The organism is Streptomyces sp. NPDC057249 (assembly GCF_042669245.1).
Taxonomy (GTDB): Bacteria; Actinomycetota; Actinomycetes; order Streptomycetales; family Streptomycetaceae; genus Streptomyces.
In genome coordinates this window covers 114,829-227,891 of sequence record NZ_JBHUXS010000007.1, presented here as the reverse complement: position 1 = coordinate 227,891, position 113,063 = coordinate 114,829, and the positions used below count along the sequence as shown (strand labels likewise).

100 protein-coding genes, 2 tRNA genes and 1 pseudogene (2 of these 103 only partly in view) are annotated in these 113,063 nt (G+C 71.8%); 42 read left to right on the top strand and 61 right to left on the bottom strand.

What is annotated here, in order from left to right; all coding sequences use genetic code 11:
- From ACFUJY_RS15610 to ACFUJY_RS15590, 5 genes are all read left to right on the top strand, one after another.
- Positions 1-335: the 3' portion of a carbohydrate ABC transporter permease gene (locus tag ACFUJY_RS15610; protein WP_383299038.1), read on the top strand. Its footprint begins 586 nt before the window's first position; 335 of the gene's 921 nt are visible here — the last part of the coding sequence; its start codon lies off the left edge, out of view; the stop codon is at positions 333-335.
- A 123-nt stretch (positions 336-458) separates the two neighbouring features.
- Positions 459-1,925: a GH1 family beta-glucosidase gene (locus tag ACFUJY_RS15605; protein WP_383299036.1), complete on the top strand. Its 1,467-nt coding sequence runs from the start codon at positions 459-461 to the stop codon at positions 1,923-1,925.
- A gap of 241 nt (positions 1,926-2,166) precedes the next feature.
- Entirely contained in the window at positions 2,167-3,198 is a 1,032-nt protein-coding gene (locus ACFUJY_RS15600; protein WP_383299033.1) for a LacI family DNA-binding transcriptional regulator, read from the top strand.
- Between the two features lie 56 nt (positions 3,199-3,254).
- A complete protein-coding gene (locus ACFUJY_RS15595) occupies positions 3,255-3,833 on the top strand; it encodes a hypothetical protein (protein WP_383299030.1) in 579 nt (192 codons plus the stop codon).
- Between the two features lie 32 nt (positions 3,834-3,865).
- Positions 3,866-4,072 carry a DUF397 domain-containing protein gene (locus tag ACFUJY_RS15590; protein ID WP_383299027.1) on the top strand — a complete coding sequence of 69 codons (207 nt, stop codon included), beginning with the start codon at positions 3,866-3,868 and terminating at the stop codon, positions 4,070-4,072.
- On the opposite strand, the gene ACFUJY_RS15585 is transcribed toward ACFUJY_RS15590, so the two are convergent.
- Positions 4,033-4,464, bottom strand: a complete 432-nt coding sequence (locus ACFUJY_RS15585; protein WP_383299024.1) for a MarR family winged helix-turn-helix transcriptional regulator — start codon at positions 4,462-4,464, stop codon at positions 4,033-4,035. The two genes, ACFUJY_RS15590 and ACFUJY_RS15585, sit on opposite strands and share 40 nt — an antisense overlap.
- Before the next feature lie 107 nt (positions 4,465-4,571).
- On the opposite strand from ACFUJY_RS15585, the gene ACFUJY_RS15580 reads away from it, so the two are divergent.
- Positions 4,572-5,396, top strand: coding sequence for an MBL fold metallo-hydrolase (locus ACFUJY_RS15580; RefSeq protein ID WP_383299021.1), 825 nt, complete (start codon positions 4,572-4,574; stop codon positions 5,394-5,396).
- A gap of 56 nt (positions 5,397-5,452) precedes the next feature.
- Here the strand turns inward: ACFUJY_RS15580 and ACFUJY_RS15575 are convergent.
- From ACFUJY_RS15575 to ACFUJY_RS15565, 3 genes are all read right to left on the bottom strand, one after another.
- Positions 5,453-5,525 (bottom strand) — tRNA-His (locus ACFUJY_RS15575).
- A gap of 115 nt (positions 5,526-5,640) precedes the next feature.
- Complete coding sequence (orn, locus tag ACFUJY_RS15570; protein WP_383299018.1) at positions 5,641-6,243, bottom strand: oligoribonuclease; 603 nt, start codon at positions 6,241-6,243, stop codon at positions 5,641-5,643.
- A 10-nt stretch (positions 6,244-6,253) separates the two neighbouring features.
- Positions 6,254-7,456 carry a helix-turn-helix domain-containing protein gene (locus tag ACFUJY_RS15565; protein WP_383299016.1) on the bottom strand — a complete coding sequence of 401 codons (1,203 nt, stop codon included), beginning with the start codon at positions 7,454-7,456 and terminating at the stop codon, positions 6,254-6,256.
- A gap of 913 nt (positions 7,457-8,369) precedes the next feature.
- Between ACFUJY_RS15565 and ACFUJY_RS15560 the strand changes: the two genes are divergently transcribed.
- Positions 8,370-8,891: a universal stress protein gene (locus ACFUJY_RS15560; protein ID WP_383299014.1), complete on the top strand. Its 522-nt coding sequence runs from the start codon at positions 8,370-8,372 to the stop codon at positions 8,889-8,891.
- 137 nt (positions 8,892-9,028) lie between these two features.
- Here ACFUJY_RS15560 and glmS read toward each other — a convergent pair whose 3' ends face one another.
- Positions 9,029-10,858: a glutamine--fructose-6-phosphate transaminase (isomerizing) gene (gene glmS, locus ACFUJY_RS15555; protein ID WP_164400822.1), complete on the bottom strand. Its 1,830-nt coding sequence runs from the start codon at positions 10,856-10,858 to the stop codon at positions 9,029-9,031.
- 59 nt (positions 10,859-10,917) lie between these two features.
- On the bottom strand, positions 10,918-11,193 hold the full coding sequence (locus ACFUJY_RS15550; protein ID WP_018105728.1) for a hypothetical protein: 276 nt from the start codon (positions 11,191-11,193) through the stop codon (positions 10,918-10,920).
- A 322-nt stretch (positions 11,194-11,515) separates the two neighbouring features.
- Between ACFUJY_RS15550 and ACFUJY_RS15545 the strand changes: the two genes are divergently transcribed.
- Positions 11,516-13,177 carry a beta-N-acetylhexosaminidase gene (locus ACFUJY_RS15545; RefSeq protein ID WP_383299009.1) on the top strand — a complete coding sequence of 554 codons (1,662 nt, stop codon included), beginning with the start codon at positions 11,516-11,518 and terminating at the stop codon, positions 13,175-13,177.
- A gap of 55 nt (positions 13,178-13,232) precedes the next feature.
- Here the strand turns inward: ACFUJY_RS15545 and ACFUJY_RS15540 are convergent, their stop codons facing one another.
- The 5 genes from ACFUJY_RS15540 to ACFUJY_RS15520 all read right to left on the bottom strand — a co-directional run bounded on the left by ACFUJY_RS15540 (position 13,233) and on the right by ACFUJY_RS15520 (position 20,223).
- Positions 13,233-14,264, bottom strand: a complete 1,032-nt coding sequence (locus ACFUJY_RS15540; protein ID WP_383299006.1) for an ABC transporter substrate-binding protein — start codon at positions 14,262-14,264, stop codon at positions 13,233-13,235.
- A gap of 120 nt (positions 14,265-14,384) precedes the next feature.
- Entirely contained in the window at positions 14,385-15,551 is a 1,167-nt protein-coding gene (locus ACFUJY_RS15535; protein WP_383299004.1) for an acyl-CoA dehydrogenase family protein, read from the bottom strand.
- Positions 15,552-15,558: 7 nt separating this feature from the next.
- Positions 15,559-16,518: a hydroxymethylglutaryl-CoA lyase gene (locus tag ACFUJY_RS15530; RefSeq protein ID WP_383299001.1), complete on the bottom strand. Its 960-nt coding sequence runs from the start codon at positions 16,516-16,518 to the stop codon at positions 15,559-15,561.
- Entirely contained in the window at positions 16,515-18,602 is a 2,088-nt protein-coding gene (locus tag ACFUJY_RS15525; protein ID WP_383299406.1) for an acetyl/propionyl/methylcrotonyl-CoA carboxylase subunit alpha, read from the bottom strand. The genes ACFUJY_RS15530 and ACFUJY_RS15525 overlap by 4 nt, the downstream gene beginning before the upstream one ends.
- Before the next feature lie 13 nt (positions 18,603-18,615).
- Complete coding sequence (locus ACFUJY_RS15520; protein WP_383298998.1) at positions 18,616-20,223, bottom strand: carboxyl transferase domain-containing protein; 1,608 nt, start codon at positions 20,221-20,223, stop codon at positions 18,616-18,618.
- Positions 20,224-20,342: 119 nt separating this feature from the next.
- Between ACFUJY_RS15520 and ACFUJY_RS15515 the strand changes: the two genes are divergently transcribed.
- Complete coding sequence (locus tag ACFUJY_RS15515) at positions 20,343-20,969, top strand: TetR/AcrR family transcriptional regulator (protein WP_383298995.1); 627 nt, start codon at positions 20,343-20,345, stop codon at positions 20,967-20,969.
- Positions 20,970-21,021: 52 nt separating this feature from the next.
- Entirely contained in the window at positions 21,022-21,801 is a 780-nt protein-coding gene (locus tag ACFUJY_RS15510; RefSeq protein WP_383298991.1) for a phosphatase, read from the top strand.
- A 4-nt stretch (positions 21,802-21,805) separates the two neighbouring features.
- Here ACFUJY_RS15510 and ACFUJY_RS15505 read toward each other — a convergent pair whose 3' ends face one another.
- Genes ACFUJY_RS15505 through ACFUJY_RS15495 form a run of 3 tightly spaced genes read right to left on the bottom strand, consistent with a single transcriptional unit; the run spans position 21,806 to position 24,880 of the window.
- Positions 21,806-22,780, bottom strand: coding sequence for a cation diffusion facilitator family transporter (locus tag ACFUJY_RS15505; protein WP_383298988.1), 975 nt, complete (start codon positions 22,778-22,780; stop codon positions 21,806-21,808).
- Between the two features lie 50 nt (positions 22,781-22,830).
- Complete coding sequence (gene tesB, locus ACFUJY_RS15500; protein ID WP_383298985.1) at positions 22,831-23,703, bottom strand: acyl-CoA thioesterase II; 873 nt, start codon at positions 23,701-23,703, stop codon at positions 22,831-22,833.
- Positions 23,704-23,722: 19 nt separating this feature from the next.
- Positions 23,723-24,880, bottom strand: coding sequence for an acyl-CoA dehydrogenase family protein (locus ACFUJY_RS15495; protein WP_383298982.1), 1,158 nt, complete (start codon positions 24,878-24,880; stop codon positions 23,723-23,725).
- A 227-nt stretch (positions 24,881-25,107) separates the two neighbouring features.
- Between ACFUJY_RS15495 and ACFUJY_RS15490 the strand changes: the two genes are divergently transcribed.
- Complete coding sequence (locus ACFUJY_RS15490) at positions 25,108-26,064, top strand: Imm49 family immunity protein (RefSeq protein WP_383298979.1); 957 nt, start codon at positions 25,108-25,110, stop codon at positions 26,062-26,064.
- A 20-nt stretch (positions 26,065-26,084) separates the two neighbouring features.
- On the opposite strand, the gene ACFUJY_RS15485 is transcribed toward ACFUJY_RS15490, so the two are convergent.
- From ACFUJY_RS15485 to ACFUJY_RS15415, 15 genes and pseudogenes are all read right to left on the bottom strand, one after another.
- Entirely contained in the window at positions 26,085-26,882 is a 798-nt protein-coding gene (locus tag ACFUJY_RS15485; RefSeq protein WP_383299402.1) for an immunity 49 family protein, read from the bottom strand.
- Positions 26,883-26,922: 40 nt separating this feature from the next.
- The gene (locus ACFUJY_RS15480; protein WP_383298976.1) at positions 26,923-27,372 is read right to left on the bottom strand and encodes a hypothetical protein; all 450 of its coding nucleotides are present in this window, start codon (positions 27,370-27,372) and stop codon (positions 26,923-26,925) included.
- 864 nt (positions 27,373-28,236) lie between these two features.
- Positions 28,237-28,563, bottom strand: a complete 327-nt coding sequence (locus tag ACFUJY_RS15475) for an immunity 49 family protein (RefSeq protein ID WP_383298973.1) — start codon at positions 28,561-28,563, stop codon at positions 28,237-28,239.
- A 95-nt stretch (positions 28,564-28,658) separates the two neighbouring features.
- Positions 28,659-28,952: pseudogene (locus ACFUJY_RS15470) on the bottom strand (immunity 49 family protein); the annotation flags it as partial.
- A 269-nt stretch (positions 28,953-29,221) separates the two neighbouring features.
- Positions 29,222-30,199, bottom strand: coding sequence for an immunity 49 family protein (locus ACFUJY_RS15465; protein WP_383298970.1), 978 nt, complete (start codon positions 30,197-30,199; stop codon positions 29,222-29,224).
- Between the two features lie 149 nt (positions 30,200-30,348).
- Positions 30,349-30,555, bottom strand: coding sequence for a hypothetical protein (locus ACFUJY_RS15460; protein WP_383298967.1), 207 nt, complete (start codon positions 30,553-30,555; stop codon positions 30,349-30,351).
- Between the two features lie 26 nt (positions 30,556-30,581).
- A complete protein-coding gene (locus ACFUJY_RS15455; protein ID WP_383298965.1) occupies positions 30,582-31,556 on the bottom strand; it encodes a hypothetical protein in 975 nt (324 codons plus the stop codon).
- Positions 31,553-34,015, bottom strand: a complete 2,463-nt coding sequence (locus ACFUJY_RS15450; protein ID WP_383298962.1) for a hypothetical protein — start codon at positions 34,013-34,015, stop codon at positions 31,553-31,555. Before ACFUJY_RS15450 ends, ACFUJY_RS15455 begins: the two co-directional genes overlap by 4 nt.
- Complete coding sequence (locus ACFUJY_RS15445) at positions 34,012-34,437, bottom strand: DUF6507 family protein (protein ID WP_383298959.1); 426 nt, start codon at positions 34,435-34,437, stop codon at positions 34,012-34,014. Before ACFUJY_RS15445 ends, ACFUJY_RS15450 begins: the two co-directional genes overlap by 4 nt.
- A gap of 26 nt (positions 34,438-34,463) precedes the next feature.
- Complete coding sequence (locus ACFUJY_RS15440; RefSeq protein WP_361024524.1) at positions 34,464-34,784, bottom strand: pore-forming ESAT-6 family protein; 321 nt, start codon at positions 34,782-34,784, stop codon at positions 34,464-34,466.
- A 60-nt stretch (positions 34,785-34,844) separates the two neighbouring features.
- The gene (locus tag ACFUJY_RS15435) at positions 34,845-35,177 is read right to left on the bottom strand and encodes a hypothetical protein (RefSeq protein ID WP_365681586.1); all 333 of its coding nucleotides are present in this window, start codon (positions 35,175-35,177) and stop codon (positions 34,845-34,847) included.
- Positions 35,178-35,338: 161 nt separating this feature from the next.
- Positions 35,339-39,349, bottom strand: a complete 4,011-nt coding sequence (gene eccCa, locus ACFUJY_RS15430) for a type VII secretion protein EccCa (protein WP_383298954.1) — start codon at positions 39,347-39,349, stop codon at positions 35,339-35,341.
- 97 nt (positions 39,350-39,446) lie between these two features.
- Positions 39,447-40,574 (bottom strand): MinD/ParA family protein, encoded by a 1,128-nt coding sequence (locus ACFUJY_RS15425; protein ID WP_383298951.1) that lies wholly within the window; start codon positions 40,572-40,574, stop codon positions 39,447-39,449.
- Between the two features lie 62 nt (positions 40,575-40,636).
- Positions 40,637-41,959 carry a type VII secretion integral membrane protein EccD gene (eccD, locus tag ACFUJY_RS15420; RefSeq protein WP_383298948.1) on the bottom strand — a complete coding sequence of 441 codons (1,323 nt, stop codon included), beginning with the start codon at positions 41,957-41,959 and terminating at the stop codon, positions 40,637-40,639.
- 79 nt (positions 41,960-42,038) lie between these two features.
- Complete coding sequence (locus ACFUJY_RS15415; protein WP_383298946.1) at positions 42,039-42,296, bottom strand: hypothetical protein; 258 nt, start codon at positions 42,294-42,296, stop codon at positions 42,039-42,041.
- 214 nt (positions 42,297-42,510) lie between these two features.
- Between ACFUJY_RS15415 and speB the strand changes: the two genes are divergently transcribed.
- From speB to ACFUJY_RS15390, 5 genes are all read left to right on the top strand, one after another.
- Positions 42,511-43,479 (top strand): agmatinase, encoded by a 969-nt coding sequence (speB, locus tag ACFUJY_RS15410; protein ID WP_383298943.1) that lies wholly within the window; start codon positions 42,511-42,513, stop codon positions 43,477-43,479.
- Positions 43,476-45,161 (top strand): thiamine pyrophosphate-binding protein, encoded by a 1,686-nt coding sequence (locus ACFUJY_RS15405; RefSeq protein WP_383298940.1) that lies wholly within the window; start codon positions 43,476-43,478, stop codon positions 45,159-45,161. Before speB ends, ACFUJY_RS15405 begins: the two co-directional genes overlap by 4 nt.
- A gap of 141 nt (positions 45,162-45,302) precedes the next feature.
- Complete coding sequence (locus ACFUJY_RS15400) at positions 45,303-46,283, top strand: serine hydrolase (RefSeq protein WP_383298937.1); 981 nt, start codon at positions 45,303-45,305, stop codon at positions 46,281-46,283.
- 179 nt (positions 46,284-46,462) lie between these two features.
- Positions 46,463-47,884, top strand: a complete 1,422-nt coding sequence (locus ACFUJY_RS15395; protein ID WP_383298934.1) for a protein kinase — start codon at positions 46,463-46,465, stop codon at positions 47,882-47,884.
- A 121-nt stretch (positions 47,885-48,005) separates the two neighbouring features.
- A complete protein-coding gene (locus ACFUJY_RS15390; RefSeq protein WP_383298931.1) occupies positions 48,006-51,773 on the top strand; it encodes an ABC transporter ATP-binding protein in 3,768 nt (1,255 codons plus the stop codon).
- An 8-nt stretch (positions 51,774-51,781) separates the two neighbouring features.
- Here the strand turns inward: ACFUJY_RS15390 and ACFUJY_RS15385 are convergent, their stop codons facing one another.
- The gene (locus ACFUJY_RS15385; RefSeq protein ID WP_383298928.1) at positions 51,782-52,282 is read right to left on the bottom strand and encodes a hypothetical protein; all 501 of its coding nucleotides are present in this window, start codon (positions 52,280-52,282) and stop codon (positions 51,782-51,784) included.
- Between the two features lie 185 nt (positions 52,283-52,467).
- Between ACFUJY_RS15385 and ACFUJY_RS15380 the strand changes: the two genes are divergently transcribed.
- Positions 52,468-52,884, top strand: a complete 417-nt coding sequence (locus ACFUJY_RS15380) for a hypothetical protein (protein ID WP_383298925.1) — start codon at positions 52,468-52,470, stop codon at positions 52,882-52,884.
- A gap of 131 nt (positions 52,885-53,015) precedes the next feature.
- On the top strand, positions 53,016-54,491 hold the full coding sequence (locus ACFUJY_RS15375) for a S28 family serine protease (protein WP_383298922.1): 1,476 nt from the start codon (positions 53,016-53,018) through the stop codon (positions 54,489-54,491).
- Positions 54,492-54,529: 38 nt separating this feature from the next.
- Here the strand turns inward: ACFUJY_RS15375 and ACFUJY_RS15370 are convergent, their stop codons facing one another.
- The 3 genes from ACFUJY_RS15370 to ACFUJY_RS15360 all read right to left on the bottom strand — a co-directional run bounded on the left by ACFUJY_RS15370 (position 54,530) and on the right by ACFUJY_RS15360 (position 57,832).
- Positions 54,530-54,850: a hypothetical protein gene (locus ACFUJY_RS15370; RefSeq protein ID WP_383298920.1), complete on the bottom strand. Its 321-nt coding sequence runs from the start codon at positions 54,848-54,850 to the stop codon at positions 54,530-54,532.
- 85 nt (positions 54,851-54,935) lie between these two features.
- On the bottom strand, positions 54,936-56,792 hold the full coding sequence (locus ACFUJY_RS15365; protein WP_383298917.1) for a glycoside hydrolase family 3 protein: 1,857 nt from the start codon (positions 56,790-56,792) through the stop codon (positions 54,936-54,938).
- Positions 56,793-56,923: 131 nt separating this feature from the next.
- A complete protein-coding gene (locus ACFUJY_RS15360) occupies positions 56,924-57,832 on the bottom strand; it encodes a LysR family transcriptional regulator (protein ID WP_383298914.1) in 909 nt (302 codons plus the stop codon).
- 102 nt (positions 57,833-57,934) lie between these two features.
- On the opposite strand from ACFUJY_RS15360, the gene ACFUJY_RS15355 reads away from it, so the two are divergent.
- Positions 57,935-58,822, top strand: a complete 888-nt coding sequence (locus ACFUJY_RS15355; RefSeq protein ID WP_383298911.1) for an EamA family transporter — start codon at positions 57,935-57,937, stop codon at positions 58,820-58,822.
- Between the two features lie 6 nt (positions 58,823-58,828).
- Here ACFUJY_RS15355 and ACFUJY_RS15350 read toward each other — a convergent pair whose 3' ends face one another.
- Positions 58,829-59,617, bottom strand: coding sequence for a sugar phosphate isomerase/epimerase family protein (locus tag ACFUJY_RS15350; protein ID WP_383298909.1), 789 nt, complete (start codon positions 59,615-59,617; stop codon positions 58,829-58,831).
- Positions 59,614-60,744, bottom strand: a complete 1,131-nt coding sequence (locus ACFUJY_RS15345) for a LacI family DNA-binding transcriptional regulator (RefSeq protein WP_383298906.1) — start codon at positions 60,742-60,744, stop codon at positions 59,614-59,616. Before ACFUJY_RS15345 ends, ACFUJY_RS15350 begins: the two co-directional genes overlap by 4 nt.
- Before the next feature lie 118 nt (positions 60,745-60,862).
- On the opposite strand from ACFUJY_RS15345, the gene ACFUJY_RS15340 reads away from it, so the two are divergent.
- The 3 genes from ACFUJY_RS15340 to ACFUJY_RS15330 are packed head-to-tail and all read left to right on the top strand — an operon-like array spanning position 60,863 to position 64,021.
- The gene (locus ACFUJY_RS15340; RefSeq protein WP_383298903.1) at positions 60,863-62,014 is read left to right on the top strand and encodes a Gfo/Idh/MocA family protein; all 1,152 of its coding nucleotides are present in this window, start codon (positions 60,863-60,865) and stop codon (positions 62,012-62,014) included.
- Between the two features lie 37 nt (positions 62,015-62,051).
- Entirely contained in the window at positions 62,052-63,197 is a 1,146-nt protein-coding gene (locus ACFUJY_RS15335; protein WP_383298900.1) for a dihydrodipicolinate synthase family protein, read from the top strand.
- Positions 63,194-64,021 carry a sugar phosphate isomerase/epimerase family protein gene (locus ACFUJY_RS15330; protein ID WP_383298897.1) on the top strand — a complete coding sequence of 276 codons (828 nt, stop codon included), beginning with the start codon at positions 63,194-63,196 and terminating at the stop codon, positions 64,019-64,021. The genes ACFUJY_RS15335 and ACFUJY_RS15330 overlap by 4 nt, the downstream gene beginning before the upstream one ends.
- 53 nt (positions 64,022-64,074) lie before the next feature.
- Here ACFUJY_RS15330 and ACFUJY_RS15325 read toward each other — a convergent pair whose 3' ends face one another.
- The gene (locus tag ACFUJY_RS15325) at positions 64,075-64,299 is read right to left on the bottom strand and encodes a DUF397 domain-containing protein (RefSeq protein WP_383298894.1); all 225 of its coding nucleotides are present in this window, start codon (positions 64,297-64,299) and stop codon (positions 64,075-64,077) included.
- A complete protein-coding gene (locus ACFUJY_RS15320) occupies positions 64,286-65,110 on the bottom strand; it encodes a Scr1 family TA system antitoxin-like transcriptional regulator (RefSeq protein ID WP_383298891.1) in 825 nt (274 codons plus the stop codon). Before ACFUJY_RS15320 ends, ACFUJY_RS15325 begins: the two co-directional genes overlap by 14 nt.
- 127 nt (positions 65,111-65,237) lie before the next feature.
- Here ACFUJY_RS15320 and ACFUJY_RS15315 point away from each other — a divergent pair, with 127 nt between their 5' ends.
- On the top strand, positions 65,238-65,552 hold the full coding sequence (locus ACFUJY_RS15315; protein ID WP_383298889.1) for a hypothetical protein: 315 nt from the start codon (positions 65,238-65,240) through the stop codon (positions 65,550-65,552).
- Between the two features lie 63 nt (positions 65,553-65,615).
- Here the strand turns inward: ACFUJY_RS15315 and ACFUJY_RS15310 are convergent, their stop codons facing one another.
- The gene (locus ACFUJY_RS15310) at positions 65,616-65,981 is read right to left on the bottom strand and encodes a hypothetical protein (RefSeq protein ID WP_383298886.1); all 366 of its coding nucleotides are present in this window, start codon (positions 65,979-65,981) and stop codon (positions 65,616-65,618) included.
- 66 nt (positions 65,982-66,047) lie between these two features.
- On the opposite strand from ACFUJY_RS15310, the gene ACFUJY_RS15305 reads away from it, so the two are divergent.
- Both ACFUJY_RS15305 and ACFUJY_RS15300 read left to right on the top strand, forming a co-directional pair.
- A complete protein-coding gene (locus ACFUJY_RS15305; RefSeq protein ID WP_383298883.1) occupies positions 66,048-68,369 on the top strand; it encodes an ATP-dependent RecD-like DNA helicase in 2,322 nt (773 codons plus the stop codon).
- Positions 68,370-68,498: 129 nt separating this feature from the next.
- Positions 68,499-69,797, top strand: a complete 1,299-nt coding sequence (locus tag ACFUJY_RS15300; protein WP_018552758.1) for a citrate synthase — start codon at positions 68,499-68,501, stop codon at positions 69,795-69,797.
- Between the two features lie 504 nt (positions 69,798-70,301).
- On the opposite strand, the gene ACFUJY_RS15295 is transcribed toward ACFUJY_RS15300, so the two are convergent.
- The 3 genes from ACFUJY_RS15295 to ACFUJY_RS15285 form a co-directional block, all read right to left on the bottom strand.
- Positions 70,302-72,755, bottom strand: coding sequence for a heavy metal translocating P-type ATPase (locus ACFUJY_RS15295; protein WP_383298879.1), 2,454 nt, complete (start codon positions 72,753-72,755; stop codon positions 70,302-70,304).
- A 103-nt stretch (positions 72,756-72,858) separates the two neighbouring features.
- Entirely contained in the window at positions 72,859-73,167 is a 309-nt protein-coding gene (locus ACFUJY_RS15290; protein ID WP_383298877.1) for a heavy-metal-associated domain-containing protein, read from the bottom strand.
- Positions 73,168-73,245: 78 nt separating this feature from the next.
- Complete coding sequence (locus ACFUJY_RS15285) at positions 73,246-73,965, bottom strand: TetR family transcriptional regulator (protein ID WP_383298874.1); 720 nt, start codon at positions 73,963-73,965, stop codon at positions 73,246-73,248.
- Between the two features lie 184 nt (positions 73,966-74,149).
- Between ACFUJY_RS15285 and ACFUJY_RS15280 the strand changes: the two genes are divergently transcribed.
- Positions 74,150-76,372 (top strand): MMPL family transporter, encoded by a 2,223-nt coding sequence (locus ACFUJY_RS15280; RefSeq protein WP_383298871.1) that lies wholly within the window; start codon positions 74,150-74,152, stop codon positions 76,370-76,372.
- Between the two features lie 100 nt (positions 76,373-76,472).
- Here the strand turns inward: ACFUJY_RS15280 and ACFUJY_RS15275 are convergent, their stop codons facing one another.
- Both ACFUJY_RS15275 and ACFUJY_RS15270 read right to left on the bottom strand, forming a co-directional pair.
- A complete protein-coding gene (locus ACFUJY_RS15275) occupies positions 76,473-76,922 on the bottom strand; it encodes a peptidoglycan-binding protein (RefSeq protein WP_383298869.1) in 450 nt (149 codons plus the stop codon).
- A gap of 104 nt (positions 76,923-77,026) precedes the next feature.
- Positions 77,027-77,944 (bottom strand): sugar phosphate isomerase/epimerase family protein, encoded by a 918-nt coding sequence (locus ACFUJY_RS15270; RefSeq protein WP_383298866.1) that lies wholly within the window; start codon positions 77,942-77,944, stop codon positions 77,027-77,029.
- A gap of 122 nt (positions 77,945-78,066) precedes the next feature.
- Here ACFUJY_RS15270 and iolC point away from each other — a divergent pair, with 122 nt between their 5' ends.
- The 4 genes from iolC to ACFUJY_RS15250 are packed head-to-tail and all read left to right on the top strand — an operon-like array spanning position 78,067 to position 83,335.
- Positions 78,067-79,053 carry a 5-dehydro-2-deoxygluconokinase gene (iolC, locus tag ACFUJY_RS15265; protein ID WP_383298863.1) on the top strand — a complete coding sequence of 329 codons (987 nt, stop codon included), beginning with the start codon at positions 78,067-78,069 and terminating at the stop codon, positions 79,051-79,053.
- 2 nt (positions 79,054-79,055) lie between these two features.
- Entirely contained in the window at positions 79,056-79,931 is an 876-nt protein-coding gene (gene iolB / locus ACFUJY_RS15260; protein WP_383298860.1) for a 5-deoxy-glucuronate isomerase, read from the top strand.
- Positions 79,928-81,823 carry a 3D-(3,5/4)-trihydroxycyclohexane-1,2-dione acylhydrolase (decyclizing) gene (gene iolD, locus ACFUJY_RS15255; RefSeq protein WP_383298856.1) on the top strand — a complete coding sequence of 632 codons (1,896 nt, stop codon included), beginning with the start codon at positions 79,928-79,930 and terminating at the stop codon, positions 81,821-81,823. Before iolB ends, iolD begins: the two co-directional genes overlap by 4 nt.
- Before the next feature lie 12 nt (positions 81,824-81,835).
- Complete coding sequence (locus ACFUJY_RS15250; protein WP_383298853.1) at positions 81,836-83,335, top strand: CoA-acylating methylmalonate-semialdehyde dehydrogenase; 1,500 nt, start codon at positions 81,836-81,838, stop codon at positions 83,333-83,335.
- A gap of 38 nt (positions 83,336-83,373) precedes the next feature.
- Here the strand turns inward: ACFUJY_RS15250 and ACFUJY_RS15245 are convergent, their stop codons facing one another.
- Both ACFUJY_RS15245 and ACFUJY_RS15240 read right to left on the bottom strand, forming a co-directional pair.
- Positions 83,374-83,844, bottom strand: a complete 471-nt coding sequence (locus ACFUJY_RS15245) for a GNAT family N-acetyltransferase (protein WP_383298850.1) — start codon at positions 83,842-83,844, stop codon at positions 83,374-83,376.
- 97 nt (positions 83,845-83,941) lie between these two features.
- A complete protein-coding gene (locus ACFUJY_RS15240; protein ID WP_383298847.1) occupies positions 83,942-84,658 on the bottom strand; it encodes a VC0807 family protein in 717 nt (238 codons plus the stop codon).
- Positions 84,659-84,919: 261 nt separating this feature from the next.
- Here ACFUJY_RS15240 and ACFUJY_RS15235 point away from each other — a divergent pair, with 261 nt between their 5' ends.
- The gene (locus ACFUJY_RS15235; RefSeq protein ID WP_383299399.1) at positions 84,920-85,711 is read left to right on the top strand and encodes a hypothetical protein; all 792 of its coding nucleotides are present in this window, start codon (positions 84,920-84,922) and stop codon (positions 85,709-85,711) included.
- Between the two features lie 54 nt (positions 85,712-85,765).
- Positions 85,766-86,389, top strand: a complete 624-nt coding sequence (locus ACFUJY_RS15230) for a DUF4291 domain-containing protein (RefSeq protein WP_383298844.1) — start codon at positions 85,766-85,768, stop codon at positions 86,387-86,389.
- Here the strand turns inward: ACFUJY_RS15230 and ACFUJY_RS15225 are convergent.
- Positions 86,386-86,916, bottom strand: a complete 531-nt coding sequence (locus tag ACFUJY_RS15225; protein WP_383298841.1) for a hypothetical protein — start codon at positions 86,914-86,916, stop codon at positions 86,386-86,388. The two genes, ACFUJY_RS15230 and ACFUJY_RS15225, sit on opposite strands and share 4 nt — an antisense overlap.
- 162 nt (positions 86,917-87,078) lie before the next feature.
- Here ACFUJY_RS15225 and ACFUJY_RS15220 point away from each other — a divergent pair, with 162 nt between their 5' ends.
- The 3 genes from ACFUJY_RS15220 (at position 87,079) to ACFUJY_RS15210 (ending at position 92,330) form a co-directional block, all read left to right on the top strand.
- A complete protein-coding gene (locus tag ACFUJY_RS15220) occupies positions 87,079-89,742 on the top strand; it encodes an alpha/beta fold hydrolase (RefSeq protein ID WP_383298838.1) in 2,664 nt (887 codons plus the stop codon).
- Positions 89,739-90,617: an ABC transporter permease gene (locus tag ACFUJY_RS15215; protein ID WP_383298835.1), complete on the top strand. Its 879-nt coding sequence runs from the start codon at positions 89,739-89,741 to the stop codon at positions 90,615-90,617. Before ACFUJY_RS15220 ends, ACFUJY_RS15215 begins: the two co-directional genes overlap by 4 nt.
- A gap of 132 nt (positions 90,618-90,749) precedes the next feature.
- Positions 90,750-92,330 carry a von Willebrand factor type A domain-containing protein gene (locus ACFUJY_RS15210; protein ID WP_383298832.1) on the top strand — a complete coding sequence of 527 codons (1,581 nt, stop codon included), beginning with the start codon at positions 90,750-90,752 and terminating at the stop codon, positions 92,328-92,330.
- Positions 92,331-92,476: 146 nt separating this feature from the next.
- Here the strand turns inward: ACFUJY_RS15210 and ACFUJY_RS15205 are convergent.
- A tRNA-Arg gene (locus tag ACFUJY_RS15205) sits at positions 92,477-92,549 on the bottom strand.
- A gap of 318 nt (positions 92,550-92,867) precedes the next feature.
- On the opposite strand from ACFUJY_RS15205, the gene ACFUJY_RS15200 reads away from it, so the two are divergent.
- The 4 genes from ACFUJY_RS15200 to ACFUJY_RS15185 all read left to right on the top strand — a co-directional run bounded on the left by ACFUJY_RS15200 (position 92,868) and on the right by ACFUJY_RS15185 (position 98,802).
- Positions 92,868-94,520, top strand: coding sequence for a dynamin family protein (locus ACFUJY_RS15200; protein WP_383299396.1), 1,653 nt, complete (start codon positions 92,868-92,870; stop codon positions 94,518-94,520).
- Positions 94,517-96,430 (top strand): GTPase, encoded by a 1,914-nt coding sequence (locus tag ACFUJY_RS15195; protein ID WP_383298829.1) that lies wholly within the window; start codon positions 94,517-94,519, stop codon positions 96,428-96,430. The genes ACFUJY_RS15200 and ACFUJY_RS15195 overlap by 4 nt, the downstream gene beginning before the upstream one ends.
- 100 nt (positions 96,431-96,530) lie before the next feature.
- Positions 96,531-97,133 (top strand): single-stranded DNA-binding protein, encoded by a 603-nt coding sequence (locus ACFUJY_RS15190; protein ID WP_383298826.1) that lies wholly within the window; start codon positions 96,531-96,533, stop codon positions 97,131-97,133.
- 211 nt (positions 97,134-97,344) lie between these two features.
- The gene (locus ACFUJY_RS15185; protein WP_383298823.1) at positions 97,345-98,802 is read left to right on the top strand and encodes an LAETG motif-containing sortase-dependent surface protein; all 1,458 of its coding nucleotides are present in this window, start codon (positions 97,345-97,347) and stop codon (positions 98,800-98,802) included.
- Between the two features lie 275 nt (positions 98,803-99,077).
- Here the strand turns inward: ACFUJY_RS15185 and ACFUJY_RS15180 are convergent, their stop codons facing one another.
- The 14 genes from ACFUJY_RS15180 to ACFUJY_RS15115 form a co-directional block, all read right to left on the bottom strand.
- The gene (locus tag ACFUJY_RS15180; protein ID WP_383298820.1) at positions 99,078-100,331 is read right to left on the bottom strand and encodes a tyrosine-type recombinase/integrase; all 1,254 of its coding nucleotides are present in this window, start codon (positions 100,329-100,331) and stop codon (positions 99,078-99,080) included.
- A gap of 67 nt (positions 100,332-100,398) precedes the next feature.
- On the bottom strand, positions 100,399-100,638 hold the full coding sequence (locus ACFUJY_RS15175) for a helix-turn-helix transcriptional regulator (protein ID WP_383298817.1): 240 nt from the start codon (positions 100,636-100,638) through the stop codon (positions 100,399-100,401).
- A 434-nt stretch (positions 100,639-101,072) separates the two neighbouring features.
- Positions 101,073-102,551, bottom strand: coding sequence for an ATP-binding protein (locus tag ACFUJY_RS15170; RefSeq protein ID WP_383298815.1), 1,479 nt, complete (start codon positions 102,549-102,551; stop codon positions 101,073-101,075).
- A 3-nt stretch (positions 102,552-102,554) separates the two neighbouring features.
- Complete coding sequence (locus tag ACFUJY_RS15165) at positions 102,555-103,382, bottom strand: bifunctional DNA primase/polymerase (RefSeq protein WP_383298812.1); 828 nt, start codon at positions 103,380-103,382, stop codon at positions 102,555-102,557.
- Complete coding sequence (locus tag ACFUJY_RS15160) at positions 103,379-104,110, bottom strand: DNA methylase (protein WP_383298809.1); 732 nt, start codon at positions 104,108-104,110, stop codon at positions 103,379-103,381. The genes ACFUJY_RS15165 and ACFUJY_RS15160 overlap by 4 nt, the downstream gene beginning before the upstream one ends.
- 300 nt (positions 104,111-104,410) lie before the next feature.
- Positions 104,411-106,516, bottom strand: coding sequence for an ATP-binding protein (locus ACFUJY_RS15155; protein WP_383298806.1), 2,106 nt, complete (start codon positions 106,514-106,516; stop codon positions 104,411-104,413).
- A gap of 41 nt (positions 106,517-106,557) precedes the next feature.
- Positions 106,558-106,878, bottom strand: coding sequence for a hypothetical protein (locus ACFUJY_RS15150; protein ID WP_383298804.1), 321 nt, complete (start codon positions 106,876-106,878; stop codon positions 106,558-106,560).
- Between the two features lie 79 nt (positions 106,879-106,957).
- Entirely contained in the window at positions 106,958-107,341 is a 384-nt protein-coding gene (locus ACFUJY_RS15145; RefSeq protein WP_383298802.1) for a DUF6251 family protein, read from the bottom strand.
- A 33-nt stretch (positions 107,342-107,374) separates the two neighbouring features.
- Entirely contained in the window at positions 107,375-107,542 is a 168-nt protein-coding gene (locus ACFUJY_RS15140; protein ID WP_164638060.1) for a hypothetical protein, read from the bottom strand.
- A gap of 98 nt (positions 107,543-107,640) precedes the next feature.
- Positions 107,641-108,039: a DUF3307 domain-containing protein gene (locus ACFUJY_RS15135; protein WP_383298799.1), complete on the bottom strand. Its 399-nt coding sequence runs from the start codon at positions 108,037-108,039 to the stop codon at positions 107,641-107,643.
- Positions 108,040-108,056: 17 nt separating this feature from the next.
- Positions 108,057-108,392 (bottom strand): RRQRL motif-containing zinc-binding protein, encoded by a 336-nt coding sequence (locus tag ACFUJY_RS15130; RefSeq protein WP_383298798.1) that lies wholly within the window; start codon positions 108,390-108,392, stop codon positions 108,057-108,059.
- Positions 108,392-109,246, bottom strand: a complete 855-nt coding sequence (locus ACFUJY_RS15125) for a protein spdB (protein ID WP_383298796.1) — start codon at positions 109,244-109,246, stop codon at positions 108,392-108,394. The genes ACFUJY_RS15130 and ACFUJY_RS15125 overlap by 1 nt, the downstream gene beginning before the upstream one ends.
- Complete coding sequence (locus ACFUJY_RS15120; protein ID WP_383298794.1) at positions 109,243-109,431, bottom strand: hypothetical protein; 189 nt, start codon at positions 109,429-109,431, stop codon at positions 109,243-109,245. The genes ACFUJY_RS15125 and ACFUJY_RS15120 overlap by 4 nt, the downstream gene beginning before the upstream one ends.
- Positions 109,428-109,694, bottom strand: a complete 267-nt coding sequence (locus tag ACFUJY_RS15115; RefSeq protein ID WP_383298792.1) for a DUF6284 family protein — start codon at positions 109,692-109,694, stop codon at positions 109,428-109,430. Before ACFUJY_RS15115 ends, ACFUJY_RS15120 begins: the two co-directional genes overlap by 4 nt.
- A 435-nt stretch (positions 109,695-110,129) precedes the next feature.
- Here ACFUJY_RS15115 and ACFUJY_RS15110 point away from each other — a divergent pair, with 435 nt between their 5' ends.
- The 3 genes from ACFUJY_RS15110 to ACFUJY_RS15100 all read left to right on the top strand — a co-directional run.
- Complete coding sequence (locus ACFUJY_RS15110; protein ID WP_383298790.1) at positions 110,130-110,888, top strand: GntR family transcriptional regulator; 759 nt, start codon at positions 110,130-110,132, stop codon at positions 110,886-110,888.
- A 41-nt stretch (positions 110,889-110,929) separates the two neighbouring features.
- Positions 110,930-111,571, top strand: coding sequence for an AAA family ATPase (locus ACFUJY_RS15105; RefSeq protein ID WP_383298789.1), 642 nt, complete (start codon positions 110,930-110,932; stop codon positions 111,569-111,571).
- A 320-nt stretch (positions 111,572-111,891) separates the two neighbouring features.
- On the top strand, positions 111,892-113,063 hold the 5' portion of the coding sequence (locus ACFUJY_RS15100) for a protein kinase family protein (RefSeq protein WP_383298787.1). 7 nt of this gene lie beyond the right edge of the window; only the first 1,172 of its 1,179 coding nucleotides appear in the window; its start codon is at positions 111,892-111,894; the stop codon falls past the right edge of the window.

Sequence of the window (113,063 nt, the reverse complement as noted above, 5' to 3'; positions counted from 1 at the left end):
CCTACGAGCTGATCGAGGCCGCCAAGATCGACGGCGCGAACAACTTCCGCATCGTGCTGAGCGTGGTGCTGCCGGTGGCCCGCCCCGCGATGATGGTGCTCGGCATGCTCACCTTCGTCCAGGCGTGGAACGACTTCTTCTGGCCCTACCTCGCCCTGAGCCAGGAGAACCCCACCCTCCAGGTGGCGCTCGGCCAGCTCAGCGCCTCGTACACCCCCGACACGAGCATCGTGATGGCCGGCGCGCTGATCAGCACCCTGCCGCTGCTCGTGGTGTTCGTGATCTTCGGCAAGCAGATCGTCGGCGGCATCATGTCCGGCGCCGTCAAGGGCTGACCACCCGCTCGCCGCTTCTTCGTCACGGAGCCGTACGGTCCCCGCCCGCCCCGCGGACCGTACGGCCCCGTAGCCCCACCCCGTCAACGCCCCTGTCCTTCACACCCCTGGGAGCGCTCCCGCATGACTGCCGTACGACCTGACATCGCCCCGAAGCCGGTGCCCGAGGCCACCACCACGTTCCCGACGGGCTTCGTCTGGGGAGCGGCCACCGCCGCCTACCAGGTCGAGGGTGCCGCCGCCGAGGACGGGCGCACGCCCTCCATCTGGGACACCTTCAGCCGCACCCCCGGCAAGGTGCGCAACGGCGACACCGGCGACATCGCCGCCGACCACTACCACCGCTACCGCGACGACGTGGCGCTGATGAAGCAGCTGGGGCTGAAGGCGTACCGCTTCTCCATCTCCTGGTCCCGGGTCCAGCCCACCGGCCGCGGCCCCGCCGTCGAGCGCGGGCTCGACTTCTACCGCAAGCTGGTCGACGAGCTGCTGGAGGCCGGCATCAAGCCCGTCGCCACCCTCTACCACTGGGACCTGCCCCAGGAGCTGGAGGACGCGGGCGGCTGGCCGGAGCGCGCGACCGCCGAGCGGTTCGCGGACTACACCGCGATCATGGCCGGTGCCCTCGGCGACCGCGTCGGCACCTGGACCACCTTCAACGAGCCGTGGTGCTCGGCCTTCCTCGGCTACGGCTCCGGGGTGCACGCCCCCGGCCGCACCGAGGCCGCATCCGCCCTGCGGGCGGCCCACCACCTCAACCTCGCCCATGGCCGGGCGATCGAGGTTCTGCGCGGTCAACTCCCCGCTACCGCGCAGACCTCGGTCACCCTCAATCTCCACCAGGTCCGCCCGCTGACCCCGAGCCCCGAGGACGTGGACGCCGCCCGCCGCATCGACGCGGTCGGCAACCGGGTCTTCACCGGCCCGATGCTGCACGGCGCCTATCCGGAGGACCTGCTCGCGGACACCGCGCACGTGGTGGACTGGTCGAAGCTGGTGCAGGACGGCGACCTGGAGGCCATCGCGCGGCCGGTCGACGTCCTCGGCATCAACTACTACACGCCGACCCTGGTCTCCACGCCCGCCGAGGGCTCCGGCGACACCCGCAATGACGGCCACGGCGCGAGCGACTACTCCCCGTGGCCCGGCTCGGAGCACGTCGCCTTCCACCTCGCCGACGGCAAGCCGACCACCGCCATGAACTGGTCGATCGACCCCAACGGGCTGTACAACCTGCTCATGGACGTCACCCGCGACCACCCCGGCATCCCGCTGATGGTCACCGAGAACGGCGCCGCCTTCGACGACTACGTCTCGCCCGAGGGCCGGGTCCAGGACCCCGAGCGCATCGCCTACCTGCACGGCCACCTCGACGCCGTGCAGCGCGCGGTCGCCGACGGCGCGGACGTGCGCGGCTACTTCCTCTGGTCCCTGATGGACAACTTCGAGTGGGCGTACGGCTATTCGAAGCGGTTCGGCGCGGTGTACGTGGACTACGCCACCCAGCGCCGCATCCCGAAGGCCAGTGCCCACTGGTACGCCGACGTGATCCGCCGCCACGCCCTCCCGCCGCTGGAGGACCTCGCCTGATCCCGTCCGGTACGCCCCGGCGCACCGCTGCTTTCCCCGAGACCCGGCACCCGTGCCGGGTCTCGGCCCATTCGCCCACCCGGCCTGTGCGTTCCGCTTGACCACGCGCGTAGAGTGGGAGCGCTCCCATAAAAGGAGCGGGGGAGCGGCCGACCGGTCCCGCAGAGTGTCAAGGGAACCAACACCAGGACTTGGTTTGGTTATCCGACTGTGAGAAATTGACCGCGAACGGGAGGCAGCCATGACGGCAGCGCGAGTACGGAGCGGGGGCCGGCCCACGCTCGAAGAGGTCGCGGCGCGGGCGGGGGTCGGACGGGGCACGGCCTCGCGCGTGATCAACGGATCGCCCCGGGTCAGCGCCCACACCAGGGAGGCGGTCGAGGCCGCCGTCGCCGAGCTGGGTTACGTACCCAACCGCGCGGCCCGCGCACTGGCCGGCAACCGCACGGACGCCATCGCGCTCGTGGTGCCCGAGTCGGAGAGCCGCTTCTTCGCGGAGCCGTACTTCTCCGACATCGTGCGCGGGGTCGGTGCCGCCCTCGCCGACACCGACATGCAGCTGCTGCTCACCCTCGTCGGCAGCGACCGCGAGCGCCGCCGGCTCGCGCAGTACCTCACCGCCCACCGCGTGGACGGTGTGCTGCTGGTCTCCGTGCACGCCGACGACCCGCTGCCCGACCTGCTGGAACAGCTCGGCATGCCCGCCGTGATGAACGGCCGCAGATCCGCCGCCGAGTCCCTGTCCTCCGTCGACTCGGACAACTTCGAGGGGGCCCGTGGCGCCGTGGAACACCTCGCCTCGCGCGGCCGCCGCTCCATCGCCACGATCACCGGCCGGCTCGACGTCTACGCCTCCCAGAGCCGCCTCGACGGATACCGCCAGGCCGTCCGCGACGCGGGCCTGGAGCCCGACGAGCGGCTGATCGCCCCCGCCGACTTCACCGAGGAGGGCGGCGCCCGGGCCATGCGCGACCTGCTCGCCCGCCGCCCCGACGTGGACGCGGTCTTCGCCGCCTCCGACGTGATGGCCGCCGGTGCCCGCCAGGTCCTGCGGGAGGCCGGCCGCCGCATCCCGGACGACGTCGCCCTCATCGGCTTCGACGACTCGGCCGTGGCCCGCCACATGGACCCGGCCCTCACCAGCGTGCGCCAGCCGATCGAGGAGATGGGCCGCGCGATGACGAGGGTTCTGCTCGACATGATCACCGGGGAGAGCGCGGACCGGGCGCAGATCGTGCTGCCGACCGAGCTGGTGGTCCGCGACTCGTCGTGACGCCGGAGTGCCGCAATCGCCTTTCCCCTGGGCCCACTTCGAGTAACTTCTGAGGTGTGGACCCTTCTCTGACCGCTCTGATCGTCGCCGTGGTGGGGGTGGCCGGCACCCTCGTGTCCGGCGTCATGGCGCACCGCGGCGCGCTGCGGGCCAAGACGGTGGAGCTCGACCGCGCGGAGCGGCTGCGGCGGGAGGAGCTGCTGGCGGACGAACGCCGCGAGGCCCTGGGTGCGCGGCGGGCCGTCTACGCGGTGTTCAACCAGCGCCTGCGGCAGTTCCACTCCGTGCTGTCGAAGGACTACCTCGCTCTTGCCTCGGGGCAGGCGCGTCCGCAGCAGGGCCAGGAGCGGGAGGAGCCCCGCCGCGTCCTGCGCGACGTGTACGCCGAGGCGCAGATGGTGATCAGTGACGACGTGCTGTCCGTCGCGGGCGGCGTCGTGCACCAGTTGCACCGCATCCACGCCCTGCTCGGCCGGCACGAGCAGGGGACCGCGGGCGACGAACCCCTGGACGATGTCGGGGAGCGGCTGGAACGCGCCTCGGAGGGCCTGTACGAGGTCCGGCAGGTGATGCGGCGGGACCTCGGGGTCTCGGTGCTCCCGGTCTCCCGGCCCGATGGCTACGGTGCCGTGTGAGCGACGCCGCGCGACGAGCGGAGGAACGAACCATGCCCCTGCACTGGACCAGGTCCAGCTACTGCGACTCGGCGGGTCCCGACTGCGTCGAAGTGGCGCTGCCCCCCGGCCCCGCTGCGGCGGTCCGTCTGCGCGACTCCAAGACCCCGTCCCTTCCCGCGCTCGCCTTCGCGCCGGGCGCGTGGTCGGATTTCGTCGGTCAGCTCGGCCGGCCGACCGTCTTCTCCAGCAGCTCCTGAAGGGCCCGCTGCCCTCCAGGACCGAGCCCGGCCAGCGGTGAGTCCTCGGTGAGTAGTTCCAGGAGCCGTGCGCGTACCCTGGTGCCCTCGGGCGTCAGCACGAGGTGCCGGGCGCGCCGGTCGGTGGGGTGGGGGCGGCGTTCGACCAGGCCACGCTTCTCCAGCTTGTCGATGACGAAGGTGGCGTTGGACGGCTCGCAGCTCATGCGCTCGGCCAGTTCGCGCATGGTCATCGACCCGGTCATCTCCCGCAGCGCCGTCGCCTGGGCCGCCGTGAGACCGAGGGGGACGGCGCACTTGCGCACGTGATCGGCGATCCGGGCGGCCAGCCCGTTCACCAGCCCGCACAGCTCCCGCTCGGCGGCGGCCTGTGCCTCGGGGGGTGTCGTCATGGACCCACTCTAGCAAGTCCATCAAGCAAGAATAATGACAACTTGAATGTTTCTAGCTCGATGCTTACGGTGGTCCCGCCACACAGCGACGAACGAGGAGCGACGTCATGACGGACCCGAGCACCCTGCGTCTGGGCGACACCACGGTGTCCTTCGTGCCGGACGGGGTGATCCAGGGCCGCCCGACCGCCTGGCTGCCGGACAGCACCGACGCCTTCTGGGGGGCACACCGGGAGCACCTCGACGCCTCCGGATACCTGGTCGCGAGCGTCGGCGGTCTCCTGGTGGAGCACGGCGACCGCGCCCTCCTGATCGACGCGGGCTTCGGCCCGCACACCCTCCCGGCGGACCCGGCCACCCCCAACGGCGCCATGCGCGGCGGCGACCTCCCGGCCGCCCTGGCCGCGCTCGGCCGGGCCCCGGACCGCATCGAGGCCGTCGCCTTCAGCCACCTCCACCCGGACCACACGGGCTGGGCCACCCACGAACGGCTCTTCTCCCGCGCCGCATACCTGGTGGCGGACGCGGAATGGGCCGCCCGCGAGCCCGGCGACGAGCTGGACGCCCTCGCGCCCCACGTCCGTACGGTGGCCGACGGCCAGGAGGTATTCCCCGGCGTCCGGGCCCGGGTCACCGCCGGACACACCGCGGGCCACACGGAGTTCGTCATCACCGGCGGCGGGAAGCGGCTGATCGCCTTCGGTGACTCGCTGCACTCACCGGTCCAGGTGGACCGGCCCGACTGGTCCTGCGTCTACGACCACGACCCGGCCGGGTCCGCCGAGCACCGCCGCCGCCTCGTCGGCGAACTCGCGGAGCCCGGCACGCTGGGCTTCGGCATCCACTTCGCGGACAGGGTCTTCGGCCGGGTCGTACCGGACGGCGACGGACCGGCCTGGCGGCCCCTGGGCGCCGCCGACGGACTCGCGTAGCGCCGGGAACGCATCAGCCCCCGACCTGTCTCACAGGTCGGGGGCTGATCCTTCAGGGTGAGTAACGGGACTCGAACCCGCGACATCCTGGACCACAACCAGGTGCTCTACCATCTGAGCTATACCCACCACGTCCGGGCGTTTCCGACCGGCCGAGAAAAAGTGTACAGGGTCCGGGAGGGTGCTCGCGCACTCATTCCCCGGCGGGGGGTCGCGGCCCCCGGGAGGGCCGTGACCAGCGCCTTCAGGGGCGGGGCCGGGAGACCCGCGCGGCGGCCGCCTTCGCCTGCTCGGAGTCCGGGCCGGGCTGCGGGACGAAGACCGCCTCGCGGTAGTACCGCAGCTCCGTGATCGAGTCGCGGATGTCGGCGAGCGCCCGGTGGTTGCCGTTCTTCTCCGGGCTGTTGAAGTACGCCCTCGGGTACCAGCGGCGGGACAGCTCCTTGATGGAGGAGACGTCCACGATCCGGTAGTGGAGGTAGCCCTCCAGGAGGGGCATGTCCCGGGACAGGAAGCCGCGGTCGGTGCCGACCGAGTTCCCGCACAGGGGCGCCCTGCCGGGCTCCTTCACGTGCTCGCGCACGTAGGCGAGGACCTGCTCCTCGGCGTCGGCCAGCGTCGTGCCGCCGGCCAGCTCGTCGAGGAGCCCCGAGGCGGTGTGCATCTGCCGCACCACCTCGGGCATGGTCTCCAGCGCCGCGTCCGGCGGGCGGATCACGATGTCCACCCCTTCACCGAGCACGTTCAGCTCCGAGTCGGTGACCAGCGCGGCCACCTCGATGAGTGCGTCTTCCGCCAACGAGAGCCCGGTCATCTCGCAGTCGATCCACACCATGCGGTCGTTCATGGGCTCCACCCTAAGGGGCGCTCCGCTGCCCGGGCAGGGCCGGGCGCCCCGCGGCGAACAGGTCGGCGCCCGCCTTCGCGTCCAGCGCCGCGGGTGCGGCGCCGGACGGGCCGGGGACGGCGGTACGGCGGCTCTGGGCGGTGCCCTGGGCGGGCACCGCCACCTCCGTCACCACGACCGGCTCCGAGACCCCGCCCTGCGGACGGCGGGCCCGGTAGGCGGCGCGGTACGCGGCGGGGGAGGAGCCGAGCTGGCGGCGGAAGTGCCCGCGCAGCGCGACCGGCGAGCGGAAGCCGCAGCGGCCCGCGACCTCGTCCACCGAGTAGTCCGACGTCTCGAGGAGGCGCTGCGCCTGCAGCACCCGCTGGGTGATCAGCCACTGGAGCGGCGCGCTGCCCGTCAGCGAGCGGAACCTCCGGTCGAAGGTCCGCCGGCTCATGTAGGCGCGCGCGGCCAGCGTCTCCACGTCGAACTGCTCGTGCAGATGCTCCAGCGCCCAGGCGACGACCTCGGCGAGCGGGTCGGAGCCGATCTCCTCAGGTAAAGACCTGTCGAGGTAGCGCTCCTGACCGCCGCTGCGCCGGGGCGGCACGACGAGCCGGCGGGCCAGTGCCCCGGCGGCCTCCGTGCCGTGGTCCGAGCGGACTATGTGCAGACACAGGTCGATGCCGGCCGCCGTCCCGGCGGAGGTCAGCACGTCCCCGTCGTCCACGAACAGTTCGCGCGGGTCGACGTGCACCGACGGATAGCGCTTGGCCAGCGTCGGTGCGTACATCCAGTGGGTGGTGGCCGGCCGGCCGTCCAGCAGCCCGGCGGCGGCGAGCACGAAGGCCCCCGTGCACAGGCCGACGATGCGGGCGCCCTCCTCATGGGCGCGGCGCAGCGCGTCCAGCGCCTCCACGGGCGGCGGGGAGGTGATCGAGCGCCAGGCGGGCACCACCACGGTGCCGGCCCTGCTGATCGCCTCCAGCCCGTAGGGCGCGGTCAGTTCGAGTCCGCCGGTGGTGCGCAGCGGTCCCTCTTCGCCGCTGCACACAAGCAACCGGTAGCGAGGAACTCCCGCGTCCTGGCGGTCGATTCCGAACACCGACAGCGGGATGGAGCTCTCGAAGATGGGGCCACCGCTGAAGAGCAGGACGGCGACGACTTCCCGGCGTCGTCTTCCGCCCAGCTTCCGTACAGCCTCCGTTGCGGTGGCGGAGTCCTGGCTCATGACGCTAAGCCCCCCTCGGTGTTCGCGTCTTCCTGGTCCTTACGGGCCTGTCGCACCTGCACATGTCCCCTCGGTCGTGCACGAGTCCCCGGCCTTCGACGCCCAAGATCGAATCTACTGCGTCCCGTGGTGCCGTCGTGACAAGTTCACCAACCGGCTCATTGTCGACAAGGCAACCTGGCGGGAAGCGTTCGATCACGAAGCGTTTCACTCGCGGCCCGCGCAGGGAAGTGCGTCCGGCGTTCATGGCCCGTCCCCATTGGGCGGAAGCGTACCGCCCGGTCTCTTCCTGCCTGGTGGCAAGGGGGTTGATCGGCCATTTCGACAAGGAATCGACCGACCCCTGAAGTTGGCTGAAAATGTACGGTCGCGTGTGCGGAAATCAGTCGTTCTACCGGCGCACAACCCGGGGCGCTCGTCCGCCTCCGCGCGCCCCCTCGCAAGGATCGGCGGCCCCGGCGGCGGGGCCGGCGCGCCCGGCCGGGAGCCGGTCCGGACGGGCAGCCGAATACCGCTCTCCCGGCCGTCCCGGGAGCAGACCGCGCGGTGGGTTCCGGACGGACCCCGCGAGTCGGCCGACTCCCCCGGAAGGGTGGGTTCCGCTCCTCGCGGGCGACGCCCCCGGACCGTCCGCGCGAGCCCTTCCGGGCCGGTTCCGCCGGGCGCCGCACGGGGCCGGAGCGGTGGCCGGCACGTCGGTGTAGAGGGCAACCGGCATTGCCATCCGGGCCCGGTCTCGGGCATGCTCCGGAAAACGCCGCATGCGCCGTGCGCGGGGCGGGCAATGGAGGAGTGGCGCCGTACCCTTGGGGGTAAGGGGTTGGGAAGATGATTCCCGGACACCACGACACCGCTCGCTGACGCACCTTCCCACGCCGCTCTCCTCACGAGGACTCTCTTCGCCGAGACATCGATGGCCGGTCACGAAATCCCCGAACCCGCGGACCGCAAGCAGGTAGCCGACCCCCTGTCGGACCCGCTGGCGGCCGAACAAGAGCGCCGTCCGTGCGATCCCGCCTTCCGGCATGGGGTCGTCGTCGGCTTCGACGGCTCGACGTCCAGCGAGCGGGCCCTCGCCTATGCGATCGGCATGTCCCGCAGGACGGGCTCCGGTCTGATCATCGTCCACGTCGCCAACCGGCTGCCGACCACGGTCTGGGCGGGCTGCGAGCCCCCGGTCTTCGTCGACGTGCCGGACCACCGCACCGAGGTCCTGGGCCTGGAGCTCGCCTGCGCGGACTACCTCGCCGAGGTGCCCTGGGTGCTCGTGGAGCGCGGCGGGGACATCTGCCACGAACTGGAGGAGGTCGGCCGGGAGTACTCGGCGGACGCCATCGTGGTGGGCTCCACGCACGGCCTGGTGGGCAAGATCTTCGGCTCGGTGGCCGGCCGCCTGGCCCGCCGCGCCCAGCGGCCGGTCGTGGTCATCCCGTAGCCCCGGGGCCCCCGTGGCGCCAACTCGCCTGTGGAAAAGGCCCCATGGGCCCTTCCCGGCCGTTCCCGGGCCGATTCCGGCCGGTACACCGACGGCCCCGCGGTCACCGACCGCGAGGCCCCGCTCGCGCGGCGTGACTACTCGACGGTGACCGACTTGGCCAGGTTGCGGGGCTTGTCGATGTCCCGGCCCATGGCCAGTGCCGTGTGGTACGCGAAGAGCTGGAGCGGGATGCCCATCAGGATCGGGTCCAGCTCGTTCTCGTTCTTCGGCACGACGATGGTGTGGTCGGCCTTCTCCTGCACCTGGTGGGCCACGGCGAGGATGCGGCCGCTGCGGGCCTTGATCTCCTCCATCGCGGCGCGGTTCTTCTCCAGCAGGTCGTCGTCCGGCACGATCGCCACGGTCGGCATCGCGGGCTCGATCAGGGCGAGCGGGCCGTGCTTCAGCTCGGAGGCGGGGTACGCCTCGGCGTGGATGTACGAGACCTCCTTGAGCTTCAGCGACGCCTCACGGGCCACGGGGTAGCCGCGCACCCGGCCGATGAACATCATCGACTTCGCGTCCGCGTACTCGGCGGCCAGCCGCTTGATCTCGTCCTCGCCCGCCAGGATCTCGCTGATCTGGGCGGGCAGCCGGCGCAGGCCCTCGATGATCCGCTTGCCGTCGGCGACCGACAGGTCCCGGATGCGGCCCAGGTGCAGGGCGAGGAGCGCGAAGGCGACCACGGTGTTGGTGAAGCACTTGGTGGAGACCACGCAGACCTCGGGGCCCGCGTGCACGTACGTGCCGCCGTCCGCCTCGCGGGCGATCGCCGAGCCGACCACGTTGACCACACCGAGGACCCGGGCGCCCTTGCGCTTCAGCTCCTGGACGGCGGCCAGCACGTCGTACGTCTCACCGGACTGCGAGACCGCGACGTACAGCGTGTCGGGGTCCACGACCGGGTTGCGGTAGCGGAACTCGGAGGCGGGCTCGGCGTCCGCGGGAATGCGGGCCAGCTCCTCGATCAGCTGCGCGCCGATCTGGCCCGCGTGGTACGAGGTGCCGCAGCCCAGGATCTTGATCCGGCGGACCCCGCGCGCCTCGCGGGCGTCCAGGTTGAGGCCGCCCAGGTGCACGGTGGAGAAACGGTCGTCGATCCGGCCGCGCAGCACCCGGTCGACGGCGTCCGCCTGCTCCGAGATCTCCTTGTGCATGTACGTGTCGTGGCCGCCCATGTCGTACGACTCGGCCTCCCACTCCACGGTGGTCGGCGTGGCCGTCGTGGTCGAGCCCTCCGTGGTGTACGTACGGAAGTCGTCGGCCTTCAGGGTGGCCATCTCGCCGTCGTCCAGGGTGACGACCTGGCGGGTGTGGGCGACCAGGGCGGCGACGTCGGAGGCGACGAACATCTCCTTCTCGCCGATGCCGAGGACGACCGGGGAGCCGTTGCGGGCGACCACGATGCGGTCGTTGAAGTCGGCGTGCAGGACGGCGATGCCGTAGGTGCCCTCGACGGAGCGCAGGGCCTCGCGGACCTTCTCCTCCAGGGTCCCGGCGTCCGAGCGGGCGATCAGGTGGACCAGCACCTCGGTGTCGGTCTCGGAGAGGAAGACGACGCCCTCGGCGGTCAGCCGGGTGCGCAGCTCGGCGGCGTTGTCGATGATCCCGTTGTGGACGACGGCGACCTTGCCCTCGGCGTCCAGGTGCGGGTGGGCGTTCTCGTCGCTGGGGGCGCCGTGGGTCGCCCAGCGGGTGTGGGCGATGCCGGTGGTGCCGGCGAAGCGCTTGGGGACCCGGGACTCCAGCTCGCGGACCCGGCCCTTGGCCTTGACCGACTTCAGCGCGGCGGGCTTCCCGGCCGCGGGCTTCCCGGTGATCACGATCCCGGCGGAGTCGTAACCCCGGTACTCCAGCCGCTGCAGGCCCTCCAGCAGCAGCGGGGCCACGTCACGCTTTCCGATGTAACCGACGATTCCGCACATAGGGCTTTCTGTCCTCCGACGACGAACAAGTAAAAGGGGTACCCGGCCGCGAGGCGGTCTCAGCCGTAGACGATCCGGCGCAGCTGACGGAGCGAGAGCTCCGGCGGCGCGACCGCGCGGTGCGGCAGCTCGGCCGCGATCCGCTCGAAGATCTCCGTGTTCACCAGGCCGCCGGCCTGCAGTTCGCGGTGGCGGCGGCGGACGAAGACCTCGGTCGTCTCGTCGAAGTACGCCAGCACGTCGAGGATCACCCGGGCGGCTTCGCCGCGGGGCAGCGTGGTGCTGCGCACCACGTGGTCAATGAGGTCGTCGTACGACGAGAGGCGTTCGAGCACCCGTCGATACTGCGGCGGAAGGGCTTCGAGCGCAACAATCCTGCCCGATATCGGGCAGGGAAGCGCGATACTGGCCCCGTTTTTCTGGCTTGGGTGGATTTCGTGCGGACGTCCCGGAGGGGTGGGGGAGGGGGTGCGCCGGCAGTGGTCGGAGCCGAAAGGGTGAATCCGCACATAAGACGCAAAAGCTCATCAGGGCGCCTGGGTGACCAACGCCGGTAAGTGGTCTACACCTTGACCACCCGTGAGACGCGCGGTACGCATGGCGACGGAGAAAGGTCAGGAGACCCAGCAGAGTGACCCCCAGAAAGGGACCCGGCTTGTGAGACTGCACACGGTACGCCGCAGTGCTCTTCCCCGTACTCTTCCCCGGCTCCTCGGCTCGCTGCTTCTCGTCGCGGCGGCCGGTGTCTCCAGTGCGTGCGCCACCCCGCAGGCGTCCGCCGCGGGCGCGACGAGAGTGGCGTGGGCGCCCAGGCCGCTCGGCCAGGTGGTGCCCGCCCCCGCCTCGGTCAGACCCGGCGGCGAGCCCTACCTGCTCAACGGCTCCACCAGGATTCGGACCGTCGGCGCCTCCGGCGAGGCCCGGAAGATCGGCGACTACCTGGCGGGCCTGCTGCGCCCCTCCACCGGCTTCGCCCTGCCGGTCACCACCAAGGACGGCGCCGACGGCATCCGGCTCAGGCTCGACCCGCGCGCCGGCAAGCTGGGCGCGGAGGGCTACACCCTCACCTCCGGGCGCGGCAGCGTCACCATCACCGCCAGGCAGCCCGCAGGGCTCTTCCACGGCGTCCAGACGCTGCGCCAGCTGCTGCCGGCCCAAGTGGAGCGCGACACCCGGCAGAAGGGCCCCTGGCGGGTCCCCGGCGGCTCCATCACCGACACCCCGCGCTACGCGTACCGGGGCGCGATGCTGGACGTCGCGCGCCACTTCTTCTCGGTGGACGAGGTCAAGCGCTACATCGACCAGGTCGCCCAGTACAAGTACAACACCTTCCACATCCACCTCTCCGACGACCAGGGCTGGCGCATCGCCGTCGACTCCTGGCCGAGGCTGGCCACGTACGGCGGCTCCACCGAGGTCGGCGGCGGGCCCGGCGGGTACTACACCAAGGAGCAGTACCAGGAGATCGTGCGGTACGCGGCCTCCCGCTACCTGGAGGTGGTCCCGGAGATCGACATGCCGAGCCACACCAACGCCGCGCTCGCCTCGTACGCCGAACTGAACTGCGACGGCGTCGCACCGCCGCTCTACACGGGCATCAAGGTCGGTTTCAGCACGCTGTGCGCCGGCAAGGACGTCACGTACGACTTCATCGACGACGTCGTCGGCGAGGTGGCCGCGCTCACGCCCGGCCGCTACTTCCACATCGGCGGCGACGAGGCGCACTCCACCACCCGCGAGGACTACGTGGAGATCATGGACCGGGCCCAGGCGATCGTCGGGAAGTACGGCAAGACCGTGATGGGCTGGCACCAGCTGACCGGCGCGCACCCGGTGAAGGGGGCCGTCGCCCAGTACTGGGGCTACGACAAGACCAGCGCCGCCGACCGGCAGCAGGTGGTCGACGCGGCGAAGAGCGGCACGAAGCTGGTGCTGTCGCCGGCGGACCGCGTGTACCTCGACATGAAGTACAACGACCAGACCGTACTGGGCCTGAAGTGGGCCGGCACGGTCGAGGTCCGGCGCAGTTACGACTGGGACCCGGGGACGTACCTCACCGGCGCCCCGGAGAGCTCCGTACTCGGCGTGGAGGCGCCGATCTGGTCCGAGACCCTGACCGACAGCGACGACATCGACGCGATGGCCTTCCCGCGGCTGCCCGGCGCCGCCGAGCTGGCCTGGTCACCGGCGTCGACGCACGACTGGGACACGTACAAGCTGCGGCTGGCGGCGCTCGGGGAGCGGTTCACCGCCCAGGGCATCGACTACTACCGCTCGCCCCAGGTCCCGTGGCCCGCGTCGGAGACCGGCGGGAAGTGAGACGGCACCGCCCCGGCGGCCGGGCTGCCGGCCGCCGGGGCGGTGCGCGGTCGCGTCAGGCGACCTTCTTGGCGTTCTCGATGGCCTTCGCCAGGTCCTCCAGGATCGGCGCGCACTTGTCGTAGCTGTAGATCGGCTCCGTGGTCCGCGGGACGACCTGGCCCGCCTCGACCGCCGGCAGCTGCGCCCAGGTCGGCTTGGAGGTCAGCGCCTCGGGCTGGAGGGCCGAGGAGCGGTTGTCCATCATGATGATGTCGGCGCCGTACTTGTCGACGTTCTCCCAGCTCAGCTCCTCGAAGAAGCCCGCCGCGTTCACCTTCGGCTCCACGAACTTCACACCCAGCTCCTGGAAGTACAGGGTGTCGGCGGACATCTTGGCCAGCGAGACGTAGAACAGGTCCTGGCTGGCCGAGCCGACCATGACCTTGATCTCCGGCTTCGACTTGGCGGCGGCGCGCAGCCGGGCCGCCGCCTTCTCGAACCGCGTCTTCGCGGCGGTGACCTTCGCGGACTTCACATCGGCGCCGAGCGAGGCCGCCAGGTCCTCGTGGCGCTGGATCGCCTTCGGGATGGTGGTCTCGGCGGCCCACAGGGCGACGCTCGGGGCCAGCTTCAGGATCTTGTCCTTGGACTGGTCCGGCACGTACCAGAGGGCGTCCTTCTCCCACATCGCCGTGACCAGCAGCTCCGGACCGAGCTCGGCGTACTTCTCGACGTTGAACTCGCCCCAGACGTTGCCCAGGATCTCGACCTTGGCGATGTCCAGGTCGCCGGCCTGCACGTCCGGCTTGCCGTCCTTGGTCCTGGTCGGGCCGAAGACCGCCTTGACCTCGATGCCGTAGTCGTGGAGGGCGGCGGCGACACCGGTGAAGGCGACGATGTTCTTCGGGACGGACTTCGCCTCGGCGACCCGGCCCCGGTCGTCCTTGAACTTCCACGGCCCGGCTTCGGTGCTCTTGGCGCCCGCGCCGGCGGAGTCCTTTGCGTCGCTGCCGCCGCAGGCCGCCAGTACGGCGCCGAGGCCGACGGCGCCGCCCATGGCCAGCAGGCCGCGACGGGTGGGACGGGACACTCGGGTTGTGCTCATGACGGAGTCCGCTTTCGTACGAGCCGGGGACCGGCCGGTGACACGTTCGAGGGAAGGTTAGCCTAACCTCAGATGGTGTCCACCGGGGGCCCCGGCCCGTACGGGCCCGGCGTCACGAGGTCAGGCCTGCAGCCCCAGCTCGCGGGCGATCAGCATGCGCTGGACCTCGCTGGTGCCCTCGCCGATCTCCAGGATCTTGGAGTCGCGCCACATCCGGGCCACCGGGTACTCGTTCATGAAGCCGTAGCCGCCGTGGATCTGGGTCGCCTCGCGGGCGTTGTCCACGGCCACCGTCGAGGAGTACAGCTTGGCGATGGCCGCCTCCTTCTTGAACGGCTCCTCCGCCAGCAGCCGGGACGCCGCGTCCCGCCAGCCGATGCGGGCCATGTGCGCCCGCATCTCCATGTCGGCGATCTTGAACTGGATGGCCTGGTTGGCGCCGATCGGCTTCCCGAAGGCGTGCCGCTCGGCGGCGTACTTCACCGACTCGTCCACACAGCCCTGCGCCAGGCCCGTCGAGAGCGCCGCGATGGCGATGCGGCCCTCGTCCAGGATGCGCAGGAACTGCGCGTAGCCCCGGCCCTCCTCGCCGAGCACGTTCTCCAGCGGGACGCGCACGTCGGCGAAGGACAGCTCGCGGGTGTCCGAGGCGTTCCAGCCGACCTTGGAGTAGGGGGCGGCCACCGTGAAGCCGGGGGTGCCGGAGGGGACGATGATCGAGGAGATCAGCGGGGCGCCGTTCTCCTTGCGGCCGGTCACCGCCGTGACCGTCACCAACTCCGTGATGTCCGTACCGGAGTTGGTGATGAAGCACTTGGAGCCGTTGATCACCCACTCGCCCGCCGCCTCGTCGCGCACGGCGGTCGTCCGGGTGCCGCCCGCGTCCGAGCCGCCGTCCGGCTCGGTCAGGCCGAACGCGCCCAGCGCCTCGCCCGAGCAGAGCTTCGGCAGCCACCGCCGCTTCTGCTCCTCGGTGCCGAAGCGGTAGACCGGCATCGCGCCCAGCGAGACGCCCGCCTCCAGGGTGATCGCGACCGAGGAGTCGACCCGGGCCAGCTCCTCCAGGGCGATGCCCAGCGCGAGGTAGTCGCCGCCCATCCCGCCGTACTCCTCCGGGAACGGCAGCCCGAACAGGCCCATCCGCCCCATCTCGCGCACGATCTCGTACGGGAACTCGTGCCGCTCGTAGAAGTCGCCGATCTTCGGGGCGACGACGTCGTGGGCGAACTCCTCGACGGTGCGTCGGAGTTCCTCGTGCTCGGCGGTCAGCCGGTGGTCCAGGGACATCGGGGAATCACTGCTCCTTGTGGGACAGGGCGCGGACGGTACGGGAAGGGCTGGGTCGGCCCAGGTGTCCGGCGAGCCACACGCTGGTGGCGGTGAGCTCGCCGAGGTCGACCCCGGTTTCGATACCGAGGCCGTCGAGCATCCACACGAGATCCTCGGTGGCGAGGTTTCCGGTCGCGCTCTTCGCGTACGGGCAGCCGCCGAGGCCGCCCGCCGACGCGTCCACCGTGGACACGCCGTGCCGCAGCGCGGCCAGGGTGTTGGACAGGGCCTGCCCGTACGTGTCGTGGAAGTGCACCCCGATCACGTCGGTGGCCACCCCGGCCTCGTTCAGCCCGGTCAGCAGTGCGGTCACGTGGCCGGGGGTGGCCACGCCGATGGTGTCGCCGAGGGACAGCTCGTCGCAGCCGAGGTCCATCAGCGCCCTGGCGACCCGGACGACCTGCGGGACGGGCACGGCGCCCTCCCAGGGGTCGCCGAAGCACATCGACAAGTAGCCGCGCACGTGCACCGACTCGGCCTTGGCCCGGGCCACCACCGGCGCGAACATCGCCAGCGACTCGTCCACCGTGCGGTTCAGGTTGCGCGCGGCGAACGTCTCCGTCGCCGAGCCGAACACCGCGATCCCGCGGGCCCCGAGCGCCAGCGCCCGGTCGAGCCCCCGTTCGTTCGGCACGAGGACCGGCAGCGCCACGTCGCCGACGTCCGCGATGTCACCGAGCATCGGGAACAGCTGCTCGGCGTCGGCGAGTTGGGGCACCCACTTGGGGTGCACGAAGCTGGTCGCCTCGATGGTGGTCAGCCCGGCGACCGCGAGCCGGCGGATGAACTCCGCCTTCACCTCGGTCGGGACGACCTCCTTCTCGTTCTGCAGGCCGTCGCGGGCGCCGACCTCGTGGATGCGGACCCGGGCGGGCAGCCCTTCGGCGGGCACGGTCATCGGCAGGGTGCGGGCGGCGGTGGTCATGCGTCCTCCCCGGCGGCGGCCGGCACGACCACGGCGAGCACCTGGTCCATGGCGACCGTGGTCCCGGCGGTCACATCGAGTTCGGTCACGGTGCCGGCGTGCGGCGCGGAGATGACGTGCTCCATCTTCATCGCCTCCACCACCAGCAGGCTCTGCCCGGCGACGACCTCGTCCCCGACGGCCACCTTCACCACGGTCACCGTCCCGGGCATGGGCGCGGCGAGCGTGTCCGCGCCGGAGCGGGCGGCGCCGGTCAGCGACGCCTCGACCGGGTCGTGGTCCCGGACGTGCCAGCCGTCGCCGTCCCGGCCGAGCCAGTGCCCCTCCGGGGAGACCGCGTAGGCGAACACATGGGTGACCCCGGCGAGTTCGAACGCGATGCGCCCGTCACCGGCCGCCAGCGTCCGGGCCTTCTCCGCCGTACCGGGCAGCGGCCCCAGCGGCCCGCAGGAGCCCGACTCCGGGGCCGGCGGGGTCGCGCCCTCGCCGACGTGGCCGAACGTCAGCTCCGTGTCCCCGCCGCCGCACGGCCGCAGCCCCACCTGGACCGGGTCGTGGCCCGGGATGTGGAAGTCGAGCACCGTCCGGGCCGGGGCGCCGCCGAGCCGCCAGCCGTTCCCGGCGGAGAACGGGTCGGCCCAGGCGCCGGGCGCGGGGCGGGCGGCGGCGGACGCGGTGTGCCGCCGCAGCAGCGCGGCCGCCGCGTACACCTCCTCCGGCACGCCCTCCGGGACCAGCCCGGCCACCTCGCGCTCCACCAGGCCGGTGTCCAGCTCGCCCGCCACCACGGCCGGGTGGGCCAGCAGCCGGCGCAGGAAGCCCGCGTTGGTCGGCACGCCCAGGACGACGGTGTCCGCGAGGGCCACCCGCAGCCGGCGCAGGGCGGTCGCCCGGTCGGGGCCGTACGCGATGACCTTGGACAGCATCGGGTCGTACAGGCTGCCGACCTCGCCGCCCTCGCCGAGCCCCGAGTCGGTGCGCACCCCGCCGCCCTGCGGCTCGTGCAGGGCCAGCACGGTGCCGCCGGAGGGCAGGAAGCCGCGGGCCGGGTCCTCGGCGCAGACCCGGGCCTCCACCGCGTGCCCGGTGAGCGTGATGTCGTCCTGCCCGTACGGCAGCGGCTCACCGGCTGCGACGCGCAGCTGCCACTCCACCAGGTCCAGTCCGGTGATCAGCTCGGTGACCGGGTGCTCGACCTGGAGGCGGGTGTTCATCTCCATGAAGTAGTACGAGGACGGGTCGCCGCCCGGCACGATGAACTCCACCGTGCCCGCGCCGACGTACCCGCAGGAGCGGGCCGCCTGCACGGCCGCTTCGCCCATCGAGGCCCGGGTCGTCTCGTCCAGCAGGACGGACGGGGCCTCCTCGATGATCTTCTGGTGGCGGCGCTGGAGCGAGCACTCGCGCTCACCCAGGTGCACCACGTTGCCGTGGGCGTCGGCCAGGACCTGGATCTCGATGTGGCGCGGCCGGTCGATCCACCGCTCCACCAGCAGCGTGTCGTCGCCGAAGGAGGCGCGGGCCTCGCGCCGGGCCGCCGCGATCTCGTCCGCGAGCAGCGCCGCGTCCCGGACCAGCCGCATGCCCTTGCCGCCGCCGCCCGCCGAGGGCTTCAGCAGCACGGGCATGCCGATCCCGGCCGCCGCCTCCGCCAGCTCGGCGTCGCTCAGCCCGCTCCCGGAGGAACCGGGGACGACGGGGACGCCCGCCGCGGCGACCGTCTCCTTGGCCCGGATCTTGTCGCCCATCAGCGAGATCGCGGCGGCGGGCGGCCCGATGAAGACGAGCCCCGCCTCCGTGCAGGCCCGGGCGAACGCCGCGTTCTCCGCGAGGAAGCCGTAACCGGGGTGGACGGCCTGCGCGCCGGTGCGGCGGGCGGCCTCCAGGAGGCGGTCGGCGCTCAGATAGCTCTCGGCGGCGGGCGCCGGGCCGATCCGGACCGCCGTGTCGGCCTCCCGTACGTGCCGCGCGTCCGCGTCCGCGTCGCTGAAGACGGCGACCGAGCGCACGCCCAGCTCGCGCAGGGTCCGGATCACCCGGACCGCGATCTCGCCGCGGTTGGCGACGAGGACCGTGTCGAACATCGTCATCTCTTCCTCACATCCGGAAGACGCCGAAGCCGGCGTTGCCCAAGGGCGCGTTGGCGCACGCGGTCAGGGCGAGCCCCAGCACCTGCCGGGTCTCCAGCGGGTCGATCACCCCGTCGTCCCAGAGCCGGGCGGTGGCGTAGTACGCGTTGCCCTGGGTCTCGTACTGCTCGCGGATCGGGGCCTTGAAGGCTTCCTCGTCCTCGGCGCTCCAGTCGTCGCCCAGCTGGTCCCGCTTGACCGTGGCGAGGACGGACGCGGCCTGCTCGCCGCCCATGACGGAGATCTTCGCGTTGGGCCACATCCACAGGAACCGGGGGCTGTAGGCCCGGCCGCACATGGAGTAGTTGCCCGCGCCGTAGGAGCCGCCGACGACCACGGTCAGCTTCGGCACCCGGGTGCAGGCCACGGCGGTGACCATCTTCGCGCCGTGCTTGGCGATGCCGCCGGCCTCGTAGTCCCGTCCGACCATGAAGCCCGAGATGTTCTGCAGGAAGACCAGTGGGATGCCGCGCTGGTCGCACAGCTCGATGAAGTGGGCGCCCTTCTGGGCGGACTCGGAGAACAGGATGCCGTTGTTGGCGACGATCCCGACCGGGTGGCCGTGGATGTGCGCGAAGCCGGTGATCAGCGTCGTGCCGTACTCCGCCTTGAACTCGGCGAACCGCGAGCCGTCGACCACCCGGGCGATCACCTCGCGCACGTCGTACGGCGTCCGCGAGTCGACCGGGACCGCGCCGTACAGCCCGGCCGGGTCCACCTTCGGCTCCTCGACCGGCCGCACCGACCAGGGCAGCGCGCCCCGGTCCGGCAGCGTCGCCACGATGTTCCGGACGAGCCGCAGCGCGTGCGCGTCGTCCTCCGCGAGGTGGTCGGTGACGCCCGACGTACGGGAGTGCACCTCGCCGCCGCCCAGCTCCTCGGCCGTGACCACCTCGCCGGTGGCGGCCTTCACCAGCGGCGGGCCGCCCAGGAAGATCGTGCCCTGGTTGCGGACGATGACGGCCTCGTCGCTCATCGCCGGGACGTACGCCCCGCCCGCCGTGCAGGAGCCGAGGACCGCAGCGATCTGCGGGATGCCGGCGCCCGACATCCGGGCCTGGTTGTAGAAGATCCGGCCGAAGTGCTCGCGGTCCGGGAAGACCTCGTCCTGCATCGGCAGGAAGGCGCCGCCCGAGTCCACCAGGTACAGGCAGGGGAGACGGTTCTCCAGCGCCACCTCCTGGGCCCGCAGGTGCTTCTTCACGGTCATCGGGTAGTACGTGCCGCCCTTGACCGTCGCGTCGTTGGCGACGACCACGCACTCCCGGCCGCTGACCCGGCCGATCCCGGCGATCACCCCGGCGGCCGGTGCGGCACCCCCGTAGAGCCCCTCGGCCGCCAGCGGGGCCAGCTCCAGGAGCGGTGAGCCCGGGTCGAGCAGGGTGTCCACCCGCTCCCTGGGCAGCAGTTTGCCGCGCGCCACATGCCGCGCGCGGGCCCTCTCACCTCCGCCGAGCCTGGCCGTGGCGAGCCGCTTGCGCAGCTCGTCGGCGAGCGCGTGATGCGCCGCCTCGTTGGCCTGCCAGGCCGCCGAGGCGGGATCCGCCGCGCTCGTCAGCACCGGTGCCTGCTGCATCGTGTCGAGCCCCCTTGCCCGTACCGCGCCGTTCCGATTCGCCAACGCCACCGTGTTAATGAGCGTTAACGTGATCACAGGTTAACGAGCGCTAACCCGCCTGTCTAGAATGGCTGCTCATGAGCACCCATGCCGCCGCCCGCGTCGCGGCCCCCACCCGCCGCGAGCAGATCCTCCGGGAGGCCGCCCGGCTCTTCGCCGAGCGCGGCTTCCACGGCGTCGGCGTAGACGAGATAGGGGCCGCCGTCGGCATCAGCGGCCCCGGCCTCTACCGGCACTTCCCCGGCAAGGACGCGATGCTCGCCGAGCTCCTGGTCGGCATCAGCGAACGGCTGCTGGCCGGCGGCGAGCTCCGGGTCTCCGAGGACGCCGCCTCCGGCGACGGATCGCCCGAGGCCCTGCTGGACGCGCTCATCGAGGGCCACATCGACTTCGCCCTCGACGACCGCCCCCTGATCACCCTGCACGACCGGGAGCTGGACCGCCTGCGGGACACCGACCGCAAGCGGGTGCGCCGGCTCCAGCGGCAGTACGTCGAGGTCTGGGTCACCGTCGTCCGCGACCTCTACCCGGACCTGCCCGAACACGAGGCCCGCGCCGCCGTCCACGCGGTCTTCGGCCTGCTCAACTCCACCCCGCACCTGGGCCGGCCGGGCGCGCTGCCCGGCCGCACCGAGACGGCGGCGCTGCTGCACCGGCTGGCCCGTGGCGCGTTCACGGCGGCGGGGGAGCGGCAGACCGACTGACCGGCCCCCGGACGGCCGGGACGCCGGGCACGCGCCACGGCACAATGGCCCCATGCCGATACCCAGCCGCGCCGCCCTCGTCGAACACCTCGTCCGTACGCGCATCGCGGGGGACGTCGCCACCCCGCGCGACAACAACCTGGCCCACTACCGCAGCCTGGCCAACGGGGACCGGCACTACTGGCTGGGCCTGGAGCTGGGCGACCGGTGGCGCGACGAGCAGGACGTGCTGGCCGTGATGGCCGAGCGGTGCGGGGTCAGCGACGATCCGGAGCACCGGTTCGGGCAGGACACCATCGACCCCGAGCTGACCGTGGACGCCCTGGAGCGGGCCGCCGCCCGGCTCCGCACGGCCGTCGAGGGCCGCGAACGGGTCCTCTTCGCCACCGGCCACCCCGGCGGCCTCCTGGACGTCCACCGCCAGACCGCGCAGGCGCTGCGGGCGGCCGGCTGCGAGATCGTCCGCATCCCGGGCGGCCTCATGGCCGACGAGGGCATGGTCTTCCAGTTCGCGGACGTCGCCGTCCAGGAGCGCGGCGCGACCCTCTGGCACACCCACTCCCCGGCCCCGATGGCGGCCATCCTCGACGGCCTGGAACGCGAGGGCCGCCCGCTGCCCGACCTGGTCGTCGCCGACCACGGCTGGGCCGGCTGCGCCGCCCAGCGCGGCCTGGACGCCATCGGGTACGCGGACTGCAACGACCCCGCGCTCTTCCTCGGCGAGTCCGAGGGCACCCTCCAGGTGGCCGTCCCGCTCGACGACCACGTCCTGGACCCGCGCTTCTACGACCCGATGACCGACTACCTGCTGGACGCGGCGGGGCTGCTCTGAGGCTTCAGGGCCCCTCCTCCTCCGCCGCCCGGGCCCGGCGGCGCGCCTCGCGCCCCGACGTGGGGTCCAGGTACACCCGTTTGATGGACGCGTACCGCTGCCGCAGCCTGCGCTCGGCCTCCTCGCACGCCGTCTCGACCTCTTCGGCGCTGACCGTGTCCCGGAAGTCGACCTTCGCGGCGACCAGGATCTCGTCCGGCCCCTGGATGAGCGTGGTCAGCTCCAGTACGGAGATGAGGTGGTCGACGCCGAGCAGCTCCTCCCGGATGCCGTCCCGCATCGGCCGCGACACCGGCCGCCCGATCAGCAGCTGGATGTTGGACCGGCCGAGCACCCACGCCACGTACACCAGCAGCGCCCCGATCAGCAGCGAGGCGATGCCGTCCCACACCCCGGACCCGGTCAGCTGGCCGCCGAGCAGCCCGCCCGCCGCGAGCAGCAGGCCGAGCAGGGCCGCCGAGTCCTCCATCACGACGGCCTTGACGGCGGTGTCCGGGGTGCGCCGGAAGTAGTGCCGGGCGGGCGCCCCCAGCTGTTCGGCCTCCTCGCGGACCTGCTTGAGCCCGGTCCGCAGCGAGAAGCCCTCCAGCAGGAAGGCGACGGCGAGCACGAGGTACGAGAGCAGCGGGTCGCCCAGGTCCTCACCCGCGAGCAGGGTGTGCACCCCGTCGTACACGGAGAAGACCGCGCCGCCGACGAACGTGGCGACGGAGGCGAGGAGCGCCCAGATGTACCGCTCGGGGCCGTACCCCAGCGGGTGGTCGTCGTCGGCCGGCTTCTCGCTGCGCTTCAGCGCGGTGAGCAGCAGGACCTCCGTGACGGTGTCGGCGACGGAGTGGGCCGCCTCGGAGAGCATCGCGCTCGACCCGCTGATCAGCCCGGCGACCGCCTTCGCCACGGCGATGCCGAGATTGGCCAGCGCCGCGACGACGACGGTGAAGGTGGAGGACCCCCCACCACTGCTTTTGGCGTCAGTCATGCCGGTGAGTATGTCCGCGCGCGGCCCGCTCATGTCCGACGCGCGGCCGGTCACCGGGGGACCCGGACCACACCCTCCTGGATGACGGTGATCGCGAGGCGGCCGTCCTGGGTGTAGATGCGGGCCTGGCCGAGGCCGCGCCCGCCCGAAGCGGACGGCGACTCCTGGTCGTACAGCAGCCACTCGTCGGCCCGGAACGGCCGGTGGAACCACATCGCGTGGTCCAGGCTGGCCCCGACGACGTCCCCGACCGCCCAGCCGCCGCGCCCGTGGGCGAGGAGCACGGAGTCGAGCAGCGTCATGTCGGAGACGTACGTCGCCATGCAGACGTGCAGCAGCGGGTCGTCGGCCAGCTTGCCGTTGGTACGGAACCACACCTGCGACCGGGGCTCGCGGGGTTCGCCGACCGTGCCGAACGGCGGCGCGTCCACGTACCGCAGATCGACCGCGGCCCGCGCCTCGACCAGCCGGTCCACCATGCCCGGGTCGCTGAACCGGTCGGCGTAGCGGGGCAGCATCTCGGCGGCGGTGGGCAGCGTCTCCGGATCGGGCGCGGGCGGCATGTCCGCCTGGTGCTCCAGGCCGTCCTCGTACGTCTGGAAGGACGCGGAGAGGTGGAAGATCGGCTGCCCGTGCTGGACGGCGACGACCCGGCGGGTGGCGAAGGACCGGCCGTCGCGGATGCGGTCCACGGTGTAGACGATCGGCGCGCCCGGGTCGCCCATGCGCAGGAAGTACGCGTGCAGCGAGTGGGCGGACCTGTCGGCGGGGACGGTGCGGCCCGCGGCGACGAGCGCCTGGGCCGCGACCTGTCCGCCGAAGACCCGGGGCACGACCGCCGAGCGGCTGGTGCCCCGGAAGATGTCCTGCTCGATCCGCTCCAGGTCGAGCAGATCGAGCAGGGAATCGAGTGCGGTGCTCATGGCTGTGTGGACGTGGTCCCTACAGGCCCATGGACTTGGCGATGATCGACTTCATGACCTCGCTGGTGCCGCCGTAGATGCGATTGACGCGGTTGTCCGCGTACAGGCGGGCGATCGGGTACTCGTTCATGAAGCCGTAGCCGCCGTGCAGCTGGAGGCAGCGGTCGATCACGCGGTGCGCGACCTCGGTGCAGAACAGCTTCGCGGAGGCGGCCTCGGCGGCGGTCAGCTCACCGGCGTCCAGCGCCTCCAGGGCGCGGTCGGCGACGGCCTGGGCCGCGTCCACCTCGGCCTGGCAGGCGGCCAGCTCGAACTTGGTGTTCTGGAACGAGGCGACGGTCTTGCCGAAGACGGTGCGCTCCTGGACGTACTCCTTGGCGAACCGCACGGCGGCGGCAGCCTGGGCGTACGCGCCGAAGGCGATGCCCCAGCGCTCGGAGGCCAGGTTGGTGCCGAGGTAGCCGAAGCCCTTGTTCTCCTCGCCGAGCAGGTCCTCGGCGGGCACCTTGACGTCCACGAACGCCAGCTCGGCGGTGTCGGAGACCTTCAGGCCCAGCTTGTCGAGCTTGCGGCCGATGGAGTAGCCCTCGGACTTGGTGTCCACGGCGAACAGCGAGATCCCGAAGCGGCGGTCGTCCTCGCGCGGGGCGGAGGTGCGGGCGCAGACGATGACGCGGTCGGCGTGGACGCCACCGGTGATGAACGTCTTGGCACCGTTGAGCACGTAGTGCGTGCCGTCCTCGGAGAGCTTCGCGGTGGTCTTCATGCCCGCCACGTCCGACCCGGTGCCCGGCTCGGTCATCGCGAGGGCCCACATCTCCTCGCCGCTGACGAACTTCGGCAGCCAGCGCTTCTTCTGCTCGTCGGTGGCGAGCATCTTGATGTACGGCAGGCCGAGCAGCGTGTGCACGCCGGAGCCGCCGAAGGAGACGCCGGCCCGGGCGGTCTCCTCGTAGATGACGGCCTCGTACTTGTGCGAGTCGATGCCCGCGCCGTCGTACTCCTCGTCCACGTTGATCCCGAAGACGCCCAGTTCACCAAGCTGCTTGTAGAACTCTCGCGGCGCCTGCCCGGCGGCGAACCACTCCTCGTACACGGGCACGACCTCGGCCGCGATGAAGGCCCGGATGGTCTCCCGGAACGCCTCGTGGTCCTCGTTGAATACCGTACGGCGCACGGGGTGCCTCCCTGGTGGCTGCGACTTCTACGTCTTCTGGGGCTACGTCTTCCGGAGCATGGCTAAGCGCTTGCTCAGCCATGGTTAAAAGTTACCCGGCGGTCACGGGGCTGTCCAGGGTGATGCGGAGCACGTGGGAGCGGGACGGCGGCGACCGCCGGTCAGTAGGGTGATGCGCGATCCACATCCGGCCGGACGTGGGCGGGACGGGACGGGATGGTTGGGCTGTGCACCTGCAGCGGCATGTACTCGATGACGCGCACGTGGCGGCCGCCCGGGACGATTTCGACCGCCGGATCGGCGGGCTGGTGCGGAGTCTGTCCTCGGAGCGGATGACCGCCAACGACTGGTCCCTGCTGGCGGGGGAGTTCCTCGACCATCTGGGCGCGCTGTCCGCACGCCACCCCGCTCTCGACACCCCGCAGGCGGAAGCCGTCCTCCGCGCCGCGGAACAGGCTGCGAGCGGCGCCGTAGCCTTCGCCGCGTACTTCCCTGGCCACCCCTTCACGGTCTCCCTGGACTACGTGAACTTCGGGGTGTCCTACGACGCTGGTGCGGACGGAAGCCCTGTTTCCCTTGGCGCGTTCGACTGGCTCGACGCCTTCTGCCTGGCCGTGCTCACGGATACGGTCGAGCGCCACCGCGAGGCGTTCTCCCACGCACGCGACCCTCAGCAGGCCCGCTTCCCCATTGACGCGCTCGCCGACGGCCTCATGGCGTACGTACTGGGGGACCTGGGCGACGACGAAGACGCGGACTACCCGCCCACGGAGGCGCAGGTGCTCGCGGCGATCGACGGCGGGCTCGCCTTCATCCGCGCGTTCGTCGCCGAGCTGGGGAGCGATGTCGGGGGCCGCCGCGATTACCTGGCCCTCCTCGCGCTGCGCGCCCTTGCGGCCGGGGACGGGGAGGCATTCGACGCGGCGTTGGGCCGACTACTGCTGACGTACAAGTCGCTCGGGGAGGTCAGCACCCACCCCCGCTCCCTCCTGCCGCTCACACCCCTGGCGCTCGCCGCGCTGGCCCACCGCCGCCGGGGATGGGCGCCCGCCGTGGACAGCGACTACCTTCCCCACGCCGTGATCACCGGCTTCGGGGCCGGCCGGCCCGCGACGACCCACCGGGCCGACATGATCGCCGCGCTCCGCTCGGGGGCGGAACTCTTCGGGCGTCCGGGCGAGTAGCGCGGTCGCGCTTTGCCTCCTCAGGTGGGGAATTCGTTGATCCAGGTGCGTTGGAGGAGGTGCTTGGGGAGGTATTCGGATTCGATGTCGAGGGGGAAGTCCGCGTCGTGGGCGAGGCAGGCGATGGCGAGGGGGCCCAGGGCGATGGAGCCGTCGATGTCTGTGGCGCGTTCTTCGTTGAGAGTCCAGTACGCCTTGTGGAGCTTGAGTGCCTCGGCGAGGGCGGGGGCGAAGCCGGCCTCGTCCTCGCGGACGTAGTGGTAGAAGAGGTTGATCGGCGGGTAGAGCACGCCCTGCAGCATGTCGAGGGGTGCGACGCGTGCCACCGAGGGGTCGGACGTCTCGATGGTGGCGATGAGCTTGTCCACGAGATCGGGGCCGCGGAGCCACCAGGTCTGGAGGGTGTCGATCCAGTGGTGGAGGTATTCATCGGCCAGAGCCTGGGGTGAGCGCAGCTGTTCCAGCGGGATCTGACTGAGCTGGGTCAGGCGTGGCTGGTCGCGGCAGATGAGAGCCAGCCAGAAAGTGGTCAGCCAGGCGCCCTCGCCGGCCACCAGCCTGCAACCGGGGGCCGGGATGGTCCGCAGCTTGTGATTGATACGGCACTCCACGGCTCCGTCGCCGGCGCCGGCGACGGCGAACAGTGCCGAGCCCATCTGCAGGGCGTTGACCGTCGATTCCCATGTCTCGATCGCAGCAGCGTCCGGATCGATCAGGCACCGGGCGCGCAGTCCCATCACGGAGGTGTTGAAGGTTGCATCGATGAGCTTGGAGCTTCTGGCCAGCTCGTCGATGTCTTCGAACAGATATTCCTCCAAATCGGCTACGAACTTTTCCGCATCGCGCCCCTTGAATACGTCATGGCGGGCGATACTGGTGGTGCTCACGACAGGGCCCCCTGCTGATGTCGAACCGTCTGTACCGGTAGCCAGTGTACCGGCCGGTGTTTCTCTCCCCCTTGACGACGACGTAGTCGAGATTTCCGTTCTGTAATGCGGTCCTCAAGGTGCGGGCTGTCTTGAACTCACCTCGGGCTTCCATCTTCGCGATGATGTCCATAAAGTATTCGAGGCTTCCTTGGGAAACTTTGTGTCCGTCGGGAAGAGTGCGATGCCCCAACTCCGTCCCGATGCTGCTTTTCGCCTCAACGACGACAACGCGCCCGTCCTCGTGTTCCCACACCTGATCGAACTGGTCGTTGCCGTTTGCCGGCCCACGCAGTGGCTGCCGTTCGAAGCCAGGGTAGTTGTCCACGATGAAGTGGTGCTCCGCCACCTGTTCGCCGAAGTCTCGGGCGGCCTTGGTCATCCGTCGCCTCGTCGAAGAGATTACGGGATTTCTGGTCGCCGTGGACCTGGAGATCGTGGTCGGCCACCGCCCTCCAGTCCCTCGTGAGGTTGTCCCACTGGATCGCGGCATGCCGCTTGAATGCGGCGGCGTCGAGCACTCTGAGCCGTGCGCCGTTCTTGACGGTGTCCGCCCCGACCCGGATGTGGTCCTCATCAAGAAAATGCGGACTCGGGGGTTCGGGTACGTCCTTGGCACGGGACCATGTGGATTCTCCCGCAAGTTTCGTAAGCTGTGGAGGTGTGAATCCGCTTTCGTCGTGGAGTTTGAGCAGATTTCGGGATCCGTTGTTTTTGTAATATCGGTCGAGGTACCCCGGCTCCTCGTTCGCCCGGTAGACCTGGATCTCCTCGATCTGCTCCCGGGTCAGCGAACCCCGTTTGCCGTACGGGTTCGGGCCGTCGGCCATGAAGGCGGGGCGCGGTATAGGTGGGCGCGCCGGTTCCGGGGTTCCGCCGGAGCCGCCGCCCCCGCGGCCGGGTGGATACGAGCCGCTGGAGCCCGATCCGGCCGGATGGTGGGATAGTCCGGGGGCGCCGCTGTCGGCGGCGTGCCCCCCACCACCCGCATGGCGCGTCGCCGCGTCCGACGACTTTCCCGCACCGGCCAGCACCTTTTCCGGCGAGGCCGAAGCCCGCGCCCCCGTCCCCTCCTGGTGGGCCGCCGAGTGGTGTTGGAGGAGGGTGCCGTCCTCGCGCAGGAGGTTGCCGTGGCCCCAGGTAGACCGTGTTGCCGGCCTCGTCGGTGGCCTTGAGCACGTTCTCGGGGAGGGCCGTCGTGCCGTCGGGGAGTTTGAGCGCGCCCTCGGGGATGCGGAGGGCGCCCTCAGGGGGATGTACGCCCTCCGGGAGGCGGACCACGCCGTCGCCCAGGTCTATCGCGCCCGGGGGGACCTCCGCGCCGTCCGGGAGTTTGAACGCGCCCTCCGGGAGGGTGACCGCGGGGCAGGTAGTCCGATTCGATTTCGATGGGGAAGTCGGCGTCGGCTGCCAGGCAGGCCATGGCCAGCGGGGCCAGGGCGACCCAGCCGAAGCAGGAGTCGGAGCGCTCCTGGTCGGCCGACCAATAGGCCTTGTGGGCGCGGAGCGCCTGCTCAAGTGCGCTGTTGAACTCGGCGTGCTGCCCGGTGGCCCGTCGGCGGAGGAGGTCCATGGGGGCCACATGAGCTGGGAGACGTAATCCTGTCCGGTGACGGACGGCATGCCGGGAGCCGTTCCCGATGTTGCCTCGACCAGTTTGTCGGCGAACTCCGGCCGCCCCAGCCAGAACGCCTGCAGCGTCTCGATCCACGCGTGCAGGTAGTCGTCGCACACTGCTCCCGACTCATGCAGCTTCGAAGTCGGGACGTGGCAAAGTGCCGTCAGCCGCTCGGCGTTGCGGCAGACGACCGCCAGGTAGAAGGCGGTGAGCCAGTGCCCCGCGTCCGCGTACGACTCGGGACGAACGAAGGCGGGAACTCCACGCACTTCATGGTGGATTAGGCAGCCCATGCCGTCCTCGGCGGTCGTGGCGGCGGCGAAGAGGACTGACCCGGATTGCATGGCGGCGACCCACGCCTCCCACGATTCGATCCATGAGGCGGCGGGATCGACCGCGGATTTCTCGTAAGCCATGACCAACGAGGTGGACATGGCGCTTTCGAGGGCATACGGCGATTTGTAGATTCTTTCCAGCAGTTGCTCTGTATGCGGAGAGATGGACGGTTCCCGCTCGAGCAGATGCTGTCGGGTGATCGCGTGCCGGGTAATAGCTGTGGCCACTGGATCACTTTCTCGGAAGCGTGTGTGCGGTGTGTACCCGCAGGGTGAGGTCAGGTGGTGAACTCGCCCACCCAGGAGCGATTAAGCAAGTGAGCGGGTAGATAGTCTGATTCGACTTCGATCGGAAATCCCGCGTCGAAGGCGAGGCAGGTGATGGCCAAGGGCCCCAGCGCCAGATAGCCCTCGACGCTGGCTCCTCTCTCTGCGGTTGCCGTCCAGTACGACTTGTGCAATTCCACTGCTTCGAAAAGGGCTTGGTTGAAGCCTGCGTGGTCTTTGCGTACGAAGAGATGGAAGAGGTTGACCGGCTGATAAAGGATCTTGTCGATGAGTTCCTTCTCCGCCACTCTCGCGACATCGGGGTGGGATCCTTCGATGGTTGCGATGAGTTTCCCGCCGAGGCCGGGGCGCTCGTCCCAGTAGGACTGAAGTGTGTCGACCCAATCGAACATGAACTCGTCGTACCGCGCTCGTGACACCCTCAGCAGCTCCAGCGATACAGTGCACAGCTGGGTCATCCGCGCTTGGTCACGGCAGACGATGGCCAGCCAGAAGGCATTGATCCAGTGACCGGGATTGGCGGAACGGGTCGGTCGGGTCGCCGGGATCGATCGCATCTCTTCGGCGATGTGGCACAGGACGTGCCCCTCTGTCCGATCAGAGGCCGCGAACAGCGCGGAATGCACCTGCAACGCCGTCACCACGGCCTCCCAGGTGCGCAGCTCCGACGCGTCCGGGTCGGTGGCCAGATGGGCCCGAACATTCAACAGGGATTTGCCGAGGCCGCTGTCGAACATCCCGGGCGAGCGTTCCAAAGTCTCGATGGTCCTCAGGAGCCCCGCACTCAGGTTGCGCGCATACGTCTCGTCGTCAGGCCCTGCACTGCCGTGCCGAGCCACATGCCGTGTCACAAGGTGCTCCATTACTCGCGGCTGGCGCTGTACCGGGTGAGGTGTCACGTGCAGCGCTGCTTCGGCGTGTGCGATCATTCGGCCGATCTCGATGGGGAGATGCTCGAACTCCTCCATGGCCACGTCGTACGGCTCTAGGCGATAGCGGCCCCCGCCCAGGCCGGTCGTCTCGATGAACCACCGGTGCCCGGCGGGAGACGTGGAGTCCTCCGCATCGACCCAGGTCGCCTTGTGGCACAGGACCGTGAAGTCTCCCAGGTAAGCGGTCAGGTCCGGGTGATCCAGTCCGACTGCTCGAACTCTGCGAGTGGAAGGCGGTCCACATAGTTCTGGAGGCCTGGCAGGAGAACCAGCGGGTCTCTCATGTACCGCTGCTCGCTCAGGCCCAGCATTTCGGCGAGGCCCACGGCGTGGCGGTGCATGCCAGCGGTCCACTCGGAGGCGTACGAGCCGGATTCCGTAGCGCCGGTCATGGGGTCGGTTCCTGCCGAAGGCCCCCTCACAGGTCGGCAGCCATTTCCCGGAGGGCGCCGAGGCGCATGCGGCCGGGGGCGTGGTCCCCCTGGGGGAGGCCATCGGTGAGTTGCTGAAGGGCTTCGGACGGTGCGAGGCCCTGGTCGTGTGCGGTGTGCAGGCGGTCGAGCCAGTGGAGTCCAGCGTGGTACGTCTCGTCGTCGCCGACATCCTTCGGCTCGAAGCTTGCAGCGTTCTCCGCGTCGGAGGCCCAGAGGTACCCCAGCACCGCGTGCCCAACCAGCACGGGCACGTACTGGACTTCGCCTTCCGCCGTGCGCTTGTAGCCGATGCGGCCGAAGCCCGGGGCATGAGTGAATTCGTCATACCTACGGGGAATCTCGAAAGTGGCCCACACGTCGGACGGGGTTCCGCCCTCCTCGTAGACATTGTCGGCGCCGGTCGTGGTCGGTCTGGCGAAATGGCTCTGGTTGTCCGGGTCGGTCTCGGAATGGAGAGCGTCGGCGAGTGCGGGCAGGGCGGCGGCCAGGCGCGCCGCATTCACCGGATAGCCGGCGCCCTGGGCACGCCCCTTGAGGTCGTACGGCATCCAGGAGTCGTGGAGCGTCACCAGTTCCACGGACACGAAGCCGGCGTACGCCGAGGCCCTGAGCTCGAACAGGCCGCACTGGAGCGTGTCTCCTTCGGTCGACGCGAGCATCCCGTCGCACCGCAGGTTGGCGTCCACAGGGCCGACTGGGTGGTCGCCCAAGTGGGCTCTGACCGTCTCGCTGAAGCGCCCCGAATCGTCGGACGTTCTCAACTCGCCCCGGAACAATGAGTTCTGCGGCCTACCCCGCTCTGCGACGGACAGGCGCACCTGGGCCTCGGCGGTAGCGAGTCCATGTGCAGCGAGGACGGAGTGCGCGGCCAACGCATCACGCAAGCACAGCGCCAGGTCGTCGCCGCTGTCGTCGCTACGTCCCCAGGTCCAGCGGGCGACAGGGGTGCTGGCGATCACAGAATCTCCTCTGGCATGAACTCTCCGTCGCGCGGAACGAAGATAATTCCGTCTGGCGTGCGAATGACGAACTGGATATTGAAGCCCTCATACCCCTGCCGAAGCCGATCGACCTGGGTGGCCATTTCGCCCATCGGAACGTTTGTGTCCACCACGAAGGTTTGTACGTCGGCGTGAGAATCGGTGAGCTGTGGCCTTTCTTTGAATATTTTATCGACGACCTTGCGCGGTGATGAAGTCGAGTTGGCGTTCGTCATGTCCTTGAATTGCCATCCATGGACGTTGCCCTTTGCGTCGCGTGCCATCAAGTCGAGATCCGTTCCCTCGGCGGTGAAGACCCCCGGACGAATCTGGTTACCACCTCGTTTGATCTCGAACGAAATGTCGGTCAGTCCCGCCTCGTGGAGGCGATTTGCAAGGCGGATCTGTTCTCGACAGCCGGGTATCATGTTGTACTGCGAGATATTGGATACCACATCCGAGAAATTTGCAGCCTCTCTGAACCGGCCGGACGCAATGGTGTCGGCGAGTTCCCTACCGGCCGGATGCGTGGCCAAGTTTCGGAGCACCTTCTCTACGTCCCCTGGCTTGACTTTCGTTCCTCGCAGTTGACTGCGTATCTGTTGCTCAGTCTTGCCGCCTCGCGGGAACGGTCCGGAATCGTCGGGCGGCCTCTTCCATCCTGCAGGATCGGGCGGCTCGTAGTTCCCGTCGGCGCTATGGCCGCCGCCGGACCCTCCACCGCGGCCACCGTAATGCCCCTCATCAGGACCGCTGGGGCCATCATCATGGCCACGGTTCGGCGTCTCGTCGCTCCCGTGCGCATCTGGTCCGTGGCCGCTCGTGTGCGCATCCTGCACATGCTCTCCGGACCTGGAGCCGACGAGCACCTCCTCCGGCGAGGCCGAAGCCCGCGCCCCCGTCCCCTCCTGGCGGGCCGCCGAGTGGTGTTGGAGGAGGGCGCCGTCCTCGCGCAGGAGGTTGCCGTGGCCGTCCAGGTAGACCGTGTTGCCGGCCTCGTCGGTGGCCTTGAGCACGTTCTCGGGGAGGGCCGTCGTGCCGTCGGGGAGTTTGAGCGCGCCCTCGGGGATGCGGAGGGCGCCCTCAGGGGGGTGTACGCCCTCCGGGAGGCGGACCACGCCGTCGCCCAGGTCTATCGCGCCCGGGGGGATCTCCGCGCCGTCCGGGAGTTTGAAGGAGTTGGCCGGGACCTCGAACGCGGCCTCCGGGACCGCGGCGCCCTCCGGCAGGTGCAGGGTGCCGTCGGGGAGCTTGAACGCACCCTCCGGGAGGGTGATCGCTCCCTCGGGGAGGGCGGGTATCTCGAACTGCCCCAGGCCCTTGAGCGCCGCCAGGCCGTCGCCGATCTTCGTCAGGCCCATGCCCGCGCCCTTGAAGACGTACGTCATCGGGTCCACGACCCGGCCCACCTTGCCCGCCGTGGACAGGGCCTTCGCCGCGACGGCCGCCTTTCCGGCGCCGGAGGCCGCGCCGCCCGTGCCGCCGGTGACCACTGTCGTGACGACGTTGAACGACACCGCGCCCAGGGCCCGGGACGGGTTCTCGCTCCACTGGTCCCAGGCCAGGAGCGCCTTGCGGGTCTCCTTCATCGCCTTGCGGGAGTCCCGCAGATAGGAGGGGAGCTGGTCGTCCGGCAGCCCCCAGTACAGGCCGGCCAACGGGGTGGCGGTGATGACTACGCCCGTGGCGAGCTTCCCCAGGCCCGACCACGCCTGCTTGGCGGAGTCCCAGCCGTCGGTGCCGACCAGGGTGCCCAGGCCCTTGATCGTGCCCCAGACGCCGTCGACGAAGAACCCCTTGGCGAAGTCCCAGGCGTGTTCGTGCAGTTGCCACCAGGGCTTGGACTCCTGGACCGGGTCGCCCCAGGGCAGGCCCTCGGCGTGCTTGAGGGTCTCGGCGTCGTAGCCGTACGTGCCCTGCTTGCCCGAGCCGTCGTCGGTCTTCAGCGCGGGGCCGCCGACCAGGGCGACGATCTTGTCGTGGCAGGCCCGCTCCACCGCCTGGAACGCCGCCCAGGTCTCGGCGATCTCGTCGTGGCGGCGGTTGTTCTCCTCGACCAGGTCGCCGTCCTCGCGCCACTTGTCGTCGTCCTTGATCCGTACGACGAAGGACTCGGCCTCGCGCTTGAGCTCCCTCAGCTTCTCGACCAGCGGGGCGGCGTCGGTCGCGTACGCGGACAGCGCGGCCGTGATCGTCTCCAGCTCCGACTTCAGGGAGGTCCCGCGGTCCGCGACCGGTTGCGTCGTCGCGAACAGCTGGTCGGCCTCTGGCGCCTTGTAGAACGCCTGGAGGCAGCCGAAGCTGCTGTGGACGTCACCGGCGGCGGTGGCGGTCGACGCCGCACTCTTCGTCAGCGTGGTCACGCTGGTGTCCAGCAGGGCGAGGTTGCCGGTGAAGACGGGTATGCCGGAGGGGGTGACCGCCTCGTTCTCGCTCATTTGCCCGCCCGTATGTCCTTGAGCACGTCGAGCCGGACGGACCTGGCGGCGTCCTGGGCCCGCTTGGCCGTGTCGAGGTCGCCCTCCACGTACTCGCCCGTCGCCGTCGCCGCGCCGAGCACGGCGGCCTGGATGCGTTCCGCCATCGACTTCAGCTGCGGCTTCCGCTCGGTCACGTACGTGCCGAGCGCCGCGGCGACCGGCCCCAGGGTGGGGTGGGAGAGGGGCTCCGCCCCCACCGCCACCGGCCCGGCCACCGGCAGTGACGCCGCCGAGCCGGGGACCGCCGTACCCGCGTGCGTCGCCGCCTCCGACATCGCGGTGACCAGGGCGTTCAACGCCTTCTCCAGGTCACCGGCGTGCGTGCCGACCTTCTTCAGCTGCCCCTGCACACCCTGCGGTTCGATGTCCCAAGCCGTCACCGGCCGCCCCCCCGGAGTCGTGAACGTCAGCCGATGTTGTCGACGGCCGCCTTCGCGCGGGCCAGGGTCTGGTGGGCCGTGCCGTCGTTCTTCTCCAGCGTGGAGCGCAGGAGGTGGATGATGTTCTTGACCTCCTGGGACGTCGCCTGCCAGCGGAGTTCCTTGCCGTGGTACTCGTCGGCCACGCCGTCCGCCGCGAAATCGCTCATCGCGGCCTTGACCTGGCCGTCCCTGGCCGTGATGACCAGTTCGAGCTGGGCGATGACCGTCTGGAGGTTGCCCTGCACCTCGGTCGATGCGCCGGTGTCGTACGAGCGCCGGTCCGTGTTGCCGCCGTGTCCTGCCATGACTCTTGTCTCCCCGTCAGGAATGTGTACGGATGCGTCGAAAGCGCCGGTCGCGCCGGCTCAGCGGGCGCCGAAGCGGGCCGCGTCGAAGTTGGCCGAAGCCATCTGCGTACGCGCGTTCTCGCCCTGCTCCTGCTCACCCGAGCCGAAGGCCGCGTCCATGCCCTGCTGGCCGCCCAGGATGCCGGAGAGCGAGGCGTTCAGCGCCGCGGTGATCTCGTCGGAGCGGTTCTTGAAGTCGTCGAACGCGATCTTGCCCGCGCCGTTGAACTTGCCCTCCAGCGGCTCCGCCGCGGCGATCAACTGCCGGATCAGCGTGCCCAGATCGGTGCTGGAGCCCTGCGAGTGCTTGAGCAGCGTCGACAGGACCGTGGACCCCATGTCGAACTTCATCGGCTTCCCCCCATGCGTCGAACCTCGAACGGTTGTGTTCGTTCCAGCATCATGTCTATCAATCCGTGCGTCGCTACTGCAATCTGCAATTGGCCATATCGTCACCGTGAGGGGGCGAGTGGGCCGGTGACCCCTTCGGCCGCGCTTTGCGAAGGGGTACGTCAGTGGGGTACGTACACCGTCTGCGTCAGCCGGTTCGGGCGTCCCCGCTGGATGAACACTCCTCGGCCGGGCGCCTGTTGGGCGGCGTACACGCCGGGGAAGAGCTGGCCCTCGCTGCGGTCGCCGGACATCACCAGCGCCGAGGCCCCCGACTCCCGCAGGCTCTGCACCACCGGCTCGTACATCCCGCGCGCCGCCCCCGCCACGCGCCGCGACAGGACGAAGTGCAGGCCGATGTCCACGGCCGACGGGATGTACGGGAGGAACGCGGCCAGCGGCGACTGGCCCGCCGTCGTCAGCACGTCGTAGTCGTCCACCAGGACCACGATGCGCGGGCCCTCGCCCCAGCTGCCCGGCTCCAGGTCCTCCAGGCGGGCGTTCTCGTCCGGCAGCCGCTTCTCCAGCTCCGAGGCGATCGCGGCGGAGAGGCCCGCGCAGAGCTTGGAGTTGTACGCGTAACCGCCGTTCAGCTCCTCCGGGACCACCCCGCGCAGCGAGCGCCGGGGGTCCATCACCGCGAAGACGAGGTCGTCCTCGCCGTAGCGGTCGGCGTAGCCCTGGGCGACCGCCCGCAGCAGGTTCGTCTTGCCGCACTCGCTGTCCCCGAGCACCAGCAGGTGCTGGTCGTGGCCGAACAGGTCGAGCAGCACGGGCGCCAGGGCCGACTGGTCGAGGCCCAGCGGCACCCGCTCCGGCTCCGCCGCCCGGCCCGGCAGCAGGGACGGTTCGAGCAGGTGGGGCAGCACCCGCACCGGCTGGGCGACCTCGCCGTGCCAGGTGGCCCGGACCGTGCGCGCGGCGCGCTCCAGGACCGCGCCCAGCTCCGCCGTCTCCGCGACCCCGTCCGTGCGGGGCAGGGCCACCTGGGCGAAGAGCTTCCCGTCGGTGAGGACGCGGCCCGGCTCGTCGGGGGAGAGGGTCTCGGCGAGCTTGCGGTCGATGCTCGACTCGCCCGGGTCGTTGAGCCGCAGCTCCACGCGGGTGCCGAAGTTGGACTGGATCGCGATGCGCACGTCGTTCCACCGGAGCATCCCGGCGACGACGTGGATGCCGTAGCCGCCGCCCCGCTTGAGGATGTCGGCGACCGCGTCGTCCAGCTCGTCGAAGTCGTCGCGCAGCGCGCCGAACCCGTCGATGACGAGGACGATCTCGGCGGACGCCAGCTGCGGCAGGCCGCCCGCCGCGTGCAGGGCGCGCAGCTGCTCGACCGAGTCGATGCCGTGCTCGCGGAACAGGTCCTCGCGCAGGGTGAGCATCGCGCGCACCTCCTCGACCGTGCGCGCGGCCCGCTCCCGGTCGGCGCGGCCGGCGACGCCGCCGACGTGCGGCAGCCCGGCGAGGGCCTGGAGGCCGCCGCCGACCAGGTCGAGGCCGTAGACGCCGACCTGCTGCGGGGTATGCGTGAGCGCGAGCGAGAGGACCAGGGTGCGCAGCAGCGTCGTCTTGCCGGACTGCGGGCCGCCGATGACCGCCGCGTGCCCGCCGGCCACCGTGAGGTCCAGGAGCCACTGCCCCTGCCACTGCTTGGCCGGGTCGTCCAGCAGCCCGAGCGGCACGAGGAGCGGGCCCCGCTGCCGGGTGCCCGGCCTGCCCGCGTCCGGGCGCACCCCGGTCAGCCGCATCCCGCGCGGGCCGGCGTCCAGCGGTCCGGCGACGGAGTCCAGGGTGACGGCCGGGGGCAGCGGGGGCAGCCAGATGCTCCGGACCCCGGGCGCGGCCCCGGTCAGCTGGTCCACCATGACCGCGAGTTCGGTCGGCCCGGTCTCGCGGCGGCGGGCCGACGGCTCGCGGTCCTGCGGGGCGCTCTCCGGCCCGGCGAGGGTGTTGTACGCCTCGTACGGGAGGGCGAGCGGCCCGGTCTCCTCCTCGTCGGCGGTCCGGACCGGCCCCCGGTACGGTCCGGAGACGTAACCCGCCTTGAAGCGCGTGTAGTGGCTGGTGTCCACCTTGAGGAAGCCGAAGCCGGGCAGCGGCGGGAGGTGGAAGGCGTCCGTGGTGTCCAGGACCATCCGCGACTCGTCCGCGGAGAAGGTGCGCAGCCCGAGCCGGTACGAGAGATAGGTCTCCAGGCCCTTGAGCTTGCCGCTCTCGATGCGCTGGCTGGACAGCAGCAGGTGCACGCCGATGGAGCGCCCGATCCGGCCGATGGACAGGAACAGGTCGATGAAGTCCGGCTTGGCGGTGAGCAGTTCACCGAACTCGTCGATCACCACGAACAGGTGCGGCAGCGGCTCCAGGTCCGGCCGCTTCCGCGCGCGCAGCGCCGCGTAGTCCCCGATGTCGGCGACGTTGCCCGCGTCCTTCAGGGCCTGCTGGCGGCGCTTGACCTCGCCGGCCAGCGAGGAGTGGACGCGCTCGACCAGACCCGCCTGGTTCTCCAGGTTGGTGATGACCCCCGCCACGTGCGGCAGGTCCGCGAACGGGGCGAAGGTGGCCCCGCCCTTGTAGTCGACGAGGACGAGCGCCAGGTCCTCCGGCGGATGGGTGGCCGCCAGGCCGAGGACCAGGGTGCGCAGCAGCTCCGACTTGCCGGAGCCGGTCGCGCCCACGCACAGCCCGTGCGGGCCCATGCCCAGCTCGGAGGACTCCTTGAGGTCCAGGAGCACCGGCTCGTGCGCGTCGCTGATCCCGATCGGCACCCGCAGGAAGGCCCGTTCGCCGCGCGGCGCCCACAGCCGGTCCAGGTCCGGCGCCGCCACGTCCTGGACGCCGAGCATCGCGGCGAACTCGACGGGCCCGGCCAGCGGCGCGTCGGCCAGGGACTCGGCGGACAGCCGCAGCGGCGCGATCATCCGGGCCAGGCCCTCCGCGAAGTCCGCCCCGACCTCGTCCACCGTGCCGTGCGACTCGACGGTCTCCGCCCCGCGCAGGTCCTCCACGACCACGTCCGTGCCGTCCACGGTGAGGCGCACGTTGACGTGGTCCGGCTCCTGGACGCGCCGGTCGAGCAGGTGCACCACGGTCACGCCCATCTCGCGCAGCCCGACCGCGTCGTCGGGGCGCGGCAGGTCCACGGCGTCCTCGCCGTGCCCGTCGACCACCACGAGCAGCCGGGAGTTCATCGCGAGCGCGTCCCGCCCGGCCAGTCCGCGGCGCACCTCGGCCGCGTACGAGGCGCGGCGGCGCAGCTCGGGTCCGAGGAGGCGGGCCAGCTGAGCGGCGGAGGGCGCGATGCGGCGGGCGGCGACCGGGCCGTCGGACTGCTCGGGGTCGAGCAGGTGCGGCAGCCACTTGGCCCACTCCCAGTCGGCCATGCGCTCACCGGAGGCGGCGACCGCGATCGCCACATCGTCCGGCGCGTGCAGGGCGGCCGCCTGGACGAGCAGGGCGCGCACCACCCGCAGGCCGTCCTCGCGGGGGCCGACCACGCTGACGTTCCCGGCCCGGTCCAGCGGGACGGTCAGGGGGAGTTCGGTGCCGTTGCGGAACCGCTGCACCACCGCCGACGCCTCGTTGAGCATGAAGAGGTCGGGCGGGGTGAGGACGGACGAGCCCTGCTCGCCGATGCGGAGGTCCCGCAGCGGCATCTCGCCGGTGCCGGCCCGTATCCGCAGGAAGTCGTCGTCGGCCCGGCGCCGCTCCCAGAGCCGGGCCGGGTCGCGCACGACGTCGTAGAGGGCGTACGGGGACGGGTTCAGCACGTCCGCCTGCTCGCGCCGGGCCCGCTCCTCCGCCGACAGTTCCTCGCGCAGGTCCTCCACATAGGCGAGGTACGCCTCGCGCTGGGTGCGCCGGGTCCGCTGTGCCTTGCCGCGCTGGGAGAGCAGCAGCACCGCCGAGCCGATGACCGTGACGACGAGGATGATCGCGCCGAGCCCGGCGAACCGGCTGTTGCGGACCACCGTCATCATCACCACGGACGACATGACCCCGGCGACCGGGAGCAGCGACATCGCGATGTTCCCGGACTTGCCCTCGGGCAGGTTGGGCGGCGCCTCGATGGTGCGCGGCTCGGAACCGGCCGGCGGGCGCGTGGTGCGGGCGGGTCGGTGGATCAGGCGGGTGCTCATCGGCTCCGTCCGGGGATCGTGGCCGGGTGGGCGTACGGGTACGGGCACGGTGTCGCGCGGCGGACGGGCAGGGGACGGCGGGCCCTCGGCACCGCAGTCACCGGCGCTTCTGCGACAGTTCGAAGACCTCGGCGGCGAGGCGGGTGGCGGCCAGCCGGGCCGGGCGGGAGAGCAGTCCGGTGCGCAGCGGTCCGCCCGCCGCCAGGTGCCGGTCGTACGGCAGGACGTGGACGCGGGCGCCGGTCGTCGCGAGGCGTTCGGCCGCCGCGTCGAGGTCGATGCCGGGGCGCGGGGTCGTCACGGAGAGCGCGACGACGGTCCCCTCGATGACGTGCGCGGGGAGGGCCCGGAGCCACTGGAGCACGGCGTACGTGCTGGTCACTCCGTCGAGCGTGGCGGGGGCCGCGAGCACCCGGGCCTGCGCGGCGGACAGGGCGACCCGGGCGACCTCGGCGGGCAGCGTCTCGCAGTCCACCACCGTCACCCCGAAGTAGCGGCGCAGGGCGACCATCACCCGTTCGTACGTGACGGTGTCGACCATGGCCCCGATCCGGCCCTGGCTGCCCGGCAGCAGCCAGGCGTTGTCCGGGAGCTGGACGAGATAGCCGGTGACGTCGAGCAGCGACATCTGCGGCGCGGCGATGTCCGCCAGGTCGGCCGTGGTCCACCGCAGCGCGCCGGCGCCCAGCCGCAACGGCAGCGAGCCCAGGGCCGGGTCGGCCTCCACGAGGAGGACCGGGTCCTGCCGGTAGTGCGCGTACGTGGTGCCGAGCAGCGCGGTCACCGTCGTCTTGCCGGCGCCGCCCCGGATGGACGTGACCGCGATCTGCCGCCCCGTCGTCACCGGCTGCTGGAGCACCTCGGCGGTACGGGTGAGCGCGGCGACCTCCCGGGCGGCGGACCCGGAGACGACACGGCGCACGGCGCGCGCGGCCCGTACGGCGACGGCCTCGCCCCGCACCGGCCGCCGCGCCACGGCGGCCATCGCCCGGTCGAGGACGGGGAGCGAGTCGGGGGCGGGGGGAGGCTGCGGTGTCCCGGGCCAGGGACGGGCGGCGGGGGCGGGGGCAGGGGTGCGTGTCCCGGGTTCCGGCCGTGCGGGCGGGACCGCGGGGCGCGGGGCCTCCGGGGCCGCCGGGACCCCCTGACCACCGGCCCCGGCCGGGTCCGGCCCCTTCAGGTCGCGCAGGAGGTCGCCCTGCCAGTTGTGGTCCGCGTTCGGCATGTCTGCCCTTCTTCGCCGCTTCGATGCCCCGCCGGGCCCCGCGTCAGTGGTCTCGGAGGTCGTCAGAACTTGTTCAGCAGCTGCCCGTAGACGCCGAACACCCCGACCGCGAGCGGGAAGAGCCCCACGACGCCGATGGACTCGACGAGGTCGGCCGTCCGCCGCAGCCGCACCCGCACGTGCTCGGGCGGCTCCGCCACCAGCGCGAGCAGGGGCAGCAGCGCGGCCGCGCACAGGACCGCGACGGGCCCCGCGCCCCCGGAGCGGTCCAGCCACAGCACCACCAGCCGCACCGCCACGAACCCGGCGGCGGTGAACAGCGTCACCACCTCCGCCACCAGCGGGAACGCCCGGGCCCGGGACAGCAGCACCACCGCCACCAGGCACGGCAGCAGCACCGTCCACACCGTCGGCCGGTCCGCCGTGGTGAGGAGGTACCCGCCGGCGGCGGCCGACACCGCCGTGACGAGCGTCGCGAGGGCCAGGCCCCGGTGCGTGGCGGCCAGCGCGTCGCCCACGTCGTGGCGGCTGACCGAAGCGCCTCCCGAACGGCGGTCGTCCAGCCCCGTCAGGCCCGACGCCATCAGGGCGAGCCGGGGGAGCAGGCCGAGCAGGACCACGGAGAACACGGCCATCACGGCACCGAGCCGGGCCCGATCGTCCGCCACGGCGGCGACGACCTCCCAGACACCCGTCAGCACCGCCGTGGCCAGCGCGCCGATCAGCCCGCCCCGGCCCAGCGGCGACAGCAGCCCGAGCAGCACCAGCGACAGCGCGACCGCCCCGGCCACGCCCGCCAGCCGCAGCGCACCGGACCAGCCGTGGGCGTCGGCGGCCGTCCACGCCGTGAGGACGCCCAGCACGGCCGAGACGAGGAGCAGCGCGGTCGCGAGCGGGCGGTTGCCGCGGCCGAGCCGGGCGACCAGCGCACCGGCCACCAGCAGCAGGGCCGTGACGCCCGCCAGCGCCCCGGCCAGGGCGCCGAGCGGGAACTCACGGCGGGCGAGCAGCGCGGCGGTCACCGCGAAGACCACGGCTGCCGCGCCCGCGCCGACGCGGCGGGCGGCCGGACGCCAGCGCCAGGTCTGGAGGTCCAGGCTGTCGGCCACCTGGTCCGTGACGTCGTGGACCACCGGGGCGGGCGGGGCCGCGTGGCTGCGCACCAGCCGGAGCACCGCACCGTCACCGACGCCCGCCGAGGCCAGGGTGGCGTCGTGCGGCAGCGCCGAACCGTCGGCGGTGAGCAGCTGCCTGGTCTGCGGGCGGGCCGCGGCGCGGTCGTCCAGCAGCCGGAGAATGTCCGGAAGAAGCTGCCCGACCGGGGTGTCGGAGGGCAGGACGAGATCCGCGCGGCGCCGCTCGCCGACCAGGGTCACCCGGCTCATTTCCGCGCGGGAAGCCGTTGCGGTACTCACTGACGAAAACCAATCATCGCGACGTCCAGGAAATGTCGGGGCCGACCGGTCAGCGGTTGTACTGCTGGTACTGCCGCTGCTGCTTCTCCTGCTCGGCCTTCTGCTCGTCCAGGGTGTGCTGGAGGAAGGACCAGCCGACGCAGCCCGCGCACAGCACGGCGGTGATCGCGATGCCCGCGAACACCTTGCCCAGGCGCTCGTCGGCCGTCCGCCGCGCACGGCCGGTGCCGAACAGGAGCGCGTCGCGCATCCGCCGGCGGCGCACTCCCACCGACTCCAGCAGCTGACTGTCGTAATCCCGTGCCATGCGACCCCCCTTTGCCACTGCAACATATGCCATGGGGCTCCGCGGGGGACAGCTCAGGGTGGCCGGATCAGGGGCGGCGGGGGGTTTCATCCGTTCCGGTGGGTGAGTGGACGAAACGTACACTTCAGTCCGGACCCGCGGCCGCCTAGCGTCGCTTCGGCACACGCGCCGGACGACCCCGGCACCCGCACCCGAGGGAAAGGCACCATCCACCATGAGCAGCAACGACGCGCCGCGCGGCCCCGTCGACTCCTCGCGCGTCCCCCGGTACGCCGGGCCCGCGACGTTCGCCCGGCTGCCCCGCCTGGACGAGGTCGGCGCGGCGGACGTCGCCGTCGTCGGGGTGCCGTTCGACTCGGGTGTCTCCTACCGGCCCGGCGCCCGCTTCGGCGGCAACGCGATCCGTGAGGCGTCGCGCCTGCTGCGCCCCTACAACCCGGCCCAGGACGCCTCGCCGTTCGCCCTGGCGCAGGTCGCCGACGCGGGGGACATCGCGGCCAACCCGTTCAACATCGAGGAGGCCGTGGAGACCGTCGAGGCGGCGGCCGACGAGCTGCTGTCCACGGGCGCCCGGCTGATGACGCTCGGCGGCGACCACACCATCGCGCTGCCGCTGCTGCGGTCCGTCGCCAAGAAGCACGGCCCGGTCGCGCTGCTCCACTTCGACGCCCACCTGGACACCTGGGACACCTACTTCGGCGCCGCCTACACCCACGGCACGCCGTTCCGCCGGGCCGTCGAGGAGGGCGTCCTCGACACCTCGGCGCTCTCCCACGTCGGCACCCGCGGTCCGCTCTACGGCAAGCAGGACCTCACCGACGACGCCAAGATGGGCTTCGGGATCGTCACCTCGGCCGACGTGATGCGGCGCGGCGTGGACGAGATCGCCGACCAGCTGCGCCAGCGCATCGGCGACCGGCCGCTGTACATCTCCATCGACATCGACGTGCTGGACCCGGCGCACGCCCCGGGCACCGGCACCCCCGAGGCCGGCGGCCTCACCTCCCGCGAGCTCCTGGAGATCGTGCGCGGGCTGTCCTCCTGCCACCTGGTCTCCGCCGACCTGGTCGAGGTCGCCCCCGCGTACGATCACGCGGAGATCACCTCCGTCGCCGCCTCGCACACCGCGTACGAGCTGACGACGATCATGACCCGCCAGATCGCGGAGGCCCGGCAGCGTTGAGTCACGACCACCACGACGAGCGGCCCGAGCTCACCCCGGCGCAGATCGAGGCCGCGCTGAACCCCCCGCCCGGGCGGACCGGCGGCGACCTCGTCGTCGAGACGCTGCGCGGACTCGGCGCGACGACGGTCTTCGGGCTGCCCGGACAGCACGCGCTGGCGCTGTTCGACGCGCTGCGCCGCTCGTCGCTGGAGTACGTCGGGCTGCGCGTCGAGAACAACGCGGGGTTCGCGGCCGACGCCTACGGGCGGATCACCGGCGAGGTCGCCCCGCTGTTCCTGTCGACCGGGCCCGGCGCGCTGACCTCGCTCGCCGCGCTCCAGGAGGCCGCTGCCGCCTCCGCGCCCGTCCTCGCGGTGTCCAGCCAGATCCCGGTGCGCGGGCTGGGCGGCGGGCGCCACGGCCATCTGCACGAACTGCGCGACCAGCAGGCGTCGTTCCGGGACGTCGTGAAGTCCGTCCACACCGTGCGCGCCGCCTCGCAGATCCCGTCCGCGATCGCCGCCGCCTGGGAGTCCGCGCTCACGGCCCCGCACGGCCCCGTCTGGGTAGAGATCCCGCAGGACGTGCTGGACGCGGAGACCGCGCTGCCCGTCGTCCTCGCCCCGGACGCCACCCCGCGCGAGCTGCACGCCCGGCCCGAACTCATCGCGGTCGCCGCGCACCTGCTGTCGCACGCGGAGCGCCCGGCGATCGTCGCGGGCGGCGGGGTCGTACGGTCCGACGCCTCCGGGAAGCTGCGGGCGCTCGCCGAGAAGCTCGACGCCCCGGTGGTCACCACGTACGGGGGCAAGGGCGCCTTCCCCTGGGTCCACCCGCTCTCGCTCCGGTCGTGGGTGGAGGACCGGCACGTCACCGACTTCCTGGAGGACGCCGACGTCCTGCTCGTCGTCGGCTCCGGACTCGGCGAACTCTCTTCCAACTACTACACGTTCGCCCCGCGCGGCCGGGTGATCCAGATCGAGGCGGACGCCGGCAAGCTGGAGGCCAACCTCCCCGCGCTCGGTATCCACGCGGACGCCCGCGACGCGCTCGCCGACCTCATCGACGCGGTCGCCCCGCGCGAGGACCCGGCCGCCGCGGACCGGGCCGCCGGAGTGCTCGCCCGGGTCCGGGACCGGATCGCCGGCCAGGGCCGGGACCTGGAGCAGGACCTTCTCGCGGCGATCCGGACCGCCCTGCCCGACGCCTCGCCCAGCTTCTGGGACATGACGATCCTCGGCTACTGGGCCTGGGCCGCGTTCGACGCCCGCCGCCCGAACACCATGCACTCCGCCCAGGGCGCGGGCGGCCTCGGCTACGCGTTCCCGGCGGCGCTCGGCGCGGCGGTGGCCGACCCGACCCGGCCGGTCCTCGCGGTCTCCGGCGACGGCGGCGCGATGTACTCCGTCGCGGAACTGGCCACCGCCCGGCAGTACGACCTGCCGGTGACCTGGCTGATCGTGGACGACGGCGGCTACGGCATCCTGCGCGAGTACCTGACCGGTGCCTTCGGCGAGACCACCGCCACGGAGCTGGCCCGCCCGGACTTCACGGCCCTCGCCGCGTCCTTCGGCGTCCCCGCCGTCCGTACGGGCCCCGAAACGCTCGCCGCCGACCTGGCCGAGGCGCTCGGGCGGCCGGGGCCCTCGGTCGTCGTCCTCCCGGTCCACCTGACGATGTTCGAGCCGACGCATCTGTGAGCCCGCGCACCCGTAGATCGACAGACCTGTAACAGGCCCCCGCCGGCCCTGTGGGACGTACAACCTTCCGGCTCCCCGCGAGTCATCTCTTGCGGGCGTGCCGGGGGGCCGTCCGCAGGAACCGTTCAGGGGGAACGCACCATGACCACGTCCCGTACCACCGGGCGCACCCGCGCCGCGCTCTGTGCCGCCGTCGCCGCCGGGGTCCTCGCCCCAGTCGCCCTCGCCGCGGCGCCCGCGTCCGCCGCGACCGCGAAGGTGAGCTGCACCTCCGGGCGGGCCGGGCTCGCCGCCCAGCTGACCAAGGACATCACCGCCGCGCTCAAGGGCCGCAAGTCCACCGTCGCGCTCGCGCTCTACGACCGGTCCACCGACACCACGTGCACGCTGCGCGCGACGAGCACGTACGACTCGGCGAGCGTCGTGAAGGCGACCGTGCTGGCCATGCTCCTGTGGGACAACGCCAAGCACAACCGCCACCTCACCCAGCGCGAGATCGACCTCAGCACCAAGATGATCACCAAGTCGGACAACGACGCGACCACCAGCCTGTGGAAGCAGCTCGGCGTCAGCAAGGTCAACGCCTTCCTCAAGGCGGCCGGGATGACCCACACCGTGCCCGGTTCCGGCGGCTACTGGGGCCTGACGCAGATAACCGCCCAGGACGAGCAGCGGCTGCTGACCCTGCTGACCTCGAAGAACTCCGTGCTCACCGACAGCGCCCGTTCCTACGAGCTGGGGCTGATGAAGAAGGTCGTCCCCGCGCAGCGCTGGGGCACCCCGGCAGGGGCCGTGACCGGGACCACCGTCCAGGTCAAGAACGGCTGGCTGCCGCGCTCCACGCACGGCTGGCGGGTCCACAGCATCGGCGCCTTCACGGGCAACGGCCACGACTACGGGCTGACCGTGCTCACCCAGGACAACAAGACGATGAACGACGGCGTCGACACCATCCAGGCCGTCGCCCGGGTCGTCCACAAGGACCTCAACCCGCGCATCATGCACGGCCCCAGGGTCCTCTCCGCCCCGGCCGCCCCGGCCGTCCCCGTCGCCCCGCAGGAAGCCGTCCCGCCGGTCCCGGAGGCGCCCGCCGGCCGGATGCTCACCGCCGAGCCGCGGTAGCCGGACCCGGGGCCCCGTCCCGCTCGGGCCCGACTCCCACCGGACCCGAGCGGGGGCCGACAGCCGACTACCGCAATCGGCAGGGCTGCACGCGGTTCTTCCGGGTACGCGGCGTCTCAAGGAGCGTCGCGTCCGGATCACCGACTGGCGTAAGCCCCCCCAACGCGGTAGGAGAGGGAATGAGGCTTCGCGAATCTGCCCAGGCCACGGCTCCCCGGCTTCACGCCGAGGTGCTCAGCGGCCGGTACCGTCTTGACGAGCCTCTCGGTTCGGGGGGTGCGGCGGACGTCCACCGGGGCTTCGACCTGAGGATGAGACGACCGGTGGCGGTCAAGGTCTTCCGGACCGACACCTCCCTCGACGCCGAGGAGAGCTGGCGCGGCGAAGCGGAGATCCTGGCTCGGCTGCACCACCCCGGACTGGTCACCGCCTTTGACGCCGGGCACCACGACGGACGCGCCTTCCTGGTCATGCAGCTGATCGAAGGCACCACGCTGAAGAACCACATCGCCGAGGGGCCGCTGTCCCCCGACGCCGCCGCGGCACTCGGAGCCGGCCTCGCCGAGGCGCTGGCCCACGCACACGAGGCCGGCATCGTCCACCGCGACGTCAAGCCGTCCAACATCCTCCTGGATTCCGCCCACCGCCCGTACCTGGCCGACTTCGGCATATCCAGGCCCCTGGACGCCACGACCCGGACGGTGGCCGACACCCTCGTGGGGACCGCCGCCTACCTGTCCCCCGAGCAGGTGCTCGGCCGGCCCGTGGGGCGGCCCGCCGACATCTACGCCCTCGGCCTGGTGCTCCTCGAATGCCTCACCGGCAGGCTGGAGTACGGCGGCGGCCCCGTCGAGGCCGCGATCGCACGGCTGCACCGCCCACCCGCCCTGCCGCTCGACGCGCCGGAGGAGTTCCGCGCTCTGCTCGGCCGGATGACGGCCAAGGAGGACGAGGCCCGCCCGACGGCCCGCGACTGCGCCCGCGCCCTGACGGAGATGGCGGGGGACGTGGAGCCCACGTCCACGCCCGCGTCCGTGCCTCCGCCGCGCGCCGGGGACGACGATGCCCGCCCCGCCCGAGGACGCACCGCCATGGCCGGCGGGGGCGTCGCCCTCGCCGCCGTCGCGGCGGTCGTACTGGCCGTCACGGGCAGCTCCGCCCCGACCGACGCCGGCCCGGGCGCGCCCCGGACCTCAGCCACTCCCACGGCCGGCAGCCATGCCCGTAACGGCGGAGGCGAGCGCGCGACGACCCGCACACCGCCACCGGCGGCACGGCCCACCGGCCCGCACGCCCCGGCCGGCCCCCGCCGGACCGCGGACACGCCCCCGCCCGGCACCCCCGCCGCCTCGTCCGGTACGCCCCGCGCCTTCGCTCCCGCCACCGGCTCGGACGACCCGGCGGACACGGCGGCGCCCACGCGGAGTGCGGAGCCCACCCCCTCGACCACCTCTCCCACCACACCGGCCACACCGAGTGAAGAGACCCCGACGGCGTCGGCCACACCGAGCGGCACGGCGACCGGGTCCCCCCGGCCACGGCCCGGCCGGGGCGAGAAGACCGGAACGGCCCGGGGCGGGGAAGGCGGCAGCGACGGCTGAACGCGGCCGGCCGGAGGGAAGAGGCCTGGGCCGCAGCTCCCGTATTCGTCGCGGAGGGATGAAATCCGCAGCACACCGCGTTGGAGCCTTCCGTCGGATCAGGTCGAACGGGAGGCACCGGGTGGCGGACGCACGGGAGACGGAACGCGGGCAGCGAGGCGGCTGGGCGCGGAGACTGAGCGGGTACGCCTGGCGCTACCGGCGCAACGTCCTGCTGGCGCTCGGCTCCTCGCTCGCGGGTATGGCCGTGATGGCCCTCGTCCCCCTGATCACCAAGGTGATCATCGACGACGTGGTCGTCGGCCACACCCGCTCGCTCGCCGTGTGGACCGGCCTGCTGATCGTGGCGGCCGTCCTCGTCTACGCCGCCACCTACATCCGCCGCTACTACGGCGGCCGGCTCGCCCTCGACGTCCAGCACGACCTGCGGACCGGCATGTACGGGACGATCACCCGGCTCGACGGCAGGCGCCAGGACGAACTGTCCACCGGCCAGGTCGTCGGACGCGCCACCAGCGACCTCCAGCTCATCCAGAGCCTGCTCTTCATGCTCCCGATGACCATCGGGAACGTGCTCCTGTTCCTGATCTCCCTGGTCATCATGGCCTGGCTGTCGCCGCTGCTGACGCTCGTCGCCGTCGCCGTCGCCCCCGCCCTCTGGTACATCGCCCGCCGCTCCCGCGCCCGCCTCTTCCCCGCCACCTGGTACGCCCAGTCGCAGGCGGCCGCCGTCGCCGGCGTCGTGGACGGAGCCGTCTCCGGCGTCCGCGTCGTCAAGGGCTTCGGGCAGGAGGAGCAGGAGACCGGCAAGCTGCGCGAGGTCGGCCGCAGGCTGTTCGCCGGCCGGCTGCGCACCATCCGGCTGAACTCCCGCTACACCCCCGCCCTCCAGGCCGTGCCCGCCCTCGGCCAGGTCGCGATGCTGGCCCTCGGCGGCTGGCTGGCCACCCGGGGCGAGATCACCCTCGGCACGTTCGTCGCGTTCTCCACGTACCTCGCGCAGCTCGTCGGCCCGGTCCGGATGCTCGCCATGGTCCTCACCGTCGGCCAGCAGGCCCGCGCCGGCGTCGAACGCGTGCTGGAGCTCATCGACACCGAGCCCTCCATCGAGGACGGCACCAAGGAGCTGCCCGCCGACGCCCCGGCGAGCGTCGAGTTCGAGGACGTGCGGTTCGGCTACGCCAGTGACAAGGACCTTGGAGGCGGAGCCGAGGCCCGCCGCCCCGTCCTCGACGGCTTCTCGCTCACCATCGAACCCGGCGAGACCGTCGCCGTCGTCGGCGCCTCCGGCAGCGGCAAGTCCACCGTGTCGCTGCTCCTGCCGCGCTTCTACGACGTGACGCACGGCGCGGTCCTCGTCGGCGGCCACGACGTGCGGGAACTGACCCTGGACTCGCTGCGCGCCGCGATCGGGCTCGTCCCGGAGGACAGCTTCCTGTTCTCCGACACCGTCCGCGCCAACATCGCGTACGGCCTGCCCGGCGCCACCGACGAGCAGATCGAACAGGCCGCCCGCTCCGCCCAGGCCCACCGCTTCATCGCCGAGCTGCCGAACGGCTACGACACCAAGGTCGGCGAGCACGGACTCACCCTCTCCGGCGGCCAGCGCCAGCGCATCGCCCTCGCCCGCGCCATCCTCACCGACCCCCGCCTGCTGCTCCTGGACGACGCCACCTCAGCCGTGGACGCCCGCGTTGAGCACGAGATCCACGAGGCCCTGCGCCAGGTGATGGCCGGCCGCACGACGCTGCTCATCGCCCACCGCCGCTCCACCCTGAACCTGGCGGACCGCATCGCCGTCCTCGACGACGGCCGCCTCGCCGACCTCGGCACCCACGAGGAACTGGAGCGCCGCTGCGCCCTCTACCGGCGCCTGCTCACCGACCCCGACGAGCTGGGCGCCCCCTCACCAGGCCATCGCCCGGCCGCCGCCCCCGAGGACCCGCAGGGGGAGCGCGCGCTCCAAGAGGAGATCGACGCCGCATTCGACGCCGAACGCGGCATCACGCCCGCGCTGTGGGTGCGCCGGGAGCAGGAGCGGTCCACCGACACGGCGGGCACGCCCGCCACGCCCGAACTGCTCGCCCAGGTGGACGCCCTGCCCCCGGCGAACGACACCCCGGACGTGGACGAGGCCCGCGCCGTGCACCCCGAGGACTCCTACGGGCTGCGCCGGCTGCTGCGCGGCTTCGGGCTGCCGCTCCTGGTGAGCCTCGGCCTGGTCGCCGTGGACGCCGGGGCCGGGCTGCTGCTCCCGGTGCTGATCCGGAACGGCATCGACGACGGGGTCACCCAGCTCGCGCTGGGCGCGGTCTGGACGGCTTCCGCGTTCGCCCTGGTCGTCGTGCTCGTGCAGTGGGCGGCCCAGGTCGGCGAGACCCGGATGACCGGCCGCACCGGTGAGCGGGTGCTGTACGCGCTGCGGCTGAAGATCTTCGCCCAGCTCCAGCGCCTGGGGCTCGACTACTACGAGCGCGAGCTGACCGGCCGCATCATGACCCGGATGACGACGGACGTGGACGCGCTGTCCACGTTCCTCCAGACCGGCCTGGTCACCGCCTTCGTCTCCGTCGTCACCTTCCTCGGCATCATGGTCGCGCTGCTGGTCCTCGACGTGGAGCTGGCCCTGGTCGTCTTCGCGACCCTGCCCGTCCTCGTCGTCGGGACCGTCTTCTTCCGCCGCAAGAGCGTCAAGGCGTACGAGCTGGCCCGGGAGCGGATCAGCGTCGTCAACGCGGACCTCCAGGAGTCCGTCGCCGGCCTCCGCATCGTGCAGGCGTTCCGGCGCGAGCGGGACGGGGCCGACGCGTTCGCGGCCCGCAGCGACGAGTACCGCGAGGCGCGGGTGCGCGGGCAGTGGCTGATCTCCGTCTACTTCCCGTTCGTCCAGCTGTTGTCGTCGGTGGCCGCGGCGGCCGTGCTGATCGTCGGCGCCCACCGGGTGGACGACGCCACGCTCACCGCGGGCGCGCTGGTCGCCTACCTGCTCTACATCGACCTGTTCTTCGCGCCCGTCCAGCAGCTCTCCCAGGTCTTCGACGGCTACCAGCAGGCCGCCGTCTCCCTCGGCCGCATCCAGGAACTCCTGCGCGAGCCCGCCTCCACCACCGACCGCGACGACCCGCGGCGCGTCCGCGAACTGCGCGGCGAGATCGCCTTCGAGGACGTGTCGTTCGCCTACGGGGACGAGGAGGCGGCCCTCCGGGGCGTCGACCTGCGCATCCCGGCCGGGCAGACCGTCGCCTTCGTCGGGGAGACCGGGGCCGGGAAGTCCACCCTGGTCAAGCTGGTCGCCCGGTACTACGACCCGACGGAGGGCCGGATCACGGTCGACGGCGCCGACCTGCGCGACCTCGGGCTCACCGCGTACCGGCGCCGGCTCGGAGTCGTCCCGCAGGAGGCGTACCTCTTCGCCGGGACCGTGCGCGACGCCATCGCCTACGGGCGGCCGGACGCCACCGACGCGGAGGTGGAGGCGGCCGCCAGGGCGGTCGGGGCGCACGACATGATCGCCACGCTGGACGGCGGCTACCTCCACGAGGTCGCCGAGCGGGGCCGCAACCTCTCGGCCGGACAGCGCCAGCTGATCGCGCTCGCCCGCGCCGAGCTGGTCGACCCGGACATCCTGCTCCTGGACGAGGCGACCGCCTCGCTCGACCTGGCCAGCGAGGCGCAGGTCAACCAGGCGACCGACCGGCTCGCGGGCCGCCGCACCACGCTCGTCGTCGCGCACCGGCTGACCACCGCCGCCCGCGCGGACCGGGTCGTAGTGATGGACCACGGCCGGGTCGTGGAGGACGGCACCCACGACGAACTCCTCGCCCGCGACGGGCACTACGCGGTGCTGTGGCGCACGTTCATAGGGGAGGACGAGCCGGCCGGGGTGTGAGCCAGGGCCTATTCCCCGTCGCGGATCGCCGAGATCTTCCCGGTCGCGAGGTCGGAGCGCACGGTCAGGTAGGTGTACGCGGGGTCCTCGGGCGATCCCCAGGTGAGCCGGACCGTGGACCAGGTGTGTCCGGCGCCGCTGTGGCCCGGGGTGACCCGGTGCTCCACCGGGACGTCCTGGGCGAGGAGCACGCCGTCCGCGTGGTGCGCCGCCTCCCAGTCGGCCAGGCGGGCGCGCAGCCCCGGAGTGAGGTAGAAGCCGCGCAGCGCGGTGGCGAGGTCCCCGCCGTCCTCGGCGGCCACCGCGTCGACGTACGCGCTGTAGAAGTCGTCCACCAGCCGGGATTCCCGGGTCGACGTCTCGTCCCGGACCGTCGCCCCGGCGGATGCCTCGCGCGGGGCGGCCGTGGCGGCGGGCACGGCGACGGGCACGGCGACGGCGGCGGCGAGGAGCGTGGAGGCGAGCAGCGCACGTCCGGCGGTGCGCCGCGCGGAGCGGGTACGGGTCATGACGGTTCCTGCCTTTCATGGTGGTCTGTCCTGTCCGGGTCCATGGTGGGCCGCTGCCGCCCCCGCGGGTGCCGGGCCCGCCGGATGCAACCTCCGGATGGCCTCCCGCGTCGTACGCAGGTACAGGCATATGCGCCCAGGTGTCGGGTAGAGGCGCGGATGTTCGATGAAGCGATGGGGCGGCTGTGACCAGAGGGACCGAAGGACATGCCTGGGGCGCGCGGCGCGGGCTCCGCCGCCATGCCGTGCTCCTTGCCCTGGCCACCTCCCTCGCACTGGTGACCGGCGGGGCGGTCGCGGGGAGCGCGGACGCCGCCTCGGTGTGCGCGGGCCGCCCGAAGAAGACGGTCACGTTCGCCACGGGGGAGATCCGCGTCTACAAGTCGCGTGCCTATGCCTGCGTCACCGCCGTCGCCTCCCGGCCCGGCAAGCGCCGCCCCATGGCCGTGACCATCCAGCCGCGCGGCGGCCTCCCCGTCACGGACAGCGGCCGCTACACCCAGCGGGCGGGCCCGGTGACCGTCCACGCGCTGAACCGGTGCGTGCGGGTCTCCGGAAAGATCGCGGGCAAGGGCACCGGCACGGGCTGGATTCTCTGCTGACCGGGTGAGACCTCCCGGTCCCCGGCAACGGGGTCTGGTGGTGCGCGTGTCGCCCCGCTAGGTTCACCGCGTCAGCTGTGGACCAAGAGGCGTCTCGCGGGACTCCGCAGACGGCTCAGGGGAGGACACGCATGCGCAAGGCGCTCAGAGGAATCCTGTCGCTCGCGGTGCTCATCGGCACGGTGAGTGCGACGGGTGCCTCGGCCGGGGCGGCCACCGCCGCCGAACCGGCCCCGCTCGGCACCGCCGTGAACGACGGCGGAACGAGCACGGACATCAAGGACCGCATCCTGGCCATCCCAGGCATGAGTCTCATCCAGGAGAAGCCCTACGCGGGCTACCGTTACTTCGTCCTCAACTACACCCAGCCGGTCGACCACCGCCACCCGTCCAAGGGAACGTTCCAGCAGCGGATCACCCTGCTGCACAAGGACACCTCCCGCCCCACGGTCTTCTACACCGGCGGCTACAACGTCTCGACCAACCCCAGCCGCTCCGAGCCCACCCGGATCATCGACGGCAACCAGGTCTCGCTGGAGTACCGGTACTTCACCCCGTCGCGCCCCTCGCCCGCCGACTGGTCCAAGCTCGACATCTGGCAGGCGGCCAGCGACCAGCACCGCGTCTTCACCGCGCTCAAGCGGATCTACTCCGAGAACTGGCTGACCACCGGCGGCTCCAAGGGCGGCATGACCGCCACGTACTACGAGCGCTTCTACCCGAAGGACATGGACGGCGTCGTCGCCTATGTCGCCCCCAACGACGTGGTGAACAAGGAGGACTCGGCGTACGACCGGTTCTTCGCGAAGGTCGGCACCAAGGAGTGCCGCGACAAGCTCGGCGGCGTCCAGCGCGAGGCCCTGATCCGCCGCGCACCGCTGGAGGAGAAGTACGCGCGGTACGCCGCCGACAACGGCTACACCTTCGACACCGTCGGCTCGCTGGACCGGGCGTACGAGGCCGTCGTCATGGACTACGTGTGGGCGTTCTGGCAGTACAGCCTGCTCGCCGACTGCGACACCCTGCCGGCCGACGCGAAGAAGGCCACCGACCAGGAGATCTGGAACTCGGTCGACGCCATCTCCGGCTTCTCCGCCTACACCGACCAGGGCCTGGCCAACTACACGCCGTACTACTACCAGGCGGGCACCCAGCTCGGTTCGCCCGACATCAAGCAGCCCTGGCTGGGGAATCTGAGCCGCTACGGCTACCAGCCGCCGCGCAACTTCGTGCCGCGCTCCATCCCGATGAGGTTCCAGCCCTCCGTGATGCGCGACGTCGACACCTGGGTGAGGCACCACGCCACCCACATGCTGTACGTCTACGGCGAGAACGACCCGTGGGGCGCCGAGCGCTTCCGGCTCGGGGCGGGCGCCCGTGACAGCTACGTGTTCACCGTGCCCGGCGGGAACCACGGCTCGAACGTCGCGGGCCTCGCGCCCTCGGAGAACGCCACGGCCACCGCCGCGATCCTGCGCTGGGCGGGCGTCGCCCCGGCCGCCGTGCAGCAGGACGAGTCCAAGGCGAAGCCGCTCGCGAAGTTCGACGCGCGGCTCGACAACAAGGAGCTGACGACCGACCACCGCCTCGGCGTCCGGCGTCCGTAGGACACGGAACGGCCCCCGCCGAACGCCTCCGGCGCGGGTCAGGCCGTCGTCGTACGCAGCCGGGTGAGCGCGACCGCCTGGCTCACGGCGAACAGCGCGATGTCCACGGCCACGGACAGGATCACCAGCACCGAGAGCACGGGGACGGCGGCCACCGCCAGCGCGGCGACGAGCAGGGTCGCCGCGATGTTGGCGGTCAGCACGATCCGCAGCGCACGCGGCTGCGGCAGTTTCACCCGCATCCACTCCACCGCACCCGCCCACCCGACGACCGCTGCCCCTGCCGCGACGATCAGCGGCAGGGGCAGCGGGACGGCGGAAGCGGTCGCGGGCGCGGTCAGGGCCACGACGGACCCCATGACCAGGCAGTACAAAGCATCGAGGCGGAGACTGAGCGTTCCTAACCGCTGTGGCTTCATGCTGCCGAGTCTAGGCCGACCGGGCTCAGTACTTCAGCCCGTACCCCACCGGGTACAGCACCTGCGACGGGTCGTCCGCCCGCTGTACCGGCACCGGAAGCTTCCCCTCCGGCCGGACCCGGCCCGCGATCACCCGGGCCGCCGCGCGCAGTTCGACATCGGTCCAGGAGTACGCGGCCAGGTGCGCCCTGTGCCCCGTGTCCGCCAGCCGCGCGATGTCGTACGGATTGCGGATGGCGACCGTGATCACCGGTACGCCGGTCGCGGCCAGCGCGCTGACCAGCGTCCGCTGCGAGCTGGTCGCCGAGACGTTGTACGTCCCCACCACCACCGCGTCCTTGCCCCGCGCCGCCGCCACCGCCGCGTCGATGGCCGCCTTCGTGGGCGCGGTCCCGGTGGACAGCGCGGTCGCCGCGAAGCCCAGCTCGTCGAACGCCTCGGCCAGCGTCTTCGTCGGCGGTCCCGTGGTGCCCGACGGCGAGGCCGGGTCGGCGCCCACCACCAGCAGGTTCCGGTGCGAGCGGCGCGACAGCGGCAGCAGCCGGCCCTCGTTGGCCAGCAGGGTCGTCGTGCGCTCGGCGATCCGGTCGGCGGCGGCCAGGTGCGCCCGGGTGCCGACCGTACGGTCCACCCCGTGCCCGGAGACGAACGGCCGGTCGAAGAGCCCCAGCTTCGTCTTCAGGCGCAGGATGCGCAGGATCGATTCGTCGAGCCGGGCCTCACTGACCTCGCCGCTCTTCACGGCCGCCAGCAGCGCGTTCCACGAGACGTCCAGGCTCGGCGGGTTCAGCAGCTGGTCCACCCCCGCCTGGAGCGCGAGCACCGGCACCCGCTCGTCCCCGTACTTCGTGCGCACGCCCTGCATGCCGAGCGAGTCGGTGACCACGACCCCGTCGTAGCCCAGCTCCTCGCGCAGGATGCCGGTGAGGATCGGCTTCGACAGGGTCGCCGGGTCCTCGGCCGGGTCGAGCGCGGGCACCACGATGTGCGCGGTCATGATCGAGTCGATCCCCGCCGCGACGGCCGCCCGGAACGGGGGCGCGTCCAGCTCCGCCCACTGCTCCCGGGTGTGGCCGATGACCGGCAGGCCGGTGTGGCTGTCGGTGCTCGTGTCGCCGTGGCCCGGGAAGTGCTTGGCCGTGGAGGCGATTCCGGCGCTCTGATACCCCTTCACCTGCGCGGCGACCATCCCGGCCACGGACTGCGGGTCGGAGCCGAAGGAGCGGACGCCGATGACCGGGTTGGCCGGGTTCACGTTGACGTCGGCGTCCGGCGCGTAGTTCTGGTTGATGCCGAGCGCCGCCAGCTCGGCGCCCGCGATCTGCCCGGCCCTGCGGGCGTCGGAGCGCGAACCGCCCGCGCCCAGCGCCATCGCGCCCGGCATCAGCGTGGCCGGTTCGCCGACGCGGCAGACGATGCCGTGCTCCTGGTCGGTGGAGATCAGCAGCGGGATGCGGGACGGGCCCGCGAGCCCCGCGCGCTGGATGCCGTTGGAGAGCTCGGCGATCTGGTGCGGGTCGCGGGTGTTGTGGGCCCAGGCGAAGTAGATGATCCCGCCGACGTGGTACTTGGCGATCATCTCGGCGGCCGTACGCACCCCGATCTCGGCGAGATTGGAGTCGATGTCGGCCTGGTCGGGGTCGGTGGCGGAGTGCCCGTAGACCCGCATGACGAAGAGCTGGCCGACCTTCTCCTCCAGGCTCATCCGGGAGATGAGCCGCTTCAGCCGCCGGGTCGTGGCGGCGGAGGTGTGACCGCTGTGCGCGGTGCCGGTGCCCTGGGCGGCAGAGGCCCCCGGGGCGGTCGCCATGCCCGCTGCCGCCGCGACGGCGGTGGCGGCGGTGGCGGTGAGGAGGGTGCGTCTGGAGGTGCGGTGGTGCACGTGAGCTCCTTCGGCCGTTCTCGGTGACGAGGGGGTGAAAGAAACTTCCAAGGAGCACGGATATCCAGAAAATAACTTCCGGTCAAGGGTGCGGGCCGTTTTGAGCGCGTCCCCGCCACCTGCCGGCCCGCCTACCGCAGCCCCGCCCCCGCCCCGTGCGCCTGGAGGGCCGCCACCGCCGCCGTGATCGCGGGCCGCCGGGCCGCCCCCGTCCGCCACAGCGCGTACAGCCGCCGCACCGGCACCGGGTCCATCCGCACCGCCACCACGCCCTCCGGCAGCGGTCCGCGCCCGAGCCGGGGGATCATCGCGACCCCGAGACCGGCGGCGAGCAGGGCGAGCTGGGTGTGGTTCTCCTCCGCCTGGTGCCGGATGTCCGGCTCGTAGCCCGCCGCGCGCAGCGTCCGTACGAGCCAGTCGTGGCAGACCGTCCCCGGCGGCTGGCAGATCCACCGCTCCCGGGCCAGCTCCTCGCGCCGCACCCCGTCCCGCCCCGCCAGCCGGTGCCCCGCCGGGACCAGCAGGTCGCACGCGTCGTCCCCGATCACCGCCTGCTCCACGCCCTCCGGGGCCGGCAGCGGCGCGATGTCCCAGTCGTGCGCGACGGCCAGATCGATCACGCCCTTGGCGACCAGGTCCACCGACAGATGCGGGTCCACCTCGGTCATCCGCACGTCGAGCCCCGGGTGCTCCCGGTCCAGATCCGCGAGGACCCCCGGCAGCAGCCCACGCGCCGCCGAGGCGAACGCGCCCACCGAAAGGCGGCCCGTCGGCAGCCCCCGGCGCTCCTCCAGCGAGGTCTCCGCGCGCTCCACGATCGCCAGCAACTGCTGGGCGGCGGACACCAGATGGACGGCCTCCTCGGTCAGCGCGACGCCCCGGCCGCGCCGCTCCAGCAGGGTCGTACGGGTCTCCCGCTCCAGCTTCGTGATCTGCTGCGAGACCGCCGACGGGGTGTAGCCGAGGGCCGCCGCCGCGCCCGCGACGGAACCGTGGACGGAGACCGCGTGCAGCGCGCGCAGCCGGGCGAGATCGAGCATCCGAAGCCTCCGAAACGGGCCGTGAATCGTTAGCGATGCTCAATTCCACCATGAAGGAACGCGCGCTGGTGCTACATGGTCGGGCCGGGTGATCCTCGGTCCATGCGTCCCCTCCACATCGCCCTGGCCGCCCTGGTGGCAGCCGTCTGGGGCGTCAATTTCGTCGTCATCGAGCTGGGTCTCGACCACTTCCCGCCGCTCCTCTTCTCGGCCCTGCGCTTCCTGGCCGCCGCGCTGCCGGCCGTCTTCCTCGTGGGCAGGCCGAAGGTCGCCTGGAAGTGGATCGTCGGGGTCGGGCTGGCCCTCGGGGTCGCCAAGTTCGGGCTGCTGTTCATCGGCATGGACCGGGGGATGGGCGCCGGTCTCTCCTCGCTCGTCCTCCAGGTCCAGGCCGTGTTCACCACGCTCTTCGCGGCCGTGGCGCTGGGCGAACGGCCGGGGCGCGTGAAGCTGCTGGGCATGGGCGTGGCGCTCGCCGGCATCGGCGTCGCGGCGGTCGACGAGGGCGCGAGCGGTCCCGTCCTCGCCTTCGTCCTGGTGATCGCGGCGGCGGCCTGCTGGGGCGTGTCCAACGTGCTGACCCGCAAGGCCGCCCCGCCCGACCCGCTCAACTTCATGGTGTGGGTCTCGACGGTGCCCGTCCTGCCGCTGCTCGGGCTCTCCCTGCTCTTCGAGGGCTGGGACCGCGACCGCGAGGCGCTGGCCGGGCTCGACTGGAGCGGGGCCGGAGCCATCGTCTACGTCGCCTGGATCGCCACGGTCTTCGGCTTCGGCGCGTGGGGCTTCCTGCTCAGCCGCTACCAGGCGTCCTCGGTGGCCCCCTTCACCCTGCTGGTGCCCGTCTTCGGCATGTCCTCGGCCGCGCTGGTGCTCGGTGAGTCGGTGAGCCCGCTGCGGTGGTGCGCGGCGGCGCTCCTCGTCGGCGGGGTCGCGCTCACCTCGCTGACCGGGACGCGCCGGGCGCCCGCCCCGGAGCCGGCACCCGCCTGAGACCGCTTACTGCTTCGGCGCGCCCAGCCGCAACAGGTGCTCGCGGCCCGCGCCCAGCAGCTCCGGCAGCTCCGCCGCCCCCGGGTACCAGCGCTTCTCGTACTCCCAGCAGACCCAGCCGTCCGGGTCCAGCGTGTCCAGGCACGCCCGCAGCGGCAGCACCCCTTCCCCGAGCGCGAGCGGCGTGGTGTCGTCCGCCGACGCGATGTCCTTCACCTGTACGTAGCCGAGGTGCGGGGCCAGCACCGCGTGGCTGGCCACCGGTTCCTCGCCCGCCAGCCAGGTGTGCATGACGTCCCACAGCGCACCGATGCTCTTGTGCCCCACCGTACCCGCCACCCGGGCCACGTCGGCCCCCGCCCGGTGCGAGTCATGGGTCTCCAGGAGGATGCGTACGCCCAGGTCGGCGGCGTACGGAGCGGCCGCGCCCAGCCGGCGGGCGGCGGCCGCGTCGGCCTCCTCCGGGTCCTGGTCGCCGCCGCCGGGGAACACCCGGACGTACGACGCGCCCAGGTCCCGGGCCAGCTCGGTCAGCGCGGCCAGCTCGTCCAGGACCGGCTGGTCCTCGCCCTCCGCGGCGACCCGCGCGTACCCGGCGACGGTCAGGATCTCCACCCCGCCGCGCTCGAACTCCGCGCGCACCGCGGCCCGTCCGGACGCGCCGAGCCCCAGGTGCACCGGCTCCTCGGGGTGGGCGCGCAGCTCGACCCCCTGGTAGCCGCCCCCGGCGGCCAGCCAGACGACCTCGGGCATGGGCAGCCCCGGCACTCCGAGGGTGGAGAAAGCGAGCTTCACGTGGTGTTCCTTCCGTCGTTCCACGAGGGCGGTGGCCCTCCCGTGTACCCAGGCCCGAAGGACTCACCCCGGGGCGCCCCCGTCGAGCCGCGCACCATCAGCTCGGCCGGGATCAGCGCGATGCCGCCGGGCGGCGGGTCCTCCTTGCCCATGGCCAGCCGGCCCGCCCGCGCCCCGGCCTCGAAGAGCGGCAGCCGCACGGTCGTCAGGGCCGGGACCACGTCCACGGAGAACGGCAGGTCGTCGAAGCCGGCCACCGAGATGTCCTCGGGGATGCGCAACCCCCGGTCGCGGACCGCCGCCGCCGCGCCGAGCGCCACCGTGTCGTTCGCGGCGACGACCGCCGTGATCCCCGGTTCGCGGCGCAGGAGTTCGACCGTGGCGTCGTAGCCGGAGCCCCGGTCGTACGAGCCGTGCACCGTCAGCCGGTCCTCGTCCCCGGCCGCCCCCGCCGCGCGCATCGCCTCCCGGTGACCGGCCAGGCGGTGGCGGGTGGTGGTCCGTTCCAGGGGGCCCGCGACATAGCCGATCCGGCGGTGGCCGAGGGAGAGCAGGTGCTCGGTGAGGCGCCGGGCGCCGCCCTGGTTGTCGAAGGCCAGCGCCGCCACCACGGACGCCCCGTCCGGCAGCGGGGGCCGCCCGCAGAGCACGACCCGGGTCCCCGCCTCCGCGAGCTTGGCGAGCTTCGCGGCCATCGCCGTCTGGTGCTCCGGGTCCTCCACCGCGCCCCCGGTGAGGACGACGGCGGTGGCGCGCTGGCGCTGGAGCAGGGTGAGGTAGGTCAGCTCGCGGGCGGGGGAGCCCCCGGTGTTGCAGACGACCGCCAGTTTCTCGCCGCCCGCCCGGCCGGACCCGTCGCCGGGCCCGCCTATCTCCGTCTGCGCGGCGCCCGCCATGATCCCGAAGAACGGGTCGGCGATGTCGTTGACGAGGACGCCGACCAGGTCCGAGGTGGCCGCCGCCAGGGCGCTGGCCTGCCCGTTCAGCACGTAGTCCAGGTCGTCCACCGCGCGCAGCACCCGTTCCCGGGTGGACGCCGCCACCGGGTAATTGCCGTTCAGCACACGGGAGACGGTGGCCGGGGACACCCGGGCGCGGGCCGCCACGTCCGCCAGGGTGACTGTCATCGCTTTCCTCCGTGGCCTCTGACCGATTGACGGGCCCCCTCTTGTCCGGGCCGCTGTCGGCAGGCTAGCGTCATCCCGCATAGAAAGCGCTTGCTACGGCTGTACGGAGGGAACTTTCGTGACACGCAGGACAGTGCGCATCGCCATGAACGGCGTGACGGGACGCATGGGATACCGGCAGCACCTGGTGCGCTCGATCCTCGCGATCCGCGAGCAGGGCGGCCTCGACCTCGGCGACGGCGACGTGCTGTGGCCCGAACCGATCCTGGTCGGCCGCCGCGCCCACGCCCTGGAGGAGCTGGCCGCCCGCCACGGCCTGACCGAGTGGTCGACCGACCTGGACGCGGTCCTCGCGGACGACACCGTCGACATCTACTTCGACGCCCAGGTCACCCAGGCCCGGGTGGAGGCGATCAAGAAGGCCGTCGCCGCCGGCAAGCACATCTACACCGAGAAGCCCACCGCCACGGACGTCCAGGGCGCTCTCGACCTGGCCCGCCTGGCCCAGGAGGCCGGCATCAAGCACGGCGTCGTCCAGGACAAGATCTTCCTGCCGGGCCTGTTGAAGCTGAAGCGCCTCATCGACGGCGGCTTCTTCGGCGAGATCCTGTCCGTGCGCGGCGAGTTCGGCTACTGGGTCTTCGAGGGCGACTGGCAGGAGGCCCAGCGCCCCTCCTGGAACTACCGCGCGGAGGACGGCGGCGGCATCGTCGTGGACATGTTCCCGCACTGGGAGTACGTGCTCCACGAGCTGTTCGGCCGGGTCACCACGGTCCAGGCGCACGTCCAGACCCACATCCCCGAGCGCCGCGACGAGCACGGCAAGCCCTACGCCGCGACCGCCGACGACGCCGCCTACGGCATCTTCCAGCTGGAGGGCGGCGCGGTCGCCCAGATCAACTCCTCCTGGGCGGTCCGGGTCAACCGCGACGAGCTGGTCGAGTTCCAGGTGGACGGCACCCACGGCTCCGCCGTCGCCGGCCTGCGCAACTGCCGCGTCCAGCACCGCTCGGCCACCCCCAAGCCGGTCTGGAATCCGGACCTGCCGGTCACCGAGTCCTTCCGCGACCAGTGGCAGGAGGTCCCGGACAACGCGGTGTTCGACAACGGCTTCAAGGCCCAGTGGGAGCTGTTCCTCCGCCACATCGTGCTGGACGAGCCCTACACCTGGGACCTGATGGCGGGTGCGCGCGGCGTGCAGCTCGCGGAGCTCGGCCTGAAGTCCCACGCGGAGGGCCGCCGCCTGGACGTCCCGGAGCTGTCGCTGTGACCCGCCGCCTCCCCTCCGGCCCCGAGGAGCCGTCACCGTGACCATCCATCTCCCGCAGGGCCCGTACGAACCCCGGGCCACCCCGCTCGACCTCGCCCCGGCGGGGACGCCGCTCGCCTCCCGTACGGTCTTCTCCGCCGCGCACGTCGTCGCCGACCCGTACGCCGACGTCACCCCGGACTCCCCGGCCGCCGTCGACTGGGACGCCACCCTCGCCTTCCGCCGCCACCTCTGGTCGCACGGGCTGGGCGTGGCCGAGGCCATGGACACCGCGCAGCGCGGCATGGGCCTGGACTGGGCGGGCGCCGAGGAGCTGATCCGCCGCTCGGCCGCCGAGGCCAGGTCCGTCGGCGGGCGCATCGCCTGCGGCGTCGGCACGGACCAGCTGCCGCCCGGCCCGGCGACGCTCGCCGAGGTGCGTGCCGCGTACGAGGAACAGCTCGCCGTGGTCGAGGAGAGCGGCGCCCAGGCCATCCTGATGGCCTCCCGCGCGCTCGCCGCCGCAGCGAAGGGCCCCCAGGACTACCTGGACACGTACGCCCACCTGCTGCGCCAGGCGACGGAACCGGTCGTCCTGCACTGGCTGGGTCCGATGTTCGACCCGGCGCTCGACGGCTACTGGGGCTCCACCGACCTGGACCTGGCCACGGACACGTTCCTCCAGGTCATCGCGGAGCACCCGGACAAGGTCGACGGCATCAAGATGTCGCTGCTCGACGCGGACCGCGAGATCGACGTGCGCCGCCGGCTCCCGAGCGGGGTCCGCTGCTACACCGGGGACGACTTCAACTACCCGGAGCTGATCGCGGGCGACGACCGGGGCTTCAGCCACGCGCTGCTCGGCATCTTCGACCCGCTGGGCCCGCTGGCCGCGCACGCGGTACGGGTACTGGACACGGGTGACGTGAAGGGCTTCCGCGAACTGCTCGATCCAACGGTCGAGTTGTCCCGGCACCTCTTCCAGGCGCCGACCCGCTTCTACAAGACGGGTGTCGTCTTCCTGGCCTGGCTGGCGGGCCACCAGGACCACTTCACGATGGTGGGCGGCCTCCAGTCGGCCCGCTCGCTGCCGCACCTGGCGAAGGCGTACGAACTCGCCGACCGGCTCGGCCTGTTCCCGGACCCGGACCTCGCGGAGTCCCGGATGCGCGCACTCCTCACGGTCAACGGAGGCACTCGATGAGCGACGGCCGTCTCTCCATCAACCAGGAGACCATCAAGCAGTGGTCGCTCCCGGAGCTGGCCGAGGGCTGCGCGAAGGCGGGCATCGACAAGGTGGGCCTCTGGCGGGCCCCCGTGCAGTCGTACGGGATCGAGGCGACCGCCCGGCTGCTGTCCGACCACGGGCTGACCGTCACCAGCCTGTGCCGGGGCGGCTTCCTCACCGCTCAGGACCCGGCGGAGCGCGCCCGCGCCCTGGACGACAACCGCGCCGCGCTGGACGAGGCGGCGGGCGTGGGCACGGACACCCTGGTCCTCGTCTCGGGCGGCCTCCCGGAGGGCAGCAAGGACCTGTACGGCGCCCGCGAACGCATCGCGGACGCCCTGGCCGAGCTGGCCCCGTACGCCGCCGAACGCGGGGTGCGCCTGGCGATCGAGCCCCTGCACCCCATGTTCGCCTCGGACCGCTGCGTGGTCTCGACGCTCTCCCAGGCCCTGGACCTCGCCGAACGCTTCCCGGCCGAGCAGGTGGGCGTCGTCGTGGACACGTACCACCTCTGGTGGGACGACCAGGCCCCCGCCCAGATCGCGCGGGCCGGCGCGACGGGCCGCATCCACTCCTTCCAGCTCGCGGACTGGATCACCCCGCTCCCGGCGGGCGTCCTGCTCGGCCGGGGCCAACTCGGCGACGGCAGCGTGGACTTCCGCTTCTTCCGCCGCGCGGTGGAGGAGGCGGGCTTCGACGGCCCGATCGAGGTGGAGATCTTCAACGAGGCGCTGTGGGCGAGGGACGGCGCGGAGGTCCTGGCGGAGGTGGCGGCCCGGTACGCGGAGCACGCCTGCTGAATGCGGTCGCCCCGGGGCCCGCCTGTGCGGTGCGGGTCCCGGGGCGCTGCGGCTCAGGCGTCGAGTCGGCCGCTCTTGACGGCGGTGACGAACGAGGACCAGCCGTCGGCGGAGAACACGACGGCGGGGCCGTCGGCGGCCTTGCTGTCACGGACGGGGACGGAGGCGTAGCCGCGTGCGGCTTCCAGGCATTCGCCCTGGTCTCCGCCGCTGTAACTGGACTTGAACCAACCGGTGAAGAGGGTCGAGTCCGCTACGTACCGCCTACTGCTGACCATGTTCGTGTTCCTCTGCTGCTGCCCGCACAAGGGCCAGCGATTGCTGGTGTGACAACGCGTCGCTCAGGGCGAGATCGTATGCCGTGCGGCTGGCCGTCACCATGGCGGGATCGTCCATCAAGTTGCCTGTCTGGAAGCCCTCAACGTACGCCACGGGCGCGGAGTCCGCGAAGCTGAGCAGTGTCAGCAGGCTCTGCTGCAAGGAGTGGGCTCCCGCCCCGAACGGCAGTACATGCAGACGCAGCCGACCGCTCTCGGCCATGTGCGCGATCTTGTTCAGCTGGTCAGCCATGACACGTGGTCCACCTACACGCCGTCGAAGCACGGCTTCATCGAGGAGGGTCCAGAGAACAGGACGCAACGGTCCGTCGAGGACGCAGGCACGTTCCGTTCGGATGACGACCTCCTCGTCAATCTCCTCCTGGCAGTGGTTGGGGCGGTACGCCTGGAAGAGCGCGCGTGCGTAATCAGGGGTCTGGAGCAGTCCCGGGACGAGTGACAAGGCGAATTGCTGGATGCGCACCGCCTGCCGCTCCAGTTCCGCTACGGCTGCGAAGTAGTTGGCGTACTTGGATTCCAGGTCTTCGAGCCACCTGACGAAGAAGCCGTCAGATTTCAGTGCCAGGTCGATCCGATGCGCGTCGTCCGGGCCGGGCAGCCGCCGTCCCGCCTCGTAGTGGCTGATCAGCGTGGGCGAGCAGACCACCATCTCGCTCAGCGCCTCCTGCGTGAGGCCCGCCGCGACGCGTCGCAGCCGCAGCTCCTCGCCGTACTTCTGTCGCGGCGAACGCGGCGCCCGCTTCGTACCCATGCGGCTCAACTCCCCGTCTTGACGTACCCGCTGTCATCCCCGACCCCCTGGCAGCGTAGCGACGCGTGACCCCACTCTGTGATGAGTTCGCTACAGAACGCAGGCCCTCGCAGGAAGCAGACAGAACATGAAGGAAACCGAAGAGCAGACGATCAGGCTGCTGCCCTGGGAGGGGCAGGGCGGCAAGCCCTGTTACGTCCTCGGGGACGGCAACGGCTACGTCTCGCGGCTGGCCGACAACATCGAGAGCGTCCAACTAGGCATGGCCGACGAACTGCTGGGCCACGCGGCCGACCTCCTGGCCGACCGGAAGGTCACGTGGCCGGAGCTGCACTTCCTGGCGAGCCGCCTGACCGAGTCCCTCCGGGACGTCAGGCGCGTCGCGGAGAGCCGGGGCTCCCGGGCGGTGGCAGCGTCACGGCAGCACCCCGACCAGCTGTAGCGACGGCGCTGACGGCGCACTGGATACGACGGAGTGGGATCGGGGAGGTGGCCGCGACGGGTCTCATTCGTCTCTTCCGCCGTCCTCGGCCGCCGCCTCGGCAATGGACGCGCGGAGGCGGCGGGCGTTGGCCGGCGAGCGCAGCAGGTAGCGCGTTTCCTCCCAAAGGAGGGCTACCTCCGCCCGTTGCTCCCGGGTCAGCTCGATCTCGTCACCGGCCCATGTGCCGGAGCCCGCATGTTCGTCAGCCTCCGCACAGGCTTCCTCGAACGGCGCGAAGACCTTCCTCACGCGGTCCTGCCGGTCCATCTGCGCCTGTGCGGCCATCATCATGTAGGCGGAGACGCTGAGACCGGCCTCCGCCGCGTGCTGCCTGATCCGGGCACCGACCTCGGACGGCATGCTGATCGAGATCCACTCGGTCGCCATGCCCCTCACCGTAGCGCCGCCAGGCACCCGCGTACCGCTGTCGCACCCACCCGATACCGTCGCCCCATGGCCACCACCGCGCCCCACACCCCCAACCTGGCCGTCCTCGAAGGCGTCCTCGAACGCATCACGTACGCCAACGAGGAGAACGGCTACACCGTCGCCCGCGTCGACACCGGGCGCGGGAGCAACGACCTGCTCACCGTCGTCGGGGCGCTGCTCGGGGCGCAGCCCGGGGAGTCCTTGCGGATGGAGGGGCGTTGGGGCTCCCACTCGCAGTACGGCAAGCAGTTCCACGTGGAGAACTACCGGACCGTCCTCCCCGCCACCATTCAGGGCATCCGGCGCTACCTCGGCTCCGGGCTGATCAAGGGCATCGGGCCGGTGATGGCCGACCGGATCACGACCCACTTCGGCGTGGACACCCTCGACATCATCGAGCGGGAGCCCAAGCGGCTCATCGAGGTCCCCGGGCTCGGGCCCAAGCGGACGAAGATGATCGCCGCCGCGTGGGAGGAGCAGAAGGCCATCAAGGAGGTCATGGTCTTCCTCCAGGGCGTCGGCGTCTCGACGTCCATCGCGGTGCGGATCTACAAGAAGTACGAGGACGCCTCCATCTCCGTCGTGAAGAACCAGCCCTACCGGCTGGCCGCCGACGTCTGGGGCATCGGCTTCCTGACCGCCGACAAGATCGCCCAGGCCGTGGGCATCCCGCACGACAGCCCGGAACGGGTGAAGGCGGGGCTGCAGTACGCGCTGTCGCAGTCCACCGATCAGGGGCACTGCTTCCTGCCCGAGGAGCGGCTGATCGCGGACGCGGTGAAGCTGCTCCAGGTGGACACCGGGCTCGTCATCGAGTGCCTGGCCGAGCTGGCCGAGGAGCCGGAGGGCGTCGTACGGGAGAAGGTGCCGTCGCCCGAGGGCGGCGAGCCGGTCACCGCGGTGTATCTGGTGCCCTTCCACCGGGCGGAGATCTCCCTCGCAGCCCAGGTGCGGCGGCTGCTGCGGACGCCGGAGGAGCGGATGCCGGCCTTCGCGGACGTGGACTGGGAGAAGGCGCTGAAGTGGCTCGCGGGCCGGACGGGCGCCACGCTGGCGCCCGAGCAGGAGGCCGCCGTGCGGCTCGCGCTCACTCGGAAGGTCGCCGTGCTGACCGGCGGCCCCGGCTGCGGCAAGTCGTTCACGGTGCGGTCCATCGTGGAGCTGGCGAGGGCCAAGAAGGTTAAGGTGGTGCTGGCCGCGCCGACCGGGCGGGCCGCCAAACGGCTGTCCGAGCTGACCGGGGCCGAAGCCTCCACCGTGCACCGGCTGCTGGAACTGAAGCCCGGCGGCGACGCGGCGTACGACAAGGACCGCCCGCTCGACGCCGATCTGGTCGTCGTGGACGAGGCGTCGATGCTCGACCTGCTGCTCGCCAACAAGCTGGTGAAGGCGGTGGCACCGGGTGCCCACCTGCTGCTCGTCGGCGATGTGGACCAGCTGCCCTCGGTGGGGGCGGGAGAGGTGCTGCGGGACCTCCTCGCGGAGGGCGGCCCGGTGCCGGCGGTCCGGCTGACCACGATTTTCCGCCAGGCCCAGCAGTCGGGCGTCGTCACCAACGCGCACCGCATCAATTCCGGCGTACCGCCCCTCACCCAGGGGCTCAGCGACTTCTTCCTCTTCGTGGAGGACGAGACGGAGGACGCCGGAGTGCTCGCGGTGGACGTCGCCGCCCGCCGTATTCCGGCCAAGTTCGGGCTGAACGCGCGGCGCGACGTCCAGGTGCTCGCGCCGATGCACCGGGGCCCGGCCGGGGCAGGTCATCTCAACGGTCTGCTCCAGCAGGTGATCACCCCGGCCCGGCCCGGCGTGCCCGAGAAGCGGTTCGGCGGCCGGGTCTTCCGCGTGGGGGACAAGGTCACCCAGATCCGTAACAACTACGACAAGGGGGAGAACGGTGTCTTCAACGGCACGGTCGGCGTCGTCACCGGCCTCGACCTGGACGAACAGCGGCTGACGGTCCTCACCGACGAGGACGAGGAGATCGGCTACGACTTCGACGAGCTGGACGAGCTGTCCCACGCGTACGCCATGACGATCCACCGTTCGCAGGGCAGCGAGTACCCCGCCGTCGTCATCCCCGTGACGAAGAGTGCCTGGATGATGCTCCAGCGCAACCTGCTCTACACCGCCGTGACCCGGGCCAAGAAGCTCGTCGTCCTGGTCGGCTCGCGGCAGGCGATCGGCCAGGCGGTCCGCACGGTTTCCGCAGGCAGACGCTGTACGGCGCTGGATCACCGGCTCCGCGGAGGCGGCGACGGAGGATCGTCGGTAAAAATGATCGATCAAAACGGTGGGAAACATCACGGAGGTCTTCCGGAACCGCAGTCAAGGGGGCAGGATGGCTAAGTTCGCGGCACTCAGTGCCGCGAGTAGGTCCAATGGACGACCCCGAGTGCACTCTCCTGAGCCAAATGGGGGAGGGTGGAGACAGTCAGGGAACCTCGAAGAAGAGGCACTACGTCGGTGAGGGATGACGTGAGCGAGCACACCAACAACGCTGTGGTACTGCGGTACGGCGATGGCGAGTACACCTACCCGGTGATCGACAGCACCGTCGGCGACAAGGGCTTCGACATCGGGAAGCTCCGGGCGAACACCGGCCTGGTGACGCTGGACAGCGGATACGGCAACACCGCTGCCTATAAATCGGCCATCACCTACCTCGACGGCGAGCAGGGCATCCTGCGCTACCGCGGCTACCCGATCGAGCAGCTCGCGGAGCGTTCGACCTTCCTCGAGGTCGCGTACACGCTGATCAACGGTGAGCTTCCCAAGGTCGACGAGCTGTCGGCCTTCAAGAACGAGATCACCCAGCACACGCTGCTGCACGAGGACGTCAAGCGGTTCTTCGACGGCTTCCCGCGCGACGCCCACCCGATGGCCATGCTGTCCTCGGTCGTCAGCGCGCTGTCCACGTTCTACCAGGACAGCCACAACCCGTTCGACGAGGAGCAGCGCCACCTCTCGACGATCCGGCTGCTCGCCAAGCTCCCGACCATCGCCGCGTACGCGTACAAGAAGTCGATCGGTCACCCGTTCGTCTACCCGCGCAACGACCTCGGCTACGTCGAGAACTTCCTGCGCATGACCTTCTCGGTGCCGGCCCAGGAGTACGAGCTGGACCCGGTCGTCGTCTCGGCGCTCGACAAGCTGCTCATCCTGCACGCGGACCACGAGCAGAACTGCTCCACCTCCACCGTCCGCCTGGTCGGCTCCTCGCAGGCGAACATGTTCGCCTCGATCTCCGCCGGCATCTCGGCGCTCTGGGGCCCCCTGCACGGCGGCGCCAACCAGTCCGTCCTGGAGATGCTGGAAGGCATCCAGGCCAACGGCGGCGACGTCGACTCCTTCATCCGCAAGGTGAAGAACAAGGAGGACGGCGTCCGCCTGATGGGCTTCGGCCACCGGGTGTACAAGTCCTTCGACCCGCGCGCCAAGATCATCAAGGCCGCCGCGCACGACGTGCTGTCCGCCCTCGGCAAGTCCGACGAGCTGCTGGACATCGCGCTCAAGCTGGAGGAGCACGCGCTCTCCGACGAGTACTTCGTCTCGCGCAACCTCTACCCGAACGTGGACTTCTACACGGGTCTGATCTACCGCGCGATGGGCTTCCCCACCGAGATGTTCACCGTGCTCTTCGCGCTCGGCCGGCTCCCCGGCTGGATCGCCCAGTGGCACGAGATGATCAAGGAGCCGGGTTCCCGCATCGGCCGCCCGCGCCAGATCTACACCGGCGAGGTCCTGCGCGACTTCGTCCCGGTCGAGGGCCGCTGAACGTCCCCTTCCGCATCACCCGGCCCTGACTGACGCCGGTTTCCCGCGCCCCCGTCTGCCGCGCCATCGCCCCGAGCGACGCGGCGGCGGGGGCGTCGGTGTCCCGGGAGCGCTGTCGCGCGAGTGGCCGGGAGCGCTCCCGCGCAAGAGAGAAGCGCCTCGCCGTCGATCCCCCCACGGGCCGACAGCGAGGCGCTTCCCATGTCCCGGAGCGGATTCCCCCCACGGGATCCGGCCGGGCGTTCAGTGGGAGCCGTAGCTCCTGGGCTGTGCCTCGGTACTGCTCGTCCTGCTCACTGCGCTGTGGTCTGCCGGGGTACGTACCGACGGGAGGGCCGCTCAAAGCTCCCCGGTGTACGTGCCCCGGCCCACTCTTGCCCGGAGCATCCCCCAAGATGCTCCGCAGGACGTCCCCCAAGACATCCTTGGCATCGCACTCTAAGACTTACGAACCCATCGAATGGTTACCCTGAAACCGATGTGATCTGGATCTCATTGTGGACATTACGTGAAGGACCGCAGGCGCAGGCTGTTCGTGACGACGAAGACCGATGAGAAGGCCATCGCCGCTCCGGCAATCATAGGGTTGAGCAGCCCAAATGCCGCAAGGGGTAGGGCGGCCACGTTGTAACCGAATGCCCAGAAAAGGTTGCCCTTGATGGTGGTGAGGGTGCGCCGGGAGAGGCGGATGGCGTCTGCTGTCACCTTGAGATCTCCACGAACCAGCGTCAGGTCGCTCGCCTCGATCGCCGCGTCCGTGCCGGTGCCCATCGCCAGGCCCAGGTCGGCCTGGGCCAGCGCGGCGGCGTCGTTGACCCCGTCGCCGACCATGGCGACGACCCGCCCCCGCTCCTGCAGACCCCGGATGACGTGCGCCTTCTCCTCCGGCAGCACCTCGGCGCGGACCTCCTCGATCCCGGCCTCGCGCGCCACGGACTCCGCCACGGCGCGGTTGTCCCCGGTCAGCAGGATCGGTGTCAGGCCGAGATCCCGGAGCGCGGCGACGGCCTCCGCGCTGGTGTCCTTGATCGCGTCGGCGACCTCCAGGACCGCGCGCGCCTCGCCGTCCCAGCCGACCGCGACGGCCGTACGCCCTTGAGCGGCGGCGTCCGTGACGGCGGCGTCCAGGGCGTCGGGGAGGGTGATCCCGGCCTCGGTGAGCAGCCGGGGGCGCCCGACGAGGACGGCGCGGCCGTCGACCACGCCCCGGACGCCGAGTCCGGGGAGGTTGGTGAAGTCCTCGGGGGTGGGGAGGGGTGCGCCGGTGCGTTCGGCGGCCCCGGTCGCCACCGCCTGGGCGATGGGGTGTTCGGAGGCGTGTTCCAGGGCGCCGGCGAGGCGGAGGGCGTCGGTTTCGGTGGTGCCGGGGGTGGTGTGGACGGCCTGGAGGGTCATCCGGCCGGTGGTGACGGTGCCGGTCTTGTCCAGGACGATGGTGTCGACCCGGCGGGTGGACTCCAGGACCTCGGGGCCCTTGATCAGGATGCCGAGCTGGGCGCCGCGCCCGGTGCCGACCATCAGCGCGGTCGGTGTGGCGAGGCCCAGCGCGCACGGGCAGGCGATGATCAGGACCGCCACCGCCGCCGTGAACGAGGCCGTCACGTCGTCGGTGGCCAGCAGCCATCCGATGAGCGTGGCGAGGGCGATCAGCAGGACGGCCGGGACGAACACCGCCGAGATCCGGTCCGCCAGGCGCTGTACCTCGGCCTTGCCGTTCTGCGCGTCCTCGACCAGCTTCGCCATCCGGGCCAGCTGGGTGTCCGCGCCGACGCGGGTCGCCTCCACGACGAGGCGGCCGCCCGCGTTGAGCGTCGCGCCGGTCACCGCGTCCCCCACGCCCACGTCCACCGGGACGGATTCGCCGGTGAGCATGGACGCGTCCACCGCCGAGGAGCCCTCGACCACCGTGCCGTCCGTGGCGATCTTCTCGCCGGGGCGCACCAGGAAGCGGTCGCCCACGACGAGCCGGCCGACGGGCACGCGGACCCCGGCGCCGTCCCGCAGGACCGTCACGTCCTTGGCGCCGAGGTGCATCAGGGCGCGCAGCGCGGACCCGGCCCTCCGCTTGGACTTCGCTTCCAGGTAGCGGCCCAGCAGGATGAAGGTGACGACGCCCGCCGCCACCTCCAGGTAGAGGGTGGTCGAGGCGTCGGCCCGGGAGGCCGTCAGGTCGAAGCCGTGCCGCATGCCGGGCATCCCGGCGTCCCCGAGGAACAGCGCCCACAGCGACCAGCCGAAGGCGGCGAGCGTCCCGACGGACACGAGGGTGTCCATGGTCGCCGCGCCGTGCCTCAGGTTGGTCCAGGCGGCCCGGTGGAAGGGGAGCCCGCCCCAGACCACGACGGGCGCGGCGAGGGTGAGCGAGAGCCACTGCCAGGAGTCGAACTGGAGGACGGGGATCATCGCCAGGGCGGCCACGGGGGTGGCGAGCACGGTAGAGACGACGAGCCGCTGCCGGAGGGCGGTGAGGGCGGGGTCGGGGGCGTCGTCCGAGCGCGACGGGGCTTCCGGTCCGGGTTCCGGTTGCGGCCGGGGCGCGGGCGGCCCGGGCTCCGGGCGGGAGGGGGCGGCGGGCTGCGGGGCTTCCGGGGCTTCCGGGGTGGCGGCCTGCGGGGCCTTCGGGGCCTCCGGAGTGGCGGGCTGCGGGGCTTCCGGGGCGGCGGCGGGCCCGGGGGGCCGTGGGGCCGTCCCGGGCAGCGGCTTCGCCGTGTAGCCGGTCCTCTCCACCGTGGCGACGAGATCGTTCACGGAGACGGCGGCGCCGTCGTAGCTGACGCGGGCCTTCTCCGTGGCGTAGTTCACGGTGGCCGTGACGCCGTCCATCCGGTTGAGCTTCTTCTCGACGCGGGCCGCGCACGAGGCGCAGGTCATCCCGCCGATCATGAACTCGGCCCGGGAAGGCTCCGCCGCCGGGGCGCCGGCCTCCGCCGCGCTGTGGGTGTCCGATGCGCTGTGCATGTCCGAGCTCCTGGAACGCCGACCGGGCCGTACCCCACCAGTATCTGCTGGTCGGTGCGGCCCGGTCGGGAGGGGTGACGCGGGTGGGTGGTTACCGGGGCGGTCAGACGCGGCCGGTGAGCTCGTAACCGGCCTCGTCGACGGCGGCACGTACGGCCTCGTCGTCCAGGGGGCCCTGCGAGACCACGGTCACCTGCCCGGTGGACGCCACCGCCTTCACGGAGGTGACACCCTCGATGGCGGAGACCTCCTCGGAGACGGCGCCCTCGCAGTGGCCGCAGGTCATGCCGGTCACCTGGTAGACGGTGGTCACGCCGGACTGCCCGGCGTCGGCGCCCGCGCCGTCGTGGCAGGAACCGCTGGGCGAGCAGCAGGAGCCGGTCGCCTGGGGGAGCTGGGTCTCGGCGGTCATCGTGTTCTCCTCTTCGACGGGCACACAGGGGCGGAGGGACGCACAGCGGTGCGCCTCCACAGTCCCCACTTTATACCCCTAGGGGGTATGGTGCGACCGAGGGGCGGATGGCGTGTCGTCGGGGAGCATGGGTTCGAGGTACCGGTGGAGGACGGTCTTCATCTCCCGGATGTACGCCTGCCGCTCGTCCCCCTCGTGCGCCATGATCACGTCGAGCCCGGACTTGAAGATGTTGAAGATCATCGTGGCGATCCGGGTGACCTCGGCGGGCGGCTTGTCCGGCAGGTACCCGGCCAGGATCGTCTCGACGCGGCTGAGCATCGTGACGTGTACGGCGTCGTGGTCCTTGGTGACCATCCCGGGGATCTCGGAGCCGTGCATCAGGACGGTGAAGGCCGGGTTCGCGCAGTTGAACTCGATCAGCGGGTCGAGGGTCGCGTCGAGCATCCGGTCCAGGGGGAGTTCCAGGTGGTCGGCCAGGAAGGCGGCCCCGTAGGTCTCCCGCCAGCGGGTCAGGAGGTGGTCGCCGAGTTCGACCGCGATGGCCTCCTTGTTGGGGAAGAACTGGTACAGCGTGCCGGGGGAGACCCCGGCCTCGCGCGCGATCGCGTTGGTGCTCGCCGCGGTGTAACCGGTCGTGCAGAACACGACGGCGGCGGCCTTCAGCAACTGCGCGATACGGGCCTCGCCCCGGGCCTGCCGCCTGCGCGGCCGGGCAGGGGTGGCGGCCTTGTCGGTGGACCCGGCGTCTTCGGCGGCCCCGGCGTCTCCGGCGCCCGCCGCTCTGGACTGCGGCACGGTGAATCCCCAGCTTTCGTGCGCTGTTGACAAACACGAGTGGTCGCTCGCATTCTTGAGAAACGCGAGCGATGACTCGTGTTTGCCAGTGTATGTGGCAATGACTGATCCATGCTGCCCTGCGCGGCTGCCTCGTGCTGCCGCCCCGCACGCCCGGATCCGGGGGAAAAGGGGACATCGCGCCATGCCTGAAGCCAACGGCCCGCAGCGACCGGGAGGCTGGACGCGCTTCGTCACCGCGCGTCCCCGGCTCTCGCTCCTGGCGGCTCTGCTGATCACCGCGCTCGCGGTCCTCGCGGGCAGCGGGGTCGCCGACCGGATGGGCAGCGGCGGCTGGGAGGCCCCGGACGCCGAGTCGACCTACGCGACGAAGGCGCTGGAGCGCGAGTTCCCCGCCTCCCGGCCGAACCTGCTGCTGCTCGTCGACAGCGGCGCGGCCTCCGTCGACGACCCGGCCGTGGCCGCCGAGGCGGCGCGCCTGGCCGAGCGGCTGGCCGGCGAGGCGGATGTCGTGGGCGTCCGCTCCTACTGGCAGGACAAGGCGCCCGCGCTGCGCGCGGAGGACGGCGGGGAGGCGCTGATCGCCGCCCGGATCGCGGGCGACGACAAGGCGTCGGGCGAGGTGCTGGACCGGATAGCCCCGGCCTTCCGGGGCGAGCACGGGCCGGTGAAGGTGTCGGTCGGCGGTCCGGTGGCCGTGCGGCACGAGATGCAGACGATCATCCAGGAGGACCTGCTGAAGGCCGAGATGATCGCCCTGCCGGTGACGCTGGTGCTGCTCGTCATGGTCTTCGGCAGCGCGATCGCCGCCCTGCTGCCCCTGGGGGTGGGCATCGTCGCCATCCTGGGGACCAATGCGGTGCTGCGCGGGATCACCGAGTTCACCGACGTCTCCGTCTTCGCTCAGAACCTCACCACGGCACTCGGACTCGGACTCGCCATCGACTACGCCCTGTTCATCGTGCGCCGGTTCCGCGAGGAGCTGGCGGCCGGTGCCCCGACCCGGACGGCCATCGGCGCGACGCTGCGCACGGCGGGCCGGACCGTGCTGTTCTCCGCGCTGACCGTCGCGGTGTCGCTCGCCGCGATGCTGGTCTTCCCGCAGTACTTCCTGCGCTCCTTCGCCTACGCGGGGATCGCCGTGGTCCTCCTCGCCGCCGCCGCCGCGCTGATCCTCCTGCCGGCCGCGCTGATGCTCCTCGGCCCCCGGGTCAACTCCCTCGACCTGCGGAAGCCACTGCGGCGGGGGCGCGTGAAGCCGCGGGACGGGGCCGGTGCGGGCTGGGCCCGGTTCACGGCGCTGGTGATGCGCAGGGCGCCGGTGTTCGCGGTCGTCACGAGCGTCGGGCTCGTCCTCCTCGGACTGCCCTTCCTGGGCGTGAAGTTCGGTACGGCGGACGACCGGCAGCTGCCCCCGGCCTCCGAGTCCCACGTGGTGCAGCAGCACCTGCGGGACGGCTTCCCCGGCAGCCCCGGCGGGAGCCTCGACATCCTGGCCGAGGGTGCGGCGACACCCGCCCAGTACGCCGAGTACCGCGGCCGGCTCGCCGCGCTCCCCGGGGTCCTGCGCGTCGACGGCCCGGTCACGGAGGGGCGGACCGCCTACTTCAGCGTGCAGGGCGAGGGCGAGCCGGTGGGGGAGGAGGCCCAGCGCCTGGTGAAGGACCTGCGCGCCGAGTCCGCCCCCTTCGACACCTCGGTGACGGGCACGGCCGCCGTCCTGGTGGACTCCAAGGCCGCCATCGGCGACCGGCTGCCGTGGGCCGTGGGCATCATCGCCGTGGTGACGCTGCTGCTGGTGTTCCTGCTGACCGGGAGCGTCCTGATCCCCGTCCAGGCCGTCGTGCTCAACGCCCTGAGTCTCACCGCGATGTTCGGGGCCGTCGTCTGGGTCTTCCAGGACGGCCACCTCTCCGGGCTGCTCGCCTTCACCAGCACCGGGGACATAGAGACGACGCTTCCGGTGCTCATGTTCTGCGTCGCCTTCGGACTCTCCATGGACTACGGGGTGTTCCTGCTCTCCCGGATCAAGGAGGAGTACGACCGCACCGGCGACCACGAACAGGCGGTCTCCTTCGGGCTGCGGCGCACCGGCGGGCTGATCACCGCGGCGGCCGTGATCCTGGCGGTCGTGATGGTCGCCATCGGCACCTCCCGGGTGACCAACACCAAGATGCTCGGCCTCGGCATCGCGCTCGCCGTGCTCATGGACGCGATGGTGGTCCGCAGTCTGCTCGTCCCGACGGTGATGAAGCTGATGGGCCGGGCGAGCTGGTGGGCGCCGGCACCGCTGCGCAGGTTCCACCGGCGGTTCGGCCTGAGCGAGGGCGAGCCGGGGCGGCCCCAGGCGCCGGAGTCCATACCCGAGCGGGACGCCGAGGCGGGGCGGGTGCCCAGCGGCGCGTGAGCCGGAGGGGGCGGGCGGAGGAGCGGCACGGGGCCCGGACCTCCGCCCGCCCGGCCGGCCCGGCCCGCCGCCCCCGGCCCGGCCCGCCGCCCCGCCACCCTCACGCCGCGCCGTCGACCGGGGTGTCGCCGCGCCAGAGCGCGGCCCAGGTGTCCGCGTCGACCAGGCCGGTGCCGAGCAGGGGCGGGTGGTCGGCCTGGAAGCGCCGGACGGCGTCCAGGGTGCGCAGGCCGAACGTCCCGTCCACCGCGTCCCACGGCAGGTAGCGCCAGTTGGCCAGCATGCACTGCACCTGGAAGGCGCGGTCGCCCCGGTCGCCGAAGACGGTCAGCCCGTCCCCGTCGTAGAAGGCGCACACGGGGCTGGAGCCGGCCGGCGGCACGTTCTCCGCGTCCGCGGCGGCCCCCGGGGCCACGGTCACGGCGGTGGCCAGCGCGAGGGCGGCCAGGAGGCCGGTGGTCAGGGCCGAGGCGCCGGCGGACCGGCGAGGACGCGGCGGGGACTGCGAGGGCTGCTGCGGGGGCTGCGGGGACAAGGCGGTGCCGGACATGGAGGTCGCTCCTCGGTGAGTGCGGGGGCGGGCCCGGAGGCCCGATCTCACCCAGGACAACAGCCCGTACCGGCCTCACGTCACTGGCCGGAGGTCCGGAAGTGTCACGGCCTCCCGCAGGAGCGGAGGTAGTCGCGGGTGCGGCGGGCGATCGGGAAGGGGCGGTCGGGCGGACACGGGTACATGTCCTGCTCGACGATGGCGAACAGGTCGACGTCCAGCCGGCGGGCGGCGGCGAGCACCGGCTCCAGGGCCGGGACCCCGCCCGGCGGTTCGCACATCACGCCGCGCGCCACGGCGGGACCGAACGGCACCTCGTCCGCGACCACCTGGGCGAGGACCGCCGGGTCCACCTGCTTCAGGTGGAGGTAGCCGATGCGCTCGCCGTACGTCTCGATCAGCTCGACGCTGTCGCCGCCGCAGTACGCGTAGTGCCCGGTGTCCAGGCAGAGCGAGACCAGGTCCGGGTCGGTGGCGTCGAGGAAGCGGGCGACGTTCTCCTCGGTGTCGATGTGGGTGTCCGCATGGGGGTGGACGACGACGCGCAGCCCGTAACGGTCCCGGACCTCGCGCGCCAGCCGCTCGGTCTGCGTGGTGAGGTCGCGCCACTGGCCGGCCGTGAGGAACCGGTCCTCCAGCACCTCGCCCGTCTTGTCGTCGCGCCAGAAGGAGGGGATGACCACGAGGTGGCCGGCGCCCATCGCCCGGGTGAGTGCCGCGATGCCGGCGACATGCTCCCAGGTCCGGTCCCAGACGTCCGGCCCGTGGTGCAATCCGGTGAAAACGGTGCCCGCGGAGACGGAGAGCCCCCGGCTGCCGGTCTCGTCCGCGAGGCGGGCCGGATCGGTGGGGAGGTAACCGTACGGACCCAGCTCGATCCACTCGTAGCCCGCGGCGGAGACCTCGTCCAGGAAGCGCCGCCACGGCACCTGCCGGGGGTCGTCGGGGAACCACACCCCCCAGGAGTCGGGCGCGGAGCCGATGCGGATGCAGGGCGGCGCGGAGGCCGGGGAGGACGTCATGCCCAAGCCTCACCACGCGGGGAGACGAGTGTCAAGAATTAGTCCGTATGTCCGTACAAATGATTGACGGTGATCCAAGCGGAGATGATCCAGGTACAGGCGCCCAGCCGAAGGGATGTCGCATGCCTGAGCAGCCGTACGACGTGATCACCATGGGGCGGATCGGGGTGGACCTCTACCCCCTGCGAACGGGCGTGCCGCTGGCCCGGGTCGACACCTTCGGGAAGTTCCTCGGCGGTTCCCCGTCCAACGTGGCCGTCGCCGCCGCCCGCCTCGGCCGGCGCACCGCCGTGGTGACCCGGACCGGCGCAGACCCCTTCGGCGACTATCTGCGCGAGCAGCTGCGGGAGTTCGGGGTCGACGACCGGTGGGTGACGCCCGTCGCCGCCTACCCGACCCCGGTCACCTTCTGCGAGGTCTTCCCGCCCGACGACTTCCCCCTCTACTTCTACCGCCAGCCCAAGGCCCCCGACCTGGAGATCCACGCCTCGGAGCTGGACCTCGAAGCGGTCCGGGCCGCCCGGGTGTTCTGGATGACCGGTACCGGCCTGTGCGCCGAGCCGAGCCGTACGGCGACACTCGCCGCGCTGCGCGCCCGCGACCGCTCCGGCATCACCGTCTTCGACCTCGACTGGCGCCCGGTGTTCTGGCCGCCCGGCGCCTCCGGACCGAGCCCGTCCGCCCGTTACCGCGAGGCCCTGGCGTACGCGACCGTCGCCGTCGGCAATCTGGACGAGTGCGAGATCGCCACCGGCGAGCGCGAACCGTACGCGGCGGCCCGCGCCCTCATCGACGCCGGTGTCGAGCTGGCCGTCGTCAAACAGGGCCCGGCCGGCGTCCTCGCCGTCCACCGCGACGGCACCGTCGCCGACGTGCCGCCGCTCCCCGTCGACGTGGTCAACGGCCTCGGCGCGGGCGACGCGTTCGGCGGCGCCCTCTGCCACGGGCTGCTCGGCGGCCGGGACCTCGCGCACACCGTGCGCTACGCCAACGCCGCGGGCGCCATCGTCGCCGCCCGGCTCGCCTGCTCCTCCGCCATGCCGTTCCCGCACGAGGTCGAGGCCGCCCTCGCCGAGGGCGCGGTCACCGCACACGGCGAAAGGGCCTGAGCATGCGAGGCGAACCGACGTACCACCTCCCGGCCGGCTCCACCGCGCACGGCCCCTACGCCCTGGACATCGGCCCGGACCGGGCCGGCTGGGAGCGCTCGGGGCTCCGCGTACTGGAGCTGGAACCGGGAGGAGTTCACACACTCGTCACCGGGGAGTGCGAGTGGATCGTGCTGCCGTTGACCGGCAGCTGTACGGTGCACATCTCAGATGAGATCTTTGAACTGCTGGGCCGGAGGAGCGTGTTCAGCGGCGTTTCCGACTTCGCCTATGTACCGCGCGACGCCCACGCACAGATCGCCTCCGGCGCAGGCGGCCGCTTCGCCCTGGCAGGAGCGAAGTGCGAGCGACGACTCCCCGCTCGCTACGGCCCCGCGCCGGAGGTACGCGTGGAACTGCGCGGGGCCGGCGGCTGCTCCCGCCAGGTCCACAACTTCGCCGCCGCCGACGCCTTCGACTGCGACCGGCTCATCGCCGTGGAAGTCCTCACGCCCGGTGGCAACTGGTCCTCCTACCCGCCGCACAAACACGACGAGCACCACCCCGGCGAGGAATCCGTCCTGGAGGAGATCTACTACTTCGAGGTCGAGGACGGCGGCCTCGGCTACCACCGGGTCTCCCCGTCCCGCCCCGGCGGTACGGACGTGCTGGCCGAGGTCCGCAGCGGCGACGCGGTCCTCATCCCGGACGGCTGGCACGGCCCGTCCATCGCCCAGCCCGGCCGCACCCTGTACTACCTCAACGTCATGGCGGGCCCCGGCGAGCAGCGGGAGTGGCTGATCCGCGACCACCCCGACCACACCTGGGTCCGCGACACCTGGCCGTCCCAGCCGGTCGACCCCCGGCTGCCGCTCCACGCACCGGAGGACCACGCATGACAGCCACGTCCGGGGCCGCCGGCACCCGCCGCCTCACCACCGCCCAGGCACTCGTCGCCTTCCTCGCGCGCCAGTACGCCGAACGCGACGGCGCGCGCCACCGGCTGATCGCCGCCACCTGGGGCATCTTCGGCCACGGCAACGTCGCCGGCATCGGCCAGGCGCTCCTGGAGACCGGCCCCGCGATGCCCTACCTCCAGGGCCGCAACGAACAGGCCATGGTCCACGCGGCCGTCGGCTACGCCCGCCAGTCGGGCCGGCTGTCCGCCCACGCCGTCACCACGTCCATCGGCCCCGGCGCCACCAACCTCGTCACCGGCGCCGCCCTGGCCACCGTCAACCACCTCCCCGTCCTGCTGCTGCCCGGCGACACCTTCGCGACCCGCCCCGCCGACCCCGCGCTCCAGCAGCTGGAAGTGCCCTACGCGGGCGACCTCTCCGTCAACGACTGCCTGCGCCCGGTCTCCCGCTACTTCGACCGGATCACCCGCCCCGAGGCCCTGATCCCGGCCGCCCTGCACGCGATGCGGGTCCTCGCCGACCCGGCGGAGACCGGCGCGGTCACCCTCGCGCTGCCGCAGGACGTCCAGGCCGAGGCGCACGACTGGCCGGCGGAGTTCTTCGCGGAGCGCGTCTGGCACGTCCGCCGCCCCGCCCCCGACCCGTACGAACTCGACCGGGCCGTACGGGCCGTGCGCGCCGCCCGCCGCCCCCTGGTCGTCGCGGGCGGCGGGGTCCACCACAGCGCCGCCGAGGACGCCCTCGCCGGGTTCGCCGCCGCCACCGGCATCCCCGTCGCCTCCACCCAGGCGGGCAAGGGCTCGCTGCCCCACGACCACCCCGCCGACGTCGGCGGCATCGGCCACACCGGCACCGCCACCGCCGACGACCTCGCCCGCGCCGCCGACCTCGTCATCGGGATCGGCACCCGGTACACCGACTTCACCACCGCGTCCGCCACCCTCTTCCAGCACCCCGGCGTCCGCTTCCTCAACGTCAACCTCACCGGCTTCGACGCCCACAAGCTCGCCGCGCTCCCCCTTGTCGCCGACGCCCGCACCGCCCTCGACGCCCTCACCGAAGCCCTGGCCGGACACCGTGCGGACCCCGCGTACGTGACCGGGTACACCGAGGCCAAGGCCCGCTGGGAGCGGCGCGTCGACGCCGCGTACGCCACGCCCGACCCGGAGGCCCGCCCCACCCAGACCCAGGTCCTCGGCCTCCTGGACGAGCTGGTCACCGACGAGGACATCCTCGTCAACGCGGCCGGTTCGCTCCCCGGCGACCTGCACAAGCTCTGGCGGACCCGCTCCCCGCGCCAGTACCACGTGGAGTACGGCTACTCCTGCATGGGCTACGAGATCCCCGCCGCGATCGGCGTCCGGATGGCGGCCCCGGACCGGCCCGTCTGGGCACTTGTCGGCGACGGCACCTACCTCATGAACCCCACCGAGATCGTCACCGCCGTCCAGGAGAACCTGCCGGTCAAGCTGGTCGTCCTGCAGAACCACGGCTACGCCTCGATCGGCGGCCTCTCCGAGGCGACCGGCGGCGAACGCTTCGGCACGGCCTACCGCCACCGGTCGGCGGACGGGGACTTCACGGGCCCCCCGCTCCCGGTGGACCTCGCCGCCAATGCCGCCTCGCTCGGCATGCGGGTCCTGCGCGCCGGGACGGTGGCCGAGCTGCGGGCGGCCCTCGCCGAGGCCCGCGCCGACGACCGGCCCGTCTGCGTGCACGTCGAGACCGAAACGCCGGGCGACGGGCAGGGGTCTCCCGGGGCGCAGGCGTGGTGGGATGTCCCCGTGGCCGGGACGGCCACCCGCCCCGCGGCGGTCGAAGCACGGAAAGAGTACGAACGACACAGCGCCGGCCGACGCCGTCACCTCTGAAGGAGCCTCAGCATGAAGACCGTGAACCACTGGATCGGTGGCAAGACCGTCGAGGGCACCTCGGGCAACTACGGCGAGGTCACCGACCCGGCCACCGGCGCCGTCACCACCCGGGTCGCGTTCGCCTCGCCCGACGAGGCCGGCACGGCGGTGGCCGCCGCGAAGGACGCGTACCGGACCTGGCGCGACTCCTCGCTGTCCGCCCGCACGGCGGTCCTGTTCCGCTACCACGCGCTGCTGGACGCCCACCGGGACGAGATCGCCGCGCTGATCACCGCCGAACACGGCAAGGTGCACTCCGACGCGCTGGGCGAGGTGGCGCGCGGCCTGGAGATCGTGGAGCTGGCCTGCGGTATCACCACGCAGCTCAAGGGCGAGCTGTCCACCCAGGTCTCGAACCGGGTCGACGTGTCCTCGATCCGTCAGCCGCTGGGCGTCGTCGCGGGGATCACCCCGTTCAACTTCCCGGCCATGGTGCCGATGTGGATGTTCCCGCTCGCCATCGCCTGCGGCAACACCTTCGTGCTCAAGCCCAGCGAGAAGGACCCGTCCGCCGCCAACCTCCTGGCCGAGCTGGCCGCCGAGGCGGGGCTGCCGGACGGCGTGCTCAACGTCCTGCACGGGGACCGGGTCGCCGTCGACGCCCTCCTGAACCACCCGGACGTCGCCGCCGTCTCCTTCGTCGGCTCGACGCCCATCGCCCGCCACGTCCACGCCACCGCCTCGGCCAACGGCAAGCGCGTGCAGGCGCTCGGCGGCGCGAAGAACCACATGCTGGTGCTGCCCGACGCGGACCTGGACGCCGCCGCCGACGCCGCCGTCTCCGCCGCGTACGGCTCGGCGGGGGAGCGCTGCATGGCGATCTCCGCCGTCGTCGCCGTGGGCGCCGTGGGCGACGAGCTGGTCGCCCGGATCAAGGAACGGGCCGGCCGCGTCAAGATCGGCCCCGGCACGGACCCCTCGTCCGAGATGGGCCCGCTGATCACCGCCGCCCACCGCGACAAGGTCGCCTCCTACGTCGCCGGCGCCGCCGCCCAGGGCGCCGAAGTGGTCCTCGACGGCACCGGCTTCACCGTCGACGGCTTCGAGGACGGCCACTGGATCGGCCTCTCGCTCCTGGACCACGTCCCCACCGACTCCGACGCGTACCGGGACGAGATCTTCGGCCCGGTCCTGTGCGTGCTGCGCGTGGAGACGTACGAGGAGGGCGTCGCCCTCATGAACGCCTCGCCGTACGGCAACGGCACCGCGATCTTCACCCGTGACGGCGGAGCGGCCCGCCGCTTCCAGCTGGAGATCGAGGCCGGCATGGTCGGCGTCAACGTGCCGATCCCGGTGCCCGTCGGCTACCACTCCTTCGGCGGCTGGAAGGACTCCCTCTTCGGCGACCACCACATCTACGGCAACGACGGCGTCCGCTTCTACACCCGGGGCAAGGTCACCACGACCCGCTGGCCCGACCCGGCGGACGCCCCGGCGGGCGTGGACCTGGGCTTCCCCCGGAACCACTGACCCCCGGCACGGGCCGGGGCCCCGGCTCCGGCCCGTACTCAGCCCAGCTCCAGCACCCCGACCGTCTGGCCCCCGCTCGTCTCACCGGTGGGCCGGAAACCGAGCCCGAGGTAAAAGCCCTCGGGGCCGTCGTCGCCCGGGTGCCAGGTGACGTACATCCGGGTGCCGCCGCGCCGGCGGATCTCGGCGGCCACGGACTCGACCGCGAACCGGCCGTAACCGCGCTTCTGTTCGTCGGCCGCGATGTTGAGGCGCCACAACCCGGAGCGGATGTGGTGCTCCTTGCCGTCGTTCTCGAAGTCGATGTCCAGGAAGGCCATCAGGAAGCCGACGAGCCGGTCGCCGTCGAGGACGAGCCGGGGCCAGGCCACTGCCCGGTGCACGTAGGCCTCCGCGAGGGAGGTCGCGACCGGCTCCACCAGATGCTCCTGGTCGGGCCGGACTCTGAGGGCGATCGCGGCGTCGATGTTGTCGGCGGTGACCTCGGCCAGCCTCGGCGAAGTAGTCATACGAGAACCGTAATCGGCGAGGTCAAGCGGATTTTCGGGGCGCGAATGACCGCAGGGCCGCTCCCCCGGAGTGGCCCTGCGGCGTTCTGAGGGGTGGTCAGCGGTCCGAGGAGGCGGCGGCCTCGGCCGCGATCATGCGCTCCATCGGGACGACCCCGAAGCGGCCCGAGACGAGGAAGGCCAGCACCATGGCGGCGATCATGAGCACCGTCCCGGCCCACACCATCGTCTCGACCGGCACGGTGTAGGCGCCCACGGCCCGCACCACGCACTCGGCGAGCAGCGCCCCGCCCCAGACCGCCGAGAACCGGGTCTCGGCCCTGCGGAAGGCCGGCGAACCGGCGGAGAGCCGTTCCCAGGCAGCCGTCTTGGCGGCCTCGCCCCGGGTGAGCCACGGCCGCAGACCCGCCGACAGCATCGGCCGCCCCCGCAACGCCGTCACCAGGAACGTCAGCCCGACGATGCTGCTCACCCCGCTGTCCTTGAGGAGCATCAGCCGCGGGTCACCGGCCACCAGGCCCAGCAGCAGCGAGACCACGTTGACCGACACCATCAGCGCCGCGAGGCCGTTGAGCCGGCGCTCGCGCACCACACCCCACACGGTGCGGACCGCCGGAAGAACGCTGCTCCAGGCCAGCGCCCCGAAGGTGCCGAGCCCCGCCGCCTTCAGCGCGTAGTACGCGGCGAGCGGCATCGCGACATCCACCAGCAGCGGCTTCAGGCTGTCCACGAGGGCCTTGCGGGGGGCGATCGGGGCGGCGCCGGCCGGGGCGTCGACGGCGGGGGCGGTGAGTGTGGCGGCCGGGCTGCTCATGTCGGTTCCTCCCGTTGCGGCGGCGCCTCGGTGGCTCCCGCTCTCGACACGTACAGACTGCCGATCGGCACCCCTTCCGCGGCAGAGCCGCGTGTACCGACCTCCGCATGACGAATGTCATGGCGTCGGCGTGCGGTGGTACGGCTCCGAGCGCGTGACCCGATCGTTGCCGTACGGCGTACAACCGCGAACGGCCGCGCGTGGTCACACACACGGTCCGGTTCTCAAGGGAAGAGCGAGGTCACACCTGTGGCGAAGACGATGTGGAACGCGGTGGTGGCCGGGGGCGCGGCGGCCGTGTTCACCGCGATGGCGGCGGCACCGGCGGGGGCGGCGGAAGGGGGAGCCTCGTTCTCCCGGGTATCGCTCAACGGCGGCAAGCCGATCGTGATCGGGGTGCAGGAGGAGGTCGAGGTGGCGGGCTCCTTCCGGATGACGACCACGCGCAAGTTCGATTACGGACCGGTGGTGTATCCCTACCGGGGAAGACTCGCCGACGGGGACAGTTTGTGGAACAGCATCACCACCAGTGACTGTCACCCCGTGGCGAAGGGGATCTGCGACTTCAAGGAATGGCTGACCATCGACCCGCGCCACGTCGACTTCGGCAACGAGGACGCGGGGACCTGGCGGACCGCTGCCCGCATCTTCTACGTCGGTGACGACTACGACTTCGACGACATGGACATGCCAATCCAGGTCCAACGCGCCACCCGCGTCACCGTCAACGCCGCGCCCGAGCCGGTCGTCATCGGCAAGACCATCACCGTGACCGGCAAGGTCTCCCGGGCGAACTGGGACACCCACACGTACCAGGGGTACGCGGGCCGCACGGTCAGCCTGCAGTTCAAGGCGGACGGCGCGTCCTCGTACACGACGGTCAAGAAGGTGACGTCCAGCTCGACGGGGGCGCTCAGGACCACGGTGAAGGCCGCCAAGTCCGGTACCTGGCGGTGGAACTACTACGGGAACTCCACCTCCGGCGCGAAGGCGTCGACCGGGGACCACGTCGTCGTGTGGTCCGGCGTCCGCGTGATGCACGCCGCCCGCTAGACCCCGTCGGAAACTCGTTCGCCCGTTCCCCGCCGCCGGTGCTGGGATGGCTGCATGACCGCATCCGCGTCCTCAGCCGTCCCGCCCCGGTACCAGATCCGCGCGCTCCACACCGCTGGCACGGTGACCGTCTATCAGGCGTACACCCCGTCGCTCGGGCTGCCCGCGGCCCGCGACGGGCGTTTCCCCGCCGCCTGGAAACGCGACCGCATGACGTGGATCAAGCCGAGCTTCCTGTGGATGATGTACCGCTGCGGCTGGGGGACGAAGGAGGGGCAGGAGACCGTCCTCGCCGTCGAGATCACCCGCGAGGGCTTCGACTGGGCGCTCGGCCACGCCGAACTCTCGCACTACGCACGGGGTGTTCATCCGGACCGCGCCACCTGGCAGCGCGGCCTGCGCCTGGCCCCCGCCCGCGTCCAGTGGGACCCCGAGCGCGACCTGCACCTGAACCGGCTCCCGTTCCGCTCGCTCCAACTCGGCCTGGCCGGCGAGGCGTCCCGGCGGTACGCGGACGAGTGGACGGTCTCGATCCGCGACGTCACCCCGCTCGCCCGGGAGATCCACGCGCTGGCACGGGCGGGCGAGACGGAGGCCGCTACCGCGCTGCTGCCCGCCGAGACGCCGTACCCGCTGCCCCAGGGCACCCCCCTGCCCACCGCTCAGGACAGCCCTTAGGCCCACCCCGTCAGCTCCACGATCTCCCGCGCGATGTCCACCACCGCGCGCCCGTCCGTCGCCACCCGCACGGTGTCCGCCGGGGCGTGCTCGTCGAGCAGCCGGGCCTTGCGCATGCTGCTCCGCAGCTCGTGCCCCAGCTCGGAACCGACCTCGCGGCCGGTGAGCCGCTGCGCGGCCGTCGCGTCGGAGGCGGTCAGCAGGACCCGTACGCACCGCACCCCGGCCCCCATCGCACGCTCGAACATGGGCGCCGAACCGGCCAGCACGCTCACCGTGTTCGTGTAGACGAGGCGGCGCAGGCCGAGGGACGCGTAATTGGCCCAGACCGCCGTCAGATTGCGTTCCGTGATCAGGGAGCGGTGCGGGTCCCCGTCCGGCGCGGGATGCACGGCGCCCATGAAGTCGCCGTCCACCACCGCGTGCGCGGCCCCCGCCTCCCGCAACCGCGCCGACACCTCCCAGGCCACGGTCGTCTTCCCCACGCCCGCGCGCCCGCCGATGAGCAGTACTTCCGGCTGTTCCATGGCGGCAGCGTTCCAGACCGCGGGGGCGTCGCGCGACGCGACCGGCGGTCCGGGGCATACCGCGTCCGGAGTACGAGGCCCGCTTCCGTACGCCTTGAGGATGCCCGGGAGATCCGCCCGGCGGCAGGCGGGACGGGGTGGCGGGCCGCATAGGCTCGGCGCATGGACTCCCCTGACGCGCGTACGTCCCGGTGGCGGCGGCTGCTGCCCCGCACCCGAGGCCGGTGGGCGGCGGCCGGGGCCGCGCTCCTCGTGCTCGCCGGTGCGGGCACCTGGACGGCGGTGGCCGACGACAGCGGCCCGGCCGTGCACCGCCAGGACCGGATGATGCGCGTCGACGGAGTGTCCCTGGACACCTCGTACTTCACGGCGGGAGGCGGCGGGCGCCGGCCCGCCGTGCTCATCGGCCACGGTTTCGGCGGCAGCAAGGCGGAGACCCGGGCGCAGGCCGAGCAGCTGGCCCGCGACGGGTACGCCGTGCTCACCTGGTCCGCGCGCGGCTTCGGCAGGTCGGGCGGCGAGATCGGGCTGAACGCGCCGGACCGCGAGGTCCGGGACGTGTCCCGGCTGATCGACTGGCTCGCCGGCCGCCCCGAGGTACGGCTCGACGCCGAGGGCGACCCCCGCGTCGGCATCACCGGGGCGTCCTACGGCGGCGCCGTCTCGCTGCTCGCCGCCGGCCACGACCACCGGGTCGACGCCATCGCCCCGCAGATCACCTACTGGAACCTGGCCGACGCGCTCTTCCCGGACGGGGTGTTCAAGAAGCTCTGGGCCGGGATCTTCGTCAACTCCGGCGGCGGCTGCGGAAACTTCGAGAAGGAGCTGTGCGACCTGTATGAGCGGGTCGCCGTCAGCGGCAAGCCGGACGCCGCCGCGCGCGCCCTGCTCACCGAGCGCTCCCCGAGCGCCGTCGCCGACCGCATCAAGGCCCCCGCGCTCATCGTGCAGGGCCAGACCGACTCCCTGTTCCCGCTCGGCCAGGCCGACGCCATGGCGAAGGCCGTCGCCGCCAACGGCGCCCCCGTCTCCGTCGACTGGGCGGCCGGCGGGCACGACGGGGGCGACATGGAGACCGGCCGGGTACAGAAGAGGATCACCACCTGGTTCGACCGTTACCTGAAGGGGGACGAGGGCGCCGACACCGGTCCCGCCTTCCGCGTCACCCGGACCGGCGGCATCGACTCCACGGACGGCGCCGCCCTCACCCGGGGCGCGAGCAGCGACACGTACCCGGGTCTGCACAGCGGCCCCGGGACGGTGGAACTGCACGGGCGCGCCCAGACGATCGACAACCCCGCGGGGGCCAACCCGCCGTCGGTCTCCGCCGTCCCCGGCGTCGGCGGCCCGCTCGCCCAGCTCTCCATCCTCGGCGTCGGCGGCCTCGCCCTCGACTTCCCCGGTCAGTACGCCCGCTTCGACTCCGCCCCGCTGCCCGCCGCCCGCCGCATCACCGGCGCCCCCACGGTCCGGGTGACCGTGAAGGCCGACCACGGCGACGCGGTGCTGTTCGGCAAGGTGTACGACGTGGCGCCGGACGGGAAGCGGCAGGTGCTGCCCGCCCAGCTCGTCGCCCCGTACCGGATCACGCCCGCGCGGCAGGGCAGGCCGATCGAGCTGACCCTGCCCTCCGTCGACCACGAACTCGACGCCGGACACCGCCTCCGCCTGGTCCTCGCCGCGACCGACCTCGGCTACGCGTCCCCGGCCGAGCCGGCCACGTACACCGTCTCCCTCGACGGGCCCCTCACCCTTCCCACCGCGCCCGGCCTGAAGACCGCCTCCGCCGCACTGCCCTGGTGGACCTGGGGGCTGCCGGCCGCCGCCCTGGTGATCGCCGCGGTCCTGCTGCTCACCGCCCGGCGCCGTACCGCGACGCCCGCCCCCGACCCCGCGCTCGCCGACGTACCGCTCCAGATCACCGGCTTGTCCAAGAAGTACGCCAAGTCCGCCGACAGGTACGCAGTGCGCGACCTCTCCTTCCGCGTCGAGAAGGGCCAGGTGCTCGGCCTGCTCGGCCCCAACGGCGCCGGCAAGACCACCACCCTGCGCATGCTCATGGGGCTCATCACCCCCGACGACGGCGAGATCCGCGTCTTCGGGCGGGCCATCCGCCCCGGCGCGCCCGTGCTGTCCCGGGTCGGCTGCTTCGTGGAGGGCGCGGGCTTCCTGCCGCACCTGTCCGGGCGCGCCAATCTGGAGCTGTACTGGAAGGCCACCGGACGCCCCGACGAGGACGCACGCATCGACGAGGCCCTGGAGATCGCCGGGCTCGGCGACGCCCTGGCCCGCGCCGTGCGGACGTACTCCCAGGGCATGCGGCAGCGGCTCGCCATCGCCCAGGCGATGCTCGGCATGCCGGACCTGCTCATCCTGGACGAGCCGACCAACGGGCTGGACCCGCCGCAGATCCGCGAGATGCGGGACGTGATGATCCGGTACGCGGCCGGCGGCCGTACCGTGATCGTCTCCAGCCACCTCCTGTCCGAGGTCGAGCAGTCCTGCACGCATCTGGTCGTCATGGACCGGGGCAGGCTCGTCCAGGCGGGCCCGGTCGCCGAGATCACCGGCTCGGGCGACATGCTCCTGGTCACCGCCGCCGACCCGCTCACCGAACCCCTCGTGGAGAAGGTCGCCGCCCTGCCGGGCATCGGCTCCGCCGTCCGCACCGACGACGGGCACGGGCTGCTGGTCGGCCTCGACGGGGCGACCTCGCCGGAGCTGATCGCCGAGCTGGTCCGCCTCGACGTGCCGTTGACGGGCGTCGGCCCGCACCGCCGCCTGGAGGACGCCTTCCTCACCCTGATCTCCGGAGGCTCCGCATGAGCACCGCAGCCGGCCTCACCGAGGCCCCCGAGGCACCCGGCTACCGGGCCCGCCGCACCCTCCCGCTGCGCGTCGAGGCGGTCCGGCAGCTGCGCCGGCGCCGGACGCTGCTCATGGGCGGGGTGCTGGCCGCGCTCCCGTTCGTCCTGATCGTCGCGTTCGCGATCGGCGGCACCCCGGACGGGGGGCCCGACGGCGGCGACCGGATCACCCTGATGGACACGGCGACCGCGTCCGCCGCGAACTTCGCCGCGACCTGCCTGTTCGTGTCGGCGGGCTTCCTGCTCGTCGTCCCGGTCGCGCTGTTCTGCGGCGACACCGTGGCCTCCGAGGCGAGCTGGTCCTCGCTGCGCTACCTGCTGGCCGCGCCCGTGCCCCGGGCCAGGCTGCTGTGGAGCAAGCTCGTCGTCGCGCTGGGCTTCAGCCTCGCCGCGATGGTGCTGCTGCCGCTCGTCGCGCTCGCGGCGGGGGCGGCGGCCTACGGCTGGGGGCCGCTCCGGTTGCCGACCGGGGGAGCGCTGCCTGCCGGGGACGCGGTGCCGCGCCTCGCCCTGGTCGTCGCGTTCGTCTTCGTGTCCCAACTGGTGACCGCGGGGCTGGCGTTCTGGCTGTCGACCAGGACGGACGCCCCGCTCGGCGCGGTGGGCGGCGCGGTCGGGCTGACCATCGTCGGCAATGTGCTCGACGCCGTGACCGCGCTCGGCTCCTGGCGCGACTTCCTGCCCGCCCACTGGCAGTTCGCCTGGGCGGACGCGCTCCAGCCCACGATCGAGTGGGGCGGCATGGCGAAGGGCGCGGCCGTATCGGTGACGTATGCCCTGATCCTGCTCGCTTTCGCGTTCCGTGGGTTCAGCCGTAAGGACATCGTGTCCTGACCTTGACATTCCGCCGGTTCCGCGCTCGTCGTTGCCGCATCGAGATCGTTCCGCAACCCTTTCGTCCGGTCCCGGCCGCCCCCTCGCGCGTCACATTCACAAGTGCTGACGTGACGACACAGGGGGTACGGGATGGAACACCGCACACGGAAGTACCGGGGCGCGGCGGGCTTGTTGCTCGCGGCGGGCATGCTGCTCACCGGCTGCTCGGGGACGGACGGCGGGGACGGTAAGGCGACGTCCGACGAGCGGCGCGCGGGGGCGCCCGCACCGGCGTACACGGGCGGGGCGAAGGGCGCGGAGAAGGAGGGGGCGAAGGACGGCGACACGGCGGACCGGCTCAAGGAGACCGCCCGGCCCGACTACCTCTCCACCTTCGCGCTCGACGTCGACACCGCCTCGTACGGCTACGCCCGCCGCACCCTCGCCGACGGCCGGCTGCCCGGCCCGGAGTCCGTGCGGCCGGAGGAGTTCGTCAACAGCTTCCGCCAGGGCTACCACCGCCCCGAGGGCAACGGCTTCTCGGTCTCCGTCGACGGGGCCAGGGCCGCCGGCGAGCAGGACGGCTGGTCGCTGGTCCGGGTCGGCCTGGCCACCAAGGCCGCCCCCACCACCGGTGAACGGCCCCCGGCCGCCCTCACCTTCGTGGTCGATGTCTCCGGCTCGATGAATTCGCCCGACCGCCTCGGCCTGGTCAAGACCTCGCTCGGCATCCTCACGGACGAGCTGCGCGACGACGACTCGATCAGCCTGGTGACCTTCAGCGACGAGGCGGAGACCGTCCTGCCCATGACCCGGCTGGGCGGCCACCGCAGCAGCATCCGCGACGCCGTCGACTCGCTGGAACCCGGCGCCTCCACCAATGTCGGGGCGGGCATCGAGCGCGGTTACGAGGAGGCGGTGGAAGGCCGCCGCAAGGGCGTCAACAACCGTGTCGTCCTGCTCTCCGACGCGCTGGCCAACACCGGCGACACGCAGGCCGACGACATCCTCGAACGGATCGACTCGGCCCGCCGCGAGTACGGCATCACCCTGTTCGGCGTCGGCGTCGGCAGCGACTACGGCGACGCGTTCATGGAGGAGCTGACGAACAAGGGGGACGGCCACACCACGTACATCGCCGACGAGGAGCAGGCCCGCAAGGTCTTCGTGGACCAGCTCCCCGCCCACCTCGAACTGACCGCCCGGGACGCCAAGGCGCAGGTCGCCTTCGACCCGAAGACCGTCGAGAAGTTCAAGCTGATCGGCTACGAGGACCGCAAGGTCGCCGACGACGACTTCCGCGACGACACCGTGGACGGCGGCGAGGTCGGCCCCGGCCACACCGTCACCGCCCTGTACGCCGTCCACCTGCGCGACGGCGCCTCCGGCCACGTCGCCACCGCCACCGTGCGCTGGCTCGACCCGAAGACCCGCAAGCCGCACGAGAAGACCGGCTCGGTGGCGACCGGGGCGATCACCGGCAAGCTCTGGGGCGGCCGGAGCACCCGCCTCCAGGTGACGGCGGTGGCCGCCTACTTCGCGGAGAACCTGCGCGGCACCGGCCTGCCCGGCGCCCCGGGCCTCGGCGAACTCGCCGACCGGGCCGAGAAGCTGGCCACGACCACCGAGGACGCCTCGGTGACGAAGCTGGCCGACGCGATCACCCGCGCGGACCGGCTGAAGGGCGGCGGGGACCCCGTGGAGGACACGGGAGAGGGCGAGATGGACTGACAGGAGGTGCCGGGGGAGCGGTCCGCTTCCCCGGCACCCCGGCGGTGTTTACGCCGTCACTACACGGACCGCGCTAACGTGCTGGGCCCCGCAAAAAAAAGGGACCTCCCTCGGGGGGAGGTCCGGCGCGGGCGGCTGGGCAGAGGCGCCCCCGGCAGGACTCGAACCTGCGGCCAAGCGCTTAGAAGGCGCCTGCTCTATCCACTGAGCTACGGGGGCCGGGTGGTGGCTGCGGTGGTCAGGAGCCCCGGGGCCCGGGCGGTCCGTGACCTTGCCGGGACAAGGATAGGGCTCCGATCGGCTCGACCTCGTTGCTTCACCTGCGTGGCACGATGTGGAGGTTCGGTGAAGCGAGACGATAATCGCAGGTAGGTGCGGATCACGCACCGCTTTTGACGCTCCACGCCACGGGTGTTGTGCACTCGTTATGCCTGCGCCCCACTCATCCCCTCTGTCCGGACGGAGGAACCGGCGCGCAGAGGTGGCTATACGCTTCAAAAAGGCGCCAAAATTGGGCATTCTTCGCATGTGGTGACCTTGGACGTACGGCCTCAGCTCATCGACGCACTCTCCGCCCTGCGCGACCGTGTCGCCGCCGTGCGTCTCCCACTCCCGCTCCCAGGGGCCCCGCGCGCCAGGCAGACCCGGACCGAGCTGCTCGCCCAGCTGGACGACTACCTGCTGCCCCGGCTCAAGGACCCCGAGGCGCCCCTGCTCGCCGTCATCGGCGGATCGACCGGCGCCGGCAAGTCGACGCTCGTCAATTCCCTGGTGGGGCGCCGGGTCAGCGAGGCCGGGGTGCTGCGGCCCACCACCCGCACGCCCGTTCTCGTCTGCCACCCGGACGACCAGCACTGGTTCGCGGGCGTACGGGTGCTGCCGCAGCTCACCCGGGTCTGGCTGCCGCCCGAGGAGTACGCCGAGCCCGGCCAGTGCGACGACCTCGAAGGACCCGACGGCCACGCGGCCGAGGAGGGCACCGCGCTCCGCGTCGAGACCGCCGCCGGGCTGCCGCGCGGGCTCGCCCTGCTGGACGCCCCCGACATCGACTCCCTCGTCGTCCGCAACCGGGTCCTGGCCGCCGAACTCATCTGCGCCGCCGACATCTGGGTCATGGTCACGACGGCCTCCCGGTACGCCGACGCCGTGCCCTGGCACCTGCTCCGCACCGCCAAGGAGTACAACGCCTCCCTCGTCACCGTCCTCGACCGCGTCCCGCACCAGGTGATCGCCGAGGTCTCCCGCCAGTACGGGGCCCTGCTCACCAAGGCCGGACTCGGCGAGGTGCCCCGGTTCACCATCCCCGAACTGCCCGAGTCGGCGGGCGGCGGAAGCGGACTCCTGCCCACCACCGCGGTCGCCCCGCTGCGCGCCTGGCTCGCGCACCGCGCCCAGGACCCGGCCGCCCGCCAGCAGGCCGTCGGCCGGACCGCCGCCGGGGTCATCGACTCCCTGGACGTCCGCATGCCCGCGCTCGCCGGCGCCGTCGCCGCGCAGTACGCCGCCGCCGTACGGCTCACGGGTGTGGTCGAGGAGGCGTACGGGAAGGAGGGCGCCCGGCTCCGGCGCAGGCTGAAGAACGGCGGCGCGCTCGCCGGCGACGCCCGGACCCGGTGGCGCGGCTACCCCACGTACAGCACCTCCGAGGAAGTGCTCGACGCGCTCGTCGAGAGCCTGGCCGCGCTCCTGGAGTGCGGTGTCGCCGCCGCCGACGAGCAGATCCGCGCCGTCTGGCGCAAGGAGCCCGCGGCGGCGGCCATCGCCTTCGAGGCGGCGGGCCGCGAGGAGGGCGGCTGGGGACCGGCCGAGGACATCCGGGGCCGGATCGACATGACCGTCCGCAGATGGCGGCGGATTCTGGAGGAACTGGCCGAGGAGGAACTGCGCCTGATGGAGCGCAACGCCGCCCCGGACCCCGAGACCGTCGCCACCCTGCTGGCAGCCGCCCTGCTCGGCGGACGCCGCGCCCGCACCGCCGGCGAACAGCTCGCCGAACGCATCGGCGCGCAGGGCGCGCTGCGGCTGCGCGACAAGGGCGGCGCGCTGCTCGCCAACTGCCTCGACCACGTGCTGAACGGCGAACGCGACCGGCGGCTCGCCCCCCTGGACGCACTCGACGTGGCCCCCGAACCGCAGGCCGAACTGATCGCCGCGCTGTCCCTACTGCAGAAGGAGAGGTGGCAGCGATGACTGCCGTCACTGACGAGAATCCGGGGCAGGGCGGGGCCGGGGAGCAGCTGTCCGACGCGTCGCGCCCCGGCCCCGGCTGGGACGACGGGCTGATCGCCCGGCGTGCGCGGGCCGCCCGCAAGGAGGCGGAGCAGACCCCGGACGAGGCCCCCGAGGAAGAGGACGACGGACGGCCGCAGGTCGAGGCGTACGTGGACTCCGGCAGCCCGCTCCGGCCCCGTCTGGACGCCCTGCGCGAGCTCGTCGGCCTCTCCCGGGCCCGCCTGGACCGGGCCGCGCTCGCCGAGGCCGGCCGGGTGCTGGACGAGGCGGCGGCCCGGCAGCGACTCTCCTCCCGGCACACCGTCGTCGCCATCGCCGGGGCGAGCGGCAGCGGGAAGTCGGCCCTCTTCAACGCGCTCGCCGGCGCCCAGCTCTCCGAGACCGGCCTGCGCCGCCCCACCACCTCCTCCCCGCTCGCCTGCTCCTGGACCGACGGGGCCGCCGGACTGCTGGACCGCCTCGCCGTGCCCGGCAGGCTCCGGCGCAGGCCGCAGCCGGGCGGCGCGGCGGCCGACGAGGCGCTCCAGGGCCTGGTCCTGGTCGACCTGCCCGACCACGACTCGGCGGCGAAGGGCCACCGCGACCAGGTGGACCGGGTGCTCGCGCTCGTCGACGCGGTGATCTGGGTGGTGGACCCGGAGAAGTACGCGGACGCCGCGCTGCACGAGCGCTACCTGCGGCCCCTCGCCGGCCACGCCGAGGTCACCTTCGTCGTGCTCAACCAGATCGACCGGCTGCCGGGCGAGGCCGCCGACCAGGTCCTGGACGACCTGCGCCGGCTGCTGGACGAGGACGGCATGGCGCTCGGCGAGCACGGCGAGCCCGGGGCGACCGTCCTGCCCCTGTCCGCCCTCACCGGCGAGGGCGTCGGCGAACTGCGCGAACTGCTGGGCCGGTTCGTCCAGGACCGTACGGCGGCGACGCGGCGCCTGTCCGCCGACGTGGACGCCGCCGCGGCCAGGCTCCGCCCGGTGTACGTCGCCGAGGGGCGGCCCGGTCTGGGGGAGCGGGCCCGGGAGGAGTTCACGGACCGGCTCGCCGAGGCCGTGGGCGCGGCGGCGGCGGGCCAGGCGGCCGAACGCGAGTGGCGCCGCAACGCCGGACGGGCCTGCGGCACGCCGTGGCTGCGGCTCTGGCGCTGGTACGAGGCCACCCGGCAGCCGGGCAGCCGGGACCGCGTCCCGCTCGCCGCCCCGCCCGAGGAACGGCTCACCGCGCGCCAGCGCGTCGAGCAGGCCGTGCGCACGGTCGCGGACGACGCCGCGGCCGGACTGCCCGGGCCCTGGGCGCAGGCGGTGCGGGAGGCCGCGGTGCACGGCGCGAAGGGGCTGCCGGACGCGCTGGACGAACTGGCGGAGCGCGTGGCGGGCGGGGGCGCGGGTGGAGAGGGGGCGGTGCGGGGTGCGGGCGGCGCCGCGGTGTGCGCGTCGGCTTCGGAGGCCGCGGGCGGTGCGTCGAGCGGGAGCGCGGGTGAGGGCCGGGGCGGGCGTGCGGCCGGGAGGCCGCCGCGTCCCGCGTGGTGGCCGGCGGCGGTGCTGGCGCAGGTCGCGATGACGCTGTTGCAGATCTTCGGCGGCCTGTGGCTGGCCGGCCAGATCATCGGGGTGGTGGAGCCGGGGCTGCTGACGCCCGCCCTGGTGATGCTCGCGGGCATCGTGGGTGGCCCGCTCGTCGAGTGGTCGTGCGCGGCGGCGGCCCGCGGGCCCGCCCGGCGGTACGGGCAGGAGGCCGAACGGCGGCTGCGCGAGGCGGCGGCGGCCTGCGGGCGGGCCCGGGTGCTCGACCCGGTCGCGGCCGAGCTGATGCGCTACCGCGAAGTGCGGGAACGCTACGTGGCGGTGACGGAGTTTTCCACAACGGCCCGTTAGTCCACAGCCCCCGGCAGGAATTCCGCCTCCCCTCCAGCATGGAACCGGTGGCCGCGCGCACGGCGCGGCCACGAGATCCGGGCGAAGGGGAGGCGGAGTCATGAACGAGACCCTGGTGACGCTGGTGGGCAACGCGGCGACGGCGGTGGAGTTCCGGGAGACGGCGAGCGGCGGGATGGCCCGGTTCAGGTTCGCGGTGACGCCCCGGCGGTGGGACCGGGCGAAGGAGGTCTGGGCCGACGGGCACACCAGCTTCTACACCGTGTGGGCGTGGCGCACGCTGGCCGCGAATCTGACGGGCTCGGTCGCGGTGGGGGAGCCGCTGGTGGTGCACGGCAGGCTGAAGGTGCGCGAGGAGGAGTTGGAGGGGCAGCGCCGGACCTTCGTGGACATCGAGGCGGTGGCGGTGGGCCACGATCTGACCCGGGGCACGGCCGCGTTCCGCCGGGTGGTCCGGGGCGAGCCGGGGCTGACGTCGCGGTACGGTCCGGCGCCGGTCGCGGCGGGGCCCGATCCGTGGGCGGTGCGGGAGGCACCGGAGCGGCGGGACGAGGAGGCGGTGGCCGAGGGCGCACCGGCGGTGGTGGCGGAGCCGCCGGAGGACCCGGCGTTGCCGGAGCGGCCGGCCCCGCGCCGGCGGACGGGGCGTCAGAAGGGCGGAGCCGCCCCCCGGAAGCCCGACTCCGACCTGGTGACCGCGTGATGACGACGCGTACCGGGGCCGGTGTCGGCAAGAGGGCGCGAGTTGCCCGGGATAACGATTGCGATTCGGAATGGTTGTCGGATGGTATGACGGGGGACTGTTCTTGGCTCGCTCCATAGGATCTCCCCGTACTCACAAGGCACTTGAGTAGCAGGCGGGACAATCCCCACACGCGTACCGGGCGCGAGGGTCTCGCCCGGAGGGGAAATAAGTGTTTTCTGCTTCTTCAGCGACCGCTTCGTCATCCAAGGCGACGGTCCCGACCGCACGGCGCGGGCGCATAGCCCGGCTGACCGCTTCCGCGATGGCGTCCGGCCTGGTCGTGGCCGGAGCCCTCGTCGGCGCCGGCACCGCGACGGCCGACGAGGTGCCCGCGCACCAGGGCGGGGCCACCGCCGTACTGGACGGGCTGAAGACCTACGGCACCGCGCTCCTGAACGACGACGGCAAGCAGCGCAAGGTGTCCGCGGGTCTGTTCGAGATGAACGTCGACGGCGGCGGCACGCTCAAGACGTACTGCATCGACATCCACAATCCGACCCAGGACCGGGCGAAGTACCTGGAGACCCCCTGGAGCCAGACCTCGCTCGGCGCCAACAACGACGCCGGCAAGATCCTCTGGATTCTTCAGCACTCCTACCCGCAGGTGAACGACCTCTCGCAGCTCGCCAAGGCGGCCGGCACCGGGACGCTCACCGACGAGACCGCGGCGGCCGGTACGCAGGTCGCGATCTGGCGGTTCTCCGACCACGTCGACGTGACCGCCCAGGACGAGCAGGCGGAGAAGCTCGCGGACTGGCTGGAGAAGTCCGCCACCGTCACCGCCGAGCCCAAGGCGTCCCTGGCGCTCGACCCGGTCGCGGTCTCCGGCCGCTCCGGTGAGCGCGTCGGCCCGGTCACCGTCCACACCAACGCCGGCCAGGCCACGGTGACCCCGCCGGCGGACCTCGCCAGCGGTGTGAAGGTCACCGACAAGGCGGGCAAGCCCGTCACCACGGCGTCCGACGGCGACCAGCTCTACTTCGACGTGCCCACCGGCTCCGAGGAGGGCACCGCCTCGCTGACCGTCCAGGCCGCCACCTCCGTCCCGGTCGGCCGCGCCTTCGCCGGCGTGACCAAGAGCCAGACCATGATCCTGGCCGGCTCCAGCGAGTCGACGGTCTCCGCGAACGCCACCGCCACCTGGGCCAAGCAGGGCCCGATCCCGACCGCCACCGCCGAGAAGAACTGCGACAAGGGCGGCGTCGACATCACCGTCGGCAACAAGGGCGACGAGGCGTTCACCTTCGAGCTCGACGGCAAGGAGCACACCGTCGAGGCCGGCAAGACCGTGACCGTCACCGTGCCGGTCGCCGAGGACCAGGCGTACGACATCACGGTCACCGGCCCGGGCGGCTTCTCCAAGACCTTCAAGGGCGTCCTGGACTGCAAGACCACCAGCAGCGGTACCGGCGGCACCGGTGGCACGGAGACCCAGACCGGTGACGAGCCCACCCCGACCACCGCCACGGCCGGCGGCAGCACCACGGGCGGCGACGACACCAACCTCGCCGAGACCGGAAGCTCCAGCGCCACCCCGATGATCGCGGGCATCGCCATCGCCCTGGTCGTCGTCGGCGGCGGCGCGGTCGTGCTCCTGCGCCGCAAGGGCCGTACCGTCAGTGAGTGACCAGCGGTAGCACACCGTCACACGCACTGATCAAGGCCCCGGCAGGCTTCGGCCCGCCGGGGCCTTCGCGTGCCCTCCGCCGCACGACCCCCTCCGGCCCGCACGTACCGCGACCCGGGACCGCGCGTATCGCGCACCGGACCGGTTTCCGTCAAGAGGCGGCCGTCAGGCAAGATGGGGTGTTTTTGGCGAGTCAAGCGCTCCGAAAGGCCCCTGACCAGCGGCGGAACCACCAGTCAGGGGCCGTTCAGGGGCCGTGGGCCGTCTGCGGGCCGTCAGGCCGCTTCGGAGAGCGCTTCAGGGTTGATCCGCCGGAACACCTTCGACACCGCCGCCCTCGTGCGTTCCTCGCTGCTCGGCAGCAGGTGCGTGTAGATCCGAAGCGTAAAGCCGGGGTCCGAGTGCCCCAAGTAGACGCTCAGCGCCTTGATGCTCTCGCCGCCATCCAAGAGCACCGACGCGTAGAAGTGTCGGAGAGCGTGCATGCCGTCGTCCGGTGCGGCGGCGTAGCGCTCGCCGCGTTCCTTGGGCGGGATGACGCCGGCGGACGCGAGGGCGGGCTTCCACACGTAGTCATCGAAGTAGCTCCGCCAGATGGCGTGGCCTACGCCGCTGGTGAAGACGAGATCCCGCGCGACAAGGGGCCCGTCCGGCGTCTTCCAGGGGAGCTTCACCTGCACTGGTGGGAAGCGCTGCATGTGGAGCCGAAGGGCGTCGGCGGTCACCGGGCTGAGCGGCGTATCGCGGAGCTTGCCGCGCTTAGGCGGAGCGAAGACCAGGACCCCTCGCACCCGCTTGACCTGTTGCCGAACATGCAGCCAACCCGTCTCGAAGCCGATGTCGGCCGCGTCCAAGCCGAAGACCTCGCCCTGACGCAGGCCGCAACCGCCTCCCGCATCCACCGTTGCCCGATACCGATCGGGAAGCCCAGCGCGAACCGCGAGCACGCGGGCTTCGGACCACGGCTTGATCAGGCGCGGATCGGGGTCCGGCGCCTTGACCGATTGGGCGTGGCACGGGTTGGACCTGATCACCCCGTCGTCAACGGCGGCATTGAACAGCGACGACACCGAGTCGTAGATGGCGCGGCGGTACGTGGCGTTGGGGACGGCGGACTTCAGGGCGCTCAACCAGGCGCGTACATGCTCGGGCTTGAACGATCCCATGGGCCGCGTACCCATGTACGGGACCGCGTGAAGCCGAATCCGGCGGTCAACGGCTTCTTGACTACCCAAGTCCGTGGTCAGGCCCTTGAGCCACTTCGTGGCGTACTGCCGGAAGGTGACCTGACCGGCCTTGGGGTCGATGAAGTGGCCGGCGTCCATGTCGGCCTTGATACGCGTCAGCCACTTTTCGGCGAGCGTCTTCTGACGGTCCGCGAAGCTCTTGGACTGCTCGGTGCCGTCCGGGCCGATGTACCGGGCCCGGTAGCGGAGCCCGATGCCGTAGCGGTCGCTCTTGACTCGTACGGGCTTGCCCTCGGCGTTGGTCTCGGTCTTGTACCAGCGGTCTTGGATGTGGCCGGCCAATGGGTGCTCCTGTGGGCATGGGGCAGGGGCACGACCGGGTGGTCGTGCCCCTGCTGGTCGGTGGGTGTCAGGCGACGGCTTCGGTGTTGCTCTCGACCCAGGCCCGGACTGCGGCGGGGTCGTAGCGCAGGTACTTGCCGATGCGGATGGCGGGCGGTCCTACGCCGGTCTTGCGCCAGGCGTAGACCGTTTCGACGCTCGGCAGGCCGAACATGTGCTTCAGGTCGTCGGGGGTGAGGTAGCGGTCGGGGAGGCCGGCGCGCAGGGTGGTCTGTGGGTCGGTCTCGGGGGCACGTTTCGGGGCCACGGTGCGACTCCTTGGGGGAGGGCGGCTGTGCCTGTCCTAGGTGCGGATTTCTGCGTCACAGCGTCACCAGCGTCACGCGGGCTGCTGACCTGCGGTTTTGTGTGACGCGGGGGTGTGAGTGTTCGTCATCGGTGCGTCACGGGGTGCGTCACGGCGTGACGCAGGTGACGCAGGATGACGCAGAGCTTTGCCGTCTGCGTCACGCCCTTAACCGCAGGCCAGGGGGTTTTTTTGCCGTCCGCGTGACGCTGTGACGCAGAGCTTCCCTACTTAGGAAAAAGGGAAGGGGCGTCTGTAGTAGTGGCGGTGGCTCTCCGAGCGTGAAGTGAGGGGCCGCTTCGCGGCGCGGCCTTTGGGCGGCGTTCCGCCGAACAGCAAGAAGAGCACCCGCGCGGGCGTGCTCTTCTTGCTTGTCCAGCGAGCGGCGGTGCGGGTCAGTGCATTTCCGGCTGCTCGTACTCGGGCGGTTCGGCGGCCGGCCGTGCCATTTCGAGGTAGCGGCCCTCTCGGGTGCGGCCGGAGTCGATGAGGACGCCCCGGGCGGCGAGGGTGGGCTGAAGGCGCTTGAGCCGGTCGGAGAGCACCTTGCCGGTGGTCGGCCACCCTTTGGGCAGGGGACGGAGTTCGTCGCCGCTGCAGAGGCGGCTGAGGTGGTGCAGCCACTCGGTGGACGTCATCCGCTGCTCACTGCCGGGGGCGATGTCCTCGGCGTGCTTGAGGACGGTCTGCGCGAGGAGGTCGCCCTCGATCACGTCGTCGTTCAGGTCGTCCAGGCTCGCCCGGTACGCGGCGAGCGCCCCGAGGCCGGTTGCGGTGTCGAGTTGTGCGCACAGGTGCGCGAAGTCCGCCATCCGCAGATCTGTCGGCGTCTCCGCCTCAGCCGCTCGCACCTTGACCGTCAGGTCCAGGAGCGAGCCGAGGATGACGGGCAGGGCCTCTTCGAACTCGCCCCAGAGTTCGGCTTCGGTGCGCCGGACGGTGGGGCGTTCGAGGCGTAGGGGCAGGAGGCGTTCGGCGAGGTCGGGGCGGATGACGCCGACGTCGATGCCGGTCAGGAGCAGGGGGCGGCGGTAGCGGGCCCGGTGCACGTCCCCGTCGGTGAACAGGGCTCGCTTCACGGACTCCGCTCCGGTGACGATGCAGCACATCGCGTCGGACAGGTCCGGCGTCATGTGGGAGAGGTTGTCCAGCGCGGTCACCCACCCAGCCGCCACGGCGGCGATCAGGTTCTCCTCGTCCTTCGGTGCCCTGCGCAGGTCCCCGCTCATCCCTTCCACGATCCGTACGAGCATCCGCCCGCCGGTCGACTTCCCCGCACCCTGCGGCCCGGTGAGGAAGGGTGCCGGGACCGGTACGGACGGGCCCAGGCAGCCGATGAGCCAGGCGATGGCCAGGCACTCGGTCTCGGCGGTGGCGAAGTTGCACAACCTGAGCAGGAGGTCGATGCCCTTGCCCTCGGTGTCCTTGGCCGGCAGGGGCAGTTCGCCGGTGAGCTGGGTGCGCCGCCAGCACACCTCGCGCGGGTCCGGGGTGGTGATCTCCCACCCGGTGGGGTGGATGCGCACGGACTTCCCGTCTGCCCGTCCGAGGTCCAGCCACGTTGCCCCGTCGAAGCCGGGGGCGACGCGGATGTGCACGGCCTGGGTGTTCTCGGTGAGCGCGAGTGCTTCGATCAAGTCGAGTGCCTCCTTGAGCGCGGTGCCGTTGAAGACGCCGGCCCCGTCCTTGAACATGCCGACCATGAGTTCCTGCCGGTGGCTGCCGGTGGTTCCCTGCGACCGGATGGGCCGGGCGACGGGGTGGCCGTTGCGCTGGGCGTAGACGGTGCCGTCGGCGGTCCGGAAGTACCGGAAGTGCGACTGCGCGTACTCGGTGATGACCTCACGCGCAGGGGTCTTCTCGTCCTCGGACATGCCTCACATCCCCAAAGCCGTCAGTGCGTTGGACCACGCATCCGCGCAGTGCCGGGCGGATTCACCCTTGGCCTGCGCGGCGATGAACAGCCGCGCGGTGTGGGCGTCGGTCAGGCAGCCACACCGGCCGTGCTTGGACAGCACAGCGAGGAAGGTGCGATAGACGGTGGCGTGCACCCCGTCGGCCGCCTGGGTGATGCGCTGCTCAGCCATCGCGATGCCGCGCTCCAGGAAGACGGGTGTGCGGTGACGGCACTCCCCGCCACCGGCCGGCACGAACACGGTGACGGGACGGACGGGCGACGGCTTCGGGATGACCAGCGCGCGGACGGTGTCGGGCAGGGCGGCCATGGTGCCGGTGCCGGGGCCCAGCCACCGGGCGTAGGACATCGTGGACTTGATGTCGACGCCGGACCGCACGCCGTTTGCGGACGGCATGGCGCCTTGGTAGATCCAGTGCTCGCCCCGCGTCGTCGACACCGTGCGGGTAGCCGGGAGGGCGGTGCGGGCCCAGGCGATGGCGTCGGCGTCGTCCAGGTCCACCACGGTCAGGCCGACACCTCCCGGGTGGTAGGCCACGGCGGCGGCCCGCTGCCACGCAGGTGCCCATCCGGGCCCGGTCAGGGTGGCGGGGTCAGTGGTGGCGGCGGCCCATGCGTGGCAGGGGCGCGGGCACTCGCAGGGGCCGGGTGTCTTCATGTTCGGTCGGCCGCCGCAGGCGTTGTCGCGGCAGGTGGGGCAGTTCCCGAACGGGACCTTGCCCGCCCGCAGGGGCAGCACGGGAACGCCGCGTGCGGCGAGGTTCAGGGCGGTCGTCAGGTGGGCGTTCATGCGGCCGCCTCCTGGGCGCGGAGGCTGTGGCGGGCGTGGGTGCCGAGCCACTGGGTGTAGGCCGGGGGGATGGCCTCGGTCAGTTCCTCGCGGACGGTGGTCCAGGTGATGCCCATCGCGGCCTGCATCTCGGGGACGGTGGCCTTGCCGCCGCCGGCCCCGTAGGCGGCGACGTAGGGTCCGTCGCGGTAGACGCCGTGCCGGTAGCCGCGCACGTAGCCCCGGTGGCGCGGGTGTGCGGGCTGGGGGACGGTCCAGCGCCCGAGTTCGAAGACGCGGTGTCGCAGGACTCCGAGCCCGAACATCTCCCCGCACAGCCGCACGTCGGCCCGGACCGGGGCTTTGCCGTTGGGTTGCTCGATGACGTACGGGAGGCCGGTGGTGTCGAGCAGGGTGCGGAGTTCGGGGATGAGCTGGACGTGGGTGCCACCCCAGCCGCGCGAGGCGTTGGTGCCCACGGTCAGCGCGCATCCTGCCTGGCACGGCGGCGAGGCGTGCACCGCCGCGAACCGGGCGATCTCCCCGGACGTGATGAGGGCGGCGAGGTGGTCCAGCGCGTCCGCGCGGTGGAAGGCGAAGGGGTAGTTGGGGCGGTCGATGATGTCGACGCCGACGACGTCGAACCCGGCGCGGTGGTAGCCCATGGCCGCGCCGCCGGCGCAGGAGAAGAGATCCAGGAGCTTGGGCCGGTGGCCGGGGGCTCGCCGGATGGGGGTGGGTTGGGTCATGCTGGGTGTCTCCAGTTCTCTGTGTGCTGGCAGACGACGGCGGCCCGTTTCATTGGCGTGAGTGGGGGCCGCCGTCGGCGTGTGCGGAACGGATGCGGAACGTGCTGTGCTGCGGGCTCAGGGAGGCGGAGGCACCCCCTGGCGGGAGCGCGCAGAGCAGGGTTTCGGGCCCCTGACCTGCGGGGCCTCCCTGCCTCCCTGAACATCATTTGTGCAGGTCAAGCCCAGGGAGGCGGGTCAGGGAGGGGGTGAGGGAGTTCTCCCTGCCTCCCTGCCCGGGCGGGGCTCGCGTCCCTGGGGTCAGGACGCGGAAGCGGAACCTTCGCCGCCCTGGTTGGCGAGGGCGCGGGCGATGCGGTCGCGGCCGACGACCATGCGCCCGTCGGACTTGTAGGGCTCGGCGCCGGTGCCGTCCAGGACGCGCTTGAGATCGGCGTGCGTCCACTTCCCGTAGACCTCGGCGGACAGCGTCGCGAGGCGCTGCAACACGTCCTGGGTCAGGACGCGGGCGGTGTCTCCGATGACGGATGCGATGTCGGCGAGTGGGTCTCGTTTTTCGCCCTGCTCGATGACGTGGAGGGTGGTGACGCCGTCGCGCAGGGCGCGGGCCCGGGTGGTGATCTGGGCGGCGGCGTCGTTGTCGATGAAGTGCGTGCGGACCGTGATGGACGCCTGCCCGGCCGGGATCGTGATCCCGTCCGACGCGACGACCAACGTTCCCTTGTCCAAGCCGGGCCGCAGCAGGTTCGGAGCGGCACCGCCGTCAACGGCCTTGTCACCGAGGGCCATGCGGGCCTGCGACTCCGTGCCCAGCGCGAGGGAGGCCCGGGTGTGGGCGCCCTCGCGGACCAGCTTGGGCAGGTTCTGGTCGGTGGGGTCCTGCGTGCCCTGCCACAGGGTGACGTTGACGGCCCGTCCCTGGTTGTGGATCTTCCGGGCGGCCATGAAGTACCGGGAGGTGGCCTTGGACCCGCCGTACGGCTTCTTCTCCTTGTCGATGACCGGGCACATGAACGCCACCTGCGCTTCGTCCACGAGCAGGATTAGCGGCGGGAACACGGTGCCGGCCGGGGCTTGGAGACGGCGCTCCATCTCGGTGACGCCGCTCTCCACCATCTCGGTGGCCTGGATGACGTGGTCGTCGGTCGGGCCCTGGATCAGGACGGTGGCTAGGCCGTCGAACATGGCCCAGTCCCCGGCTCCCTTGAGGTCCGCGATGCGGAACTCCACCGACTTGTCCAGGGCGAGCCACAGCGCGAGTGCGCGGAGGGCGGCGGTCTTGCCCTGGTTGGACAGGCCGGTGATGAGGAGGTGGCGCTGATACAGGCTCAGTGCGGCGGCGTCCCCGCGCAGGTCCTGGCCCCAGGGTGCTTTGCCCTTGGCGTAGTCGGCGGTCAGGGTGTCGTCGGTGACCAGCGGGGACGGGCCGATGGGTTCGTCCAGGGCGCCGGAGTCGGCGATCCACAGCCGGACGGTGCGGGCGGCCTGCGGGATCGTGATGAACACCTCGTGCTCGTGGCGGGACAGGTTCTCGGCGAGCTTGCGGCGCCGGTTCTGCACCTCGTTCGTCGCGACCCCGGAGGGGAGTGTGACGTCGACTTCGACGCCGCATCCGGCGATCCGGATCGGTCCCAGCATGGCCGCCCCTGCGTCTCCCATCTCCTTGATGGCGGCCCGGAGCGGGGCGACCCCGAGGTCGCGCAGGGCGGTGACGACGATCGAGGGGGTGATCGGGGCCCCGGCGTCCTGCCCGCCCGTGCCGGTGGGGAGGGCCCAGGCGGGTGCGGCGCCACGGTGACGCCCGACCGCCCACACCCCGGCCAGCGCGGCCCACGGCCCGGCGGCCACCAACGGCCCCCAGATCACGGACGCGATGACGGCGAGCAGTCGAACGAGGTCGATGAACGCCATGAGCGGGGTGATCACGTCGCCGGGCTCCTTGTTGGCGACGGCGAGGGCGACGCCGATCAGGATCAGGGTCCCGACCCCGCCGGCCGCACCGACGGCGGCGCCCTTGACGAGCTTTTCGGGGGCGGTGAGGAGGTCCATGCGGCGGCGGTGGCGCTCGTTGCGGAAGCGGTGCAGGCGCTCTTCCCACTCGCCCGCGGCTTCGTAGTTCCCCACCGCCTCAGCCGCCCGGAGCAGGCGCTCGTAGCGGGCACCGGTCCGGCCGTCCCACGCCCGGCGGGTCACGATCCGCGTCCCGCCCAACACGTACGAACCGTGCCGCACCGCGAGACGGGCTGCCGTCGCCGTGCGCTCGTGCCGTACGGCACCGGCCACGGCACGGCCCGTACGCGTCCACACCCGCACCGGCCGCGCCGGGGCGCTCTCGGCCGGGGCGTCGGCGGCTTCCGGATTGGTAGGTTCGGGGGTTTTGAACAGGTGGATCACGTTCTCGGACATGCCTGACCTCTCCTGATACTCGACAGGGGGTTGGGGGTGGTTCAGTCCTCGGCGCGCAGGACGGCGCGCTCGGCGCGGCGCACGGCGTCCTCGGCGGTCCGGCGGGCCTGGCGGGCGGCGGCCCGGTCGGCGCGCGGGGCAGTGCGCTCGGCGGCCTTGGCGTTGGCGAGCGCCTGGCGGGCGTCGGCCTGCACCTTGTGCAGGGCCCGCAGTTCCAGGGCGCCGCGCTCGGCCGCCTTCTGGTCGATCTTGTCCAGCCGGGCTTCCAGGGCGGGGTCGACGCAGTCGGCCAGCGCCTGGCGGAAGCCCTTGCGGAGCAGCTTGTTGCGCTCGCGCTTCTCGGCGGGGGTGTAGCTGTGCATCGTGGTGCCTCCCAGGGTGTGGGCCGGGCTGTCCGGCCCTCCACCCGCCCGGCATGGAGTCCGGGCGGACAGAGGGCCGTCAGCGGCGCCGACGGGCCCGGGACACAGCCTGGGACGCGGCCTTGCCCTCACTGCCGCCGACGGAGCGGACGACGGTGACGACGCCCCAGGCCATGACGGCGGCCAGGAACGCGAGCAGCGCGAGGTTCGCGGCGATCGCGGTCAGGACGCCGACCAGCAGCGGCCCGAAGTACACCCCGGCTGCAACCGTGCCGGCGCCGATGCCGGAGCCCAGCGCGAGACGCTGGACGGTGCGGTCGGGCGGGGCGTGGTGTATGTGCTGCACGATCTGCGGCGGCGGTGCCTGCGGGGCGGGCAGGTGCGCGGGGTCGGCGTAGGTGTAGGTGCCGTCCGGGAGCTGGATGACGGTCAGGGCCCGGGGTGCGGGCAGGTTGGGGTCCATGCGGTTCCTTCCACGGGCAGGGCGGGCCGTGGGTCAGCGGCCGGTGACGGGCTTGCCGGACTTCAGGTACGCCTGAGCGCGGCGCATCTCGTCGCGGGTCAGGGTCACGTGCATGGCGGTCTTGGTGCCGCCAAGGTTCTTGCCGACGATCGCGGCGGCGAGAGCGGCCTGAGCGCACTGCTTGTCGGTTTTGCGGGCCATGTCCAACTCCCTGGTCAGGCGGGTTGGAGCCCCGGGGCCGGGGCCTCCCCGCCACCCCCAGCCCGGCGAGGGACTGGGGGTGACAGGCAGGCACCGGTTCAGGCAGCGGCCAGGGCCAGCGCGGCGAGGACGAGCGCGAGGACGTGGGCGGTCTGGTCGACGTGCGCGGCTCCACCGTGCGTGGCCCAAGAGGTCTGGCCGGTGTGGGTCATCCACCACTGCACCGGCCACCGCCGGTCGATGAACGCATGCGTTCCACCGATCCACACCAGCGCCGCCACCACGACCGGGACGGACAGCGCCACCCCGTCGAGCACGGCGGCGCCAAGGGCCAGGGCGGCGGCGCAGGTGAGGACGTGCGTGCCGGCGTGCCGGAGGTTCGCGGCCCATCCGGCGGCGCACCGGTCGGCCTTGTGCGCGGCCTGGTGATCGGTCTGGAGCGGGTAGTCGGCCAGCAAGTGACCGAGGTAGAGCAGGACGAAGACGGTGGCGAACACGGCGGTGTCCTTCCAGGTCAGGAAGTCAGCGAAGGGGAGTCGGCGCAGGGCACGCAGGTGCCGAGCGAGCGCGGGATGCAGTACCCGGCGTCCCGCCGGCAGGCGGGGCAGGTGCGGCGGGCGCGCATAGCGGCCGCGAGGGCGGCGGTGCGGCCCGGGGTCATGGGCCGTACCGGGCGGGCGAGGTCGATGCGGTAGAGGTAGGCGACCAGCGGTTCGCGGCGGCGACGCGGCCGGCAGACGACGGCGGCGACGTCCTGACCACCGGGCCGCAGCCCCATCGCGCGGAGCTGGCGCCGGGTGGCGTAGCCGTCGGGGGCCAGGCGCCACCGGTATTCCGGCAGCGCGCCCACTAGGCCACCCGCTTCCAGGCCGCCCGCAGACGGACCTCAGAGGCGGAGTGACCGGCCGCGCGGAAACGGGTGGCCATCTCCCGGTACGACAGCGCAGGCGTCTCACTGGTGCGGATGTCGTCCACCAGCGTGTCCAGCGCCGCATCCGTGAGCGCAGGTGCGGGCTCCAGGGCGGGATGGACGGGGTCGGTGGGGCCCCAGACGGGGAGTTCCCACCGGGGTGTGACGCCGGGTGTGACGGGCCTCGTCACGCTGGTCAGCGCCGTTGCGGTGCCCTCGCCGTTACGGGCGGTCTCCAGCGTCGACCAGGCCCGGGAGAGGGTCTTGGCGGTGTCTGCCTGGACGCGTGCGACGCGGGCCCCGGCCTGCGTCACGGCCGTCAACCGCGTTTCCTCCGTGGCCGCTTCCGCACGGAGTCGGGCGCGGGCGACGGCGGCTTCGTCGCGGGCTTCCTGCTGGATACCCCGGATCGAGCCCAGCGCGGACGCAGTGAGCGCGGTCCGCTCCCACAGCCCGTGCACCAGCCACAGGGCTTTCGCGGCGATCGGGAGCCAGGCGACGGCCAGCCACGCACCGGCCAACTCTTCGGACAGTGCGTGGGCGACCAGAACGCCGGTGGCGATGAGGCCGAAGCCCCACCCCACGGCGGTCACGGTCCGACTGTGGTCGCCCTGGGCGGCGAGGCGGCGTTCGTAGGCGAGGGTGGCGAGCCACCCGCCGTCGATGCCGAGACCGACGACAAGGGCGACCGGCCACGGCATCGCTGTCCCGAGCCACATCACGACCACGGCTAGCGTGAGGACCATGGACACCGCCGTCATCGCGACAGCGGGAAGAACCGTCTTCACCCTCATGCCGCAGCGCCCTTTCCGTACAGGAACCGGAAGAGAGCAAGCTGCAACTCCACCCAGTCCAAGCCGTTGGCAAGCTCGGGGTAGCCGTGCCGAACGAGCACATCGGCCACGTCGATGGACAGGCCCCGGGTGAACCGGGCGTCGTCGGCGGGCTGAGGGCTGAGGGGGTAGGCGCGGTCACTCATGCGGCACCGCCCGGCTGCACCGTGGCGGTGTGGTTGGTCAGGTCGCGGCGGGCGGCCATGACCCGGTTCCGGGCCCGGCGGATACGCCGCTCGTCCAGCTCACTGACCGGACGGTCAAGGGACATGATCTCCGCGTCGAGCAGCTCGACCTCCGCCCGGATGAGCGGCATCTCGTGCTCGATCGCGTCCAGCTCGGCGGCCGGCGGCTCGAAGTCGAGCGACGCGGCCGTAACAAGGTCCTGAAGTGCTGCGATGGTCTTCATGGGTCGTTGTCTCCCTGGCAGGTGAGACGGCCCGAACAGCGGCTCCGGTGTTCCCGCACCGGAGCCGCACGCCGTCGAAGTCGGTAATCCGGCTCCCCTCAGCGCCGCACGTACGAGACGTGCGGCGGAGGCAACCGGCCGCAGCTCGAACGCTGCGGAGAGAGCAAATCGCGCTGTACTCACACGGAGAGCCCGTGTGGCCGCCTACTTGGCCGAGGAGAGGCGGCGTGATCCCCATTCAGTTGTCAAAGAACCGGCGCTTCCTTGGAGCCCGTTTCACGGAGCCCTCCGGGCGACGGACACAGGTGTGTCGGGGCGCCCTCCGCTCAAGCGATCCGACCGGCGGGCACATCCCTAAGGTTCCCTAGGGTTCCCTGCGGTGTCAAGCAGTAAGGTAGGGAACCTCAGGGATGTTCACGCGAAGGAGCAAGCGAAATGGCAGGCCAGGCCGACAATCGGGCGCCTTACGCAAAGATTGCCGCTCACTACTCAGAGCTGATCTCGTCCGGCGAGTTGCGGCCGGGGACGCTCCTGCCGAGCATTAAGAACCTCGCCGAAGAGTGGAAGGTCAGCACTGCCACGGCGGAGAAGGCCCTGCGGAAGCTGCGTAGCGAGGGCCTAGTCCGAGGTATCCACGGAATCGGCACCGAAGTCCTGGACCAGCCGGCCCCGATGTCCTCGGGCGCCCAGCGACAGGACCGGGGACGCCGTACCGGCTCCAGCTGGGGGACGGGCGAACGGTCCGACTCGCACCAGGCAGCCGTTGTGCCGGCACCCGCCGACGTGGCGCAGGCCCTGGACATCAAGCCTGGCTCGAAGGTCGTACGGCGTAGCCGCGTGTACCGGGACCGGCACGGCATCGTCGCTCACAGCACGTCGTGGATTCCCGCCCGGTACGGGAAGCTGGTACCGCAGCTGGCAGAGAGTGAGCGCCTGACGGGAGGTACGTCGCTCCAGCTCATCGCGCAGGCGACCGGCCACCCGATCACTCGCCGCATCGACACCGCATCGTCCAGCCGCCTCACTCCGGAGCACGCGCGGCTTCTGGAACTGGACCCGGAGAACCCGCCAGCCGACCCCGTGGTCGTGATGACCGCAAAGTTTCTCGACAGCGAGGACACCGTCGTGGAGTACGGGGTGGACCTTGGCGCTCCAGGGCGTACGTGGCGCACCGAAACCGAGGTCATCCTGTGACAGGCGCGAACAGCACACCCGCGAACGAGCCAGAAGAGCGAGTGAACGCCCCGCTGGCGCCCGGGCCTGGCAACACCACCGCGCCAGGAACCGAAATCGAGGCAGCTGTCATCTCACAAACCATGACGCAACCGACGCCCCCACGTCCCCCGTTCTGCGTGCTGATGGCCGGACTTCCCGGCTCTGGCAAGACGACACTGTCTCGCGCGCTGACGGACCGGGGATTCGTCCGCCTGTGCCCGGACGAGGAGATGTTCCGCCGACACGGCGTCTACGGAGTCGACTTCCCCCGGGGCGTCTTCCCCACCCTGGAACGGCCCGTGCTCGAAGACGTGGCGGCCGACCTCCGTGCCCAGCTAAAGGCCGGTCACGACGTCGTAGTCGACCACGGCTTCTGGACTCCCGAGGACCGGGCCAAATGGCAGGCCATTGCCACTGACGCTGGCGCGGTACCCGTGCTCGTCTACCTCGCAGCCACCCATGACGAACTGTGGGCGCGGATCAGCAAGCGCAACGAGTTTCACGCAAACGACCCGAACGCGATCTACTTCGCAGAAAGCGACCTACAGCGCTACCGCGGCAGGTTCGTGCCGCCCACACCACAGGAGCCGCACCTGCTGTTCGAGGGCGACCCGGCAGATGTCCTCATGGCTTTGCAAGGGCCCGATTGCTGTTCCCCCTGAAGCAAGGTGTGGTGGTCATCGACAGCCCGCAGCTCCGGGACGGCTCAGCTGCGCTCTCGATCTGGCCAGATGCGGGCGGGAGAGGTTTCTCTACCTCATCACGGCGCCCCGCGCGGTGCGGGCGCCGTGCGGGGCGGCCCTGCCTCCCGTCTCCGCCACGGCTCGCGCCCGGCAGCGCGCTGCGCGCATACGGGCAGGGTGGATGTTCCCCGCAGTCACGGCTTAGCCTGACTGCATAGTGAAATAGAGAATGATCGCAGAAATAACCGCTCACGTTTTGACATGACCGTCGAATTCAGGTTGAGGATAGGGTTAGAGAAGTGACTGATCCGATCGAGTTGATGTTGGCCGACCTCTCGCAGAGGTACGCGGAAATGAACGTTTCGAATGCATTTCTGCGACTTTACGAGAGTGGCGCACGCTTCGGTCGCGCTTTCGCTAGTTTCCACGAGCGGCTGAACGGTCACTTTGAGGCCATAAATGACAGAGCTCGGACGACCAAGCATTACTGGGCCGAAAATAGCAGAGAAATGCTAGCGCTGACCCGTGAAGTTAATGACTTTCTCCACTCTGTTAAGCAAGCCGGTATAGAAGTGCACTTTACTCAGTCCTACGCGGCTGCGATGAGTGGTTGCCAGTCATGGCTGGCACATAGCGGGGGTAGCGCCGTTCCGGATGATTTCGAGCAGATAGAAATTATCAAGTACGCACCAGTGTTTTCTTGCCCAGGCACTGAGATCAGACTCAAGAAATCCGCAGAACGCATCCAGTTGCAGCTCATCGGTGAGGGGTCGTACGCAAAGGTCTTCTCGTTCACGGACACCGACTATGGCATAAAATTCGCACTCAAGCGCGCCAAAGATGGCCTAGACGAGCGCGATATCTACCGGTTTCGGAAAGAGTTCGAAATCCTCAAAGAGCTGAGCTTCCCCTACGTTCTGCAGGTGTTTCAATTCGATGAAAATCGAAACGAATATAAAATGGAGTTCTGCGAATTCACGCTTCGAAACTACATCAAGAGGCGCAACAGTCGACTAGCGTTCTCCTCGCGGAAGCGGATTGCGCTTCAATTCTTGTATGGCGTGAATTATATCCACGGCAAGAACCTGCTTCATCGCGACGTGAGCCTGCAAAACGTTTTGGTGAAGACCTTCGATGATGGAGCAGTCCTCGTGAAGCTCTCAGACTTCGGCCTCGTCAAAGACAGGAACTCAGAATACACCCGCACGAGGACCGAGATGCGCGGAACGATACGGGACCCCCTGCTGGCCAGCTTTAAAGAATACGACGTCTGCAATGAAATCTATGCGATCGGGTGGGTGCTTTCCTACATATTTACTGGCAGAGAAGCCTTGATGTCTGGAGCAAACGCGCCGAGTCAGATCGTGCGGAAGTGTACAGCGCATGATGTTGCTGAAAGGTACCAGAGCGTACGTGAACTAATCGCCGCCGTTGAGAAACTAGAAGCGGCTCCGACCAACACAGACGCGCC

What these genes read in the sequence shown, in the direction of transcription:
- ACFUJY_RS15250 (WP_383298853.1), top strand. Translation starts at nt 81,836, where the DNA reads ATGAAGACCGTGAACCACTGGATCGGTGGCAAGACCGTCGAGGGCACC.
- ACFUJY_RS15140 (WP_164638060.1), bottom strand. Translation starts at nt 107,542, where the DNA reads ATGGCCCGCAAAACCGACAAGCAGTGCGCTCAGGCCGCTCTCGCCGCC.
- ACFUJY_RS15600 (WP_383299033.1), top strand. Translation starts at nt 2,167, where the DNA reads ATGACGGCAGCGCGAGTACGGAGCGGGGGCCGGCCCACGCTCGAAGAG.
- ACFUJY_RS15215 (WP_383298835.1), top strand. Translation starts at nt 89,739, where the DNA reads ATGAGCACCGCAGCCGGCCTCACCGAGGCCCCCGAGGCACCCGGCTAC.
- ACFUJY_RS15315 (WP_383298889.1), top strand. Translation starts at nt 65,238, where the DNA reads ATGAAGGAAACCGAAGAGCAGACGATCAGGCTGCTGCCCTGGGAGGGG.
- ACFUJY_RS15190 (WP_383298826.1), top strand. Translation starts at nt 96,531, where the DNA reads ATGAACGAGACCCTGGTGACGCTGGTGGGCAACGCGGCGACGGCGGTG.
- ACFUJY_RS15435 (WP_365681586.1), bottom strand. Translation starts at nt 35,177, where the DNA reads ATGAAGTTCGACATGGGGTCCACGGTCCTGTCGACGCTGCTCAAGCAC.
- eccD (WP_383298948.1), bottom strand. Translation starts at nt 41,959, where the DNA reads ATGAGCCGGGTGACCCTGGTCGGCGAGCGGCGCCGCGCGGATCTCGTC.
- ACFUJY_RS15370 (WP_383298920.1), bottom strand. Translation starts at nt 54,850, where the DNA reads ATGGGGTCCGTCGTGGCCCTGACCGCGCCCGCGACCGCTTCCGCCGTC.
- ACFUJY_RS15385 (WP_383298928.1), bottom strand. Translation starts at nt 52,282, where the DNA reads ATGACCCGTACCCGCTCCGCGCGGCGCACCGCCGGACGTGCGCTGCTC.
- ACFUJY_RS15290 (WP_383298877.1), bottom strand. Translation starts at nt 73,167, where the DNA reads ATGACCGCCGAGACCCAGCTCCCCCAGGCGACCGGCTCCTGCTGCTCG.
- ACFUJY_RS15355 (WP_383298911.1), top strand. Translation starts at nt 57,935, where the DNA reads ATGCGTCCCCTCCACATCGCCCTGGCCGCCCTGGTGGCAGCCGTCTGG.
- ACFUJY_RS15585 (WP_383299024.1), bottom strand. Translation starts at nt 4,464, where the DNA reads ATGACGACACCCCCCGAGGCACAGGCCGCCGCCGAGCGGGAGCTGTGC.
- ACFUJY_RS15450 (WP_383298962.1), bottom strand. Translation starts at nt 34,015, where the DNA reads ATGAGCGAGAACGAGGCGGTCACCCCCTCCGGCATACCCGTCTTCACC.
- ACFUJY_RS15120 (WP_383298794.1), bottom strand. Translation starts at nt 109,431, where the DNA reads ATGAGTGACCGCGCCTACCCCCTCAGCCCTCAGCCCGCCGACGACGCC.
- ACFUJY_RS15125 (WP_383298796.1), bottom strand. Translation starts at nt 109,246, where the DNA reads ATGAGGGTGAAGACGGTTCTTCCCGCTGTCGCGATGACGGCGGTGTCC.
- ACFUJY_RS15565 (WP_383299016.1), bottom strand. Translation starts at nt 7,456, where the DNA reads ATGAGCCAGGACTCCGCCACCGCAACGGAGGCTGTACGGAAGCTGGGC.
- ACFUJY_RS15230 (WP_383298844.1), top strand. Translation starts at nt 85,766, where the DNA reads ATGACCGCATCCGCGTCCTCAGCCGTCCCGCCCCGGTACCAGATCCGC.
- ACFUJY_RS15160 (WP_383298809.1), bottom strand. Translation starts at nt 104,110, where the DNA reads ATGACCCAACCCACCCCCATCCGGCGAGCCCCCGGCCACCGGCCCAAG.
- ACFUJY_RS15440 (WP_361024524.1), bottom strand. Translation starts at nt 34,784, where the DNA reads ATGGCAGGACACGGCGGCAACACGGACCGGCGCTCGTACGACACCGGC.
- ACFUJY_RS15110 (WP_383298790.1), top strand. Translation starts at nt 110,130, where the DNA reads ATGGCAGGCCAGGCCGACAATCGGGCGCCTTACGCAAAGATTGCCGCT.
- iolD (WP_383298856.1), top strand. Translation starts at nt 79,928, where the DNA reads ATGACAGCCACGTCCGGGGCCGCCGGCACCCGCCGCCTCACCACCGCC.
- ACFUJY_RS15165 (WP_383298812.1), bottom strand. Translation starts at nt 103,382, where the DNA reads ATGAACGCCCACCTGACGACCGCCCTGAACCTCGCCGCACGCGGCGTT.
- ACFUJY_RS15155 (WP_383298806.1), bottom strand. Translation starts at nt 106,516, where the DNA reads ATGTCCGAGAACGTGATCCACCTGTTCAAAACCCCCGAACCTACCAAT.
- glmS (WP_164400822.1), bottom strand. Translation starts at nt 10,858, where the DNA reads ATGTGCGGAATCGTCGGTTACATCGGAAAGCGTGACGTGGCCCCGCTG.
- ACFUJY_RS15330 (WP_383298897.1), top strand. Translation starts at nt 63,194, where the DNA reads ATGAGCGACGGCCGTCTCTCCATCAACCAGGAGACCATCAAGCAGTGG.
- ACFUJY_RS15400 (WP_383298937.1), top strand. Translation starts at nt 45,303, where the DNA reads ATGACCACGTCCCGTACCACCGGGCGCACCCGCGCCGCGCTCTGTGCC.
- ACFUJY_RS15590 (WP_383299027.1), top strand. Translation starts at nt 3,866, where the DNA reads ATGCCCCTGCACTGGACCAGGTCCAGCTACTGCGACTCGGCGGGTCCC.
- ACFUJY_RS15360 (WP_383298914.1), bottom strand. Translation starts at nt 57,832, where the DNA reads ATGCTCGATCTCGCCCGGCTGCGCGCGCTGCACGCGGTCTCCGTCCAC.
- ACFUJY_RS15510 (WP_383298991.1), top strand. Translation starts at nt 21,022, where the DNA reads ATGCCGATACCCAGCCGCGCCGCCCTCGTCGAACACCTCGTCCGTACG.
- ACFUJY_RS15195 (WP_383298829.1), top strand. Translation starts at nt 94,517, where the DNA reads ATGACTGCCGTCACTGACGAGAATCCGGGGCAGGGCGGGGCCGGGGAG.
- ACFUJY_RS15270 (WP_383298866.1), bottom strand. Translation starts at nt 77,944, where the DNA reads ATGACGTCCTCCCCGGCCTCCGCGCCGCCCTGCATCCGCATCGGCTCC.
- ACFUJY_RS15245 (WP_383298850.1), bottom strand. Translation starts at nt 83,844, where the DNA reads ATGACTACTTCGCCGAGGCTGGCCGAGGTCACCGCCGACAACATCGAC.
- ACFUJY_RS15240 (WP_383298847.1), bottom strand. Translation starts at nt 84,658, where the DNA reads ATGAGCAGCCCGGCCGCCACACTCACCGCCCCCGCCGTCGACGCCCCG.
- ACFUJY_RS15305 (WP_383298883.1), top strand. Translation starts at nt 66,048, where the DNA reads ATGGCCACCACCGCGCCCCACACCCCCAACCTGGCCGTCCTCGAAGGC.
- orn (WP_383299018.1), bottom strand. Translation starts at nt 6,243, where the DNA reads ATGAACGACCGCATGGTGTGGATCGACTGCGAGATGACCGGGCTCTCG.
- tesB (WP_383298985.1), bottom strand. Translation starts at nt 23,703, where the DNA reads ATGAGCACCGCACTCGATTCCCTGCTCGATCTGCTCGACCTGGAGCGG.
- ACFUJY_RS15210 (WP_383298832.1), top strand. Translation starts at nt 90,750, where the DNA reads ATGGAACACCGCACACGGAAGTACCGGGGCGCGGCGGGCTTGTTGCTC.
- ACFUJY_RS15605 (WP_383299036.1), top strand. Translation starts at nt 459, where the DNA reads ATGACTGCCGTACGACCTGACATCGCCCCGAAGCCGGTGCCCGAGGCC.
- ACFUJY_RS15395 (WP_383298934.1), top strand. Translation starts at nt 46,463, where the DNA reads ATGAGGCTTCGCGAATCTGCCCAGGCCACGGCTCCCCGGCTTCACGCC.
- eccCa (WP_383298954.1), bottom strand. Translation starts at nt 39,349, where the DNA reads ATGAGCACCCGCCTGATCCACCGACCCGCCCGCACCACGCGCCCGCCG.
- ACFUJY_RS15170 (WP_383298815.1), bottom strand. Translation starts at nt 102,551, where the DNA reads ATGTCCGAGGACGAGAAGACCCCTGCGCGTGAGGTCATCACCGAGTAC.
- ACFUJY_RS15540 (WP_383299006.1), bottom strand. Translation starts at nt 14,264, where the DNA reads ATGAGCACAACCCGAGTGTCCCGTCCCACCCGTCGCGGCCTGCTGGCC.
- ACFUJY_RS15145 (WP_383298802.1), bottom strand. Translation starts at nt 107,341, where the DNA reads ATGGACCCCAACCTGCCCGCACCCCGGGCCCTGACCGTCATCCAGCTC.
- ACFUJY_RS15505 (WP_383298988.1), bottom strand. Translation starts at nt 22,780, where the DNA reads ATGACTGACGCCAAAAGCAGTGGTGGGGGGTCCTCCACCTTCACCGTC.
- ACFUJY_RS15225 (WP_383298841.1), bottom strand. Translation starts at nt 86,916, where the DNA reads ATGGAACAGCCGGAAGTACTGCTCATCGGCGGGCGCGCGGGCGTGGGG.
- ACFUJY_RS15235 (WP_383299399.1), top strand. Translation starts at nt 84,920, where the DNA reads ATGTGGAACGCGGTGGTGGCCGGGGGCGCGGCGGCCGTGTTCACCGCG.
- ACFUJY_RS15295 (WP_383298879.1), bottom strand. Translation starts at nt 72,755, where the DNA reads ATGCACAGCGCATCGGACACCCACAGCGCGGCGGAGGCCGGCGCCCCG.
- ACFUJY_RS15520 (WP_383298998.1), bottom strand. Translation starts at nt 20,223, where the DNA reads ATGCAGCAGGCACCGGTGCTGACGAGCGCGGCGGATCCCGCCTCGGCG.
- ACFUJY_RS15530 (WP_383299001.1), bottom strand. Translation starts at nt 16,518, where the DNA reads ATGACCACCGCCGCCCGCACCCTGCCGATGACCGTGCCCGCCGAAGGG.
- ACFUJY_RS15580 (WP_383299021.1), top strand. Translation starts at nt 4,572, where the DNA reads ATGACGGACCCGAGCACCCTGCGTCTGGGCGACACCACGGTGTCCTTC.
- ACFUJY_RS15325 (WP_383298894.1), bottom strand. Translation starts at nt 64,299, where the DNA reads ATGGTCAGCAGTAGGCGGTACGTAGCGGACTCGACCCTCTTCACCGGT.
- ACFUJY_RS15475 (WP_383298973.1), bottom strand. Translation starts at nt 28,563, where the DNA reads ATGGACCTCCTCCGCCGACGGGCCACCGGGCAGCACGCCGAGTTCAAC.
- ACFUJY_RS15115 (WP_383298792.1), bottom strand. Translation starts at nt 109,694, where the DNA reads ATGAAGACCATCGCAGCACTTCAGGACCTTGTTACGGCCGCGTCGCTC.
- ACFUJY_RS15425 (WP_383298951.1), bottom strand. Translation starts at nt 40,574, where the DNA reads ATGCCGAACGCGGACCACAACTGGCAGGGCGACCTCCTGCGCGACCTG.
- ACFUJY_RS15220 (WP_383298838.1), top strand. Translation starts at nt 87,079, where the DNA reads ATGGACTCCCCTGACGCGCGTACGTCCCGGTGGCGGCGGCTGCTGCCC.
- iolB (WP_383298860.1), top strand. Translation starts at nt 79,056, where the DNA reads ATGCGAGGCGAACCGACGTACCACCTCCCGGCCGGCTCCACCGCGCAC.
- ACFUJY_RS15310 (WP_383298886.1), bottom strand. Translation starts at nt 65,981, where the DNA reads ATGGCGACCGAGTGGATCTCGATCAGCATGCCGTCCGAGGTCGGTGCC.
- ACFUJY_RS15150 (WP_383298804.1), bottom strand. Translation starts at nt 106,878, where the DNA reads ATGCACAGCTACACCCCCGCCGAGAAGCGCGAGCGCAACAAGCTGCTC.
- ACFUJY_RS15415 (WP_383298946.1), bottom strand. Translation starts at nt 42,296, where the DNA reads ATGGCACGGGATTACGACAGTCAGCTGCTGGAGTCGGTGGGAGTGCGC.
- ACFUJY_RS15480 (WP_383298976.1), bottom strand. Translation starts at nt 27,372, where the DNA reads ATGACCAAGGCCGCCCGAGACTTCGGCGAACAGGTGGCGGAGCACCAC.
- ACFUJY_RS15465 (WP_383298970.1), bottom strand. Translation starts at nt 30,199, where the DNA reads ATGGAGGAGTTCGAGCATCTCCCCATCGAGATCGGCCGAATGATCGCA.
- ACFUJY_RS15535 (WP_383299004.1), bottom strand. Translation starts at nt 15,551, where the DNA reads ATGTCCCTGGACCACCGGCTGACCGCCGAGCACGAGGAACTCCGACGC.
- ACFUJY_RS15320 (WP_383298891.1), bottom strand. Translation starts at nt 65,110, where the DNA reads ATGGGTACGAAGCGGGCGCCGCGTTCGCCGCGACAGAAGTACGGCGAG.
- ACFUJY_RS15560 (WP_383299014.1), top strand. Translation starts at nt 8,370, where the DNA reads ATGGCCGGTCACGAAATCCCCGAACCCGCGGACCGCAAGCAGGTAGCC.
- ACFUJY_RS15275 (WP_383298869.1), bottom strand. Translation starts at nt 76,922, where the DNA reads ATGTCCGGCACCGCCTTGTCCCCGCAGCCCCCGCAGCAGCCCTCGCAG.
- ACFUJY_RS15460 (WP_383298967.1), bottom strand. Translation starts at nt 30,555, where the DNA reads ATGACCGGCGCTACGGAATCCGGCTCGTACGCCTCCGAGTGGACCGCT.
- ACFUJY_RS15515 (WP_383298995.1), top strand. Translation starts at nt 20,343, where the DNA reads ATGAGCACCCATGCCGCCGCCCGCGTCGCGGCCCCCACCCGCCGCGAG.
- iolC (WP_383298863.1), top strand. Translation starts at nt 78,067, where the DNA reads ATGCCTGAGCAGCCGTACGACGTGATCACCATGGGGCGGATCGGGGTG.
- ACFUJY_RS15280 (WP_383298871.1), top strand. Translation starts at nt 74,150, where the DNA reads ATGCCTGAAGCCAACGGCCCGCAGCGACCGGGAGGCTGGACGCGCTTC.
- ACFUJY_RS15375 (WP_383298922.1), top strand. Translation starts at nt 53,016, where the DNA reads ATGCGCAAGGCGCTCAGAGGAATCCTGTCGCTCGCGGTGCTCATCGGC.
- ACFUJY_RS15525 (WP_383299406.1), bottom strand. Translation starts at nt 18,602, where the DNA reads ATGTTCGACACGGTCCTCGTCGCCAACCGCGGCGAGATCGCGGTCCGG.
- speB (WP_383298943.1), top strand. Translation starts at nt 42,511, where the DNA reads ATGAGCAGCAACGACGCGCCGCGCGGCCCCGTCGACTCCTCGCGCGTC.
- ACFUJY_RS15345 (WP_383298906.1), bottom strand. Translation starts at nt 60,744, where the DNA reads ATGACAGTCACCCTGGCGGACGTGGCGGCCCGCGCCCGGGTGTCCCCG.